Consider the following 105,123-nt stretch of genomic DNA (forward strand, 5'->3'; position numbering starts at 1 on the left):
GCCTGGGGCACCAAGGAACGCACGGACAAGGAAGCGCCATTCCAGGCCCTGCCGGACGCTTGATAGAGGATTGCAACAATGTTCAATGACTTGAGTCGCCTGGGTAAATACCTCGGTCAGGCCGCCCGCCTGATGGTCGGCATGCCCGACTACGACAACTACGTCGAGCACATGCAAACCAAGCACCCGGACAAACCGATGATGGACTACGAGGCGTTCTTTCGCGAACGCCAGGAGGCCCGTTACGGCGGCAAGGGTGGGCCCAAGTGCTGTTGAACTGATGGCCGGTGGATGATGTAACCCTTGTGGGAGCGAGCTTGCTCGCGATGGCGGAGCGTCAGTTGACGATGATGTCGACTGATCCAGCGCCATCGCGAGCAAGCTCGCTCCCACAGTCGTTTTTGGGGGGCAGGATTGTCATCCACCCCGGATCCCTTGCAAAAACGAGCCCGTGTGGGAGCAAGGCTTGCCCGCGATGCCGACACCTCGATTGATCTGGCTACCGGGGTGATGCTATCGCGGGCAAGCCAGGCTCCCACAAAAACTCGCTCCTACGCTGTATTGTGTGCCTTCCTTCAATTTCGCAGCAGGAGAATTACGTTGTCCTCTCCCATCCCGGTCACCATCCTCAGCGGCTTCCTCGGCGCCGGCAAGACCACGCTGTTGCGCCATCTGCTCAAGGCCGAGCACGGCCTGAAAATCGCCGTGATCGAGAACGAATTCAGCGATGCCGGTATCGACACCCAACTGTTGGGCGGCGAGCCGGTGCAAGTCATGACCCTGGCCAACGGCTGCGTGTGCTGCACCATTCACACCGACCTGACCAAAGCCCTGTACCTGTTGCTCGAGCGGCTGGACAGCGGCGAGATCGCCTTCGACCGCCTGGTGATCGAGTGCACCGGCCTGGCCGACCCGGCCCCGGTGGCACAGACTTTCTTCATCGACGAGGACCTGCGCGAGCGCTATATCCTCGACGGGATCCTGACCCTGGTGGACGCGGCTCACGCCGACGTCCACCTGACCCAGGCCATCGCCCAGGCCCAGGTCGGGTTTGCCGACCGCCTGCTCCTGAGCAAGACCGACCTGGTGGACGCCGCCCAGGTCCAGGCCCTTGGCGAGCGCCTGACGCGCATCAACCGACGGGCACCGATCAGGGTGGTTGAACACGGCCGGATCGACCTGGCCGAGTTGCTCGACATTCGCGGTTTCAATCTCAATGCGGACCTCGGCGCAGGGCTCAGCCTGCGACCGGTGGGCAAGGCAACCCCGGGCGATCGCATCAGCAGCCTGGTGCTGCGCACCGACAAGGCCCTGGATATCGACAAGCTCAGCGAGTTCATGAACCAGTTGCTGGAAGATCACGGCAAGCAATTGCTGCGCTACAAAGGCGTGCTGAACATCGCCGGCGAACCCCGTCGACTGGTATTCCAGGGAGTACTCAAGCTGTACGGTTTCGATTGGGACACCGAGTGGGCCGCAGATGAACCCCGGGAAAGCGTGATCGTCTTCATCGCCGACGAGCTACCCGAAGAGAAAATCCGTGCCGGTTTTGAAGCGATTCTGTTTTGATGTCCCCTGTCTGCGGCCGGCGAAGCCGCTATGAAAACCAGGCACCTGGATGTGCCTGGTAGATTGGGTCGTTCCTGTGAGGACTGCTTCGCAGTCCAGCGGGGATAAATCCCCTCGCCACACAGGGTTGGCTGGTTTTATATGTTTTGGCTGGCCTCACTTTCCTTCACGCAGGCTCAAGATAAAAGTGATCTTTGATTTTTCTTCGGTCTCGGCAAGATAGAGATAAGGTGAGCCGCGCACTCTTAATCCACCGACATATTTATGAGTGGCGGTCATGAGCGAGACGGGTGTGTGCAGGGTGTTAATGTTTTTCCGTGTGATGATGTTTTGTTGATGATCGATAAGAATAAAGCGCGTCGGATTGACGGTGTTTGGATTTTCTGCGCCGAGCACTTCAAGCCAACGCTTGCTGATCAGTTTGTTATAGTGTTCTCCGGGGTTTTTCAGGGTCAGAATATAGCCATTGGGCGTAGGCCGAAAATGCAGGATCAATTGAGCGCGGTCCATGCCCTGGGTTTCGGCGCGGATGCCGAGCAAGTGTGAGTGATCATGGGTTTGCGGTTTGCCGGTAAAAAATCCACCGCTGAATGAACTGACGGTTGCCATCGCGGGTTTGCCATGCAGTGTTTCAAGTAGATTTACGTGGGCGTCAAACATGCTGAGTGTTGCATGAAAGGAATGTTCACTGTCCATGTGATACATGAGTCCTGTATTGAGTTTTGAAGTGTGGGTGCGGCGAGTTGGATTTTATTGGTTTATTGCTTGTTGGTGGTGTTATCTGTATTGCAGAAAGTTAAGTGCAAGGCAGATGCTGAGTGTTGTAAAGGTGGTTTGCTTAGGTGACGTGGTCTTTTAAAGGCCAATAAAAAAGCCCGCATCGAAAGAGGCGGGCCTTTTATTGCGGTCTGACGGGCTGATTAAGCGCCGTATACCGGCAGCTTCTTGCAGATAGCCTTGACCTTCTCACGCACGGCGTCGATGACCGCTTCGTTGTTCAGGTCCGCCAGGATGTCGCAGATCCAGCCGGCCAGTTCCTTGCACTCGGCTTCCTTGAAGCCGCGAGTGGTCACGGCCGGGGTGCCGAAGCGCAGGCCCGAAGTGACGAACGGGGAGCGTGGGTCGTTGGGTACCGAGTTCTTGTTCACGGTGATGAACGCCTTGCCCAGCGCCGCGTCAGCGTCTTTGCCGGAGATGTCCTGCTTGATCAGCGAGAGCAGGAACAGGTGGTTTTCAGTACCGCCGGACACCACGTCGAAGCCGCGCTCGATGAACACGCCGGCCATGGCCTTGGCGTTCTTCACGACTTGTTGCTGGTAAGCCTTGAACTCAGGCTGCAGCGCTTCCTTGAAGCAGATCGCCTTGGCTGCGATCACGTGCTCCAGCGGGCCACCCTGGGCGCCCGGGAAGACGGCGGAGTTCAGCTTCTTCTCGATGTCGGCATTGGCGCGCGCCAGGATCAGGCCGCCACGTGGACCGCGCAGGGTCTTGTGGGTGGTGGTGGTGACCACGTCGGCGAACGGCACCGGGTTCGGGTAGACGCCCGCGGCGACCAGGCCGGCTACGTGGGCCATGTCGACGAACAGGTAGGCACCGACTTTGTCGGCGATTGCGCGAAAACGCGGGAAGTCGAGGATCTGCGAGTAGGCGGAGAAACCGGCCACGATCATTTTCGGCTTGTGCTCGAGGGCCAGGCGCTCGACTTCGTCGTAGTCGATCAGGCCGTTGCCGTCGATACCGTACTGGATGGCGTTGTACAGCTTGCCGGAGGAGGAAACGCTGGCGCCGTGGGTCAGGTGACCGCCGTGGGCCAGGCTCATGCCCAGGATGGTGTCACCGGCCGACAGCAGCGCCAGGTACACGGCGGCGTTGGCTTGGGAACCGGCGTGCGGCTGGACGTTGGCGTAATCGGCGCCGAACAGTTCCTTGGCGCGGTCGATGGCCAGTTGCTCGACCACGTCGACGTACTCGCAACCACCGTAGTAGCGCTTGCCCGGGTAACCTTCGGCGTACTTGTTGGTCAGTACCGAGCCTTGAGCTTCCATCACCGCGGGGCTGGTGTAGTTTTCCGAAGCGATCAGCTCAATGTGCTCTTCCTGGCGCTGAGCTTCTTGCTCCATGGCGGCAAAGAGATCGGCGTCGTACTTGGCAATAGTCAAATCACGGCTGAACATGGCGGTCCTCAAGGATCGGGGCAGAAAAGGGGGGCATTCTACCTCAACCGGTTTTGGAAGGCATATGAAAGGGCGTCATGTCGCGGACGAATGGGATTCAAGCGCCATTCTGCGTGGCCTTGGCGGGCCCTATCGCGAGCAAGCTCGCTCCCACAGGATGATGGGCACGCACGTCCAAATGTGGGAGCGAGCTTGCTCGCGATGAGGCCACTACAGGCAGCGAAGAACCTCAGTCGAGCATGAACAACGCATCATTGCTGAACTGTGCTTCGAACCGATTGGCCGGCATCGGCCGGCCGAACAGGTAGCCCTGGACCTCGTCGCAGCCGTGCTCGCGCAGGAAATCCAGCTGCTCGTGGGTCTCGACGCCCTCGGCGATCACCGCCAGGTTGAGGCTGTGGGCCATGGCGATGATTGCCCGGGCGATCTGCGCATCCTGCTCGCCGGACGGCAGGCCGTCGACGAAGGTGCGGTCGATCTTCAGCACGTCGATGGGGAATTGCTTGAGGTAGTTGAGCGATGAATAACCAGTGCCGAAGTCATCGACGGCGATGCTCAGGCCCAGGTTTTTCAGCCCGGCGAGGATCTGCATCGCCTCGCTGACTTCGCGCATCAGGATACTTTCCGTCAGTTCCAGCTCCAGGCAGGCCGGTGGCAGACCGGTGCTGCGCAGGATATTGGCGATGCGCGTGCCCAACTGGCCATCGGAGAACTGCCGGGCCGAAATGTTGACCGAGACCTTCGGCACCCGGACCTTGGCCTGGTGCCAGGTCCTGAGTTGCCGGCAGGCTTCGGTGATGACCCAGTCGCCGACGTCCACCACCAGCCCGAGCTCTTCGAGCACCGGGATGAAATCCCCCGGTGGCACCAACCCACGTCGCGGATGGCGCCAGCGCAGCAGGGCCTCGGCGCCGGTCAACCGTTTGCCATCGCCGCTGAACTGCGGTTGGTAATACAGCACGAACTCGTTCTGCTCCAAGGCGTGGCGCAGGTCGCTTTCCAGTTCCAGGCGCTCCAGGGCGCTGGCGTTCATGTCGGCCTGGTAGAACTGGAAGTTGTTCTTGCCACGCTCCTTGGCGTGGTACATGGCCGTGTCGGCGTTCTTCATCAACTGGCTCAGTTCGTTGCCGTCCTGGGGGCTCAGGGCGATACCGATACTGGCGGTGACGAAAAACTCGCGGCCTTCGAGCACGAAGGGCCGGACCAGGCTGGCGAGGATCTGCTCGGCCACAGTGATGGCCCGGTTCAGCGCCATTTCACGGCTGACGCGCGGTTGCAGCAGCAGGGTGAACTCGTCGCCGCCCATGCGCGCCACGGTGTCGTCGTCGGCGACGCAGCCGAGCAGGCGCGTGGCCATCTCCTTGAGCATCCGGTCGCCGGCGGCGTGGCCCAGGGAGTCGTTGATCGGCTTGAAGCGGTCGAGGTCGAGGAACATCAGCACGACCCAGGTCTTCTGCCGCTCGGCCGATTGCAGCGCGGTGTGCAGGCGATCCTGGAACAGCGTGCGGTTGGGCAGGTGGGTCAGGGCGTCGTAATAGGCCAGGCGATGGATGCGCTGCTCGCTGGCCTTGCGTTCGCTGATGTCGCTGAAGAAGCACACATAACTGGCCAGGTCGCCTTCGTCGTCCAGCACGGCGGTGATGCCGACCCAGGCCGGGTAGTGTTCGCCATTGCGACGCTTGAGCCAGACTTCGCCTTCCCACGTGCTGTGTTGCTGCAACTGCTTGAGCACGTAGCGCAAGTGGGCTTCCTGTTGCTCGTCCACGGTCAGCATGTTGGGCAACTGGTCCAGCACTTGCGACACGGCATAACCGCTGACGCGACTGAAGGCTTCGTTGGCCTGGACAATGTAGCCGGCCGGGTCGGTGATCAGGATCGCCGAGGTCGAGTGCTCGAAGACCGTGGCGGCCATGCGCAGGTCTTTTTCGGCGCGACGCTGCTGGCTGATGTCGCGGCCAACGCCCAGCACGCCTTCGAACGCGCCGTGTTCATCCCACACCAGCACCAGCCGCAGCTCGATGGGGATCTTGCGCCCATCGGCGCGCAGGCAGTCGAACAGGAACAGTTGGGTCTGCATCTGGTTGCGCAGCTCGGCCAGTTGCTCAGGCTTGTCGAGGGCCTTGCTGACGCGGTCCATCAGGCTGTAGATGCCGGTCAGTTGTTGTGGATTGGCGATGATCGATTGCCAGCCGTTCTGGAAAATCCAGTCGGCGGTGTAGCCCAGTACCGCTTGCACCGACGGGCTGACATAGTTGAGCGAAAGCTTGTTGTCGGTGGAGAAGATCACGTCGCTGATGCTTTCGGCGAGCATCCGGTAGCGTTGCTCGCTGTCGCGCAGCGATTCGCTGGCCTCGATCTGCTCGGTGACGTCCTTGGCCACGCCGATGATCCGGGTCACCTGGTCATGCCGGTCTCGGGCCAGTGCCTGTTCGCGAATGTCGAAACAGCGCCATTTGCCATTGCGATGGCGAAAGCGCAATTGGCATTGCAGCAGCTGAGTGTAGCCGCCACGGCGTTGTTCCTGGCGCAGGTTGTGGTAGTGATCGGCGTCGTCGCTGTGCAGCAGGATCTCCCAGAAGTACTCGCCCATCTGGTGCAGTTCGGTGCGGTCGTAGCCCAGGGTCTGGCCCAGGTGATGGTTGCTGAAGATCATCCGCTGGCTGATGACATCCTGCACGTAGAGATGATCCGGAACGGTGCGCACCACGTCGGACCAGAAACCTTCGCGTTCGAGCAGCGAGAGCTCGATCAGCTTGCGGCTGGTGATGTCGCTGATGCTCAGGATGACGGCGTTATAGTCGGGCTGTTTTTCCGGCAGGCGCAGCACCAGCCACAGGTGCTGGTCGCGGCCATGGGCGTCCTGGAGCTTGATTTCCAGCTCCAGTTGCTTGTGTTGGTCGAGCAGCGCTTCGAGCAGTTTCGAGCCGATGGGGTTGTTGTCTGGCGTGCCCTTGCCGACCAGCAACTGCCAAGCTTGGGCACAGGAGTCGACATTGAGCAGTTTCAACGCCATCTGGTTGACTTCGGTGACATGAACTTCCTGGCGCAATTGCTCGAGTTGGTGAGCGGTTTGCAGCCAGGCGCGCAATTGATCGCCATTGTGCAGGCCCGCCCGCTCAAAAAACGCCTTGAGCCCCGACAGGTCCAGCACACACAGGGCCACGCCGGTGCCTTCGAAAATATCCTGGTAACGCCGTCGACCTTCGTGCAACTGTCGCTGGCGCCGACGCATGTTCAAGAGGGCGATGACGGGCAGCAACGAAAACGCCAGGCCCAGCAGGCACTTTCCGATGAAGGCCGGCAGCAGTTGCTCGATCACCTGGCGCCGGTCGAACAGCCCCCGCAGTTGCCAGTCGCTGCTGCTCAGGGGCACGGTCAGTACCGTGTTCTCCAGGTCATCCGGCGACAGGTGGGTAGGGCTGATCGAGGGCAGGCTCTCGTCGCGGCTGATGATCTGCTGGTTGAGGCGGTTTTCCACCAGCCACAGCGGGCGCAGCCCCACATCGGCTTGCTTGGTCAGGGTGGAGAAAAAATTCGGGGTCAGGCGCAGGGCCCAATAGCCACGGCTGCTGCCGCTGGCCTGGTGCAACAACAGATGCACCACGGAGCCGTCTTCGGCATTGCTGAAATAATGGGCCTGGGCCCGGCTGCGCCGCACCAGCTCGCCCAGGTAGTCGGCGTCATGGCTGTCGGCGTCGCTGTCACTGAGCACCCGGCCGGAAGGGCTCAGCAGTGCCAGGCTGCGCAATTCGGGTAACGATTGCTGGAGTTTACGAACCAGGGCCTGCTGTTCGTCGGCACTTTGTGGCTGTTCGACGATCGGTAGCAGGTTGAGGGCGATTTGCGCGTTCAGGGCCATGTTCAGGCTGACTTGCGCGGCAAGATCGGCGGTGTAGTCGATGGTGTATTGGCGCTGTTGTTGTTGGGTTTCACGCAGTTGGTCAAGCAGTTGCCAGAACAGCAAGCCGAGCAATAGCAGCACCAGCGTGGCCAGCGCGCCCTTCAGCGTCCCGCGCAGGGGCGAGCCGGGCACGACAGCGGGTGCGCGAGGGGACAGGGGCGGAGTGACGTTGGACAAGCTGTAATCCTGCAGTTTGCTGGACTGGCGCGACGTGCACTATAAGCCGGACGCCCGAAGGGCGGCTAGCATGCCTTGACTTGTGGCAAAGTGCCAGCCCCTGGCGGCTGGACCTTGACCGACGGTTGAGGTAGCTTTGCCGGTCAAACAAGAGCGTTCCAGCTCCAGATTCCCAGGCTCTATCCGCCCGCAGGCATTGATGACCGTCAAGTGCCGGCGCCGCGCATGGCCTGGCTCGTTCTTTTCAACTGTCACTGACGCTAGGTTCACCATGGCTCAATACGTCTTCACCATGCATCGGCTGAGCAAAGTTGTTCCGCCGAAGCGGGAAATCCTGAAAAACATTTCATTGTCGTTCTTCCCCGGGGCCAAGATCGGCGTACTGGGTCTCAACGGCTCGGGTAAGTCCACGCTGCTGAAAATCATGGCCGGCGTCGATAACGAATTCGACGGTGAAGCCCGTCCGATGCCAGACCTGAACATCGGCTACCTGCCCCAGGAACCGCAGCTGGACCCGAGCAAGACCGTGCGTGAAGTGGTCGAGGAAGCGGTCAGCGTGATCAAGGATGCCCAGGCGCGCCTCGACGAAGTCTATGCCGCCTACGCCGACCCGGATGCCGACTTCGACAAGCTGGCCGCCGAACAGGCCAAGCTCGAAGCGATCCTGCAGGCCAGCGACGGCCACAACCTGGATCGCCAGCTGGAAGTGGCCGCCGATGCACTGCGCCTGCCGGCCTGGGACGCGAAGGTCGAACACCTCTCCGGTGGTGAAAAACGCCGCGTGGCCTTGTGCCGCCTGCTGCTGTCGGCTCCGGACATGCTGCTGCTCGACGAACCGACCAACCACCTGGACGCCGATTCCGTCGCCTGGCTCGAACACTTCCTGCATGACTTCCCGGGCACCGTGGTTGCGATCACGCACGACCGTTACTTCCTGGACAACGTCGCCGGCTGGATCCTGGAACTCGACCGCGGCGCAGGCATTCCGTACGAGGGCAACTATTCGGGCTGGCTGGAAGCCAAGTCCGATCGTCTGGCCCAGGAATCCAAGCAGCAGTCGGCCCATGAAAAAGCCATGAAGGAAGAACTGGAGTGGGTGCGCAAAGGCGCCAAGGCCCGCCAGTCCAAATCCAAGGCCCGTCTGCAACGCTTCGAGGAAATGCAATCCCAGGAATTCCAGAAGCGCAGCGAAACCAACGAGATCTACATCCCGGCTGGTCCGCGCCTGGGTGACAAGGTCATCGAGTTCAAGAACGTCACCAAGGGTTATGGCGACCGCGTGCTGATCGACAACCTGTCGTTCTCCATGCCCAAAGGTGCCATCGTCGGGGTGATCGGTGGTAACGGCGCGGGTAAATCCACGCTGTTCCGCATGCTGATGGGCAAGGAAACCCCGGATTCGGGCAGCATCGAAATCGGTGAAACCGTGCAGTTGGCCTGTGTCGACCAGAGCCGCGAGGACCTGGACGGCAGCAAGACCGTGTTCCAGCAGATCTCCGACGGTTCCGACCAGATCCGCATCGGCAACTATGAAATCCCGTCGCGCACTTACGTCGGCCGCTTCAACTTCAAGGGCGGCGACCAGCAGAAGTTCGTCAAGGACCTGTCCGGCGGTGAGCGCGGTCGCTTGCACCTGGCGTTGACCTTGAAGGAGGGCGGCAACGTCCTGCTGCTCGACGAACCGTCCAACGACCTCGACGTCGAAACCCTGCGTTCCCTGGAAGAAGCCTTGCTGGACTTCCCGGGCGCCGCCATTGTGATCTCCCACGATCGTTGGTTCCTCGACCGCGTGGCGACCCACATCCTGGCGTACGAAGACGACTCCCAAGCGGTATTCTTCGAAGGCAACTACACCGAGTACGAAGCCGATCGCAAGAAACGCCTCGGCGAAGCGGCCGCCCAGCCGCATCGTGTACGGCACAAGAAACTGGCCTGATAGGGATCGGAAATGTGGGAGCGAGCTTGCTCGCGATGGCGGCGGGTCAGCGACATTGAAGTTGATTGATCCACCGCTATCGCGAGCGAGCTCGCTCCCACAGTTCCAGCCTACGTCTGCAGCGCGAAATCGAGCGAGAGTATGTTGGGGATCGTTGGATCGATCTCATACAGCAAGGCATAACCTGCGCCCGTAATGCCCGTTAGCAGGCTGACATCGGGAACCCGGTCATGGTCGAGGAAGGGGCCTTCGAAAAACTGCCGGGCGACCTCGCCAAGGGCCTGCTTGACCCTGCTGATACCCTCGGGGTCATCGGCGTGCCGATACCAGTCATACAGGCACATCAGATTGCCGAAATCGCCATGGCACAGGTTATAGCCATCGCCCAAGCCGTGCTGCCAGAGGTTGCTCTCGCAACGCTGGATATCGTCGAGCACCGTCTGTCGGGTGGTTGCGTCCAAGGCCTCGCCCATCGACTTCATGAGTTGTCGCCTGGCGATGAGGATACCGCCGTCTCCGTGACACCACTTGGTGGCATGGTCGACGGGGCCCAGGTCTCTCAGGTCCAGCCAGAAACCCTCTCGGCTCAAGCGATTTTCACCCTCCAGCACCTGGATGGCCAAGGGCACCAACGCCCCATCGCCGGTCACGTCATAGGCTTTGCACAAGGCCTGGATGACGCCGGAGAGACCATGGGACAGGCCCGTTAAAATGACGGAGCGATCATCGCGTCGAAGAAGCTGGCCTTCTTCGATCAGTATCTGGTCCTTTATGTAAGCAACCATGCGCCAAATGGCCGGCAGCACATCCACTTGCGCCGATAACCCATGAATATTGGCCAGCAGCGTCACCGCACCACAACAGCCGCCCAGGAAGTCGAAATCGTAGTCTTCAGGGGGGGCATCAATCAGTTGGGTCAGCAGGCTGGCAATTTTCTCATCGTGTTTCGGATCACCGGTGATTTGGCGGCGATTGATGAGCAGATAGAGATAGGAGCCCAGGCCATGATAGGCACTGATGGTTAGGTCGGCTTTGAAAAAGCCAAAGTGTTGTTCCAGTGAGGCCAGTATCTGATCCAGGAGCGACAATAAGCGTGGTTTGCCGCTTACCTTGAACAGGCTCAGATAAAACAACCCAATCCCGGCGATACCGGAGTACAACCCATGATCCATGGGTGAAGGGTATTTTCCACGTGTCGTTGGGTGCGTATGGAACGCCAACCAACTGACGTCCGTTGCCGTTCCCTTGATCGCAAGCGCTTCGAGGCGGGAACTGATGCCGAGTATCGCGTCGAGTCGATCCGCTTGGGGCGTTGTTTTTAGAGGGGCACGTGATAACGGCTGTCCATTTGACTCCGGATACAAACACATTTCGAGCAGCGTGAGTTGTAATGCCCTGTCGGCTGCGGACAGATTGGCTATTTTCTGTAGGCAGCTTTTTATCGGAGGTTGTACTTTCGTCATGTCTATTGTTTCACCTTGTGCGCTCATCAACGCGTTGGAATTGAGCGGCATGGTGAAACACGGAATGCTGGATCTTTGCAGGTCGGCTATTTCATGACGCGGAATGCCCTTTGCTCGATAAGGCTCTTTCAAGTCTTTCCACAGGGTTGCAAGCAGAAGCTCCCGGTCCAGCATGTTTTTCATGAAGCGAGGATGGCGGCTCAGCCCGATAAAGTCCGCATATCGTTGAGAGTTTTTGAGCAAAACACGGGTTGATAATTCGCCTGCGGCTTGCTCAAGCATCTGCATGATCGTGTGCCGATGCGTCATCAATTCGCCATAAGCATATTCAAAGCCGTGGACAAGTTCGGCTTTATACGTTTCATGCCCCTTGCGTTCCCCCTGCAAAAGCGGCAAATGCTTTTGCGCCAGAAGGTGTTCGAACTCGACTTTACGTAAATGGTAAAAGCCATTTTCGAAAACCAGGGAGTGGCGGGTGGAAATGAACAGCGCTTGCCGAGTCAGCCCGCTCTGGTCGTTATTGGATTTTTGTGAAAAGGGTACGAAGCCGCTGGAACACACCGACTGCTGGATCACTTTGAAGGTGTTGGACAGTGCGCTATCGAGCGGCAGTTCGAGTAGCAGGTCGCTGGTGGACGCAGTGAACAAGCACTCAAGATCGATCATGACAGGGCTGCTGCCACACGCAATGATGTTCTCGTAATGGAAGTCGATGCCGTTGAGTGCATGAATGACGGCGATCTGTGCCCCCATCTTTTTATAGAACAGCGCCACGTCCGCTGCGCTGTCACAAGGCGTGTTGTCGACCTTTTCTATCCAGCTATGTCGCTCACGGCTGAGGATTCCTGGCGCGTGGATGGCAAAACAATCCGCGCCAGTCCACTCACGTAATTGTCCCAGCAGGCGATTGAAAAAAACTGCTTCGCGGCTTGCCCGTGGTTTGTAGACCAAGGAGGTTGTGCGGAATTTGACCTGGCAGACCGTTTCACCGCGACCGTGAGGGTCACCCAGGCCGAACTCGATAGCGTCGATTTTTCGGGATGGGATTGAGAATGCCATCTCCAGCGCGTCAACATCGCCGGCGAAGTCGAATATGACCGCATAAAGATAGTCGAGGGTGTCTTCCAGCAAATCAAAAAGCAGGGTTGCCAACACAGGATAGGAATCGAAAAACGCAAACAGTGGCAACGTGCGCAGCTGTTCGCTGAACCCGTCCAGGTCAATCTCGTCGCCGTCCGCAATCCGCGTATTCAGATAGTGGACCAGGCTTTGTTCCGATGTGCGTCCGACACGGGCCAAGACATAGTGCTCAAGGCTTGCCAACAGGGCGGCTTCATCAATGTGCAGTGACGCTTTGGCGTAGCGCCCATCCGCCTTGAACGTATCGATGAAATAAAGAAAAAAGCGGTAGCCAAACCAATAAAAATTGTCTTTGCCGCTCGCCGCCTTTTCCCTGCCGACGTGAAAGCTGTCGAGGCGAGCAAGCTTTTCCTTCAAGGCCCTCAAGACGGTTTCGCCGTCGTCAGGCTGGCGCTGTGGGTTACCGGGTGCCTTGGCATACGACGCCAGTTGTTCCCGGTTCAACCCGAAATGATCCAGCAAGGCCTGATCATCAGCATGCAGGCGGGTCAGGTTGTTTAAAAAAAGGGCGATGTCGCCGTCGGAAGTGAATCTGTACTGACCTCGCTGATTCAACTTCAAAGCGTTAACAAGCATGCCGTCGATCCTGAAATGGATAGAGCAGGCGTTGCCTGCTCTATGGTTATGGGTGTTGCCTGTTTGGACGATCAGTGGAAGGGCTTAGCAGCCGAGTGTCGAGCATTCGAGATTGGTGCACGTGCCAAAGGTGTTGCATTCCATTGTCGTTGCCAGTATCGAGCCCATGTTTTTGGTGGGCGCTTGATAAGCGTCGAAGTCGCTATAGAAGTCACCGGACATGTTCAGGATCTGTTCGCTCATGGTGTTGTCCTCATCAGTTATCAAACATCAAGTACAGGCAGTTGGGTGCGAGCAAGCGCATCCGAACGGTAGGATGTTGATAAAGTTGTTTTATAGTTGGGGTTAGGGAGTATCAAGGACCTGTTGTGCAGGTCTACTTTGATGGAAAAGGATTTAGCATAAAAGAGCGGTGCAGTTTAGGGTGCCGCATTCGACAATGGTCCGTGCTGCTGACTCGGAGGCCAGATCGGTGACCTGTTGGTAGAACTTGAAGTCGCTGTCGAAGTCACCTGACATTGCCAGTATCTGTTCGCTCATTAGTGCATCTCCTTTCTGTTTTTACAGCGCGCCGATTACGGTGCGGGAAAAACAGTAGCATGGTCCTGATTTAACGCAAACTTGTTGTTATGACCTCATGTTGCAGTTACATATGGCTACAGACAAGTAACAGGTTATTGTCGGGCTTGATGTTAGAGGCTTTAATCATGTTTTAAAAAAGCCGGCAACATCATGGAGTATCTATCGCAACGACCTCGATGGCGAGATCCCCCAGTGGTCGCCTCCATATCACTTCATCCCCCACCTTCGCCCCCAACAACGCGCGCCCCAGCGGCGAGCCCCAGTTGATCAAGCCACTGGCCGCATCGGCCTGGTCTTCACCCACTAACTGCACTCGCTGTTCGTGATCCTGTTCATCGACAAAGGTCACCCAATGCCCGATCCGCACTTGATCGGACGACGTCGGTGCAACGACCTGGGCGCTTTGCAGGCGCTGCTTGAAATAGCGCAGATCCCGTTCAAGGTCGGCGATCCGTTGTTTGTCCGCCAGATCCCCTCGGCTCGCCTGCTGGCCGTGCAACGCCTGCAATTCGGCGACCCGGGCCTGGAGTTGGGCAAGCCCGGTGGGCGTAACGTAATTGGGTTGCGCACTGACCTGACGTTCGACCGGCTGGTCGGCCTGGGCAGCGGCGTTGTCTTCGTTGACGAAAGCGCGGCTCATGGTGTTCTCCTCTATTGGAGTTTGGTCCATGGTCGCAGGCTTTTGGTTTCGACGAATGTCTATACGCGACTCACGGCGAGCGATAAGCCCGGCCGGCGTCCCGATCCTTTTCCTGTTGCCAGGCACGTTCGTGGTCATCCCAATGACGATCGCGGTAGGCATTGCGCTCCTCGCTTTCGCGCATCGCCTGGCACTGCCGGAAACCATCGCTCCAGCCTTCGGCGTAGCGTGGGTCCTTGAGGTACCGTGGCACGTCTTTCCTGAACTGACCGGTGATCACCCCCGCCGCTTGCCGACCACTGCTGCAACCGTCGTCGTAGCCGTCGGCGAACGCCGGTGGATAACCTCGGGCGATCAGGTCTTCATGAGTGGTTTCACAGCCACCGAGCAACATCACCATACCCAGTACCACTGCCGCGCGCCTCATTTGAGCCTTCCTGCCGTATCCACTTATACGAGAAGTCTAGAAGCGTATTCGTCAGGCCGATGTGAAAGCCCTGTGATTAATCCGTTTGTCTCTGTGCGCGTGCAGAACGGTGCCGGTCAATAGTGATACCACTTCACCTCGAGCATCACCTCGTTCTCCGGCGACGCCACGTGGCTGAACTCTCGCTGGGCACTCAAGCGCAGGCCGAGGTTGCGGGACAATTCCCACTGCTGGTTGAGGCTCAGGCTACGACGCACTTCGCCGTTGACGAAATAGTCGCCCTTGGCTTCCAGGCTCAAGTTGCCCAGCGGGTTGTTCCACAGCACGCCGCTGTTGAAACCGGCGGCCGGGGCGATGAACTGGGCGAAATCGTTGTTGTGCTCGACCCGCACCGTGCCCAGGGCGAAGCCCAGCACATCTTCGCCCAGCGCCCAGGTGCCGCCGGCGCCGCCGTTGACATGGCTGACCAAGGTTTCATCGTCGTGTTTGCCCGGCACCCGCTCCAGGCCGCCGGTAACCTGCCAGGACAGCGGTTGCAGCAGCTCGTTGCGTGGGGTCAGGGAGCGAATGGTCGCCAGATCCAGTTGCTGCACTTGCCAGTCATTGCCTTCGTACTGGCGCAGTTTCAATTGCAGGATTTCGATCTGTGCCCCCAGCGGGAAACTTTCGGCGTTGTCGTTGAGGTCGTGATAGGCCATGCGCAAGCCGTATTCACCGAACGCCCGGTCGCCCCGTGTGCCGAGGCCGGCCTGCCAGGTGCGCGATTGGTGACCGTCCTCGGGCAGGCCCGGTTGCGGGATGTCGAGTTCCGGCGCGGGGTTCTGGTTGATCGCCCGCAACAGCTCGAAGCTGCGCTGGGCCCGCTGCGGATCGCGTTCCTGGCCGTTGGCGCGATAGCGTTCCAGGCGATACGCCGCGTCGATGACCAGTGCCTGGCGTTCGCGGGGCAGCGCCTTGAATGCCGGTGCCTGCAGTTGCTGCTGATCGGCGCTGACGTTCAGTACCCATTGTTGTTCGTCAGCGCTGAGCGGTTCGGCGCGGCTGAGCAGTTCCCGTTCCCGGGACGGCCGGTACTGGATGCTTTCCACCAGGCCGGCTTCTTTAACCGCCTTGACGGTGTCGGTGGGAATCGCCGTCAGCGGGAATTGTTCGGTCAGGCGCAGGCTGGGGCGGGCCACTTGGAGCAATTCGAGCAGGCGATAGGAGCAGTTTTCGTCGAAAAAGAAATAGTCGAACTGAATCTGCTTGAGTTCCCAGACGTGCTCGACCATGCGCTCGGTTTCCGCCTGGCTCAGGTTGAGGCGGTATTCCCACAGGTCGCGGTTCTCCAGGCTACGGTACTCAGAGAGTTTTTCCTGGTACGGCACCAGGGCGAACAGGCCGGGATAGCCCCCCATCAGCCCCTTCCAGGCATAGAGGATGCTGTTGTCCGAGCCTTCGATGTAGGCGCCAAAGTTGATCGCGTAGCTGAGCAGGGCGGTCTTGTCGCTTTGCACATCGGCCTGGTCGATGCGCAACAGGGTGTGGCCGAACATCGAGGAGGGGCTGTTGAGGTACGCGGCGGGGAAAATCATCACTGCGCTGTGGGGCGACACGTCCTTGAACCATTGGGTGAAGTCGCTGCAATTGACCGCCGGCAGGTCCGTCAGGTTGAGCTGCGCCTTCAGCCAGCGGGTGCGCGCCGGGTACACGCACTGGGCATGTTGCTGGCCGGCGCTGGCCGGGCCATACAAGGCTTGCAGCGTGGCGGTCAGTTCACGGTCAGGATGTTCATTGCCATCGGGGGCGAGGAAGAATTTTTTGTCGCTGATATAGCTGCGCCAGCCGCCCAGCTTGGCGGTTTCGTAATGGCCCAGGGAGATCCAGAAGCGGTCATTGGCCAGTTGCTGCAAACGTTGAGGGTCGATATGGGGCGCGGCGGAAAGCGGGGCGCACACACAGAGCGCCAGCCAGGCAAGGCGTTTGAGCATAGTCGGCTACTTGGAAAGTCGAAAAAATAAAGACCGAAGGGGCCCCAAAAAGAAAACCCGCTCCCCGAGAGGAGCGAGTGGTGTCGAGCTTAAGCTTGAGTGGCGTACTTGGCCAGGCGAGGGTCGCTTTTCAATACGGCCAGGGTGTTGGTATGCACGTCTTCTGCGGTCACGTCAGCCTTGCTGAAGATCTGCTGGAAGTGCTCGTGGGTAACGGCGGAGAAGTGTGCGCGATCTTCCGGCGCTACGCCCAGTACCACGGCATAGGTGGTCAGCGCTTCGCCCTGACCCTTGGCCATGTCTTCGGACAGCTCGTTCATCATGCCATTCATGGCCAGCCAGGACTTGCCACCGTAGGTCAGTGCCGCGTTGGTCGAGCAGCCGTTGGTGCCGGAGGTCATGCCGAAGGTGGCGTTACCGGAAGTGCCGTTGGTGGTGGATGCCAGGAAGTGTGCCGGAGTGCCACGCTGACCTTCGAACAGCATGTTGCCCCAGCCGCAATCCGGGCCGCCCGGCGCCTGAGCCATGGCGTTGAGGGATACAGCGGTGAAGAGAGTACCGAGAAGAATCCGTTTCATAGCTATGTTCTCTTTATGTGCATACCAATGGACAGGGTCTGGCCCCTACAGCTGCCAGTGGGCCGGTTATTGTTCCAGCCGCGCACTTTGGAGTTTAGGCACGATCCCAGGGTTCCGTGACATTTTGCAAAAACTATCCTGCAAGTCCTTAATTTATCGAGCCCGGCCAGGGGGATGTCCCTGGACTATGCTTTGGCCTGAGACGCTCCTTGCCAGTCAGGTGCAGGCAGCGCCAGAATGCCGCTATCTGCCCCGCCTGATGTAAGGAAGCCCGATGCCTGATCCTGTTGCTGCCAGCTTGCGTCTAGCGCCCGAAGCGCTGACCCGTCCGTTTTCCGCTGAACAGTTCAGCTTCTCTACCACCAATGATCTGGAGCCCTTCCGCGGTGTGCTTGGCCAGGAACGTGCGGTCGAAGCCTTGCAGTTCGGCGTGGCCATGCCGCGCCCCGGTTACAACGTATTTGTCATGGGCGAGCCCGGCACCGGCCGGTTTTCCTTCGTCAAACGCTATCTCAAGGCCGAAGGCAAGCGCCTGCAGACCCCGGCGGACTGGGTCTACGTCAACAATTTCGATGAGCCCCGCGAGCCCCGTGCCCTGGAACTGCCGTCCGGCACGGCCGGTGCGTTCATCGGTGACATCAACGGCTTGATCGACAACCTGCTGGCGACCTTCCCGGCGGTGTTCGAGCACCCGTCCTACCAGCAGAAAAAAAGCGCCATCGACCGTGCTTTCAACCAGCGCTACGACCGGGCCCTGGATGTGATCGAGCGCCTGGCGCTGGAGAAGGATGTCGCGCTGTACCGTGACAGCAGCAACATCGCCTTCACGCCGATGAGCGAAGGCAAGGCCCTGGACGAGGCGGAATTCGCCCAGTTGCCGGAGGCCGAGCGCGAGCGTTTCCACGAGGACATCTCCGGCCTGGAAGAGCGCTTGAACGAAGAACTCGCCAGCCTGCCGCAATGGAAGCGCGAGTCCAGCAACCAGTTGCGCCAGCTCAACGAAGAAACCATCACCCTGGCCCTGCAACCGCTGCTGGCGCCGCTGTCGGAAAAGTACGCGGAGAACGCCGCGGTCTGTGGCTACCTGCAAGCCATGCAGGTCTATCTGCTCAAGACCGTGGTCGAGCAACTGGTGGACGACAGCAAGACCGACGCCATCGCCCGCAAGCTGCTGGAGGAGCAGTACGCGCCAAGCCTGGTGGTCGGGCATCCGTCCAGCGGTGGCGCGCCGGTGGTGTTCGAGCCGCACCCGACCTACGACAACCTGTTCGGCCGGATCGAGTACAGCACCGACCAGGGCGCGCTCTACACCACGTACCGACAGCTGCGTCCGGGTGCCTTGCACCGGGCCAATGGCGGTTTCCTGATCCTTGAAGCGGAAAAAATGCTTGGCGAGCCGTTCGTGTGGGATGCGCTCAAGCGTGCCCTGCAATCGCGCAAGCTGAAGATGGAGTCGCCCCTGGGTGAGCTGGGACGCCTGGCCACGGTGACCCTGACGCCGCAGCACATCCCGTTGCAGGTCAAGGTCGTGATCATCGGCGCCCGCCAGCTCTATTACGCCTTGCAGGACCTGGATCCGGACTTCCAGGAAATGTTTCGCGTGCTGGTGGATTTCGACGAAGACATCCCGATGGGCGACGAGAGCCTGGAGCAGTTCGCCCAGTTGCTCAAGACCCGCACTTCGGAAGAAGGCATGGCGCCGCTGACCGCCGACGCGGTGGCGCGCCTGGCGACCTACAGCGCCCGGCTGGCCGAGCACCAGGGGCGCTTGTCGGCGCGCATCGGCGACCTGTTCCAACTGGTCAGCGAGGCGGACTTCATCCGCCAGCTGGCCGGTGACGAGATGACCGATGCCGGCCATATCGAACGTGCCCTCAAGGCCAAGGCCACCCGCACCGGACGCGTCTCGGCGCGGATCCTCGACGACATGTTGGCGGGGATCATCCTGATCGACACCGCGGGTGCGGCCGTGGGCAAATGCAACGGGCTGACGGTGCTGGAGGTCGGCGATTCGGCGTTCGGCGTGCCGGCGCGGATTTCCGCCACGGTGTACCCGGGCGGCAGCGGCATCGTCGACATCGAGCGGGAGGTCAACCTTGGCCAACCGATCCACTCCAAGGGCGTGATGATCCTCACCGGTTACCTGGGCAGCCGTTATGCCCAGGAATTCCCGCTGGCGATCTCGGCCAGCATCGCCCTGGAGCAATCCTACGGTTACGTGGACGGCGACAGCGCGTCCCTGGGCGAGGCGTGTACGCTGATCTCGGCCCTGTCGAAGACGCCGCTGAAGCAGTGCTTTGCCATCACCGGTTCGATCAACCAGTTCGGTGAAGTGCAGGCGGTGGGTGGCGTCAACGAGAAGATCGAAGGCTTCTTCCGACTTTGCGAAGCCCGGGGGCTGACCGGTGAGCAGGGGGCGATCATTCCCCAGGCCAACGTCGCGACGCTGATGCTCGACGAGAAAGTGCTGGCCGCCGTGCGCGCCGGGCAGTTCCACGTCTATGCGGTGCGTCAGGCCGATGAAGCCCTGAGCCTGTTGGTGGGCGAGCCTGCCGGTGAGCCAGATGAAAACGGCGAGTTCCCGGAGGGCAGCGTCAACGCCCGGGTGGTGGAGCGGCTGCGGGTGATCGCGGAAATGATCAGCGAAGACGACATCAAGGAAGCGGAAAAGGAACTGGCGCAGCAGGCCTTGGCGGAGGCCAAGCCGGCCTGATTGCGGCGTTTCCATGTGGGACCCTGTGGGAGCGAGCTTGCTCGCGATAGCGGAGTTTCAGTCACTCATCAGTCGACTGTCACACTGCTATCGCGAGCAAGCTCGCTCCCACAATTTTTGAGTTGCTTCAAAAAAACGTCGCCACTTTGGCGTCAATATTCACACTATGACCGCTCGGCGCATTCTGGTCTCCAAAACCCATGGGACCGGAACTTTTCTTCTATCCTCAGCTCAAGGATAACGAGAGTCATCATTGGATCGAAACAGCCTCTTCCCGAGACTGAATACCGGATCTACCGAGGGGCGCCGCCATGTCGCGCAACCTTTGCCTCACTCGTCAATGCCTGGGCCTTGTCACCCGTATCGAATGCGCCATCCGCCCCCTGGCGGGAGATACCGGTATGTGGACCTTGCTCTTCGCCGCCGGAATGGCTGGCGAACAACCCTCCGCCATCAAGGCCCAGGGGCCATTCCCCGGCCCGACTGCCGCCGAATCCATCCTCGACACCATTGTGCAGAGCCTGACCTTGCACGGCTATGAGCTGGCCGACGACCCGCAGATCTGGTCCTTGCACATGCAGGCCCAACTGCGTGAAATCAATGGAGGCCGTTGTCGCAATGTCGGCGGCTTCGAGTTTCGTCCGCTGCATTGAAGGCCATCGCCGCACGGGCACTCGCAGAAAAATTTTGACACAAGAGCAGGGACCAGGGATGGCCCCGGCATTTGTGGGGCAGGTCGTGGCTGATATACTCGCCGCGATTTTTCAGCCCTGGTGTGAGACTCAATGGAACGCTTTATCGAAAATGCAATGTATGCCTCCCGTTGGCTGCTGGCGCCGATCTATTTCGGGCTGTCCCTGGGCTTGCTGGCCTTGGCGCTGAAATTCTTCCAGGAAGTGTTTCACGTCATCCCCAATGTGTTCGCCATGGCCGAGTCCGAGCTGATCCTGGTGCTGCTGTCGCTGATCGACATGGCGCTGGTGGGCGGCCTGCTGGTGATGGTGATGATTTCCGGCTACGAGAACTTCGTTTCGCAACTGGACATCGATTCCGACAAGGAAAAGCTCAACTGGCTGGGCACCATGGACTCTTCATCGCTGAAGATGAAAGTCGCCGCCTCGATCGTGGCGATTTCCTCCATCCACTTGCTGCGCATTTTCATGGACGCCAAGAACGTCGATCCCGAGCACTTGATGTGGTACGTGATCATCCATATGACCTTCGTGGTCTCGGCCTTTGCCATGGGTTACCTGGACAAGCTGACCAAGCACTGAGGCCCGTTCCTCGCGCTGGCGCAACGCCCGTCTGGCGAACTGCAGGCGGGCGTTGTCGTTTCTGGCGGGTTGCTTTGACGTGAGGGCTCGTCACCCGCCGTGGCATCTGTGCTAGTCTGCTCGCCCTTTTGGTTCCGGGCGCTCCGGGAGGCGCTGTGTCACACACGGCCACTCTCGAGCCGTCCGCACAGCGGAGCAGCATCATGTCCGAAGTTAACCTGTCCACCGACGAAACCCGCGTCAGCTACGGCATTGGCCGTCAGTTGGGCGACCAACTGCGCGACAACCCGCCGCCGGGTGTCAGCCTGGACGCGATCCTGGCCGGCCTGACCGACGCGTTCGCCGGCAAGCCAAGCCGCGTGGGCCAGGACGAGATGTCCGCCAGCTTCAAGGTCATTCGTGAAATCATGCAGGCCGAAGCAGCCGCCAAGGCTGAAGCCGCTGCGGGTGAAGGGCGTGCGTTCCTGGCGGAAAACGCCAAGCGCGAAGGCATCACCACCCTGGCTTCCGGCCTGCAGTTCGAAGTGCTGACCCAGGGTGAAGGCGCCAAGCCGACCCGTGAGGACCAGGTACGTACCCACTACCACGGTACCCTGATCGACGGCACTGTGTTCGACAGCTCCTACGATCGTGGCCAGCCAGCCGAATTCCCGGTAGGCGGCGTGATCCCAGGCTGGACCGAAGCACTGCAGCTGATGAATGCCGGCAGCAAATGGCGCCTGTACGTGCCGAGCGAACTGGCTTACGGCGCTCAAGGCGTTGGCAGCATTCCGCCACACAGCGTGCTGGTGTTCGACGTCGAGCTGTTGGACGTGCTGTAAGACCCTGTCCGGTTTTACCGCCGGACAAAAAACTGTGGGAGCGAGCTTGCTCGCGAAAGCGGACAGTCAGTCGACATTCTCGTTACTGACACACCGCCATCGCGAGCAAGCTCGCTCCCACAGGGTTTGCCTGCTTCATCCGTGGAATCTGCCGCTGAAATCACCCGTAGGGCGCAACGCCCGGGCATAGCAGAACAGGAACAGATTGCGCACCAGCTCCTTGAGCACCAGCGGCTCACTGGAATTGAGGCTGTTGAGGTCCAGGTCTCCTTGGTCCTGCAGCTCGTTCAAGGCTTCTTCTTCAAGCACCGCACAGACTTCCCCGGTTTCCCGATGCAGAATCCTGAGGTAGGGATGTGGGCGGTCCAGCCAGGCATCGATCAAATAAGTCATGGTTCTCATCTCCTTGATGGATTCGATGAGAATAATTCTTATTCGCTAAATAGCAAGTCTCTATTGGCGTTGCGATTGTTTTTCTGACGATGGGTTGTGCTAGCTCAAGGCGGCTGGCACTTGGCTAACGCCCGGGAAATGGGACTCAAGCGGGGAGGGTGAAGCTCCATCCCACACGCGGGGCATGGGATGGAATGCAGCCGAATCAGACTTTTCTGACGAACTCGGATTTGAGTTTCATCGGGCCGATACCGTCGATCTTGCAATCGATATCGTGGTCGCCATCGCACAGGCGGATGTTCTTGACCTTGGTGCCGACCTTGACCACCAGCGAGGTGCCCTTGACCTTGAGGTCCTTGATCACGGTGATGGTGTCGCCGTCCTGCAAGACATTGCCGACCGAATCTTTCTTCACGGTGTCGTCGGACGCCGCTTCAGCTTCGCCGCTGGCGGACCATTCGTGGGCACACTCCGGGCAGACCAGCTGGGTGCCGTCTTCGTAGGTGTATTCGGAATTGCATTTCGGGCAGGGAGGCAACGTGCTCACTAAGGTTCCTTGGTGTCAGGAGGGCAAAAGGGCGCACATTATATAGGGTTTTAGGCCGCAGAGGGCAGGGCGGTGAAAAACCCTTGCGGGAGCGAGCTTGCTCGCGATAGCGCTGGATCAGCAAACATTGGCGCTGATTGACACACCGCTATCGCGAGCAAGCTCGCTCCCACAGGTTTCCCACAGGTTTTAATGCAATCAGTGAGTACGGGCCACCGCAAACTCACTCAATTCCACCAGCGCATCGCGGTATTCGCTGGGCGGCAGGGCGTCGAGGCATTTGATCGCGCGGGCGACGTAGTCCCGGGCCAGTTTCGCGGTGTACTCCAGCGAGCCGGAAGCTTCGACCGCGATACGGATGCTTTCCAGGTCTTCGATCCCGCCTTTCTGGATCGCCTGGCGTACCAGCGCCGCCTGCTCTGGCGTGCCTTCGCGCATGGTGTAGATCAGCGGCAGGGTCGGCTTGCCTTCGGCCAGGTCGTCACCGACGTTCTTGCCCAGGGTCTCGGCATCGCCCTTGTAGTCGAGCAGGTCGTCCACCAACTGGAAGGCCACGCCCAGGTGATCGCCGAACGTGCGCAATGCTTCGCTCTGCTCGGTACTGGCGCCGGCCAGGGCAGCGGCGCTGTGGGTCGAGGCCTCGAAGAGCATCGCGGTCTTGCCGCGAATGACTTCCATGTAGGTCTCTTCCGTGGTGCTGGCATCGCGTACCTTGGACAACTGCAGCACTTCGCCTTCGGCGATGATGCGCGTGGCCTGGGACAGGATCTTCATCACCGGCATCGAGCCCAGCTCGACCATCATTTCGAACGAGCGCGAATACAGGAAGTCGCCCACCAGCACGCTCGGGGCATTGCCCCACATGGCGTTGGCGGTCGAACGGCCACGGCGCATGCCGGACATGTCGACCACGTCGTCGTGCAGCAGGGTCGCGGTGTGCAGGAATTCGATGGTAGCGGCCAGCAGGCGCATGTCGTCGCCTTCGCGACCCAGGGCCTTGCCGCACAGCAGTACCAATAAAGGACGCAGGCGTTTACCGCCCGCCGAAGTGATGTAGTCGCCGATTTTCGATACCAGAGGCACGCGGGAAGTCAGCTGCTTCTTGATGATGCCGTCGACGGCGTTAAAATCGTCCGCCACCGCGCGGTAGAAAGCTTGGGGTTGCATCAGCGACAGGTGCTCCAGAAGGGTTGCGCGGCATGCTAGGACCCCCACCCAGGCCTGTCAAGGCACGATGGACGGCTACTTGCAAGGCTCGAACAGCTTGCGTACAATCGCGCACCCTGAACTTCCTGGGCAGCACCTGCCTTACGCAATTGCATCCGGGCCTTCCAGCCCATGCAGCCATGCCAGCCAATACCTCTTCTTATAAAGCGCTGGGTGAGCAGGATTATCGGAGAAATACCATGTCGTACGCAGTAATTGTTACTGGTGGCAAGCAATACAAGGTCGCCCCAGGTGAATACCTGAAGATCGAAAAACTGGAAATCGCTACCGGCGAATCCGTGACTTTTGATCGCGTTCTGTTGGTCGCCAATGGCGATGACGTGAATATCGGCGCTCCAGTCGTTGCTGGCGCTACCGTTGTGGCTGAAGTGATCTCCCAAGGTCGTCACGATAAAGTCCGCATCATCAAGTTCCGTCGTCGTAAGCACCACATGAAGCGCATGGGCCACCGCCAGTGGTACACCGAGATCAAAATCACCGGTATTCAGGCTTAATTTCAGCCTAATTCCTCACTAGGAGAATTGAACTCATGGCACACAAAAAAGCTGGTGGTAGTACCCGTAACGGTCGCGACTCAGAAGCCAAACGCCTTGGCGTGAAGATGTATGGCGGCCAGGCTATCAAAGCAGGCAACATCATCGTGCGTCAGCGCGGCACCCAATTCCACGCTGGCTACGGCGTGGGCATGGGTAAAGATCACACCCTCTTCGCTAAAGTCGAAGGCGTGATCAAGTTCGAAGTAAAAGGCGCCTTCGGTCGTCGTTACGTAAGCGTTATCGCAGCTTAATTGCGAGACCGCTGGAAAAGCCCTGTCTTGCGACGGGGCTTTTTCGTTTGTGGGGTGAGTCTCTTGCAAAACTGTTTGTATGGGCTGTCGGCGCTGCGGTTGGGGCGTGTCATCAGGTCGCTGCGCTCATTTTTGCAAGAGTCTTATGTCTTGTTTTTTTGGCTCGTCCGTATGGCGAGAGGCGTGTGTCATGAAGTTTGTTGATGAAGTATCGATTCGAGTGAAGGCCGGCGACGGCGGCAATGGTTGCATGAGTTTCCGTCGGGAAAAATTCATTGAAAACGGCGGCCCGAACGGCGGTGACGGGGGGGACGGCGGCTCGATCTACATGCTCGCCGACGAAAACCTCAACACCCTGGTGGACTACCGTTACACCCGGCACTTCGATGCCGAGCGTGGCTCCAACGGCGGCAGCACCGACTGCACCGGCAAGAAGGGCGAAGACCTGATCCTGCGTGTGCCAGTCGGCACCACAGTGATCGATTCGGCCACCCAGGAAGTGATCGGCGACCTGACCAAGGCCGGCCAGCGTCTGTTGGTCGCCCATGGCGGCTGGCACGGCCTGGGCAACACCCGCTTCAAGTCCAGCACCAACCGCGCGCCGCGCCAGACCACGCCAGGCAAGCCCGGCGAGCAGCGTGACCTGAAGCTGGAAATGAAAGTGTTGGCCGATGTGGGCCTGCTGGGCCTGCCAAACGCCGGTAAAAGTACCTTCATTCGTTCGGTGTCGGCGGCCAAGCCGAAAGTGGCCGATTACCCGTTCACCACCCTGGTGCCGAACCTGGGCGTGGTCAGCGTCGACCGCTGGAAGAGTTTCGTGATCGCCGACATTCCAGGGCTGATCGAAGGGGCTTCCGAGGGCGCGGGCCTGGGGATTCGTTTCCTCAAGCACTTGTCCCGTACCCGCCTGTTGCTGCACCTCGTCGACATGGCGCCGCTGGATGAAACCGACGCCGCCGAGGCTGCCGAAGTCATCGTCAACGAGCTGACCAAGTTCAGCCCGGCCCTGGCCGAGCGTGATCGTTGGCTGGTGCTGAACAAGTGCGACCAGATCCTCGAAGAAGAACATGAGGAGCGGGTCAAGGAAATCGTCGACCGCCTGGAGTGGGAGGGTCCGGTCTATGTGATCTCGGCCATCGCCAAAGAAGGCACTGAGCGCCTGTGCCACGACATCATGCGTTACCTGGAAGATCGTGCCGACCGCCTGGCCAACGATCCGGCCTACAAGGAAGAACTGGCCGAGCTCGACCAGCGCATCGAAGACGAGGCCCGTGCCCAGCTGCAGGCACTGGACGACCAGCGCGCCCTGCGTCGCAGTGGCGTCAAGTCGGTCCATGACATCGGTGACGACGATTGGGACGAAGAAGATGTGGATGATGAAGACGGTCCGGAAATCATCTACGTTCGCGACTGATCTTGTGCTGGCGTGAAGCCAGGACCTATGGGAGCCCTGTGGGAGCGAGCTTGCTCGCGATAGCGGTCTGTCAGTTGACATGGTCGTTAGCTGACACGCCGCTATCGCGAGCAAGCTCGCTCCCACAGGTTCAAGTGTTTCAGCGCAGTGTTATCATCGCCGGCAAGCCGGTTCCCAAGGCGCCGCTCATTCGAGCGGCGTTTTGGTATCTGTAAAACGCAAATACGAATAATCCCATGGGCGGCGCTGGGTCGCGCCGTTCGCTGGCAAAGGTTGAAGATGATGCGGAGCAAGGTGACGGGTGCGCGGCGCTGGGTCGTGAAGATCGGTAGCGCACTGCTGACGGCGGATGGCAAGGGGCTGGATCGCCAGGCAATGGCGGTGTGGGTCGAACAGATGGTGGCCTTGCATGAGGCTGGCGTCGAGTTGGTGTTGGTCTCTTCGGGGGCTGTGGCAGCCGGTATGAGCCGTTTGGGCTGGACGTCGCGACCCAGCGCGATGCATGAGCTGCAGGCGGCCGCCGCCATCGGCCAGATGGGCCTGGTGCAGGCTTGGGAGTCGAGCTTTGCCGAGCACGGTCGCCATACGGCGCAGATCCTGCTGACCCACGACGACCTGTCCGACCGCAAGCGCTACCTCAATGCCCGCAGTACCTTGCGGGCGCTGGTGGAGCTGAAGGTCATCCCGGTGATCAACGAGAACGACACGGTGGTCACCGACGAGATCCGTTTCGGCGATAACGACACCCTGGCCGCGCTGGTGGCGAACCTGGTGGAGGCGGACCTGTTGGTGATCCTCACGGATCGCGACGGTATGTTCGACGCCGATCCGCGCAATAACCCCGATGCCAAGCTGATCTACGAAGCCCGTGCCGACGACCCGGCGCTGGACGCGGTGGCGGGTGGCACAGGCGGTGCGCTGGGGCGTGGCGGCATGCAGACCAAGCTGCGTGCGGCACGTCTGGCGGCGCGCTCCGGGGCTCACACCATCATTGTCGGCGGCCGGCTGGAGCGGGTGCTGGATCGTCTGAAGGCGGGCGAGCGCATCGGCACCTTGCTGTCCCCTGAGCGCGGCATGCTGGCGGCGCGCAAGCAGTGGCTGGCCGGGCACCTGCAAACCCGTGGCACGCTGGTGCTGGATGCGGGTGCCGTGACGGCGTTGTCCCAGGGCAACAAAAGCCTGCTGCCGGTGGGTGTGAAGCTGGTCCAGGGCAGTTTCCGTCGCGGCGAAATGGTCGTGTGCGTGGCGCCGGACGGTCGCGAGATCGCCCGTGGCCTGGCCAACTACAGCGCCCTGGAAGCGCAGAAAATCATCGGTCAATCGTCTGATGCGATTGTCGGTCTGTTGGGTTACATGGCGGAGCCTGAACTGGTCCACCGTGACAACCTGATCCTCGTCTAAGGAAAAATCATGGGTTTGGCAAAAGGATTGATCGGCTTGCTGCTGGCGGTGCCGCTGCTGGCGTCGGCCGAGGAAATTGGCCAGGTGTCGACGGTATTCAAGTTTGTCGGGCCGAACGACCGGATCGTGGTCGAGGCATTCGATGATCCCAAGGTCGATGGCGTGACCTGTTACCTGTCGCGGGCCAAGACCGGCGGTGTAAAAGGCGGCCTGGGCCTGGCCGAGGATCGCGCCGAGGCGTCCATCGCCTGTCGCCAGGTCGGGCCCATCAGCTTCAAGGGTGAGCTCAAGGATGGCGAGGAGGTGTTCCGCGAGCGCACTTCGCTGGTGTTCAAGACCATGCAAGTGGTGCGTTTTCTCGACAAGAAGCGCAATACGCTGGTGTACCTGGTCTACAGCGACCGCGTGATCGAGGGCAGCCCGCAGAATGCAGTGACGGCTATCCCGATCTTGCCGTGGGCTCGCGCTCAATAAGCGGCATATAGCCCTGTGGGAGCGAGCTTGCTCGCGATGGCGGTGCGTCAGTAACAACGATTTGTTTGATGCTCCGCCATCGCGAGCAAGCTCGCTCCCACAATGTTCTGAATGAAGAATCCCGGGCAATAAAAAACCGACCCTGAGGTCGGTTTTTTAACGAGCGCGTCGCTTAGGCAGCAGCGGCAACGTTCAGGGCCTTTACGTGGCCATTCAGGCGGCTCTTATGACGAGCAGCCTTGTTCTTGTGGATGATGCCTTTATCGGCCATACGGTCGATAACTGGCACAGCCAGAACGTAAGCAGCTTGAGCTTTTTCAGCGTCTTTTGCGTCGATGGCCTTGACTACGTTCTTGATGTAGGTACGGACCATGGAACGCAGGCTGGCGTTGTGGCTGCGACGCTTCTCAGCCTGTTTTGCACGTTTTTTGGCGGAAGGTGTGTTGGCCACCGTCGAGCTCCTCGAAAGACTTTTTGGGAAATAGCAAACAAAATAGGCCGCGAATCATGCCGATGAGTTGAAGTCTTGTCAAGGGCGGGTGACGCGTTCCGCTGAATGGCAGGTGCTGCGCACCGAAGGATTTCTTTCCGGCGTGCGACCTGTAAACTCGCGGGCTTTGGCTCTGCACTGTTTAGCGGCGCGGAGTATCGCACAAGTGGGCGCGTTGTTCGCCTGCTGTTTATCGACAGGCAAAAACTCTTTTCATGAATCTGCTCAAATCGTTGGCCGCCGTCAGCTCTATCACGATGCTTTCCCGCATCCTGGGGTTCGTTCGCGATACGCTGATCGCACGGATATTCGGCGCCGGGATGGCGACGGACGCCTTCTTCATCGCCTTCAAGCTGCCCAACCTGCTGCGGCGGATCTTCGCCGAAGGCGCCTTTTCCCAGGCCTTCGTGCCGATCCTGGCGGAATATAAAAGCCAGAAAGGCGATGAGGCAACCCGTACATTCATTGCCTACGTCACCGGTCTGCTGACCTTGGTGCTGGCGCTGGTCACGGCCGCCGGCATGCTCGCCGCGCCCTGGGTGATCTGGGCCACGGCGCCGGGCTTCACCGACACCCCGGAAAAATTCCAGCTCACCGCGGACCTGCTGCGGGTGACCTTTCCTTATATATTGCTGATTTCCCTGTCGTCCCTGGCCGGGGCGATCCTCAACACCTGGAACCGCTTTTCCGTGCCGGCCTTTGTGCCGACCTTGCTCAACGTCAGCATGATCGTCTTCGCCGTGTTCCTGACACCGTACTTCGACCCACCGGTGATGGCCCTGGGCTGGGCGGTGCTGGTGGGGGGGCTGGCGCAACTGCTCTATCAACTGCCGCACCTGAAAAAGATCGGCATGCTGGTGCTGCCGCGCCTGAACCTGCGCGATAGTGGCGTGTGGCGAGTGATGAAGCAGATGCTGCCGGCGATCCTGGGGGTATCGGTGAGCCAGATTTCCCTGATCATCAACACCATCTTTGCCTCGTTCCTGGTGGCCGGCTCGGTGTCGTGGATGTACTACGCCGACCGCCTGATGGAGTTGCCGTCCGGCGTGCTGGGCGTGGCCCTGGGCACGATCCTGCTGCCCACCCTGGCCAAGACCTACGCCAGCCAGGACCGCCACGAATACTCGCGAATTCTCGATTGGGGCCTGCGCCTGTGCTTTGTGCTGGTGCTGCCGTGTTCCCTGGCGCTGGGGATCCTGGCCGAGCCGTTGACCGTCTCGTTGTTCCAGTACGGCCAGTTCAATGCGTTCGACGCCTCGATGACCCAGCGTGCGCTGATCGCTTACTCGGTGGGTTTGCTCGGGATTATCGTGATCAAGGTGCTGGCGCCAGGGTTCTACGCCCAGCAGAACATCCGCACGCCAGTGAAGATCGCCATTTTCACCCTGGTGATGACCCAGTTGTTCAACCTGTTGCTGATCGGTCCGTTGGCTCATGCCGGCCTGGCCCTGGCGATCAGTGCCGGCGCTTGCCTCAACGCCGGTCTGCTGTTTTATCAACTGCGCAAGCAAAAGATGTATCAGCCGCAGCCGGGCTGGGGCAAGTTCGGCCTCAAGTTGCTGGTGGCCGTGGCCGTGATGTCGGCGGTCCTGCTGGGGGCGATGCATTTCATGCCGGCCTGGGGCGAGGGGCAGATGCTCGAGCGTTTCCTGCGCCTGGGGGGGCTGGTGGTTGCCGGTGTGGTGGCGTATTTCGGTATGTTGCTACTGATGGGCTTCCGCCTGCGCGACTTCAATCGCAAGGCCTTGAGCTGAGGGCGAGCCCTCGATAATCCCGGGCCGGGCAGCGGTTTTGTCGGTTCGATCACTTTGGGGTGCGGTGTTGCCTGTCGTCGGCCGCCGGGTGTGGTTATAATCGGCCACTTTATGAGCAAGAAGCGCGTTATGCAGCTGGTTCGAGGCCTCCACAACCTGCGCCCCCAGCATCGGGGCTGTGTCGCCACTATTGGCAACTTTGACGGTGTTCACCGTGGCCACCAGGCTATCCTGGCGCGACTGCGCGAGCGTGCGCTGGAGTTGGGCGTGCCCAGCTGCGTGGTGATTTTCGAGCCGCAGCCACGGGAGTTTTTCGCCCCGGACACCGCCCCGGCCCGTCTGGCCCGGTTGCGGGACAAACTGCAACTGCTGGCCGCCGAAGGTGTCGACCGGGTCCTGTGCCTGGCCTTCAACCAGCGCCTGAGCAAGCTCAGTGCCGCCGAGTTCGTCGATACCATCCTGGTGGACGGTCTCGATGTGAAGCATCTGGAAGTCGGCGATGATTTCCGTTTCGGCTGTGATCGGTCCGGGGATTTCGATTACCTGCAACAGGCAGGTATCGTCCAGGGTTTCACCGTCGAAGCGGCGCAGACCGTCGAGATGGATGGCTTGCGCGTCAGCAGTACCCAGGTCCGTAATGCCCTGGCGGCGGCTGATTTCGCATTGGCCGAGCGCTTGCTCGGCCGGCCGTACCGGATTGCCGGGCGGATCCTGCACGGGCAGAAGTTGGCGCGCCAATTGGGCACGCCGACGGCCAACGTGCAGCTCAAGCGTCGTCGCGTGCCGCTGACCGGGGTGTTCCTGGTGAGTGTCGAGATCGACGGCAAGACCTGGCCCGGCGTCGCCAACATCGGCGTGCGCCCCACGGTCCAGGGCGATGGCAAGGCCCACCTTGAAGTACATGTTCTGGATTTTGCCGGCGATCTGTATGACCGGCGTTTGACGGTGGTTTTCCACCATAAGCTGCGTGAAGAGCAGCGTTTTGCCTCTCTGGAGGCGCTCAAGACGGCGATCCATGCAGATATCGCCGCCGCCCGTGCCCTTGTCGCAACCAGCGCCAATCGCTAATGAAGAGCCTTAAATGACCGACTATAAAGCCACGCTAAACCTTCCGGACACCGCCTTCCCAATGAAGGCCGGCCTGCCTCAGCGCGAACCACAGATTCTGCAGCGTTGGGACAGCATTGGCCTGTACGGAAAGTTGCGCGAAATTGGCAAGGATCGTCCGAAGTTCGTCCTGCACGACGGCCCTCCGTACGCCAACGGCACCATCCACATCGGTCACGCGCTGAACAAGATTCTCAAGGACATGATCATCCGCTCCAAGACCCTGTCGGGTTTTGATGCGCCGTATGTCCCGGGCTGGGACTGCCATGGCCTGCCGATCGAGCACAAGGTCGAAGTGACCCACGGCAAGAACCTGGGCGCGGACAAGACCCGCGAGCTGTGCCGTGCCTACGCCACCGAGCAGATCGAAGGGCAGAAGTCCGAATTCATTCGCCTCGGCGTGCTGGGCGACTTCGCCAACCCGTACAAGACCATGGACTTCAAGAACGAAGCCGGCGAAATCCGTGCCCTGGCGAAAATCGTCGAGGGTGGTTTCGTGTTCAAGGGCCTCAAGCCGGTGAACTGGTGCTTCGATTGCGGTTCGGCCCTGGCCGAGGCGGAAGTCGAGTACGAGAACAAGAAGTCCTCGACCATCGACGTCGCGTTCCCGATCGCCGATGAAGACAAGCTTGCCGCCGCGTTCGGCCTGGGCAAGCTGGCCAAGCCGGCGTCGATCGTGATCTGGACCACCACCCCGTGGACCATCCCGGCCAACCAGGCGCTGAACGTCCACCCGGAATTCACCTACGCCCTGGTGGACGTTGGCGACAAGCTGCTGGTGCTGGCCGAAGAACTGGTCGAAGCCTGCCTGGCCCGCTACAACCTCGAAGGTTCGGTGGTTGCCACCGCCCCGGGGTCGGCGCTGGAACTGATCAATTTCCGTCATCCGTTCTATGACCGCCTGTCGCCGGTGTACCTGGCCGACTACGTGGAGCTGGGTGCGGGCACTGGCGTGGTTCACTCCGCGCCGGCCTATGGCGTCGACGACTTCGTGACCTGCAAGAAGTACGGCATGGTCAACGACGACATCCTCAACCCGGTGCAGAGCAATGGCGTGTACGCGCCGTCGCTGGAGTTCTTCGGCGGCCAGTTCATCTGGAAAGCCAACCCGGTCATCGTCGACAAGCTGAGCGAAGTCGGCGCGCTGCTGCACACCACCGTCATCGAACACAGCTACATGCACTGCTGGCGCCACAAGACCCCGCTGATCTACCGCGCCACCGCGCAGTGGTTCATCGGCATGGACAAGCAGCCCACCAGCGGCGACACCCTGCGCCAGCGTTCGCTCAAGGCCATCGAAGAGACCCAGTTCGTACCAGCCTGGGGCCAGGCGCGCCTGCACTCGATGATCGCCAATCGTCCGGACTGGTGCATCTCCCGCCAGCGCAACTGGGGCGTACCGATCCCGTTCTTCCTGAACAAGGAAAGCGGCGAGTTGCACCCGCGCACCGTCGAACTGATGGAAGTCGTGGCCAAGCGCGTCGAAGCCGAAGGCATCGAAGCCTGGTTCAAGCTCGATGCCGCTGAGCTGTTGGGGGACGAAGCACCGCTGTACGACAAGATCAGCGACACCCTGGACGTCTGGTTCGACTCCGGCACCACCCACTGGCACGTGCTGCGTGGTTCGCACCCAATGGGCCATGAGAGCGGTCCGCGCGCCGACCTGTACCTGGAAGGTTCGGACCAACACCGTGGCTGGTTCCACTCGTCGTTGCTGACTGGTTGCGCCATCGACAACCACGCGCCATACCGCGAGCTGCTGACCCACGGTTTCACCGTCGACGAGTCCGGCCGCAAGATGTCCAAGTCCCTGGGCAACGTGATCGCGCCGCAGAAGGTCAACGACACCCTGGGCGCCGACATCATGCGCCTGTGGGTGGCCTCCACCGACTACTCCGGCGAGATGGCCGTTTCCGAGCAGATCCTGCAGCGCAGCGCGGACGCCTACCGGCGGATCCGCAACACCGCGCGCTTCCTGCTCTCGAACTTGACCGGCTTCAACCCGGCCACCGACCTGCTGCCGGCCGAAGAAATGCTTGCGCTGGACCGTTGGGCCGTGGACCGTACCCTGTTGCTGCAACGCGAATTGCAGGAGCACTACGGCGAATACCGCTTCTGGAATGTCTACTCCAAGATCCACAACTTCTGCGTGCAGGAGCTCGGTGGTTTCTACCTCGACATCATCAAGGACCGCCAGTACACCACCGGCGCCAACAGCAAGGCCCGTCGTTCGTGCCAGACCGCGCTGTTCCACATCAGCGAAGCGCTGGTGCGCTGGATCGCGCCGATCCTGGCGTTCACCGCCGACGAGCTGTGGCAATACCTGCCGGGCGAGCGTAACGAGTCGGTGATGCTCAATACCTGGTACGAAGGCCTGACCGAATTGCCCCAGGGCTTCGAACTGGACCGTGCCTATTGGGACCGGATCATGGCGGTCAAGACCGCGGTCAACAAGGAAATGGAGATCCAGCGCGCGGCCAAGGCCGTTGGTGGCAACCTGCAGGCCGAAGTGACCCTCTACGCTGAAGAAGCCCTTGGCGGCGACCTGGCCAAGCTGGGCAACGAGCTGCGCTTCGTGCTGATCACCTCCACTGCCAGTGTCGCGCCGTTGGTGCAGGCGCCGGCCGATGCGGTGACCACCGAAGTCAGCGGCTTGAAGCTCAAGATCGTCAAATCGAACCACACCAAGTGCGCCCGCTGCTGGCACTGCCGCGAAGACGTCGGCGTGAACCCGGAGCATCCGGAAATCTGCGGTCGTTGCGTCGACAACATCAGCGGTGCTGGCGAGGTTCGCCACTATGCCTAACGCAGCGGGCCGTTTCGGACGGCTGGGCTGGCTCTGGTTGAGCGTGCTGGTACTGGTCATCGACCAGACCAGCAAGTTCTACTTTGAAAGCTCATTGACCCTGTACCAGCAGATCGTGATCATCCCTGATTACTTCAGCTGGACCCTGGCCTACAACACCGGGGCGGCGTTCAGTTTCCTGGCAGACAGTTCCGGCTGGCAGCGCTGGCTGTTCGCCCTGATTGCCGTGGTGGTCAGCGCCGTGCTGGTGGTCTGGCTCAAGCGCCTGGGGCGCAATGAGACCTGGCTGGCCGTGGCGCTGGCCTTGGTGCTGGGTGGTGCGTTGGGCAATCTCTATGACCGCATCGCCCTGGGTCACGTCATCGACTTCATCCTGGTGCATTGGCAGAACCGCTGGTATTTCCCGGCGTTCAACTTTGCCGACAGTGCCATCAGCGTGGGCGCCGTGATGCTCGCCCTGGACATGTTCAAGAGCAAGAAAACCGGAGAAGCCGTCCATGACTGAGCAGCGTATCGCTCAAAACACCGAAGTGAAGCTTCACTTCGCCCTGCACCTGGAAAACGGCGACACCGTCGACAGCACCTTCGACAAGGCCCCGGCGGTGTTCAAGGTCGGTGATGGCAACCTGCTGCCAGGCTTCGAAGCGGCGATCCTCGGTTTCAAGGCCGGCGACAAGCGCACCGTGGTCGTGCCACCGGAAAACGCCTTTGGTCAGCCCAACCCGCAAAACGTGCAGACCATGCCACGCTCCCAGTTCCAGGACATGGAGCTGTCCGAGGGGCTGCTGGTGATCTTCAACGACGCGGCCAATACCGAGCTGCCGGGTGTGGTGAAGGCGTTCGATGACGCCCAGGTGACCGTGGACTTCAACCATCCGCTGGCGGGCAAGACCTTGAACTTCGAAGTGGAAATCCTCGACGTCAAGGCGGTTTGAGATTTAACAGGCAGTTCCTGCTGCCAACCGATTCACTGTGGGAGCGAGCTTGCTCGCGATGACGGAGTCACTTTCAATACAGGGGTGACAGACTCACCGCCATCGCGAGCAAGCTCGCTCCCACATGGGATTTCCTTGTTTTCGGGCCTTTCGCTCGATCAACAGGCAGGCATTCAATTTCTTGCGCGCAAGACACGAGGCACAGCATGCAAATCAAACTCGCCAACCCCCGTGGTTTCTGCGCCGGAGTGGACCGGGCGATCGAAATCGTCAACCGCGCCCTGGAAGTCTTCGGGCCGCCGATCTACGTGCGCCACGAAGTGGTCCACAACAAATTCGTCGTCGAGGACCTGCGCAGCCGCGGGGCCATTTTCGTCGAGGAACTGGACCAGGTGCCGGACGACGTCATCGTGATCTTCAGTGCCCACGGGGTTTCCCAGGCCGTGCGCAGCGAAGCCGCCGGCCGGGGCTTGAAGGTATTCGACGCGACGTGCCCATTGGTGACCAAGGTGCACATCGAAGTGGCGCGCTACAGCCGTGACGGTCGCGAGTGCATCCTGATCGGCCATGAAGGCCATCCGGAAGTCGAAGGCACCATGGGCCAATACGATGCCAGCAACGGCGGTGCGATCTACCTGGTCGAAGACGAGGATGATGTTGCGGCCTTGCAGGTACGCAACCCCGATAGCCTGGCTTTCGTGACCCAGACGACCCTGTCCATGGACGACACCAGCCGTGTGATCGACGCCCTGCGCGCGCGCTTTCCGGCCATCGGCGGCCCACGCAAGGATGACATCTGCTACGCCACCCAGAACCGTCAGGATGCGGTCAAGCAACTGGCCAACGAATGCGATGTGGTGCTGGTGGTCGGCAGCCCGAACAGTTCCAACTCCAACCGCCTGCGCGAGCTGGCCGAGCGCATGTCCACGCCCGCTTACCTGATCGACGGTGCCGAGGACATGCAACGCAGCTGGTTCGAGGGCATCGAGCGTATCGGCATCACCGCCGGTGCTTCCGCGCCGGAAGTCCTGGTGCGTGGTGTGATCCAGCAATTGCAGGCTTGGGGCGCCACCGGTGCCGATGAGCTGGCTGGTCGCGAGGAGAACATCACGTTCTCGATGCCGAAAGAGCTGCGCGTGCGCTCCCTGCTTTAAGTCCTTTTTCGCACAGCGCCTGTTTGGCTTCGACGCTTTCCAGGCGCACGCGGCCGGAAGGCGCCAGTATCACTTGATGATGGCTGACCGGCCCGCGTTTGGCGCAGACATGCAGCGTGCCTGCCTGGAATGCGCCGCTTGGGTGCAGGGCTTCCCCTTGGCTGCCGAACCTCACCCGGCGTTTCACCGGCTGGTTGCCGACCACCCGGGCGCTGGCTCTGCGCTCCATCAGCACGGTCTTCTCCTTATCGTCCAGGGTGATGCGCCAGCCCCGGCCCCAGTCGTTGTCTATCCCCCTGAGCACGACCGTCCGGTTGCGCGTGATGGCCTCGCTGCGCGCGCTGCGTAACCCGCTGATCAGCAACTGCGCGGTGTCCTTGCGATCGATGGATGCGATCAGTTCTTTGTAGCCCGCGCTGGCCCACGGCAGAACAATTGCGGCAATTGCCAGTCCCATGAGCAGCTCGATCAGGCTGAAGCCCTGTTGGTGCATGACATCTCCTCCCTGGAGAATGTGAAGCGGATTCAAGATTAATGGCCCATTGTGGCGAGGGGATAAATCCCCTCACCACAGGGCAGTGTCGAGCACACGGCGGTGGTTTGTTCTAGCGTGTAGAGGCAGGTATAGCCGACGGCAACGGAGGGCACCGATGGATCTTCGTACAAAAGGTTTCACGCTGGTCGAGGTGCTGGTGGCCCTTGGCGTGCTGCTGATCCTGATTACCATGGCGGTGCCGTCATTCACCGGCTCGCTGCAGAGCACCAAGGCCGACACTGAGGTCGACGACTTGCGCCGGGCGCTGAACTTTGCCCGGCTGGAGGCGATCGACCGAGGTATCACCACGCGCATCCGCCCCACGGTCGAGGGCAGCGTCTGGAGCGGCGAACTGACGGTGTATGACAGTACTGGCACGCCGGCCAATGTATTGCGGGTTGTTCCAGCGATGAGCAGTGGCGCGACTCTGACGCTAACCTCAGCAGTGAGCAACATCGATTTCAACAACCTCGGCGGGTTATCGGCACCGGCCACGCCGGTGAGTTTCAATTATGTACGAGGGGCGCAGAGCAGGACGCTGAGTGTCTGCCTTAATGGAAGAATCGTATTGGGTGGAAGTTGCGGATGAAGGATTGCAGTAAAAGGGCACAGGAGGGCATGACGCTGATCGAGGTGCTGGTGGCGGTGCTGATTCTCGGTGTCGGCTTGCTGGGGGCGGCGATGATCCAGCTCAACGCGCTCAAGTACACCGACAGTTCGCGCATGACCAGCCAGGCCAGCTTCATTGCCTACGACCTGCTGGACCGCATTCGCGCCAACTCCGGCGCCGACTACACCGTCACACCGCCCAGCTCGCCGAACCTCAACGTGGCCCGGGACCAGGACCTCTACGATTTCAAGACCAACATCATCGCCTTCGGCGGTGCCACGGCCACCGGCACCATCGCCCTGAACCAGCGGGTCTACACCATCACCATTTCCTGGGACGACACCCGGGCCGCCAACACCACCAACGCGGCCGAGGCGCGGCGCAGCTTCGTACTGACCAGCCGCGTCGCCGTCGATCCGCCGGGGACGCCGCCATGAACAGGCGTTGCCGGGGATTCGGCCTGATTGAATTGATGATTGCCCTGGTGCTCAGCCTGATCGTCATCCTGGGTGTCGTGCAGATTTTCATCGCCGCCAAGAACACCTACATCAGCCAAAGTGCGGCAGCAGTGATGCAGGAGGACGCCCGGTTCGTCCTGAGCAAAATGGTCCAGGAAATTCGTATGGTGGGCATGTTCGGTTGCCTGGGGAGCATCACCGATGCGTCCTCGGCCGGGGATTTCAATGCCAGCCAGATCACGCCGATCCGCTGGGACAACGCCAACCTGAAGCTGACCCTGGTCACGGCGGATGTCGGTGGCGGTGGTGGGGCGCCGACCTGGACCGTCGTTTCCGATTGTCGGACCTCGGCCACTGCCTACACCGGGATCAGGGCGCCGGCGGCAGGACAGATGGCGTTCCCGATCCGACGTTTGGTCTACAGCTTCAGCAATAACCAGTTACTGATGGGCGTCCAGACAGCCGGCGGTCCAGCCAACCCGACCATGGCAGTGCTGGTGGATAACGTCCGCACGTTCAACGTGACATTCGGCGTCGCCGGCAGCTCGACGGACATCGCGGCCTCCAGCTACAGCAGCAATCCGGCCGACCCTGCACTGATCCGCAGCGTGCGCCTGACCCTGACGCTTTTTGATCCAAGGAACGCAGTGCGCGAGCAGACATTCAATGTGGTTGCCGCCTTGCGCAACCGGTTGCTATGAAGGAGTTGACTTCGATGGGGCAGGTGCACCGCCAGCGGGGTATGGCATTGCTGGTCAGCCTGGTCTTCCTGTTGCTGCTGACGTTGATCGGTCTGTCATCGATGCAGAACGCCACCCTCCAGGAAAAGATGACCAGCAGCGTCATGCAGCGCAACCAGTCGTTCCAGGTGGCCGAGGCGGCGCTGAGGGTGGGGGAAAGCGCGGTGCAGGTCGAAACCTATTCATTGCCGGTGTGTACCACCACGACCCAGTGCGCGCCGCCGGCCGAGTCGGCGACGCTGACCGGGGCAGGGCGCAATTCGTCGTCGGGGGTGCTCTGGGTTGCCGCCGCCGGTGGGTTTTATGGCGTGCAGAACATCGGCACGACGCTTACGGCGGTCAATGTGCCGGTCAATACGTCGGCGACGCTGTACCGGATCACGGCGGTGGCGGTGGTGGGGAATAACCAGCGCAGCGTGGTGGAGAGCATTTATGCGAAGTACTGAGGTGCGCGGCAGTTGGAGGCAAGTGCTGTGGGGGGCGTTGCTCAGCCTTTACCTGGCGGCGCCGGTCTATGCGTTCACGCCTTCGGATTCGCCGTTGCTGAGTGCGGCCGCCGTCACGCCGAACGTGATGCTGCTGATCGATGATTCGGGGAGCATGAACAACATTATCTGGGCGGCGGGGTTTGATCCCAATGTCTCGCGGCCGGCGGTTCTCAATTGCAACTCCAGCAACAGCTGCTTCGGTGGAACATCTCTCGATCCGGACGATGGCAACGTCTTGCTGGCAAGTCTGTTGCGTGGTGGCTGCTCCAGTGGCTGGTATGGCTTTTACCGGGGCGCCCTGTCACGTGTCTGCCTGCGATTGCCAGACCCGGTGGGTGACGGCAATACGCGCTATACCACCAAATACCTGGCGTACCTGTTGACCCTCGCCAATGGCTCGAACCGGGACTTCACCACCGGCTCCATCCCCACCGACTACCGCATCAACGTGGCGCGGGACGTTTCCAACGACCTGGTCGCCGGTAACCGCGCCCTACGTATCGGCCTTGCTACCTTCAACCCGCCGAACAGCAGTAACTCCGGCCCCGGGGGGTACATCGCCCGCGCCATCAGCGATCTGTCACCGGTCAGTGGCAGCGTGACCCAGACCCAAGCCAACAGCAACTACAGCGCGCTGATCAATGCCATCAACGGCCTGGGTGCGGTCGCCAATACCCCGTTGGCCGAGAGCTACTACGAGGTCACCCGTTATTTCAGGGGGATGGCGCCTTACTACAATGGAACGCCCGCCACCTACACCAGCCCGATCCAGTACCGTTGCCAGAAAAACTTCGGCGTGGTGATCACCGACGGCTTGCCCACCTATGACCGGACGTTTCCCACCAACGACCCGCTGGGCTTGGCCCGGTTGCCGAATTGGGATGGCATCAATAACGATGGCGACGATCTCAATGGTGATGGCGAGGGCGATACGCTGTACCTGGACGACATCGCCAAGTTCGCCTTCGACATCGACATGCGCTCCACCGGCACAGACGCCACCGGCAAGAGCTGGAACGCCACGGATTTTCCCCGGCAATACCTCAATACCTATACCGTGGGGTTTACCGCCGCCAACCCGATGTTGTCAGACGCCGCCCGCTATGGTGCAGGCAAGTATTACCAGGCGACCGACAGCGAAGGCCTGAACTCGGCGTTGGCCTCTGCCCTGAGCGACATCACTTCCAAGGCTGGCTCCGGGGGCGGCGGCACCACCAACGCCGCCACATTGTCGAGCACCTCCAGCTACTACCAGACCACGTATGACCCCAAGGACTGGCGCGGCACCATCCGGGCGTTCGGCTTTACCTCGGCGGGCACGGTCAACACGGCAGCGGTGCAATGGACCACCGATACCGCCATCGTGCCCGGCGCCACGGCACCGATCTATCAGTCCTGGAACACCGCGACCAACGTGCCGATAACCCTGGCCTACGGCAACTTTTCGCCAGCCCAGCAAACCAGCCTCAGCCAGAACCTGCCCACGGGGATCACCGGTAATGACCTGGTGGAGTGGAGCAAGGGCGTCAACAAGACCGGCCTGAAGGTGCGCAGCGCGTTGCTGGGGGACATCATCAATTCGCCGCTGGTGTTGGCATCGCCCAATGACCAGACCGCTGCGGACCTGCTCAACGACACCAGCTATAGCACCTACCTGGCGACCAAGGCGACGAACATGAGCACCAGCCTGGTGGTGAACGGCAACGATGGTTTTTTCAGTGTCATCAACAGTGCAAACGGCACGCGGCGTTACGCCTACATGCCTTCGAACGTGCTGCCCTCGTTGCAGGACATCGCCGACACCAGCTACATCAATGGCGTGAACCACAAGTTCCTGGTGGATGGGCAGGTCGGTGTATTCGACGTGCAATCGGGGAGCGCCTGGAAGACCGTGGCCCTGGGCGGCACGGGGGCCGGAGGCAAGACGTTTTTCGCGGTGCAACTGTTCGATGCGGCGGCGGGCAATGCGTTTCGGGCGCTATGGGAAATCAGCGCGCCAACCGTTGCCAGCACCGCCAACGCCTTCAATGACCTGGGTTATGCCTACGCACGCCCCGAAGTCGCGCGCCTGGCGGACGGTCGCTGGGCGGCGTTCATCGCCAATGGCTATGGCAGCAACAGCGGCGTGGCGGCGTTGTACGTCGTGGATATCCGTGACGGTTCGCTGATCCGAAAAATCGTCATCAACAACAGTGAGACCGATAACGGCCTGTCGTCGGTCAAGTTGCGGGTCAACTCCCAGAATGTGGTGCAAGCCGCCTACGGTGGCGACCTGAAGGGGCGGATGTGGAAATTCGACCTCAGCGGCACCTCGCCCACCGCGTGGGGCCTGGCGTTCGCCGGCCAGCCGTTGTTCACCGCCCCCGGCGGCGCGACCCAACCGATCACCGTGCAGCCTCTGTTGGCAGACAATCCCCAGGGCGGCACCCAGGTTTTTTTCGGTACCGGTAAGTTCAACGAAGCGGCAGACAAGCTCAACAAGGATCTGCAAGCGTTCTATTCGATCTGGGACGCCACTGGTGGCGGGGGGCAAATCACCGTGTCGAGCCTGCAGGCCCAGTCGATCACGGGGGTGTTTTCAGGCAGCGCCGGGCAGTTCGTGACCACCAGCCAGACCGACGTGACGTACCCTGCGAAGAAGGGCTGGTACCTGCCTTTGGTGTACAACAATGCGCTGACCGGGGAGCGGGTGATCAACCCGGCCAACCTGGTGCTCGGGCGCGTGATCTTTACCACGGCCGCCGTAGACACCACCGACCCTTGTGTCAGCTTCGGCACCGGCAAACTGATCGAATTGGATGCATTCAACGGTAAGATGCTCAACTATGCGGTACTCGATACCAACAACGATGGTTCGCTCACCAGCCTCGATACGATTTCCGCCGGCGTGGTGTTTACCGGCGGTATTCCGACCCTGAGCGCCGTCGTCAGCGCCAACGGGGCCACCAATATGATCGTGAACGACTCCAGTGGCGGTATCACTGACCTGCTGGGCAAAACCGTCGGCGGCAGCCGCCGCATCATGTGGCGGCAAATACAATGAGGGCAAGGCATGCGCAGATCCAACCGGGGTTTCACCTTGATCGAAATCATGATCGTGATCGCGATCATCGGTATCGTGATCACCATCGGCTATCCGAGCCTGACCGAATACATGAAGAAGGGCCGACGCACTGAAATTGCCGGGCTCTTATCCGAGCAGGCACAGATTCTCGAGCGCTACTACTCGAAGAACAATGTCTACACCAATGCAACCGGGCTGAGCAGCGGCAACGATTTCTACACCATTACCCAGACGCTGGCGGACCAGAGTTTCACCCTGACCGCCGTACGCAAGAGCGGCTCGTCCATGGCCACGGACAAGTGCGGTGATTTCACCCTCAACAACACTGGCGCACGGGGCATGCTCAACGCCACTGCGGGGCTGACCACCAAGGATTGTTGGGGCCGCTGAGTTTCTTTCATTCGGGCGCGCTTTTGCGCCCTTTGTTTTAGTGAGTCGAATCAGAACATGACCAGGCAACAGCAAGTGGTGATCGTCGGTGGCGGAGTCATCGGCCTGCTGACGGCGTTCAATCTGGCGTCCGAAGGGCAACGTGTGGTGCTGCTGGACCGCTCCAATGTCGGCCAGGAATCGTCCTGGGCCGGCGGCGGCATCGTTTCGCCGTTGTACCCGTGGCGCTACAGCCCGGCAGTCACGGCGCTGGCCCATTGGTCGCAGGATTTTTATCCACAGCTGGGTGAGCGCTTGTTCGCGGCCACCGGGATCGATCCACAAGTGCACGTGACCGGGCTGTATTGGCTGGACCTGGACGACCAGGACGAAGCGCTGGCCTGGGCCGAGCGGGAAGGGCGCCCGCTGCGGGCCGTGGATATCTCGACGGTCCACAACGCCGTGCCGGTACTGGGCGCGGGTTTTTCCCGGGCGATCTACATGGCCGGCGTGGCCAACGTGCGCAACCCTCGGCTGGTGAAATCCCTCAAGGCGGTGTTGCAGGCGTTGCCCAATGTCACGCTTCATGAGCATTGCGAGGTCAGCGGGTTCATCCGTGATGGCGGACGTGTCGTGGGGGTGGACAGTTCGGCGGGATCGATGCGTGGCGATCAGGTGGTGCTGGCGGCGGGGGCCTGGAGCGGTGAGCTGCTCAAGACGCTAGGGCTGAAGTTGCCGGTCGAGCCGGTCAAGGGCCAGATGATTCTGTACAAGTGCGCGTCGGACTTCTTGTCGAGTATGGTGCTGGCCAAGGGGCGTTATGCGATCCCGCGTCGTGATGGACACATTCTGGTGGGCAGTACGCTGGAGCGCGAAGGTTTCGACAAGACCCCGACCGAGGTTGCGTTGGAGAGCCTGAAGGCATCGGCGCAGCAACTGATTCCGGCGCTGGCGGGTGCCGAGGTGGTGGGACATTGGGCTGGGCTGCGGCCTGGCTCGCCTGAAGGTGTTCCCTACATCGGCGAGGTTCCGGGGGTTGCTGGGTTGTGGCTGAACTGTGGGCATTATCGTAATGGACTGGTGTTGGCGCCGGCGTCGTGTCAGTTGTTCACGGATCTGATGTTGGGGCGTGAGCCGGTGATCGATCCTGTGCCGTATGCGCCGGCTGGGCGCTTGTAAGGTTCGGCTTTGATACTGCACCTGTGCCCAGATCCAATTGTGGGAGCGAGCTTGCTCGCGAAGAGGTCAGTACATACAACATTCTAGTTGAGTGCGGTCGCATCCTCACAGCCGCAGCCTGTTCGCGATAACAGTAATTCCGTGACATAGCGGTTGGATTCCCTACCGTCATCGCGAGCAGGCTCGCTCCCACATTTTCGACCTTCAACAATCACAAAATTTCTATACGCCACACATCCCTTGTGGGAGCGAGCTTGCTCGCGATGAGGCCAGCAAACGTAACATCCTCATCGACTGTGGCATCGCCTTCGCGAGCAAGCTCGCTCCCACAGGAGAAACGCGGTCCCACCCAAACCAGGTCGGCATAGACGTCGAATGCCTCCTCACCAACCTCAGCGAAACCCTGGCCTCAGCCAGCGCAACGATCAGCGACCTGGCCTTCGAACTTGAAGGCTCGCGACGGCATGTTGCCTTGGGGGTACAGCAGTTGATTGAGCTGAGCGAATGACTGGCCAATCGTGTGCTGGACGAGCGGATACCGGTGCCGGAGGGCTAGAGACCTGTGGCGAGGGAGCAAGCTCCCTCGCCACAGGTTAAGCACGGGCTTCAGGTCCGCGCTTTAATCCAGCCCCAACTTCTTCAACCGATACCGCATCGACCGAAACGACAACTTCAGCCGTTGCGCCGCGGCCGTGCGGTTCCAGCGGGTTTCCTCCAGGGCTTGGAGAATGAGTTTACGTTCGACGTCTTCCAGGTAGTCTTCCAGATTGTCGACCTGCATCAAGTCGGGGTTGCCGGCGTCGGTGGTGCTATTGCCCTCGGCCAGGCGCAGGTCCTCGGCTTCGATCTGCTGGTGTTCGCAAAGGGTGTGGGCGCGCTCGAGCATGTTCTCCAGTTCCCGCACATTACCTGGGAAACGATAGTGACGAAGGGCCTCCAGGGCCTGGGGATGGAGCTTCACTGCCGGACTGCCGGTGCTGGTCGCGAGACGTTGGAGCATGTGATTGGCCAGCGGTTCGATGTCTTCGCGGCGTTCGCGCAAGGGCGGGACGCGCAATTCGATGACATTCAGCCGGTAATACAGGTCCTGACGAAAGCGCCCGGCGGCCACTTCGCCGTCCAGGTCTTTATGGGTGGCGCAGAGGATTCGCACATCCATCACTTCTTCCTGCTGGCCGCCCACGGCGCGCACGGCCTTTTCCTGGATGGCGCGCAACAGCTTGACCTGCATCGCCAGGGGCAGGTCGGCCACTTCATCGAGGAACAAGGTCCCGCCATGGGCAGCCTGGAACAGTCCGGGCTTGTCTTCGATGGCGCCGCTGAAGCTGCCTTTGCGGTGGCCAAAGAACTCGCTTTCCATCAGTTCCGTGGGAATCGCCCCGCAATTGACTGGCACAAAGCTCTGGTTGGCGCGGGGGCCTTGTTCGTGGATCAGTCGGGCGACCAGTTCCTTGCCGCAGCCTGATTCCCCACTGATGTACACCGGTGCCTGGCTGCGGGCGAGCTTTTCGATCTGTTTGCGCACGTTGCGCATTGGCGGCGAGTCACCCAGCAGGCAGCGCTCGATGGTGCTGGTCGGTGTGGCGATGGGTGGCAGGCGCAGGGCGCTGGTGACCAGCTCCCGCAGCCGACCCAGGTCGACCGGCTTGGTCAGGAAATCGAAGGCGCCGGCCTTGAGGGCGTCGATGGCGGTTTCCAGGCTGCCATAGGCGGTGATCATCGCCACGGGCAGCTGTGGATAACGTTGCTGGATGTGCTGCACCAGCTCCAGGCCGGTGCCATCGGGCAGGCGCATGTCGGTCAGGCACAGGTCGAAGGCATCCCCCGTCAGCAAAGCTTGGGCCTCGGCAAGGTTCTTGGCGCTGCGGGTGTCGAGTTTCATCCGGCCCAGGGTGATGTCCAGGAGTTCGCGGATGTCCGGTTCGTCATCGACGATCAGGATTCGTTGCCGTGAGCGATTATTCAAAGCTGTTTCCGTCCGTGAGCAAAGGTGATGCGAAAGCAACCGCCGCCTTGGCGTGGTTTGAAGTCTAGGCGGGCTTGATTGCTTTCGCACAGCTCACGGGACAGATAGAGCCCGAGGCCGGTGCCCTGGCTACTGGTGGTAAAGAAGGGCTCGAACAAGTGCGCCTGCTGCTCCGGCGTTACACCGGGGCCGTTGTCGATGATGTCCAGTGTCGACAGCTGGCTGTGGGGGTCGATGAACAGTTTCAACCAGGCCTCGGCCTGTTCATGGACCATTGCGCTGTGACGCCAGGCGTTGCGCAGCAGGTTGTCGAGTACCTGGGTGAGCTGGTCGGGGTCCATCAGTGTGGTGTAGTCCCCCGGCTCGATGCTCAGATGCAGTCGCTGGCGTTCGGCCATGCTTTCGCGGGCCTGCCGGACGAATTGGTCGAGCCAGGTGCGCAGGTCGAGGCGCTGGGGTGTGGTTTGTTGGCGGCGAGACAGTTGCAGAACGTTTTCAATGACGCGATTCATTCGTTGGGAGTGATCTTGAATAATCTGCGTCAGACGTTGATCCGCGTCGTTCAGTTCCTCGGATTCGCGCAGCAATTGCGCCGCGTGACTGATGGCGCCCAATGGGTTGCGGATTTCATGGGCGATACCGGCAGTGAGGCGCCCGAGGGAAGCGAGTTTCAACTGCTGGGCCTGTTGGGCGACCTGGGCCAGGTCTTCAAGGAACACCAGGACCTGCTGCTGATCGTGATACCCCAGGGCGATGAAGCTCGGTTGCAGGGTCAGGCCCGTGCCGGTAACGGTCAGGCTGGACGGGCGCAGGCTGGGGTTGTTCCGCCACAATTGCAGGCGTTCGACCAGGGCCGTGGCGTAATCGTCGAGTTGCTGGCCGACCAGATCGTGCATGCCCAGCAGGTTCAGCGCGCTTTCGTTGGCCAGTTGCACCCGACGCTCACGGTCAAGCACCAGGATGCCGGTGCGCATGCGTTGCAGGATCAGGGCGTTGAGCGCTTCCAGGCCGATCACTTCGCTGGCCCGTTGCTCGGCCAAGGTTTCGCTGGCTTCCAAGCGTCGGGTCAGGCCCTGCACCAGCAGCGCGGCGGCAAAGCACAGTGCCCCGAGGGTACCGGCCTGCAAGTAACTGCTGGGACGGTTCGAGTCGCTCAAGCCAAGAAAGAAGCTCGAACCGACGATGCCGAGGGTGGCGACGGCCGCGATCAACAGGCCGATCCGGCCTCGCAGCAGCGTGTTGCCGATGGCCACCGAGACAATGAGCAGGTTGCCGATGGCACTGGGCACGCCGCCGGCTGCGAAAAACAGCCACGAAAGCAACAGCACGTCGGCGAGGGCCAGGCCGAACAGCCGGGCAGGGCGACGCGTGTTCTCAAGGAACACCACCAGCAGAATGTTCAGCACCAGGTACAACCAGCTGCCGCTGCGCAGCAGGTCGTCGTTGGCGAACTCCAGCAGGCGGTTGTCCATGTTGCTGGAGATCAGCAGCACCAGGGTGATGCCGATGCTCAGGCGGTACAGGTGATAGAGACGCAGCAGGCGCTGCGTCTGTTTGACGCGTGGGCTTGAGGCCTCAGCGCTCACGATTGCCCGGGCCTTGCTCGAGGTGAGCCTGGCTGCAATACCATTGTTGTTCGAGGGCCAGCGCCCGGTCACGGGGCAGGTGCACGCCGCATTGGGCGCAGCGCACCATGGGCTGTGCGTCCTGCTCCCGGGGAGCGTTCGGCGCGGAGGAGGCGCCCTTGAACTTGCGCCAGAACCATACAGCGGCGGCAATCAGGGCTATCCAGAACAGTAAACGAAGCATGATGGGCGGCTTTTCGGCTAATGATCCGGCAGTTTAGCCAAGGACACGAACGGCGCACAGGGCAATAAAACCCGGGCATGAAAAAGGGAGACCGCCGGGTCTCCCTTTTTGCGCTTGCCCTGGTCTCAGTCGAACAGGCCGAAGGTCAGGTGGCTGAACCAGGAACGGTCGCTGGACTCGTTCTCGGGCTCTTCTTCTTCGATCACGTCGCCGTTTTCATCCTTGGGCTTGAGTTCGTTCGGAATGGCTTCCTTGGCATCCTGGAACTGACGCTGTACGTCCTGGTTGGCGCGGGTTTCGCCCGGCGGCAGCGGTGGACGGGATTCGATCAGGCCCAGGGTCGCCTTGCTCAGCCACGAACGGTTGTCCGCTTCGTCGACCCGTGGGGTGAACTGGCCATCGACCAGCGACGGGTGGTCCGGGTAGTTCAGCTTGAGGGTTTCCAGGCTGGTGGCCGCCAGGTCGTCCAGGTGCAGGCGCTGGTAGGCTTCGGTCATCACCGCCAGGCCGTCACCCACCGAAGGGGTTTCCTGGAAGTTTTCCACCACGTAGCGGCCACGGTTGGCGGCGGCGACGTAGGCCTGACGGGTCAGGTAGTAGTCGGCCACGTGGATTTCGTAGGAAGCCAGCAGGTTGCGCAGGTAGATCATGCGCTGCTTGGCGTCCGGCGAGTAGCGGCTGTTGGGGAAGCGGCTGGTCAGCTGGGCGAACTCGTTGTAGGAGTCGCGCGCGGCGCCCGGGTCACGCTTGGTCATGTCCAGCGGCAGGAAGCGCGCCAGCAGGCCGACGTCCTGGTCGAAGGAGGTCAGGCCCTTGAGGTAATAGGCGTAATCGACGTTCGGGTGCTGCGGGTGCAGACGAATGAAACGCTCGGCGGCGGACTTGGCGGCTTCCGGCTCGGCGTTCTTGTAGTTGGCGTAGATCAGCTCCAATTGGGCCTGATCGGCGTAGCGTCCGAACGGATACCGCGACTCCAGCGCCTTCAGCTTGGCGGTGGCGCTGGTATAGCTGTTGTTATCCAGGTCGTTCTGCGCCTGTTGGTACAGTTCGACTTCGCTCAGGTTTTCGTCTACGACTTCCTTCGACGAGCAAGCAGCAGTCAATGCGAGGATGGCGATCAGCAGCAGGTGTTTCACTTGCATGGCGGCTTGCGTCCCTATGACGGCCGCTGTCTTGGGCGGGGCCGTCCTGTTATGATGAGCGCCCCGTTGAAAGCCTCGGGGCAAAAGACGCCGTATTTAACCACAAGCGCGCAGCCGAAACCAAAGGCTGTGCCGACGCCCAGTCCGAGCATGTCCGATAAAATAGAACTTCGCGCAGAGGTGCCGTCCGAATTGGGCGGCCAACGCCTCGATCAAGTCGCCGCACAACTCTTTGCCGAGCACTCTCGCTCGCGCCTTTCCGCCTGGATCAAGGACGGCCGCCTGACTGTGGATGGGGCGGTGATTCGTCCGCGCGACATCGTCCATGGCGGCGCCATCCTCGAACTGACTGCCGAGCAGGAGGCCCAGGGAGAATGGGTCGCCCAGGACATTGCCCTGGACATCGTCTACGAAGACGATGACATCCTGGTGATCAACAAGCCTGCGGGCCTGGTGGTGCACCCGGCGGCCGGTCATGCCGACGGCACGCTGCTCAACGCCTTGCTGCACCACGTACCGGACATCGTCAATGTGCCCCGTGCCGGTATCGTGCATCGCCTGGACAAGGACACCACCGGCCTGATGGTGGTGGCCAAGACCATCCAGGCACAGACACAGCTGGTCACACAGCTGCAAAGCCGCAGTGTCAGCCGCATCTATGAATGCATCGTGATCGGGGTCGTCACCGCCGGTGGCAAGATCAACGCCCCGATCGGTCGTCACGGCCAGCAGCGCCAGCGCATGGCGGTGATGGAAGGTGGCAAGCAGGCGGTCAGCCACTATCGTGTGCTGGAGCGTTTCCGTTCCCACACCCACGTGCGGGTCAAGCTGGAAACCGGTCGTACCCACCAGATCCGTGTGCACATGGCCCACATCAATTTCCCGTTGGTGGGCGACCCGGCCTATGGCGGTCGTTTCCGCATTCCGCCAGCCGCCAGCCAGACCATGGTCGAATCGCTGAAGAACTTCCCGCGCCAGGCGTTGCACGCGCGTTTCCTGGAGCTCGATCATCCGACGACCGGCAAACGCATGAGCTGGGAATCACCGTTGCCGGATGATTTCGTCTGGCTGCTGACGTTGCTCAAGCAGGACCGCGAGGCGTTCGTCGGATGAGTGCCTGGCTGACGCCCGACTGGCCCGCGCCGGCCCGGGTCAAGGCCTGCGTCACCACCCGCGAGGGCGGCGTCAGCCTGGCGCCGTTCGACAGCCTCAACCTGGGCGACCATGTGGGCGACGACCCCACGGCCGTCGCCGAAAACCGCCGTCGTCTCATCGACCGATTCGTCATCACCCCGGCCTGGCTGCAGCAGGTCCACGGCATTGCCGTGGTCGAGGCTGACCCGACCCGGGTGGCGACCGCCGATGCCAGTTGGACCGCCACGCCGGGTATCGCTTGCACGGCGATGACCGCCGATTGCCTGCCGGTGCTGTTCTGCAACCGTGCCGGCACCCGTGTCGCGGCGGCCCATGCCGGTTGGCGTGGGCTGGCGAACGGTGTGCTGGAAGCCACCCTCGACAGCCTTGCCGTGCCCGCGAATGAAGTCCTGGCCTGGCTCGGCCCGGCCATCGGGCCGCAAGCGTTCGAAGTCGGGCCGGAAGTGCGTGAAGCCTTCATCGCGCAACGGCCTGAAGCGGTAGAAGCCTTTGCCGCGAGCCCCAATGCCGGCAAGTTCCTCGCCGACATCTATCAGTTGGCCCGCTTGCGGCTGGCGGCGCGTGGTGTCACCGCGGTGTACGGCGGTGGCCTCTGCACCGTGAACGACCCACGTTTCTTCTCCTACCGGCGCAACCCGCGCACCGGCCGCTTTGCCTCGCTGATCTGGATCGAACGCTAGACTTCCCTGATCTGCATCAAGGCTGCGCTGCTTGAAACTTCCAGAATCGACCACATCTATAAGGGTATCTGGCAGGTTTCTTCATTCAGGATGTGTTTAGGTCCGGCCTGCTCAAAAGGAAGGTGACCCATGCGTATTGATCGTTTAACCAGCAAATTACAATTGGCCCTGTCCGATGCCCAGTCCCTGGCCGTCGGCCTGGACCATCCCGGTATCGAACCGGCGCATTTGATGCAGGCCATGCTCGAACAGCAGGGCGGCTCCATCAAGCCCCTGTTGATGCAGGTCGGCTTTGACGTCAACAGCCTGCGCAAAGAACTGGCCAAGGAGCTCGACCAGTTACCCAAGATCCAGAATCCGACCGGTGACGTGAACATGTCCCAGGATCTGGCGCGGCTGCTCAACCAGGCCGACCGCCTGGCCCAGCAGAAGGGCGACCAGTTCATTTCCAGCGAATTGGTGCTGCTCGCCGCCATGGACGAGAACAGCAAGCTCGGCAAGCTGCTGCTCGGCCAAGGGGTGAGCAAGAAAGCCTTGGAAAATGCCATCAACAACCTGCGTGGCGGCGAGGCGGTCAACGACGCCAACCACGAGGAGTCGCGCCAGGCGCTGGACAAATACACCGTCGACCTGACCAAGCGCGCCGAGGAAGGCAAGCTCGACCCGGTGATCGGTCGTGACGATGAAATCCGCCGCACGATCCAGGTGCTGCAACGCCGCACCAAGAACAACCCGGTGCTGATCGGTGAGCCAGGCGTGGGTAAAACCGCCATTGCCGAGGGCCTGGCCCAGCGCATCATCAACGGCGAAGTGCCGGACGGCCTCAAGGGCAAGCGCCTGTTGTCCCTGGACATGGGGGCCTTGATCGCCGGTGCCAAGTACCGTGGCGAGTTCGAAGAACGGCTCAAGGCGTTGCTCAATGAACTGTCCAAGCAGGAAGGGCAGATCATCCTGTTCATCGACGAACTGCACACCATGGTCGGTGCGGGCAAGGGCGAGGGTTCGATGGACGCCGGCAACATGCTCAAGCCTGCGTTGGCCCGGGGCGAGTTGCACTGCGTCGGCGCGACCACGCTCAACGAGTACCGCCAATACATAGAGAAGGATGCGGCGCTGGAGCGGCGCTTCCAGAAAGTGCTGGTGGAGGAACCGAGCGAAGAAGACACCATCGCCATCCTGCGCGGCCTTAAAGAACGCTATGAAGTTCACCACAAGGTGGCGATCACCGACGGCGCGATCATCGCTGCGGCCAAGCTCAGCCACCGCTACATCACCGATCGTCAATTGCCGGACAAGGCCATCGACCTGATCGACGAGGCGGCCAGCCGCATCCGTATGGAAATCGACTCCAAGCCCGAAGTGCTGGATCGCCTGGAGCGGCGCCTGATCCAGCTCAAGGTCGAGTCCCAGGCCTTGAAGAAAGAAAGCGACGAAGCGGCGAAGAAACGTCTGGAAAGGTTGCAGGAAGAAATCGTTCGTCACGAACGCGAGTATTCCGACCTCGAGGAGATCTGGAACTCGGAGAAAGCCGAGGTCCAGGGCTCGGCGCAGATCCAGCAAAAGATCGAACAGTCCCGCCAGGAACTGGAAGCGGCTCGCCGCAAAGGCGACCTCAACCGCATGGCCGAGCTGCAGTACGGGGTGATCCCGGACCTGGAGCGCAGCCTGCAGATGGTCGACCAGCACGGCAAGAGCGAAAACCAGTTGCTGCGCAGCAAGGTCACCGAGGAAGAAATCGCCGAAGTGGTGTCCAAGTGGACCGGCATTCCGGTCTCGAAAATGCTCGAGGGCGAGCGCGACAAGCTGCTGAAGATGGAAAGCCTGCTGCACCAGCGCGTGATAGGCCAGGAAGAAGCGGTAGTGGCGGTCTCCAACGCTGTGCGCCGGTCCCGCGCCGGGTTGTCGGACCCTAATCGTCCAAGTGGCTCGTTCATGTTCCTCGGCCCGACCGGCGTTGGTAAAACCGAGCTGTGCAAGGCGCTGGCCGAGTTCCTCTTCGACACCGAAGAGGCCATGGTGCGCATCGACATGTCCGAGTTCATGGAGAAGCATTCCGTGGCACGGCTGATCGGTGCTCCACCGGGTTATGTCGGCTATGAAGAGGGCGGTTACCTGACCGAGGCTGTGCGTCGCAAGCCGTACTCGGTGATCCTGCTCGATGAGGTCGAGAAAGCGCACCCGGATGTGTTCAATATCCTGCTGCAAGTGCTGGAGGATGGTCGCCTGACCGACAGCCACGGACGTACGGTGGACTTCCGCAACACGGTGATCGTGATGACCTCCAACCTGGGTTCGACACAGATCCAGGAGTTGGTGGGCGACCGTGAGGCGCAGCGCGCGGCGGTGATGGACGCGATCTCTACCCACTTCCGCCCGGAATTCATCAACCGGGTCGACGAGGTGGTGATCTTCGAGCCGTTGGCCCGGGATCAGATTGCCGGCATTACCGAGATCCAATTGGGTCGTCTGCGCAGCCGTCTCACCGAGCGCGAGCTCAAGCTTCAATTGAGCGACGAGGCCTTGGACAAGCTGATCGCGGTGGGTTACGACCCGGTCTATGGCGCGCGGCCGCTCAAACGAGCGATCCAGCGCTGGATCGAAAACCCGCTGGCGCAGTTGATTCTGTCCGGTCGCTTCATGCCGGGCGAAACCGTGACCGGTACGGTGGAGAACGACGAAATCGTCTTCAACTGAAGGCTGGCTCTGCCGACGATGGAAATGGCCTTGCCTTGCAAGGCCATTTTTTTCATCAGGCCGTTGAACTCAAAGGAAAAGGCTTGTAAAGTGCGCCCCGCAGTACGTCACCCCAAGGACGACTTCTCACTGGGAAGTAATCCAAAATAAGTTGCAAATCATTGTCTTGAAAGCAATTTAAGGGGTTGACAGAGGTTTTGAAGATTGTAGAATAGCGCGCCTCAGACACACGAACGCAGCGATGCGCAAGGGTAGAAGAGGTTGAAGCTAGCTTCAATGTTGTAGCTTGAAATATCAGTTCCGTGATAGCTCAGTCGGTAGAGCAAATGACTGTTAATCATTGGGTCCCAGGTTCGAGTCCTGGTCACGGAGCCATTTCAATCGGGGTATAGCGCAGTCCGGTAGCGCGCCTGCTTTGGGAGCAGGATGTCAGGAGTTCGAATCCCCTTACCCCGACCATATTGAAAATCCTCGTATCGAAAGATACGGGGATTTTTTTTGCCTGCAATAAAGTGGACTGACTTAAGTCGTCGTACGACCTGCCGATAACCTAGCGACAGGGGCGTGGCCCCACCTCAGGCCAACAATAAAAAAAGGCACCCCTTATGGTTCTTCGTCAGTTGAATATCGCCCCGCGTGCCGCGTTGGGTTTTGCCTTGATTGCCGTGCTGGTGGCGTTGCTCGGGGTATTCGCGCTGGGGCAGATGTCCAGCATCCGTGACAGTGAAGTCGCCGTGGAAACCCAATGGCTGCCCAGCATCCGTGGAGGGGACGAGATTCGCGAGTGGATGCTGCGTATCCGCACGATTTCCCTGCGCATGGCCCTGGACCAGGACCCGAAGAATATCCCGGTGTACCGCGGACAAATGGACACCCGCGACAAAGAACTGGGGGAAAAAATCGCTGCCTATGAAAAACTCGTCGTCACGCCTGAAGGCAAGGCCCTTTACGACCAGTTCAAGCAGACCTTTGCCGCTTACCGCACGGGCATCGCCCAATCCTTCACCCTGGCCGAGCAGGGCCGGCGGGACGAGCTGATCAAGCTGCTGCTGGTGGACATGAAGACCGTGGTGGATGGTTCCGGTAAACAGCTCAATGACTTGGCGGAGTTGTTCTCCAAGCAGGTGTCCATCGAAAGCCAGAAGTCCCAGGAGCACTACGTCAATTCCCGGATGATCGTCAGCCTGTTCGTGGTGCTCGCGGCCCTGGCCACGGTCGTGCTGGCCATGCTGCTCACCCGCAGCATCGTCAAGCCCTTGGGCGAGGCGCTGAATGCCGCTGAGAACGTGGCCCGAGGCGACCTGACCCGACCGATCGAGACCCATGGCAACGACGAAGTGAGCCGTTTGCTCAAGGCGCTGGCGACCATGCAGCAGAACCTGCGGGAAACCCTGCAGGGCATCAGCGGCTCGGCTGCACAGCTGGCCACCGCCGCTGATGAGCTGAACACTGTCACGCTCGACAGCACCCACAGCCTGCAACAACAGAATAACGAAATTGAACAAGCGGCCACCGCGGTCACTGAAATGACCACGGCCGTGGAAGAGGTCGCGCGCAATGCGGTTTCCACCTCCGATGCCACGCGTCAGTCCAGTGAATCGGCGTCCCTGGGGCAGCAGCGGGTCAGCGACACGGTCGATGCCATCGGCGCTCTTGCCAGCGATGTGCAGGTGACGGGTGGGCTGGTGCAATCGTTGGCCAACCAATCGCAGGATATCGGCAAGGTGCTGGATGTGATCCGCGCCATCGCCGAGCAGACCAACCTGCTGGCCCTCAACGCCGCCATTGAAGCGGCCCGGGCGGGTGAGAGCGGGCGTGGGTTTGCGGTGGTGGCGGACGAAGTCCGGGCGCTGGCTTATCGCACGCAGCAATCGACCCAGGAAATCGAGCAAATGGTCCAGGGCATGCGCAGCGGTGCCACCCAGGCACTCGATTCCATGCAGGCCAGTTCGACTCGCGCCGCCAGCACCCTGGCCATGGCGGAGCGGGCAGGGGACGCGCTGCAGACCATCACGGCCTCGGTCAATGAAATCCACGAACGCAACCTGGTCATCGCCAGCGCCGCCGAAGAACAGGCGCAAGTGGCCCGCGAGGTGGATCGCAACCTGGTGAACATTCGTGATTTGTCGGTGCGCTCGGCTTCCGGCGCGGGCCAGACCAGTGCCTCCAGCCATGAGTTGTCGCAACTGGCCAATTCGCTGCGCACGATGGTGCAGCGGTTTCAGGTTTGATTGATGGATCGCTCGGACAGAGATTCTGCCCGAGGTTAAGTATTGATTGCGCCGCCGTCATCGCGAGCAAGCTCGCTCCCACAGGATGACCGCGATCAACTGTGGGAGCGAGCTTGCTCGCGATTGCGGTAGATCATTCAGTGTCAATGTTGTTGATACACCGCAGTCGTCAGCGGTTCATCCTCAGTGCAACTTGAGCCTGGGCTCGGTCCCGCGCCCGATCTTGCTGCCCAGCATCAGCATGGCCGTGCGGAACATCCCGTACAGCGCCATCTGGTGCATGCGGTACAGCGAGACGTAGAACATCCGCGCCAGCCAGCCTTCGAGCATTACGCTGCCGGTCAGGTTGCCCATCAGGTTGCCCACCGCCGAGAACCGCGACAGCGAAATCAGCGAGCCGTAGTCGGTATATTTGTAGTCGGGCAGGGCCTTGCCTTCGATCCGCAGCTTCAGGGATTTGGCCAGCAGCGAGGCCTGCTGGTGCGCGGCCTGGGCGCGGGGCGGAACATTGCGATCGCTGCCGGGTTGCGGGCAGGCGGCGCAATCGCCGAAGGCGAAGATGTTCTCGTCGCGGGTGGTCTGTAGCGTCGGCAGCACGTGCAGCTGGTTGATCCGGTTGGTCTCCAGTCCGTCGATGTCCTTGAGGAAGTCCGGGGCGCGAATCCCGGCGGCCCAGACTTTCAGGCTCGCGTCGATCACTTGGCCGTCCGCGGTAATCAGGCTTTCGGCGGTCACCTGGCTTACGGAAGCATTGGTCATGACGTTGACCCCGAGTTTCTCCAGGGTCTTGTGCACCGGTCCGCCGATACGCTCCGGCAGCGCTGGCAAGACCCGTGGACCGGCCTCGATCAGGGTGATGTGCATGTTCTCCGGTTTGATCCGGTCCAGGCCATAGGCGTGCAGTTCGTGAGCGGCATTATGCAGCTCGGCCGCCAGTTCGACACCGGTCGCACCGGCGCCGACGATGGCGACGCTGATGCGCTCGACAACATCGGTCTGTCCGGCGTGGGCACGCAGATAGTGGTGGAGCAATTGCTGATGGAAGCGCTCGGCCTGCTTGCGCGTGTCGAGGAACAGGCAGTGCTGCGCCGCGCCTTCGGTACCGAAGTCATTGGTGGTGCTGCCGACGGCAATCACCAGGCTGTCGTAACCCAATTCCCGAGCCGGCAACAGCTCGACGCCCGCCTCGTCATAGGTGGCGGCCAGCTGGATTCTCTTGCGCTCCCGGTCCAGGCCGCTCATGCGCCCAAGCTGGAACTCGAAATGGTTCCATTTTGCCTGGGCGACGTAGTTGAGTTCGTCTTCGGAGGAGTTCAGGGAACCGGCAGCCACTTCATGCAGCAGGGGTTTCCAGATGTGGGTCAGGTTCGCGTCGACCAGCATCACGCTGGCCGTGCCACGCTTGCCCAGAGTCTTACCCAGACGGGTAGCCAACTCCAGGCCGCCGGCGCCGCCGCCAACGATGACAATACGATGAGTCATGGGGATATCTCGCAAGGCTAAAGGAATTCGGTGCCGTTACCCGAGCGAGCGCCAGGCGGCTCATAGCGTCAGGTAACTGATCAGTCGGCTCAACAGGCCCAGGCCGATGGTCACGGCCAGTACCACCACCAGGAGCATCCACGGCCGGAAAGGCCGGCGCTCGACTCGGTGCTGGGACAGTTGCAGGTACTCTTCGACATGCTTCTGGTCATCTGGGTTCAGGCGGCTGGTCATAAAGGCCTCGTCAGGTAGACGTTGCGAAAGGTGAAGACGTTACAGCGTCCGGCTAGCCGGCATTGAAAGCTGCGTAGCCGCTCGCCGGCACAGGTTCGACGCTCAGGCTGTCGTCCAGGCGAATGATTCCACTTTTTAACACCCGGGCGGTGATTCCGCCATGGCCGCGTACGGCCTGGAACGTCCCTTCGCCGAGGTTTCGCTCCAATCGGGCACAGGGCTGGCACCAGCCGGTGGTTTCAAAGATGGCTTGGCCGATGCGAAAGCGCCGGCCCTTGAGGCTGAACAGATTGATGCCACTGACCACAATATTGCGTCGCAGCTCATGTGGCAGCACCGGCCGGTCCTCGGGGCGGCCCATCAGCGAGCCGATCACGGCCAGGTGCTCCCATTGGATCAACGTCACTTGTCGCGCATTGCGTACTCCGGGGCGGGCATGATCGCCGGTCAGTCCGGCTTCCAGGCGGGCTTCCACGGCGTCCAGTTCGATCATCGGCGCGTGACCCTGGGGGCGCACGCCAATCCAGCGTACGCGGCCCTGCTGCGGCACGGCGGCAATCAGTTCCTGCAATGGGCTCACAGGCTGATACCGACGTCGAACACGATGCTGCGCCCCAGGTTGCCTCGCAAAAAGTCTGGCGCGTCGGGATGGGCGAACAGCACCCGGGCAAACGTCGGCCCCACCAGCGACAGCGAGCGCCAGCCCTGGCGCAGGTATTCGGTCGGCGGTGGAAAGTGACTGTTGAGGTCCAGCACTTCGCGCTTGAGGCTGGCGAAGGCGATGATGTCCAGGTCGCCCAGGTCCATGCCGCGCTCGGTGTAGTTGTGGGCTTTCTTGCGCAGGGTAGGGGCCAGGCGCATCAGGAATTCATTGGCCGGGATTCGCCGGGGCTTGGCCTCGCGACGTACCAGTTGGCTCAGGGAAAAGGCGCTGCGGCGACGTTGCAATTCATCGCGCCATTCGTCATTGAGGCGGCGGCCCTCGTCGAGCACGAAAAATACCTCGAAATTGGCATCGCGAAACAATACGTCCGGTGGCTCGCCGGCCGGGGCGAATTCGTCGGCGCGATAAGGCACGTTCAGCCCTTGCAACAGACGCTGGCAGACCCAACGCTCACGCTCCCATTTGCGGGCATTGGAGAGAAAGGCGTTGGCTTGCTCGGCCGCGATGGTCAGCAGGCGTAAATAATCGGAATCATCCATGAGCCCAAGCTTAGCGTTCAATTGCGACAAGCTGAAAGCGTTGCGTGGATTAATGGGTGTTATGGGGGAGGTGTAGACTGCTGGCTTGAAGTAACCCTGTTCGAGGCAGGGGCAAGCGAAAGGAGTAGTCCATGATCGGTGCTGAACTGCTATCACCGCAAACCCTGGCGGTCGGTTGGCTGGTTTATGTGCCGGTGCTGGCCTGGGCCGTGGCGCGGGCACCATGGGTCGAGCTGTTCACCGACAGCCGTCGCCAGCATCTGTTGTTCGGCACGGTGCTGGCGTTGTTCATGCTGTGGCTGGTGCGACGGGATTTCGATACGGGGGTCTCGTATCATTTCATCGGCATGACCGCCGTGACGCTGCTGCTGGACTGGCCATTGGCGATTCTGGGTGGCCTGTGCGCGCAGATGGCGCTGGTGCTGCTGGGGCGTCAGGACATGGCGGCGGTCGGGGTCAACGGGGCGCTGCTGATCCTGCTGCCGGTGCTGATCACCGAATGTTGCGCAGTCCTGGTGGAGCGCGCCCAGCCGCGTAACCTGTTTGTGTATATCTTTTGTTCGGGGTTCCTGGCCGCCGCGCTTTCGGCACTTGCCTGCCTGCTGCTGGGGCTCGGTTTGCTCTGGTACGACGGCCTGTTTGCCATGCCTTACTGGCTGGAGGATTTCATCGGCTACCTCTGGTTGATCATTTTCCCAGAGGCCTTCATCAACGGCATGGTGATCAGTGCGTTGGTGGTGTTCAGCCCCGAATGGCTGGAAACCTTCAACCGCACGCGCTACCTGTCGGCACCGTGGAATGACGATGACAAGCCTTGATTCACGTCAAGGCTGACCCACCGCATGCCCTGCATGCTCTGGAAAACTTCCAGGAGTACAACCATGAGTGTTTATGAGTGGGCCAGGCAAGAGATCAGGCGTAGCCACGATGCCGCAATGGAGATCGGTTTCGACCCGGGCTTGAGCCTGCGTGCCTTGCTCAGTGCGATCGTGCAGCAGAGCAAGACAGTGCGCAGCGCTGAAGACCTGGCCGACGAGTTGAGTTTCCTGGCGGAAAACCTCGACGACGAACAGGACTACGGTTTCATGCGGCCTTAATGGCGAATGCTGCACACCCAAGGAAACGATGACTCTGTGGCGAGGGGATAAATCCCCTCGCCACAATGACTCAGACCTTTCCTGAGTGAGCGACACTGCCTTAATGCCGAGACTCGAAATCTTCGCTGAACAGCTCATCCTCGGCGTCGGGGCTGACCGGGATCTTGTGTTCTTCCGACGCCCAGGCGCCGAGGTCGATCAGTTTGCAGCGATCGGAACAGAACGGCCGGAATGTGCTCTGCGGGCTCCATTCCACAGGGGCGCCACAGGTTGGGCAATCAACGGTTGGGGTTTGGCTCATGAGTGGCCTCCACGCAAAGTAAGGTAAAAGTGATGCAGGCGCTCGACCTCGCTGTGCAGCCAGGCGAGGTCGCGATCATTGACCACCACGTCATCGGCATGGCTCAGGCGATCCTGGCGGCTGGACTGGGCCTTGAGGATCGCCTGGACCTGCTGTTCGCTGGTCTGGTCGCGTTGCAACGTACGTTCGATCTGCAGTTGTTCCGGCGCGTCGATCACCAGGATCCGCTGGGTCATGGCGTACTGCCCTGACTCGATCAGCAGCGGCGACACCAGGATCGCGTAGGACGATTGTGCCTGAGCCAGGTGATGGGCGATTTCCTCGGCGATCAGCGGATGCAGCAGCGCTTCGAGCCAGCGGCGTTCATCGGCATGCTCGAAAATCAGCTTGCGCAGCGCCGCCCGGTCCAGGGCACCGTCGGCCTGCAATACGCCAGGGCCGAAGTGCTCGGCGATTTTCGCCAGCGCCGGGCGTCCGGGTTCGACCACCCAGCGTGCCGCATGATCGGCGTCGATGACGTGCACACCCAGATCGATGAAATGCTGGGCCGCCGCGCTCTTGCCGCTGCCGATGCCACCGGTCAGGCCGAGAATCCAGGGTTTTTCCAGAGGGGTATTCATTAGAAACCGACAGAGTGCCAATAGAAGTCGGTTATTTGACCACCCCAGAGCAAGGCAATCCAGCCGGCAATGGCCAGATAAGGTCCGAAGGGGATTTGCGTCGACCGGGGAGCGTCACGCAAGCGCAGCACAATGACCCCGATAACGGCGCCCACCAGCGACGACAACAGCAGCGTCAGCGGCAGCACCTGCCAGCCGCCCCAGGCGCCCAGCATCGCCAGCAGCTTGAAATCCCCGTAGCCCATGCCTTCCTTGCCGGTGATCAGCTTGAACACCCAGAACACCGACCACAGCGTCAGGTAGCCGGCCACCGCGCCCCACATCGCCTGGTCCAGGGAAACGAACAGCCCGAAGCTGTTGACGATCAAGCCCAGCCACAACAACGGCAACACCAGGGTATCGGGCAGCAGTTGATGCTCGGCATCGATCAGGCTCATGGCCAGCAGGCCCCAGGTCAACACCATCACCATCGCGGCGTGCCAGCCAAAGCCGAAATGCCAGGCGACGAACGCCGACAACGCGCCGCAGGCCATTTCGGTCAGGGGGTAACGCTTGCCGATGGGCGCGGCGCAGCTCGAACAGCGGCCACGCAGCATCAGGTAGCTCAACAGCGGAATGTTCTCCCAGGCGCGGATGCGATGGCCGCAGTGCGGGCATTGGGAATGGGGCAGCATGAGGTTGTAGACCGGGCCCGGGGTCTCGGCCGGCAGGCCCAGCAGGTCGTGGGCTTGCAGGCGCCATTCGCGGTTGAGCATCTTCGGCAGGCGCCACACCAGCACATTGAGGAAACTGCCGACGATCAGGCCGAGCAAAGCCGCAACAAGCACGAAAGCCACGGGATACAGCACGAAAAATTCGCTCAGGGGCATGTCAGATCGCAGAGCCGAGTTGAAAGATGGGCAGGTACATGGCAACCACCAGGCCACCCACGACGACCCCCAGGATCACCATGATGAAGGGTTCCATCAGGCTGGTGAGGTTGTCCACCAGATTGTCCACTTCGGCCTCATAAAAACTCGCCACCTTGTCGAGCATGTCGTCCAGCGCGCCGGATTCCTCGCCGATGGCGGTCATCTGGATGGCCAGGTTCGGAAAGATCCCTGACGCGCGCATGGAAAAATTCAACTGCATGCCGGTGGAGACGTCCTGGCGGATGCGCTGCACGGCGCGTTTGAACACCACGTTGCCGGTGGCGCCCGATACCGAGTCGAGGGCTTCGACCAGCGGCACGCCGGCGGCGAATGTCGTCGAGAGCGTGCGGGCGTAGCGGGCCACGGCGGACTTGTACATCAAGGCGCCTATCAGCGGTAGCTTGAGTAGCCATTTATCGCGCCAGTCACGAAAGCGCTCGGAACGCCGGAGCGCGTATTTCACGCCAAAAAACGTCCCCACAAATCCGCCAAGCACCACCCACCACCATTCCTGCAAGAATTCCGACAGGCCGATGACCATCACCGTGAAAGCCGGCAGCTGCGCTCCGAACCCGGAGAAGACCGATTCGAATTGCGGTACCACCTTGACCAGCAGGATGCCGGTGACCACCGCCGCGACGAGTATCACCGCCGTCGGGTAGGTCATGGCTTTCTTGATCTTGGTCTTGAGCGCTTCGCTCTTTTCCTTGTAGGTCGCGACCCGGTCCAGCAGTGTGTCCAGGGCACCGGCCTGTTCACCGGCATCCACCAGGTTGCAGTACAAATCGTCGAAATACTGCGGGCATTTGCGCAGCGAGGCGGCGAAGCTGTTGCCAGCGGCGACTTCCTGCTTCACCTGGTCCACCAGCTTGCGCATGTTGGCGTTGTCGAAGCCTTCGCCGATGATGTCGAACGCCTGCAACAGTGGCACGCCAGCCTTGAGCATCGTTGCCATCTGGCGGGTGAAGAGGGCGATATCCAGCGGCTTGATGCGCTTGCCCTTGCTGAATATCGAGGTGGATTTCTTGCGCACCTTCTCCGGGTTGATGCCTTGTTTGCGCAGTTGTGCTTTGACCAGGGCCGGGCTCTGTCCCGTCAGCTCGCCGGTCATTTTCGCGCCTTTGCGGTCTTTGCCTTCCCACGTATAGACGTCGGTTTTTACTGCCTTGACCGCCATGCTCAATCCTTGGTGACCCGGTTGATTTCCTCGAGGCTGGTGACGCCTTGCATCACTTTGAGCAGCCCCGATGTGCGCAGGTCATTGAAGCCGTCCTTGCGCATTTGCAGATCGATTTCCAGCGAGTTGCCCTCGGCCATGATCAACCGTTGCAGCTCGGGCGTGTTCTTGACCACTTCGTAAACCCCCACGCGCCCTTTGTAACCGTGGTTGCACTGTTGGCAACCGACCGGCTCATAGATCGTGAATGTGCCGATGCGTTCCCGGGGGAAACCTTCCTTGAGCAGGGTTTCCTCGGGAATCTCGATGGCTTTCTTGCAGTGGGGGCAGAGCTTGCGCGCCAATCGCTGGGCGATGATCAGGTGCACGGCGGTGGCGATGTTGAAGCCCGGGATGCCCATGTTCTGCAAGCGGATCAGGGTTTCGGCGGCGCTGTTGGTATGCAGTGTGGAGAGCACCAGGTGCCCGGTCTGGGCGGCCTTGATGGCGATTTCGGCGGTCTCCAGGTCGCGGATCTCGCCGACCATGATCACGTCCGGGTCCTGGCGCAGGAACGAGCGCAGGGCCTGGGCGAAGTCCAACCCCTGGCGCGGGTTCACGTTGACCTGGTTGATGCCTTCCATGTTGATCTCCACCGGGTCTTCGGCGGTGGAAATATTGATGTCCACGGTATTGAGGATATTCAGCCCGGTGTACAGCGACACGGTCTTGCCCGAGCCGGTCGGGCCGGTGACCAGGATCAGCCCTTGCGGTTGCTTGAGGGCGGCCATGTACAGGTCTTTCTGATCCGGCTCGTAGCCCAGGGCATCGATGCCCATCTGCGCGCTGGAGGGGTCGAGGATCCGGATCACCACTTTTTCGCCCCAGAGCGTCGGCAGGGTGTTGACCCGGAAGTCGATGGACTTGGTTTTCGACAGGCGCATTTTCAACCGGCCGTCCTGGGGTTTGCGCCGTTCGGAAATATCGAGACTGGCCATGACCTTCAGGCGGGCGGCGATACGGGTCGCCAGTTGGATCGGCGGCCGGGCCACTTCCCGCAGCATGCCGTCGGTGCGCACCCGCACCCGGTAGATTTTTTCGTAAGGCTCGAAGTGCAGGTCGGAAGAGCCGCCCTTGATCGCGTCCAGCAGCATCTTGTTGACGAAACGCACCACGGGCGCGTCGTCGGTGTCCTGGCCGCCGATGGCGTCCTGCTTGGAATCGTCGATCGATTCGATGTCCAGGCCGTCCAGGTCGACATCGCCCATGCCTTCCAGGCCCGTGCTACTGGACTCGAAAAACTTTTCGATGGCGTCGCTGAGCTTGTCGTCCTCCACCAGGATGGCTTCGGTGGTCAGGCCGGTACTGAATTGAATGTCATTGATGGCCTGGTGATTGGTGGGGTCGGAGATGCCCACGAACAACTTGTTGCCGCGCCGCCACAGCGGCAGGGCGTGATGTTGGCGCACCAGTTTTTCGCTGACCAGGCCCGTGGGCTGGGTTTCCTTGTCCAGGCTGTTCAGGTCCAGCAGGGCGACGCCGAAATGCTCCGAGGCGATCTCCGCGACCTGACGACTCTGGACCAGTTTGTGCTGCACCAGGTAGCTGACCAGCGGGGTGCGACTGCGTTGGGCCTGTTGATATGCCTGTTGCGCACTTTGCTCGGTGAGCAGTTCAGCCAGCACCAATTGCTTGGTCAGACCGCTGAGGGCGATGTCATTCATGGGGATTCCGGCGGCAGACAGTTCATGACTTATAGCCTAGTCAAGCATCGACGCCAAACCAGCGGGGCAGGGTGACAAAAAATGTCAGATAGTGCGGTTGTTGAGGTAGGACGTCGCTGTTGTGCGGGTTCAACCCCTTTATTGATGGTGCTTTAGGGTTGGCATGTGCCCTGCAATGGTTGTTTCAGGTCATGAGATTTCGACTCATGCTATGGAGATGTCTATGAGCAAGCAAAAAGGTTTTACCCTGATCGAGCTGCTGATCGTCGTGGCGATCATCGGCATTCTGGCGACGTTCGCGTTGCCGCAGTACTCCAGGTATCAGGCGCGGGCGAAGGCTACCGCCGGGCTGGGGGAAATCTCGGCGCTGAAGGTCGCGTACGAGGATCAGATGAATCAGGGAGTTACTCCAACGTTGGCCCTCATGAACGCCCCGACCACAACCAGTAACTGCACAATTTCGGTAACAGGTACGGCTGCGGCAGGGGGCACCATCGTTTGTACCCTTCTGAACGCCCCTGCCTCCGTAGCGGGTAAGACGATCACCCTCAGCCGTGATGTCAACGGCGCCTGGACATGCGCATCCAACGCACCCAAGGAATACCTGCCGACCGCTTGCCCTGGCGTTTGATACTTGCGCGGCGAGTAGGGCCGCTCCCTCGCTGTGCAAACCCTTCTTGACTCATCAGCTTAGCGGCAAGGCAGAATCGGCAAGTTGCATGTTGAAAACGGGAGGCTCATGCAATTTGCATGATTGTGAATTTTGCCGCTTCGCTTAACTAATTGATTTATAAGGAATTAGTTGATTTCTAAAAACTGGCACGGCCTTCGCACTACTCCTGATAACCCTGCCGGGATGCACCTCCGGCAGTTTCTGAGAAAAACAGGAGTTACTCGTATGAAGAAGTTCGCTATCACTGCCGCCGCTGCTACCGCACTGACCCTGACCATGGCTAGCGCATTCGCCGAGACCACTCAAGCAACTCAGGCGCCAATGATGCTGGCTGCTGGCGAAGTGACCAAGGCTAAGGAAGAAACTTCCGATACCTGGATCACTACCAAAGTCAAAGCTGACCTGGTCACCGAAAAAGGCATCCCTGGCACTGATATCAAAGTCGAAACCAACAAAGGCGTTGTGTCCCTGTCTTCCACTGTTGCCGTGACCGAGGCTCAGAAAACCACCGCCGTGGCAATCGCCAAGAAAATCAAAGGCGTCAAGGCCGTATCGGCTGACGGCCTGAAAGCCGAGTAAGGCCAAGACTTCTCGCCTGGACTGGGAGAGGGCGCGGCAAGCGGGCTGAGTCATACGCTTGCCGTTGCTTTTGGAGTTCATGCGAAAGGCCACAGGGACGTGGCCATTACAGGCCCCCGGCATTCGTGCCGGGGGCCTGTTCTATTCTGGGGTGGAAAAAATGTGCGGTCCGGCCGGGGATACCGAGTTGCCCTTATCGCGAGCAAGCTCGCTCCCACAGGGATCGAGTTCCTTCAGAAAAAGTGATCAAGCTGTTCCACAGGGACCAAGTTCTTTCAGAAGAAAGTGATCAAGCCTGTTCCACAGGGATCGAGTTCTGCCAGAAGGAATGCGGTCAAATGTGGGAGCGAGCTTGCTCGCGATGGCGGCGGCACATTCACTGCCCCCGCTTGCTGGTGATCTGCACCAGCCGATTCCCCTCGAAACGCAGGTACTGATACATGCCGCTGTTGGGCCCGTAGGTCCATTCCTCCACCGGGTATTCTTCCCGGCGATTGACACTGCGTTTATAGCCCAGGTCATCCCGCGCCACAGGCTGCCCGCACTTTTGCAGCACTTCGCTGGAGCGGTCACCGACGCTGATCAACTGGCTGCCGCACCGCAGCGTATCGGCCGCCGACGCTTGGCCGGCGGCGAGCAATAGACCCAGGCTGAGCCCGTACACACACTTCATGTCATTCAGCATCCAGGTGCAGAGGAGTGATTACGCGGCCGTCGCTTTCGGCCTGGCCGAGGCTGGCGTCGATGAAATACACGCGGTCGTCGGCCAATTGGCCTTTGTCCACCAGGAAGTCCTTGATGCTGCTGGCCCGCTCCTGTCCCAGTTGACGCAATAGCACGTCGCTGCCGCTCCAGAACTTGATCACGCTTTCGCGCAGTTTCTCGATGCGCGCCTTTTTATCCAGTTGCGCCCATTCGGCAGGCGGCTGAGTCTTGAGGCGCGTGCGGTAGATGCCTTCGAGCAGGGGGGGCTTTTCATCCTCGGGCACCTGTATCAGCGAGGCCTGGGCCGGTACTTTGTCGCCCCGACGTTGCAGCATCTTGTAGTAGTTGTACTGGTATTCGCGTTCCAGACGCTGGGCGGCGAGCAATGGACCGTCGCTGCTTTCGGCGGCGGTGCCTTCGATCTCCAGGCGCAGCTCCGGTCGTTTGCCCAGGGCTTCGGACAGTTTGAGCAGCACGCTTTCGTTATCCTTGCTCAGGTCGCTGGAACCCGGCGCAAATGCCACGCTGCCCAAGTCTTCCGAACCGCCCCCGGCCACCAGCCCGCCGATGAGCTTGAAGGGTGCCTGGGCCGCGCGGACCACCAGGTTGCGCAGGGTCTGCCAGACAATCGGCATGACACTGAACTGTGGATCGTTGAGGTTGCCGCTGACCGGCAGTTCGATGGAAATCTTGCCCTCGGAGTCCTTGAGCAAGGCGATGGCCAGCTTCAACGGCAGGCTCACGGCGTCCGGGCTGTCGACTTTTTCCCCCAACTGCAGTTGTTCGACCACCACCTTGTTCTCCGCCTGGAGCTGGCCCTTGGTGATTCGGTAATGCAGGTCGAGATTGAGCCGGCCCTTGCGGATGCGATAGCCGGCGAACTTGCCGGAATAGGGCGTCAGGGTCGTCAGCTCGACCCGTTTGAAACTGGTGGCGATGTCGAGGCTGGCCATCGGATCGAAGGGGTTTACCGCCCCCTTGATGGTGACCGGCGCGTAACGGTCGACCTTGCCCTTGACGTCCACGCTGGCCGGTTGGGCCTGGCGGCTGTCGATGGTGCCGATCTGGCCATTGAGTTGCTGGATGGCCGTGGCGAAATTGGGCGTCAGGCTGAAGTCGGCGAAGTTGGCCGAACCGTCGTTGATGGCGATGCCGCCGATGTGGATGCCCAGCGGTTTTTCCTGGGACTTCGGTTTTGGCGCGGTGCTCTTCGCGCCGCTGTCGGCCGGTTGCGGGATCAGCAGGTCATCGACATTGGTGGTGCGGTCGTCGTTGATCATGAAGCGCGCGTAAGGCTGGAACAGGTTGACCTTGTCGATGGACAGGCTGTCACCGTGCTGATAATCGAGGCCTTCGACCACCAGACGCTGCCACTTGAGGAAGTCGCGGGTCTTGAGGGTGTCGAGGGTGTGCAACTGCTCGACCTGGGCGCGGCCGGTGACGGCGAATGCCAGCGGCTCGGTGCTCTTGAGGTCGACCGCCAGGTCACTGCCGAGCATCCCGGAGCGCAGTTCCAGGCGAATGAACGGGTTGATGTAGGACTGGGCGACGCGCAGGTCGATGTCCTGGGTCTTGACCTTGAGCCTGGCGCTGATCGGGTTCAGGTTGACCTCGCCATCGGCCAGGATCTTGCCCTGTTTGCCCAGCCCGGTATCCAGCTTGAGGGTAAAGGGCGAGCCGTTGAGGGTGTCGTAGTTCTGCAGGTCGAGGTTCAGCGGGCCGACCTCCAGGGCCACGGCGGGCTGCGCCTGGCGGTCGGCCAAGTGCACCTGGTAGTCGCGCAGTTGCACGTCCTTGAGCAGCACTTGCCACGGTTTGCTGGGCGGTGCCGGTTCAGGTTTTGGCGAGTCGGCCGCCGCCGGAGCGGATGCCGGTTCTGCCTTGACTTGCGGTTTTGCGGGCTGGCTGGCGAAGAGCTTCTGCCAGTCCAGTTGCCCGTCCGCCTCGCGAGCGGCCCAGGTTTCCAGCTTCTGGCTGCGGATCTTGCCGACCACCACTTGCTGCTTGGCCAGGTCCACCGTGGTTTCGCTCACGTCCAGGCGTTCGAGTTTCACCAGTGGGCGGCCATCGGGGGCCTTGATCGCCAAGGGCGCGACGCTGACCGCGACGTTGTTGAGCAGCAGTTCGGTGCCCTTGGCCAGGTTGAGCTTGTAGTCGGTGCTCAGGTTCAGGACACCGTTTTCCAGCACCAGCGGTACGGCGTCGCGCACATAGGGCCACCAGGCTTTCATCTGGCCGCCAGTGACTTTGAGTGTGCCTTGGGAGGCAATCGGTGTGAGGCTGAAATTACCGGTCCAGTCGATCTGTCCGCCTTCGGGGCCGGCGGCCACCAGGGTCATGTCGGCATTGTCGTCGGGCAGGGTGCTGAGATTCTTCAGCTCGAAATCGAGGGTGTCGTAGAGAAACTCGATGGGCTCACTGGGCCGCAAGTCCTGGAAATGCACGTAGCCGCCGGCCAACTTGATTCGATCGACCCGCAGGGGAAACGGCTTGGCCTCGGGATCGGCGGGCGTCGGTTCGCTGGCCGGCAGCTTGAACAGGCCCAGCAGGTTCAACTGACCGTCCTTGGCGAACACGACTTCGGTCTTGGGCTTGTCCATCTCGATGTCGATCAGGTGCAGAGCGCCGGACCACAAGCTGTCGAGTTGCAAATTGGCGTACAGCCGTTCGAAGCCGACCTGTTCCTTGCCTGGCTCGCCGATATTCAGGCCCCAGAGGGTGACTTCAAGGCTGAAGGGATTGAGTTCCACACGCTGGATCTGCGCCGGCACTGTCGCATGGGCGGCCAGTTGCTGGTTGGCGATACGCAAGGCGATGCCTGGCAAAATCAGAAAACCCAACAGACTGTAGAGGGCCAGTGCGGTCAACAGGGCGCCGAAAGCGCGAATCAATCCTTTGGGCATGTGCGGCTTCATCTAGTGTGAATTCGGAGTGCCTTGGAGTATGGCATGCGTTTACGGTTCCGAAGCCACTGTGATTTATGAGAATTGTCTGGTTTTCTCGGTGAAAATTCCGACGCGGGCCTAGAACTGGAGGATCAACGTCTTGAGCGGTGGCTGCCGGTCCAGGGAAGGGAAATCGCTGCCGGGCGTCAGCACGCTCCACTCGCGCACCGGGCGACCGGCTTTTTCCGCACAGCGCAGTACCTGTTCGCGCCAGTCGTCCATGGACACTTTTGCCAGGTTGTTGCAGCAGATCAGCACGCCATTGTCGGCGGTGGTGAGCAATGCCGGCTTCAGCAGGCTTTGGTAGTCGCGCAACAGGTCGACGGTGCCGAATGCACTTTTGGCCCAGGCCGGTGGATCGAGCAGCACCAGGTCGTACTGGCGTTGTTCCAGGCGCACGTAGCTCGGCAGTTTTTGCCCGCGACGCTGGCTGATGGGCAGGCCCGCCAGTTGGCGAATCGCCGGGAAGTAATCCGACTGCACGAACGCCATCGGTGGCAAATCGGGGTTGAGCAGGCCGTTTTCGCGACCCACCGCCAGGTTGCCTTCGGCGAAGTCCAGGTTGCACACCTCCCGCGCGCCACCGGCCGCTGCGCTCAGGCCGACGCCGCAGGTGTAGGCGAACAGGTTCAACACGCTTTTGCCGCGGCTGTGTGCCTTGACCCAGCCCCGGGCGTTGCGCAGGTCGAGAAACAGCAGTGGATCCTGCCCGGCATGGCGGCCACGAACGCGATAATTCAAGCCCCATTCATGCCCGACCAGGTCTTGCAGGGCGGCTTCGTCTGCCTGATAGACCGTGTCCTGGCGGTCGACGCGCGAATTGCCCCGGGCGCGGTCGTTGTAGACCAGCAGGGTTTCCAGGCCCAGTCGTTCGTTGACGAGGCCGTGCAGTTGCAGCAGGTCGTCCCGTTCCAGCGACTGATGGAAGCTCTGCACCAGCAGTTGCGGGCCGTAGCGGTCGACGGTCAGGCCGGGTGCGCCTTCCTGGCTGCCGTGGAACAGGCGATAGCAGTCGGTGCCTTGCGCGTGCAGTTGGCCGAGCAGCTCCTGACGCTGGTCGAGGGCGGCGCGCAGCGCCTGATTCAAGGAAGACATGCCGGGCGCGCCTTAGAGAAATGAGGCGCGGGAGTTTAGCAGTTATGGCTGGCGTGGTCCCTGTGAGAGCGAGCAAGCTCGCTCCCACTGGAAACATCAGCGGTTCAGGCGCTTGTCGATCAGCCCCTCCACCACGCTCGGATCGGCCAGGGTCGAGGTGTCGCCGAGGCTGTCGAGTTCGTTGCAGGCGATCTTGCGCAGGATGCGTCGCATGATCTTGCCCGAACGGGTCTTGGGCAGCGCGGGTGCCCACTGGATCAGTTCCGGCTTGGCGAAGCTGCCGATTTCCTTGCTGACGTGGGCCAGCAATTCCTTCTTCAGCTCGTCATTGGCCTCCACACCGTTCATCGGCGTGACGAAGGCATAGATGCCCTGGCCCTTGAGGTCGTGGGGATAGCCGACGACGGCCGCTTCGGCGATGCTGTCGTGCAGCACCAGGGCGCTTTCCACCTCGGCGGTGCCAATGCGATGCCCGGAGACGTTGATCACGTCGTCGATGCGCCCGGTGATCCAGTAATCGCCGTCTTCGTCGCGGCGCGCCCCATCGCCGGTGAAGTAATAGCCGGGGTAGGGCTTGAAGTACGTGTCCACCATGCGCTGGTGGTCGCCATAGACACTGCGAATCTGCCCAGGCCAACTGGATTTGATCGCCAGTACTCCGCTGCAGGCGCCGCTGATTTCCTTGCCCACCTCATCCAGCAAGACCGGTTGCACACCGAACATCGGCCGGGTGGCGCAGCCCGGTTTGAGCCGTGGGGCACTGACCAACGGGCTGAGCATGATGCCGCCGGTTTCGGTCTGCCACCAGGTATCGACAATCGGGCAGCGCTGTTCGCCTACCGTGTTGAAATACCATTCCCACGCCTCCGGGTTGATCGGCTCACCGACGCTGCCGAGCAATCGCAGGCTTTTGCGGGACGTTTCCTGCAACGGCCCGGCCCCTTCGCGCATCAACGCGCGCAGGGCGGTCGGTGCGGTGTAGAAGATATTGACCCGATGCTTGTCGATGACCTGCCAGAAGCGCGAACTGCTGGGGTGGCTCGGCACGCCCTCGAAGATCAGCGTGGTGGCGCCGTTGGCCAGCGGGCCGTAGACGATGTAGCTATGGCCGGTGACCCAACCGACGTCGGCGGTGCACCAGAACACTTCGTTGTCGCGGTAGTCCAGCACGTACTTGAACGTCATCGCCGCTTGCAGCAGGTAACCGCCCGTGGTGTGCAGCACGCCCTTGGGTTTGCCTGTACTGCCGGAGGTGTAGAGGATGAACAGCGGGTCTTCGGCGTCCATCGGTTCGGGTGGACAGTCGTCGCTCATGTCGTGCATGGCCTGGTGATACCAGAGGTCGCGACCTTCGACCCAGCCCACCTCGCCCTGGGTGCGCTCGACCACCAGTACGGTGCTGACGTTCGGGCAGCTTTCCAGGGCCTTGTCGACGTTGCGCTTGAGCGGTATGAAGCGCCCGCCACGCACGCCTTCGTCAGCCGTGATCACCGTGCGGCAATCGGCATCGAGAATCCGGTCGCGCAGGGAGTCCGGCGAGAAGCCGCCGAACACCACCGAATGCACCGCGCCGATGCGGGTGCAGGCGAGCATGGCGTAGGCGGCCTCGGGAATCATCGGCATGTAGATGCAGACCCGATCGCCTTTCTTCACGCCGCGGCTTTTCAGCACGTTGGCCAGGCGGCACACATGGTTGTGCAGTTTCTTGTAGGTGATTTGCGCCGATTCGGCGGGGTTGTCGCCTTCCCAGATGATCGCGATCTGGTCGCCACGGGTGTCCAGGTGACGGTCGATGCAATTGGCGCTGACGTTCAGCTTGCCGCCGGCGAACCAGGTCGCGTCGCCGTTCTTGAGGTCATAGCGCTGGACGGTTTGCCAAGGCGTCATCCAGTCGAGAAAGCGTGTGGCCTGCTCGGCCCAGAAAGCACTGGGGTGTTCGATGGATTCTTTGTAGAGCCGCTTGTACTCGTCCTGACTCAGTTGCGCAGCCCGGCGGACGGCATCGGCTTGGGGGTACTGGCTGATATCGAACATGACGGTTCCTTATTCTTGTTTTGCGACAAGTCATAAAGATGCGCCGAGTAGCGGGAGGGTTCAAGTCATGCACAAACAACTGTGGGAGCGAGCTTGCTCGCGATGGCGGTGTGTCAGTCAACATGAGTGTCAACTGATCCACCGCTATCGCGAGCAAGCTCGCTCCCACAAAGGTCAGTACCTGGAGTGCGACCTACGATCAGCCGCGGTGACGCCCGCGGAAGTAGTTGATCAAGCCCTGGGTCGAGGCATCTTCGGCCGGGTTTTCTTCGCTGCCCACCAAGCGGTTGTAGACGCCCTTGCCCAGTTCCTTGCCCAACTCCACGCCCCATTGGTCGAAGGCGTTGATGCCCCAGACCACGCTCTGCACGAACACTTTGTGTTCATACAACGCTACCAGTGCGCCGAGGCGCCGTGGGCTGATGCGTTCGACCACGAGGGTGTTGCTCGGACGGTTGCCCGGAATCACCTTGTGGGACGCCAATTTCTGCACCTCTTCTTCGCTGGCGCCCTTGTCCCGCAGCTCGGCTTCGGCCTCGGCGCGGGTCTTGCCCAGCATCAGCGCCTGGCTCTGGGACAGGCAGTTGGCGTACAGCCACTGGTGATGGTCGGAAACCGGGTTGAAGCTGACGATCGGCACGATGAAGTCGGCCGGGATCAACTGGGTGCCCTGGTGCAGCAACTGGTGGTAGGCGTGCTGACCGTTGCAGCCGACGCCGCCCCAGATCACCGGGCCCGTGTCGGTCGACACCGGGGTACCGTCCTGGCGCACGCTCTTGCCGTTGGATTCCATGTCCAATTGCTGCAAATGCTTGGTGATGTTACGCAGGTAGTGGTCGTACGGCAGGATCGCATGGCTCTGCGCACCCCAGAAATTGCCGTACCACACCCCCAGCAGCGCCAGCAGCACCGGCATGTTCTGCTCGAACGGGGCGCTCTGGAAATGCTGGTCCATGGAATAGGCGCCGGAGAGCAATTCCTTGAAGTTCGACATGCCGATGGCCAGGGCGATCGGCAGGCCGATGGCCGACCACAGCGAGTAACGCCCGCCGACCCAGTCCCACATCGGGAAGATGTTCTCTTCACGGATGCCGAAGGCCACGGCGGCGGCGTTGTTGCTCGACACGGCGATGAAGTGGCGATACAGCTCCGCCTCGGAACCACCCTGGGCCAGGTACCAGGCGCGGGCGGCCTGGGCATTCTTCAGGGTTTCGAGGGTGTTGAAGGATTTCGACGAGACGATGAACAGCGTGGTCTCGGCGCGCAGCTTCATGGTCAGTTCATGGAACTCGCTGCCGTCGATGTTCGCCAGGTAGTGGCAGCGAACGCCTTTTTGCGCGTAGGACAACAGCGCTTCGGACACCAGTTCCGGGCCGAGGAAAGAACCACCGATGCCGATGTTCACCACGTCGGTGATGGGCTTTTCGGTGTAGCCGCGCCACAGGCCGTCGTGAATGCGGCCGACCAGGTCAGTGATCTGGTTCAACACCTTGTGCACGTCCGGCATCACGTTGACGCCGTTGACCAGCAACTTGTCGCCCACGGGCCGACGCAGGGCGGTGTGCAGGGCCGGGCGGTTTTCCGAGGCGTTGACGATTTCGCCCTCGAACAGCGACTTGATCGCGCCCTTGAGGTCGACTTCGTTGGCCAGACCCACCAGCAGATCGCGGGTCTGGGTGTTGATCAGGTTTTTCGAGTAGTCGAGAAACAGGCCGCAGCTCGACAGGGTGAATTGAGTGAAACGCTGCGGATCGGCATTGAACGCTTCGCGCATGCTGAAATCCTGCATGGCTTTGCGGTGGTCATTCAGCGCTTGCCAGGCTGGCAGAGCGGTCACGTCATGAGGGGTTCGGTAATACGCCATCGCTGCGGGTTTCCTTTTTACTTGAACGACCTTTTGTACACTAAAAATTCCGGCGCGGCTCGAGGTGGGCATCCGGACACTGCATCGACATGATCGCCAGACGCAGGGCGACTACAGTAAACCTCGCGTTGCAATCTGTCTTGACTTTGTCTGACCGGTACCCGGTACTTTTTTATACAACGGGGGCGGGAACGGTCCGACAGACGGAACGCAGATGACTCACTGTGGGAGCGAGCTTGCTCGCGATGGCGTCAGGTCAGCCGATATCGATGTCGACTGATGCATCGCTATCGCGAGCAAGCTCGCTCCCACAGGGTTTTTGTGATGTTTCAGGCGGGGGTGTCGAGGTCCAGGTGCAGGTTGTCGATCAGGCGCGTGGTGCCGAGGAAGGCGGCCACCAGAATCACCAGGTCGCGGTCCTCGCTCAACGCCGGGCGCAAGGTCTTGGCGTGACGGATTTCCAGGTAATCGGGACGCAGGCCGGCAGCTTCCAGTTGCTTGAGCTGTTCGCCGATCAACGTCGGGAAATCCCGCCGGCCCTGCTTGATTGCCTCGGCGATCTGGCTCAGGACGCGATAGACCACGGGCGCGACGGCACGTTGATCCGGGCTGAGAAAGCCATTGCGTGACGACAGCGCCAAGCCATCCTCGGCACGCACGGTCGGCTCGCCGATGATCTGGATCGGCATGTTCAAGTCATGAACCAAGGCGCGGATCACCGCCAGTTGCTGGAAGTCTTTCTGGCCAAACACCGCGATGTCAGGCTGGACCATGTTGAACAGCTTGCTGACCACCGTCGCCACGCCCTCGAAATGCCCTGGACGACTGGCGCCGCACAAGCCTTCGGACAATTGCGGGACGCTGACCCGGGTCTGTCCGGCCATGCCGTCGGGGTACATTTCTTCGACGCTGGGGGCGAACAGCAGATGGCAGCCGGCCTGGAGCAGTTTTTCCTGGTCGGCCGCCAGGGTGCGGGGGTATTTGTCCAGGTCTTCGCCAGCGCCGAATTGCAGTGGATTGACGAAAATGCTCGCCACCACGAAGTCGGCCCGTTGTGCGGCCTTGGTGACCAGCGCCACATGGCCGCTGTGCAGGTTGCCCATGGTCGGCACGAAGGCGATGCGTTTGCCTTCGCCGCGGGCACGGGCCACGGCGGCGCGCAGTTCGCGTACGGTTTTGACGGTGTTCATGCGGAAAATCCGTGTTCGGCGCCCGGGAACGTCGCGGCCTTGACTTCAGTGACGTAGGTACTCAAGGCGCCCTGGATGGAGGCTTGCCCGGCCATGAAGTTCTTCACGAACTTGGGCACGCGACCGGTGATCGACAGCCCGAGCATGTCGTGCAGCACCAGCACCTGGCCATCGGTGGCGTTGCCGGCGCCGATCCCGATCACCGGGATCTTCACCGCCTGGGTGATTTCTTCAGCCAGCTCGCTGGGTACGCATTCGAGCAGCAGCATCGCCGCGCCCGCCTGCTCCAGCGCAATCGCATCGGCGCGCATCTGCCGCGCCTGGTTCTCATTGCGGCCCTGGACCTTGTAGCCGCCGAGGATATTCACCGCTTGGGGGGTCAGGCCCAGGTGCGCGCACACCGGAATGCCCCGCTCGGCCAGCAGCCGAATCGAATCGGCCAGCCACAACGCGCCTTCTACCTTGATCATGTGGGCACCGGCCTGCATCAGCATGGCGCTGTTGGTCATGGTTTGTTCGAGGGTGGCGTAGGCCATGAACGGCAGGTCGGCGAGGATCAGCGCATCGGTGTTACCGCGCTTGACGGCGGCCACATGGTAGGCCATCTCGGCGGTGGTCACCGGCAGCGTGCTGTCGTGACCTTGCAGCACCATGCCGAGGGAATCGCCCACCAGCAGCACTTCGACACCGGCCTCGTTGCAGGCATGGGCGAAGGTTGCGTCATAGCAGGTCAGCATGGCGATTTTTTCACCTTTTTGCTTGAGACCTTGCAGCGTGGTCAGGGTAATAGCTGGCATGAAAAAGTCCTCATTAGGCGCTCGTGAATGACTGCGAGTAACGCGCATGATTCGTTATCTATACAGGCGCACCTTCTATGCGTGGTGCTTGTAAGGCCTGGATTGCGCCCTTTAGTGCCGCGTTGGCGGCAGCGGGACGCCTATAGTCGTGAGGAGCAATCGGGAAGTCAATTGGATGTGTTACCGCCGGGTGTTACCGAGGTGACTGATGCGTTTCAGCTTGGGGGGCGCCCCGGATGTGACTGTCCGGTACCGGAGCCTGTGGGAGCGAGCTTGCTCGCGATGGCGGTGTGTCAGTCACCCTGGATGCTGGATGTGCCGACGCTATCGCGAGCAAGCTCGCTCCCACAGGGGATGTCTTCGTCAGTGGGCGGGCAGGCGTTCCAAACCGACGAATGGGCACGCGGCAAGCAGGTCCTTGAGCAAGCGTCCATCGGCCAGGCGCAGGTCGGCGGGGGCCAGTTCGGCCAGTGGGTACAGGACGAAGGCCCGGGCTTGCATATGGTAGTGAGGGACCTTGAGGCGGGGCTCGTCGATCAGGCGATCGCCGAACAGCAGGATGTCCAGGTCCAGGGTGCGCGGCCCCCAGCGTTCGAGGCGTTCGCGACCTTGTCCGGTTTCGATGGCTTGCAGCGCATCGAGCAGGTCCAGCGGTGCCAGGTGGCTGTCCAGCGCCGCCACCGCATTGGTGTAGCGCGGCTGGCCGGGAAGCAGGGAGTCGCTTTGATAAAACGCCGAGACTCCCGCCAGTTGGGTATCGGGCAATTGCGCCAGCGCCTGGACGGCACTGCGCAGTTGTTCGGCGGGTTCGGCCAGGTTGCTGCCCATGCCGATGTAGATGCGCTCCATCGATTACTCGCCCGATGCGCTCGGTACACCGGCACGCTTGCGTTTGGCACCGCTGCTGCGGCGACGCTTGCGCGGGCCGCTGGCGCCGTCATCCTTGCCGCTGAGCTCACGAATCATATCGCGGCGCTCGCTGTCGTTGGCGTCCTGGTAATCGGTCCACCATTCGCCCAGGCCATCGGTCTGCTCGCCCGCGCTTTCGCGCAGCAGGAGGAAGTCGTAGCCGGCGCGGAAACGCGGATTTTCCAGCAGCAGGTCGGCACGTTTGCCGCTGCGCCGTGGCAGGCGCTCCTGCATGTCCCAGATCTCGCGGATCGGCATCGTGAAGCGTTTTGGAATGGCGATGCGCTGGCACTGTTCGGCGATCAGCTCGTGGGCGGCTTCCTGCATCGCCGGGATCGGCGGCATGCCACGGTCTTGCAGGCGCAGCACCCGGGCCGGCAGGGCAGGCCAGAGCAAGGCGGCGAACAGGAACGCCGGCGTCACCGGTTTGTTCTGCTTGATACGCAGGTCGGTGTTGATCAGTGCTTCGCTGATCAAGGTGTGGGTGTAGGTCGGGTTGTGCTCCAGGGCCTCGGCGCTGGCGGGGAACAGCGGATCGAACAGTTGCAGGTCCACCAGCATCTCGAAGGTGTCTGCCGCGTTGCCTGACAGGAACAGCTTGAGCACTTCCTCGAACAGGCGCGCCGAGGGGATTTCCCGCAGCATGGGCGCCAGTTCGCGAATCGGCATGGCGCTGTGCTTTTCGATGCCGAAATCCAGCTTGGCGGCGAAACGCACGGCTCGCAGCATCCGCACCGGGTCTTCCTGGTAGCGCTGCTTAGGATCGCCGATCAGGCGGATCAGACGATTGCGAATGTCGTGTACGCCGTTGGCGTAATCGAGGATGCGTTCGCTGACCGGATCGTAATACAGGGCATTGATGGTGAAGTCGCGGCGTTGCGCGTCTTCTTCCAACGTGCCGTAGACGTTATCGCGCAGGATGCGTCCGCTCTCGTTGCGGGAAGACTGGTTGCTGTCTTCCTCTTCATCGTTTTGCGGATGATTGGCGCGGAAGGTCGCCACTTCGATGATCTCGCGGCCGAAGTGGATATGAACCAGCTTGAAGCGCCGGCCAATGATCCGCGCATTGCGAAACTCTGCCCGTATCTGTTCCGGCGTGGCGCTGGTGGCGACGTCGAAATCCTTGGGGGTGATGTTGAGCAGCATGTCGCGCACGCAGCCACCAACCAGGTAAGCCTGGTAGCCGGCGTTCTGCAAACGTTCGACGATGTTCACCGCATAACGGCTGAACTGGGCCTTTTGCAGCGAATGCTGGCCGCTGTTGAGCACTTCAGGCGTGCTGCGAATGTGTTGCGTACGACGCAAGGGAGAACGGAATGACTGGAACAGCTTCTTCAGCATGGGATGCACTGTTTGAAGGAATATTCGGCCAAAAACGAAGAATGACCGCATGATGGGCGGGGATTCTAGCATTTAGTCGAGGGATGGTGTAGGACGCAGGCGTTTGAGCTGCAAGCTTCAGGCGACAGGCTTGTAGGCTGCGGGGGAGGCGGAACGACAGAAACCACAAGGGGAGCCGGAGCTCCCCCAGAATTAGTTGCGTGCTCTGTTTTTATTATTGGTTTCGGGCTTCTTGTTTTTGTTGAGTGCCCGCGCCACGAGGTTTTCCCTTCGTGACCCTCCCAATCGGGAGCCAAGAGCAAACGGATTGCTTTGGTCGCTGTGTTGCAGTGATCAATCGATCCAACCAGTTCAGGCACCTGTCTTGAGACAGTTTTTATTGTTCTCGGCCTGGTTGTGGGGCAAGCCCCAAATACAACGCCTCTCCAAAAGAATCAGTTAGCTGCGCCTCTCGCCGTCTTGTTTTTATTGTGCGTGAGTCGATTCGTCTTGTTTTTATTGTCTTTTGCATTGCTTGTTATTGTTCTTGTACCAAAGGTATAGCAGGGTGCGTGCCAACTTTTGCGAAACCCAGAGAAACCGGGGGTTCTATGGGTGTGGCCATTTTTCCGAGGCGAAAAAAAGCCGGGGTTTCGTTACCGTAAACCCCGGCTTCTGTTACGTGAAAAAGACTGGGGTAACAGTTTTTTCACATTCCCTGTGGGAGCGGAGCTTGCTCGCGATGGGGGATATCAGCTTGCCTATAGCGCGACTGACACACCGCTATCGCGAGCAAGCTCGCTCCCACACAGTCAGCTTTCGCTGGTCGCCCCGGTCTTGCGCCGTGGGATGCCCAGGCGCTGGCGCCGTTCCCACAGGCACTTGCGGCTGACGCCCAGCTTGCGTGCCAGCTCGGTCTCGGTCATGTGGTCCTGGTGTTCGAGGACGAAATGCTGGAAGTAATCCTCCAGGGACAGGTCTTCGGTGGGTTCGTGGCTGGTGTTGTTGGCAGCGCCGCCTTGTTGTGGGGCCAGGCCAATGAATTCTTCGTCGTCCAGGTCGCTCAGTTCGATGTCGATACCCAGCAGGTCGGCGGAGATTTCCGGGCTCTCGCACAGGATTACCGCCCGCTCGACCGCGTTTTCCAGCTCCCGAACGTTACCCGGCCAGGCGTAATGACGAATGGCCTGTTCGGCGTCCGGGGCGAACTTGAGATCGGTGCGGTTGACCCGCGCGCTCTGGCGGGCCAGAAACGCCTGGGCGATTTCATTGACGTCCGCGCCACGCTCGCGCAGGGCAGGGAGCTTCAAGGCGATCACGTGCAAGCGGTAATACAAGTCCTCGCGAAACTGGCCGATTTTCGCCAGGCTCTTGAGATCACGGTGGGTGGCCGCGATCAGGCGGACATCGACCTTCTGCGACTGCACCGAGCCGACCCGGCGGATTTCCCCCTCCTGGAGCACCCGCAGCAACCGCGCCTGGGCCTCCAGTGGCAGCTCGCCGATTTCATCGAGGAACAACGTGCCGCCGTCTGCCGCTTCCACCAGCCCGGCACGCCCGGCACTGGCGCCAGTGAACGCCCCTTTCTCGTGACCGAACAGTTCGGACTCGATCAGGCTCTCCGGAATGGCCGCGCAGTTCACCGAGATCATCGGTGCCTTGGCTCGGCGCGACAGGTTGTGCAGGGCACGGGCCACCAGCTCCTTGCCGGTGCCGGACTCGCCCTGGACCAGGACATTGGAGTCGGTCGGCGCGACTTTGCGGATCTTGCTGTACAGGTCCTGCATGGGCGGGCAGGAACCGATGATGCCGATCTCGCCATTACTGTTGCTGGCCCCGACTTTCACCGAGGCGGTGGTCTTGCCGACGGGTTCCGCCGGGTTGCTGGTCGCCGCCTGTCGGTCACGCAGGATGCGGGCCACGGCCTGGAGCATTTCGTCGTGGTCGAACGGTTTGGCGATGTAGTCCACCGCGCCCATTTTCATGGAGTCGACCGCCGAGCGCAGGCTGGCATAGCTGGTCATGATCAGCACCGGCGTGCCCTGGCCGAGCTTGATCAGCTCGGTACCCGGGGCGCCAGGCAGGCGCAGGTCGCTGACAATCAGGTCAAACGTGGGAATGCTGAAACGCTCTTGTGCTTCCTGCACTGAACCGGCTTCGCTGACCTGGTACTGGTTGCGTTCCAGCAGGCGGCGCAAGGCGGAGCGGATAATTGTTTCGTCTTCGACGATCAAAATGTGCGGCATTGATTCGATTCTCTCGACGGTCTCAGTTCACAGCGGACGTCGCTTCGACATGACGCGGCAAGGTCACCCGGATACGGGTGCCGCGCTGGCTCTGAACATCGGCCGGGCTGTCGATGGTGATTTGTCCATAATGCTCTTCAACGATGGAATAGACCAGTGCGAGGCCCAGACCGGTGCCTTCGCCAGGATCCTTGGTGGTGAAGAAGGGTTCGAACAATCGGTCCATGATGTTCTGTGGGATACCGCTGCCTTCGTCTTCGACGATCAGGTCGACCGTGTGTTCGAACGCTTCGCTCTTGACCCGCACCGCGCTGCCGGCCGGTGAGGCGTCCCGCGCGTTGGAGAGCAGGTTGATCAACACCTGGGCGAGCCGCTGGGGGTCGCCATCGACCCAATGATCCGGGTCGCACAGGTTGAAGAATTGCACCTCGAAATTGCGCCGGTTGAGGGCCAGCAGACCAATGGCGTCCTGGGCCACTTCGGCCAGGCAGACGGGCTCGTCATTGTGCTGGTGACCGCCGGCATGGGCGAAGCTCATCAGCGACTGGACGATGCGCGACACGCGCTTGGTCTGTTCGAGGATCTGGCCGCTGATTTCCGTCAGCTCGCCGTCGTCCTCGCGCTCTTCGCGCAGGTTCTGCGCCAGGCAGGCGATGCCGGTGATCGGGTTGCCGATTTCGTGGGCCACCCCGGCGGCCAGCCGGCCAATGCTTGCCAGGCGTTCGGAGTGGACCAACTTGTCTTCGAGCATCTGGGTGTCGGTCAGGTCTTCCACCAGCAGCACCAGGCCGCTGTTGCCCGGTGCCAACGGCTCGTCGATCGCCGCCTTGTGCAGGTTCAGCCAGCGGGTCTGGCCGTCGAGGGCCAGGTGCTGTTTGTGCAGGTGCTCGTCAGGCAGGTCGATGAAGCCTTGCAGCAAGCCTTTCCATGGCTCGCCCAGGGTGCTCAGGCGTGAACCGACCACGCGCTGGGCGGCGATCCCGGTCAGTTCTTCCATGGCCTTGTTCCACATCAGGATTTCCTGGTCCTTGGCCAGGGAACACACGCCCATCGGCAGTTCCTGCAGGGTCTGGCGGTGGTAACGGCGCAAGGCGTCCAGTTCGGCGGCCAGGCCGGTGAGGCGCGAATGGTAATCCTCGAGGCGGCTTTCGATGAAGTGGATGTCTTCGGTGACATAGTTCTCGCCACCGGCCTTGTAGGGCAGGAACGTCTCGACCATGTCCTGGGCCACGCTGGGGCCCATCAGGCCGGACAGGTTGGCCTCGATCCGGTCCCGCAGGCGACGCAAGGCATACGGGCGGCGTTCATCGAAGGGCAGGTAAAGGTCGCGCAGGGCCTGTTCGACTTCCTTTTGCGCGGCTTTGGCACCCAGGGGCTTGGCCAGTTGCGTGGCGAACTCCTGGGGCGAGGCGGCGTGCAGCTCGCGGCGCTGCGGACGACGAACATTGTCGACCGCACAGGCTTCGGCGGCGCTGGCCTCTTCGCTGCTGGCGTTGGTGAACAGCGAGATCAGGGTGAACATCAGCACGTTCGCTGCCAGGGAAGCGATGGCCGCCATATGCCAACTGGTGTCGTCGAGCACGTAGATCATGTTCAGCAGTGGAATATAGAAACCCTGCAAGTTGCCCATCAGCGGCAGCAGCATCGCCACCAGCCACACCAGGATCCCCGCCAGCAGGCCGGCGATGAAGCCGCGGCGGTTGGCGGTCGGCCAATACAGCACCGACAGCACGCCGGGCAGGAACTGCAAGGTGGCGACGAAGGCGACGATGCCCAGGTTGGCCAGGTCCTGCCCGTCGCCCAGCATCAGGTAGAAACCGTAGCCGGCCATGATGATCGCGACGATCAGCGCCCGTCGGGTCCATTTCAGCCAGCGGTAGATGTTGCCTTCGGCCGGTGGCTGGTAGAGCGGCAGCACCAGGTGGTTGAGGGCCATCCCCGACAAGGCCAGCGTGGTGACGATAATCAGGCCGCTGGCCGCCGACAGGCCGCCGACGTAAGCCAGCAAGGCCAGGGCCTTGCTGTTGGCGGCGATGCCGATGCCCAGGGTGAAATATTCCGGGTTGGTGCTGGCGCCCAGCTTCAGGCCGGCCCAGAGGATCAACGGCACCGCCAGGCTCATCAGCAGCAGGAACAGCGGCAGGCCCCAACTGGCGCTCACCAGCGAGCGCGGGTTGAGGTTTTCGGTAAAGGTCATGTGGTACATGTGCGGCATCACGATGGCCGAGGCGAAGAACACCAGCAACAGCGTGCGCCACGGACCTTCCTGCAAGGGCGTGTGCAAGGCGGCGAGGGCGGTCTGGTTCTGCAGCAGCCACACTTCCAGCTGTTGCGGGCCGTCGAACACGCCGTACAGGGCATAGAGACCGACGCCGCCGATGGCAATCAACTTGATCACCGACTCGAAAGCGATCGCGAACACCAGGCCTTCGTGTTTCTCCCGCGTGGCGATGTGCCGGGAACCGAAGAAAATCGTGAACAGGATGATCAGCACGCAGAAACTCAACGCCACCCGGTGCTGCACCGGCTCGCGCGTCAGGATGCTGATGGAATCGGCCACGGCCTGTATTTGCAGGGCCAGCAACGGTAACACCCCGACCAGCATGAAGATCGTGGTCAGGGCGCCGGCCCAGGTGCTGCGAAAGCGAAAGGCGAACAGGTCGGCCAGGGAGGACAGTTGGTAGGTGCGGGTGATTTTCAGGATCGGGTAGAGCAATACCGGCGCCAGCAGGAACGCGCCCGATACGCCGAGGTAACTGGAGAGGAAACCATAGCCGTACTGATAGGCCAGCCCGACCGTGCCATAGAACGCCCACGCGCTGGCATAGACACCCAGCGACAGGGTGTAGGTCAGCGGGTGGCGGATGATCGCCCGGGGAATCATGCCCCGTTCGCTGATCCAGGCCACGCCGAACAGCACCGCCAGGTAGGCGGCGCTGATCAGGATCATCTGGGTCAGGCTAAAGCTCATCGGCATCTTTTTGGCTCTGCAGGATGAAGGTCACGACAATCAGGATCAGCCAGAGCAGATACGGCCGATACCAGGCACCCGTGGCATCGATCCACCAATCCATGATGGCCGGGGAGAACAAGTAAATCCCCACTACCAGGAGCAGGACCAAGCGATAGATATACATCCCGGCCTCTCTAATTTATGCGCGTGCCCGAAAACGTGCGGCGATGGTAACGGATGGGCGCCAAGCTGCAAGGGCCGTCAACGTATTTGCGCTTCGGGCAGGCTCAGTGTGCGCGGGATCTTGCCCGCGTCCCAGTGGCGAATGCCCCAGGCCAGCAGTTCCCGTGGGTTGGCGTCGTCCAGTTCGGGCCCCGGTTGCTGGCCCAGCGCGCGCAACGCCCGTAGCAGCAGCGGCGTGGCCTGGTCGGCCGCCAGTGGCGGTGAACGGTAGGATTTGCCGAGCTTGTGCCCGTCGGGCTGGGTGATCAACGGCACGTGCAGGTAACGCGGTTGTGGCAACCCGAGCAGTTCTTGCAGGTAGAGCTGGCGCGGCGTGGAGTCCAGCAGGTCGGCGCCGCGCACGATATCGGTCACCCCTTGCCAGGCGTCGTCCAGGACCACGGCCAATTGATAGGCATAGAGTCCGTCGCGGCGGCGGATCACGAAATCACCGACTTCACGGCCCAGGTGCTGGCGGAATTCGCCCTGGACCCGGTCGGTGAAGTGGTACTCGAGCTCGGGGACGCGCAGGCGGATGGCGGCGTCCTCGGTGCCGTGCCCGGCATTGCGGCACAGGCCCGGATAAATGCCCCGGTACGCCTCCAGTTGCTTGCGCGAACAGGTGCAGGCATAGGCCAGGCCCTGGCTGAACAGCCGGTTGATGACTGGGTCGTAGGCGTCATGGCGCTCGCTCTGGCGAACCATTTCGCCGTCCCATTCAAACCCGTAGCTTTCCAGCGCCTTGAGAATCGCCGCTTGCGCGCCCGGTTCTTCCCGGGGCGGGTCGAGGTCTTCCATGCGCAGCAACCAGCGGCCGTCCACGGCCCGGGCATCCAGGTACGATGCCAGTGCGGCGACCAGCGAACCGAAATGCAGGTGGCCGCTGGGGGTGGGGGCGAAGCGTCCGATGTAGGCAGTCATAGGGCGAATGTTACTGGGTCCGGGCGGTGGGCGTGCAATCTCGACAACAAAGCATATCCCCTTGTGGGAGCGAGCTTGCTCGCGATAGCGGCCTGTCAGCCACATCACTGTTGGCTGACCCACTGCTATCGCGAGCGAGCTCGCTCCCACAGGGGGGGCACCAAAACGTGGGGGTAAATATCGGAAACAAAAAACGGAGCGTATGAACGCTCCGTTTCGATAACAGCTCCGGCGATTACTTGCCGACCTGTTTTTCCTTGATTTCCGCCAGGGTCTTGCAGTCGATGCACAGGTCGGCGGTCGGTCGGGCTTCCAGGCGACGAATGCCGATCTCGATGCCGCAGGACTCGCACCAACCGTACTCTTCGTCTTCGATCAGTTGCAGGGTCTTGTCGATTTTCTTGATGAGCTTGCGCTCACGGTCACGGGCGCGCAGTTCGAGGCTGAACTCTTCTTCCTGACTGGCACGGTCGGCCGGGTCGGGGAAGTTGGCCGCTTCGTCTTTCATGTGATCCACGGTGCGGTCGACTTCCTGCATCAAGTCCTGTTTCCACTTGTTCAGGATCTTGGTGAAGTGCGCGCGCATGGGGGCGCCCATATACTCTTCGCCAGCTTGCGGGACGTAAGGCTCAAACCCGCTGAGCGACTGATTTTGATTTTGCTTTGCTTGGGTGGGCATGAATGGACCGCCTCTACTCTTGTAATCCACTACGCAGGATTGCTCCATCACCGACACCTGCCGGCCCTGCGGCTGCAAGCGGGCGAACTTACCAGATCAAATCGGGCCGCGCTACTCCCGGTTGTCGAGCCTGCGGCGGCCGGGGCCTGTAAAACGTGGCCGGGTTCGCTTCGGTGGGGATCTAAACCTGCTCAATGCTTGATTCTAGTCAAGCCTGGGCCAATCGCGGGAGTCATTTCCTGCAATTCGAGGGCTCAGACCGCTTTGGCCTCGCGCGTGTTCCCGCAGTTGTTCCCGAGTTGGGTAGAATCGGTTCTTTTTCCCCTGAAGGAAGGCCAATGGCTCAGCCCTACAGTGCGCGCAGCCGCGCCATCGAACCTTTCCATGTGATGGCGCTGTTGGCTCGCGCCAACGAACTGCAAGCCGCCGGGCATGACGTTATCCACCTGGAGATCGGCGAGCCGGACTTTACCACCGCCGAACCGATCATCCAGGCCGGCCAGGCCGCGCTGGCGGCGGGCAAGACCCGTTACACCGCGGCCCGTGGCATTCCCGAGCTGCGCGAAGCCATCTCCGGTTTCTATGGTCAGCGCTACGGGGTGGACATCGATCCTCGACGGATCATGATCACGCCGGGCGGCTCCGGCGCGTTGCTGCTGACCAGCGCCTTGCTGGTGGACCCGGGCAAGCATTGGCTGTTGGCCGACCCCGGCTATCCGTGCAACCGTCATTTCCTGCGCCTGGTGGAAGGCGCGGCGCAATTGGTGCCCGTGGGGCCGGACGTGCGCTATCAATTGACGCCGGACCTGGTGGACCGTCATTGGGACCAGGACAGCGTCGGTGCGTTGGTGGCCTCGCCAGCCAACCCGACCGGGACGATTCTCACCCGGGACGAGTTGGCAGGGTTGTCCAAGGCCATCAAGGGCCACAACGGCCATCTGGTGGTGGACGAGATCTATCACGGCCTGACCTATGGCACCGACGCCGCCAGTGTGCTGGAAGTCGACGACGACGCCTTTGTCCTTAATAGTTTTTCCAAGTACTTCGGCATGACCGGCTGGCGGCTGGGCTGGTTGGTGGCCCCTTCGGCGGCCATCGGCGAGCTGGAAAAACTTGCGCAGAACCTCTACATCAGTGCGCCGAGCATGGCCCAGTATGCCGCCCTGGCCTGTTTCGAGCCCGCCACCATCGAAATCTTCGAGCTGCGGCGGGCCGAGTTCGCGCTGCGCCGCGACTTTCTGCTACCGGCCTTGCGGGAATTGGGCTTCGGTATCGCGGTGGAGCCCCAAGGGGCGTTTTACCTCTATGCCGATATCAGCACCTTCGGCGGCGATGCCTTTGCGTTCTGCCAGCATTTCCTGGAAACCGAACACGTGGCCTTCACCCCGGGTCTGGATTTCGGCCGTCACCAGGCCAGCCACCATGTGCGGTTCGCCTACACACAGAGCTTGCCGCGGCTACAGGAAGCGGTGGCGCGAATCGAACGTGGACTGCGGAGCTGGCAAGGCTGATGCGTTTCTCCCCTGCGTTGGAAGAAGGTCGTCTGATTCGACGTTACAAGCGTTTTCTCGCTGATATCGAGACCGTTCACGGCGAACTCCTCACTATTCACTGCCCCAACACCGGCTCGATGCTCAACTGCATGGCTGAAGGCGCGCGCGTCTGGTTCAGTCGCTCCAGCGACCCCAAGCGCAAGTTGCCCGGAACCTGGGAAATCGGCGAAACCCCTCAAGGGCGGCTGGCCTGCATCAATACCGCACGCGCCAACGCCTTGGTCGAAGAAGCCTTGCGCGCCGGAGTCATCAGTGAACTGAACGGGTTCACCGGGCTCAAGCGTGAAGTGGCTTATGGCATGGAGAACAGCCGCATCGATTTTCGCCTGGACTACGCTCAAGGCTCGGCCTGGGTCGAAGTCAAAAGTGTCACGTTGGGTTTCGATGGCACCCAAGTGGCGGCGTTTCCCGATGCGGTCACGCTGCGCGGAGCCAAGCACCTGAGGGAGCTGGCCTGCCTGGCCCGGGAAGGTGTGCGAGCGGTGCAGCTGTATTGCGTGAACCTGAGCGGCATCGAGGCCGTGCGCCCGGCACACGAGATCGACCCGGTATACACCGCAGCCCTGCATGATGCGGTGGCGGCGGGGGTGGAAGTGTTGGCCTACGGAGTTACGCTGACGCCCGAGCAGATGTGGGTGGACCGTGCGTTGCCAGTGTTGCTCACGACGCTAGAGTTCGACCCAGATGCCTTGCTCGTCCTCCCGGCTGTCTAGCGCGGCCAGGAACTGGCCGGCGCAGGGGCCGGCCACGCATTCACCGCTCTCGATCAGGAACAGCGCGCCGTGAGTGGCGCACTGGATCAGGCTGGCGCTGGGGTCGAGGAACTGGTCGGGTTGCCACTCCAGTGGCACGCCCCGGTGCGGGCAGCGGTTGAGATAGGCATACACCTGGCCGGCGCGTCGCACGGCCAGCACCTTGCGCCCATTGAGGTCGAAACCGCGACTGCCGTTTTCGGGCAGTTCGGCGGCGGTACAAAGAAACTTCATGTGTGTCTCTATATATCTGTCGGAGTGAGCCTCTGTGGGAGCGAGCTTGCTCGCGATAGCGGTCGATCAGCCAACATTAAGGTGACTGGTACACCGCTATCGCGAGCAAGCTCGCTCCCACAGGTTTGGTGTGGCAAAAGATCCACCCTTGACGCTCAAATGAAAACAATTATCAAATGGCGCTTCCTTCGCAGGTGGTCGAGGATACTTGGCCCGGCCCGGTCCTGCGAAAAACTTCTTTGAGGAAGCTGCCCGATGCGTCTGAACATCCGCGTTGTTGCGCTCTGTGTCGCACTGTTGGTCAACCAGGGGGCCAGCGCGGCTGAATCGCCGCAGCGTTGGGTCAGCGCCGGCGGCGCCTTGTCGGAGTGGGTCAGCGCGTTGGGGGGCGAGTCGAAACTGGTGGGCGTGGACACCACCAGCCAGCATCCTGAATCCTTGCGGGCCCTGCCCAGCATTGGCTATCAGCGACAACTGTCCGCAGAGGGCGTATTGAGCCTGCGTCCGCAGATCCTGGTGGGCACCGAGGAAATGGGGCCGCCACCTGTGCTGGCGCAAATCCGCGGCGCTGGCGTAAAGGTCGAATTGTTCTCGACCACGCCAGACCTGCCGACCCTGCAGGGCAACTTGCAGCACCTGGGGCAATTGCTGGGGGCGCAGGCCGAGGCGACACGGTTGTTCGACCGTTATCAGGAACAGCTCGCCCAGCAGCAGGCCCGGGTGACCGAGGCCCAGCGCAAGCAAAAGGCTCCCGGCGTATTGCTATTGGTAGGCAGTTCCGGTGGCAAGCCACTGGTCGCTGGCAAGGGCACGGCTGCCGATTGGCTGTTACAGCAGGCCGGCGGTCACAACCTGGCGACCCACAGCGGCTATAAATCCTTTTCAGTGGAAACCCTGGCCAGCCTGAATCCTGAAGTGCTGGTCTTCGCCGACCGAGCCTTGAGTGGTGAAGAAGCCCGTGCGGCGCTGTTCAGGGAAAATCCGATTCTTTCCTCGACCCGAGCCGCCAGGGACGGGCGCGTCATGGAGCTCGACCCGACGCTGCTGGTGGGCGGATTGGGCCCGCGGCTGCCGCAGAGTCTGGTGAAACTGACGGCAGGCTTTTATCCGGCTGAGCCGGCCGCGGCGCCATGACTTCGTCGGTCAAGCCTCGCACCTTGTTTATTGGCCTGGGCCTGCTGTGTTTGCTGACGACCTGGCTGTCCCTGGCCCTGGGGCCGGTGAGCCTGCCGCTGCTGGACACCTTGCGCGCCGCTTTGCGGCTGTTGGGCCTGCCGGTCGCCGCCGATGGCCTGGAACAGGCCGAACTGATCCTCGGCCAGATCCGTTTGCCACGCACTCTGCTGGGCTTGGCGGTGGGCGGGGTGTTGGCGTTGTCCGGTGTGGCGATGCAGGGGCTGTTCCGTAACCCGCTGGCAGACCCGGGGTTGGTGGGCGTGTCCAGCGGTGCGGCGTTGGGCGCAGCCGTCGCCATTGTCGGTGGCTCGGCGCTGGGTGGATTGCCCGAAGCCTTCGGCCCTTACGTGTTGTCGTTGTGTGCGTTCCTTGGCGGGCTCGGCGTTACGGCGCTGGTCTATCGCCTCGGCCGCCGCAATGGCCAGACCCATGTCGCGACCATGCTCCTGGCCGGCATCGCCCTGACCGCGCTGTCCGGTTCCGCCGTCGGCCTGTTCACCTACCTGGCGGACGACGCGACCCTGCGCACCCTGACGTTCTGGAACCTGGGCAGTCTCAACGGCGCCAGTTACGCGAGGTTGTGGCCGCTGTTGCTGGTCAGCGCCGGCGTGGCGCTCTGGCTGCCACGCCGAGCCCGGGAACTCAATGCGCTGTTGCTGGGCGAGTCCGAGGCAGCCCATTTGGGCGTCAACGTCGAAGCCCTCAAGCGTGAGCTGGTATTTTGTACGGCCCTGGGGGTTGGCGCGGCGGTGGCGGCGGCGGGCATGATCGGTTTCGTCGGGCTGGTGGTGCCGCATCTGGTGCGCCTGGTGGCCGGCCCCGACCACCGTGTGTTGCTGCCCGCTTCAGTGCTGGCGGGGGCAAGCCTGCTGTTGCTCGCTGACTTGGTGGCACGCTTGGCGCTGGCCCCCGCGGAATTGCCGATCGGCATCGTCACGGCCTTCATCGGTGCGCCGTTCTTCCTCTATCTATTGGTACGAGGGCGCGGCTGATGTTGCGAGCACAAAACCTGCACATTCAACGTGGCCGCAAAACCGTGCTGGCGGACATCGATCTGCTGCTCAACCCCGGCGAGGTGCTCGGTGTGCTCGGGCCCAACGGTGCGGGCAAAAGTACCTTGCTGGCGGGCCTGTGTGGCCAATTGCGACCGAGCCAGGGGCAGGTCTGGCTCGAAGACCGTCCACTGGCCCAATGGCAGGGGGCCGAGCGCGCCCGTCGCCTGGCGGTCTTGCCGCAGTCCTCGACCCTGGATTTTGCCTTTCGCGTCGAGGAAGTCGTCGGCATGGGGCGCCTGCCGCATCAGAGTGGTCGGCTGCGCGACGAGCAAATCGTCGCCGCTGCGCTGCAAGCGGCAGACGCCGCGCATCTGCACGGTCGCAGTTACCTGGCGTTGTCCGGTGGCGAACGCCAGCGGGTGCATCTGGCACGGGTGTTGGCGCAGTTGTGGCCGGGTAAAGCGGGGCAGACCCTGTTGCTGGACGAGCCGACCTCGATGCTCGATCCGCTGCATCAGCACACCATCCTCCAGGCGGTACGTGAATTCGCCGGTCGCGGCGCCGCTGTGCTGGTTATCCTGCATGACCTGAACCTGGCGGCGCGCTACTGTGATCGCCTGTTGCTGCTCGCGTCCGGTCGACCGGTGGCCCTGGACACGCCCCGGCACGTGCTGCGTCCGGAACCGCTCAAGGCGGTGTTTGGCCTGGATGTGCTGGTGCAAGACCATCCGGAGCGCGGGCATCCATTGATCATCGCCCGTTGAGGGCGCCCTGGAGGATACGGACGTGCGCCTGCTCCTGATTCTGGCATTGAGTGTATTGACGGCGTGCCAGAGCATCGCCCCGCCCCCGCTCGGCGGACGGATTCGTGATTTGCACAACGGCCAGGCCGTGACGCCACAGGCACTGGTCGAACGCCTGGCAAAGGCGCCTCGGGTGGTGGTAGGGGAGCGGCACGACAATCCTGACCACCAGGCGCTGCAGCTATGGCTGCTCCAGGCCTTGGCCGGACAGCGGGCCCAGGGCAGCCTGTTGCTGGAAATGCTCACCCCCTCCCAACAGCCACGCGTTGATTCGGTCCGCCAACTGCCCGCCTTGCCCAAGGACCTGCCCGACGCGCTGGCCTGGTCCCCCGGCTGGGATTGGAGCCTGTACGGACCCATCGTCGAGTTTGCCCTGGCGCAACGCTATCCATTGCTGGCCGCCAATCTGGACCCCGCCGAGATCCAGCGTTTCTACCGACAAACGCCCAGCTTGATGGGCGCGCGCGCCAATGCCGCCACGGTGAAAGACGCGTTGTTGGGGCAGATCCGTGAATCCCACTGTGGTTTGCTGCCAGAGTCGCAAATGCCACCGATGCTGGCCGTGCAGCAACAGCGTGACCGGCGCATGGCCGAACGCCTGCTGCAAGCGCCGACACCGGCATTGTTGTTCGCGGGCGCCTGGCATGGGCGAAAAGATGTCGGCGCGCCGCTGCACGCGTTGGACCTTGGTGCCAGCGAGGCACCGATCGTCCTGATGTTGGCCGAGGAGGGCAGTGACGTGACGTCGGCCATGGCGGACTACGTGTGGTACACCCAGGCCATGCCGCCCCAGGATTATTGTGCGCAGATGCGTGAACACATCGGTAAGTGATATCGCAGGCAAAAAAAGACCCGGCAAGAGCCGGGTCAAATAACCGTGATTAGCCTGATGAGGAGATATCTGAGAGTCCGAACCAAGGGCTGTTCAAATATCGGCCAGTCTCGCGACTGGATGTGGTAATCATAGCGATTCTCATTACCATGTCAAACATTGTTTTTGCGATTCGTCGAAATAACCTCGCGGCCAGGGTTCGCACTGGAAACGAAAGGGGCATCAGGCTTTGTGACGCGTCGAAATGGCGTCCAGCTGTTTATTCAGGGCTTCCTTGCGTTCAGCGGGGATGTCGTTCCAATGCACATCCATCAACGCACCCTCGATGGCGTACAGCAACACCTTGGACGCCCGGAAGCCGCGCGTGCGCACCGCGCGATAGGCGTCCACCGCCCCAAGCCGGCGTAGATCGGAAGCGCTGTGGATACCCACGGCGTGCAGCCACTGGGCCGACGTCTTGCCCAGATTCTTCAGGTGTTGCAGTTCATCATTCATCGAGCCTCCTTGCGACGGCCGACTGGTGCGGTGGGCAAGCTTCTGAGCAGTGTAGCGGTCAGTAGGAAAAGCGTGATTCTTTGGTGGGATTCGATGCAAAAGCTTCTAATGCATTACGCACGATGAGGAGGGAAAAGACTGCATTCTCCAGCGCAAGCGGGGGCGCTGGAGGTCTGTTCGGTCGTGGCGGGTCCGCGCGTCGGCCGGCCCGGTTCAGGCACCGTCAGCGGGTGCGGTAGCGCAGCCGGGTGCCGAAGTTCATCGACATCAGGATTTCATCCGCAGACAGTTCGGGCGGAAAGTAGGCGCCGGATATCTGCGCATGGGCCAGGCTCGCGCCTTCCAACGACGACTTGCGAAAATCGATGCCGCGCAAATCGGCGGAGCGGAAGTAGGCGTCGCTGAAGTCAACGTCGTCCGCGTTCAGTTCCCGCAGGTCAAGGCCTCGAAAATCGCCGCCGCGCATGTCGACCGGACCTTGTGGGCGTTCGCTGTTGAACCCGGCGATATCATCTTTGCGCAGCAAGGCATAAAGCGGGGTACCGAGAAGTTTGGGAAGGCTCATTTCATATCACCTGATGGTTTTATGACGCCAGTATAGTGCCACTATTTGACAGCCGTGAAGCCGGACATCGCTTCACGGCCGAAATAATGATCTACAGGCCTGGCAGGCGCTGGCGGATCTGCGCGACCACGACGTCGAGCGTACCGCTTTCGTTGGTTTGGACCCGTTTGCTGCAGAGAATTTCCGCCGGGGTCAGGGCTTCACGGCTGGACTGTTGTGCGGCGATGACTGCCAGGTTCGCATCGGAGGGGTCTTGTTGGTCGGCCTGGCGCTGTGCCAGCCGGCTTTCGATGACCGCTTGCGGCGCGTCGCAGTCGAGGATCAGGAACGGAGCGCCCGTGGCCTCGGCGACTTTTGCCGCGGCGTCGCGCTGATCGTGTTTGAGGTAGGTGGCGTCGATCACTACTGGGAATCCGGCGCGCAGGATCGCCGCGGCGACTTCATGCAGGCGGGCGTAGGTGGCGCTGCTGGCGTCGTTGCTATAGATGCCGGCTTGTGGATCGTTGGGAACCTGTTGCTGGCCGAACAGGCGTTTGCGCTCCACGTCCGAGCGCAGGCGAATGGCGCCCAGTGCCTCTACCAGGCGCATCGCGACATGGCTTTTGCCAACGGCCGAAACACCGTGGGTGATGGCCAGGAAAGGCGATGGAATGGTGCTGTAGCTTTCGGCCAGGTTGGCGTAGTTGCGGTATTGGCGCAGGGTGGTGGCGCGCTGCACCGGATCGGCTTCGGCCGGCATGCTGAACAGCGCGACTTTTGCCCGGACGAGGGCGCGGTAGGCTTTATAGAAGTTCAGCAGTTCCAGGCCCTGGTAGTCGCCGGTCAGTTCCAGGTACTGGCTGACGAAACGCCGCGCCAGGGACTTGAGACCACGGTCCTCCAGGTCCATCGCCAGGAAGCCGGTGTCGGCGTAGACGTCGGTGAAACGGAACGGTTCGTTGAACTCAATGCAGTCGAAAATCACCACCTTGCCGTCGATCACAGTGGCGTTGCCCAGGTGGATATCGCCGTGGCATTCGCGGATGAAGCCTTCGGCCTTGCGCTGGGTGAGCAGCGGCTTGAGGCGTTCGAAACTGCTTTCGGCCCAGGCTTGCAACGCTTCGAGTTGCAGCAGGTCGGCCTTGTCGTTGAGGAACGGGCGGATCTGTTCGAAGTTCTGCAGCACCGGCGCCATCACGCTTTGCGGGGTACCGGCGGCGTTTTCGGCGGGCACCTCGGGCGTGGAGAGGTGGAACTGGGCGATCTGGGCGGCCATTTCGTCGATGTGCGCGGTGGTCAGTTCGCCGTTGGCTTGCAACGTGCTGAGCAATTGGCTTTGCGGGAACTGACGCATCTTCAGGGCGTATTCGATGGCCGGACCGTCGCCACCCAGTTGTGGTGCTTCGACGCTACCGGTAATCGGCAGGACGTCCAGGTACAGGTCTTGGGTCAGGCGCTGGTTCAGGCGTAACTCTTCGCCGCAGAAATGCTGGCGCGCCTCGAGGCTGGTGAAGTCGAGGAAACCGAAGTTGACCGGTTTTTTGAATTTGTAGGCGTATGGCCCGGTGAGCAATACCCAGGAAATGTGGGTTTCGATGACCTGGAACGCTTCGACGGGATGCGGGTAGAGGGCCGGGTTTTGCAAGGCGGCGATCAGGGATTGGCTCACGGGCGGTCCTTCAGAGTCTGGGAAAATTCAAGGCCGTCATTATGGCGGCAAGCCGCGCTAACGCAAACCGCGTGGCGGGCTCATGTTGAACCGCGGCAAAGTGCGTATAATCCGCCGCCATGACTCGTACCCGAACCCCCCGAACCCCCAAGAAACCACCCGCCAGCCGCCTGCGGCCCTGGCTGGGCTGGGCCCTTAAACTCAGCCTGGTGGGCCTCGTCGTGCTCGCCGGTTTTGCGGTCTATCTCGATGCCGTGGTCCAGGAGAAATTCTCCGGCAAGCGCTGGACCATCCCGGCCAAGGTCTATGCCCGGCCGTTGGAGCTGTTCGTCGGACAAAAGCTGAGCAAGGACGACTTCCTGACCGAACTCGATGCCTTGGGTTATCGCCGTGAAAGCGTGGCCAATGGCCCGGGTGCGGCCTCGGTCAATGGCAATACCATCGACCTCAACACCCGTGGTTTCCAGTTCTATGAAGGCATGGAACAGGCGCAACCGGTGCGGGTGCGTTTTTCCGGTGACTATGTGGCTGCGCTGACCGGCGCCAACAACGCGAGCCTGTCGGTGGTGCGCCTTGAACCGCTGCTCATTGGCGGCCTGTACCCCAAGAACCTCGAAGACCGGATCCTGATCAAGATCGACCAGGTGCCGCCGTTCCTGCTCGACACGCTGATCGCCGTCGAAGACCGCGACTTCTATCATCACTTCGGCGTCTCGCCCAAGTCGATCGCCCGGGCCATCTGGATCAACACCTCTTCGGGTCATATGCGCCAGGGCGGCAGTACCCTGACCCAACAGCTAGTCAAGAACTTCTACCTGACCAACGAGCGCAGCCTGACCCGCAAGCTCACCGAAGCCATGATGGCGCTGTTGCTGGAGCTGCACTACGACAAACAGGAGATTCTGGAGGCGTACCTCAACGAGGTCTTCGTCGGCCAGGACGGTCAACGGGCGGTGCACGGTTTCGGCCTTGCCAGCCAGTTCTTCTTCAGCCAGCCGCTGTCCGAGCTCAAGCTGCATCAGGTGGCGTTGCTGGTGGGCATGGTCAAGGGGCCGTCTTCCTACAACCCGCGTCGTAATCCGGAACGTGCCCTCGAGCGGCGCAACCTGGTGCTCGACCTGCTGCAACAACAAGGTGTGGCGACGGCCGAGCAAGTCGAAGCCGCGAAAAAGATGCCGTTGGGCGTGACCAAGCGTGGCAGCCTGGCGGACAGTTCGTTCCCCGGCTTCATGGACCTGGTCAAGCGTCAGCTACGGGAAGACTACCGCGACGAAGACTTGACCGAAGAAGGCTTGCGCATCTTCACCAGTTTCGACCCGATCCTGCAGATGAAGGCCGAAGCCTCGGTCGAGGACACCTTCAAACGGCTGGGCGGACGCAAGGGTGCCGACGAAGTCGAAGCGGCCATGGTGGTGACCAACCCGGAAACCGGCGAAGTCCAAGCCATGATCGGCAGCCGCCAGGCCAGTTTCGCCGGCTTCAACCGGGCCCTGGATGCGGTGCGTCCGATTGGTTCGCTGATCAAGCCGGCGGTGTACCTCACCGCCTTGGAGAAACCGAGCCAGTACACGCTGACCAGTTGGCTGTCGGACGAGGCGTTCTCGGTCAAGGGCGCGGATGGCCAGGTCTGGAAACCGCAGAACTATGATCGTCGTTCCCACGGCACGGTGTTCCTCTATCAGGGGTTGGCGCATTCCTACAACCTGTCGACGGCTCGCCTCGGGCTGGAAGTCGGCGTGCCGAACGTACTCAAGACCCTCGCGCGCCTGGGCGTAAGCCGCGAACTGCCGGCTTTCCCGTCGATGTTGCTGGGGGCGGGCGGGCTGACGCCGATAGAAGTGGCGGCGATGTACCAGACGCTGGCCAACGGCGGTTTCAATACGCCGATGCGCGGGATCCGCAGCGTGCTGACCGCCGATGGCGAGCCGCTCAAGCGTTATCCGTTCCAGATCCAGCAGCGCTTCGATCCGGCCTCCATTTATCTGATCCAGAGCGCGATGCAGCGGGTCATGCGTGAAGGCACCGGCAGTTCGGTTTATAACGTGTTGCCCCGGACCCTGACCCTGGCGGGCAAGACCGGGACCAGTAACGACTCGCGCGACAGTTGGTTCGCCGGTTTCAGCCAGGACTTGTTGGCGGTGGTCTGGCTCGGACGCGATGACAACGGCAAGACCCCGTTCACCGGCGCCACTGGCGCGTTGCAGGTCTGGACCAGTTTCATGCGCAAGGCCGACCCGTTGCCGCTGGACATGCCGCAACCGGACAACATCGTCCAGGCCTGGGTCGATTCGCGTACTGGCCAAGGCTCCGACGCCAATTGCCCGGGCGCCGTACAGATGCCGTATATTCGCGGCAGCGAACCGCCACCCGGTGCAGCCTGTGGCGGCACGAATCCCGCCGAATCGGTGATGGATTGGGTCAAGGACTGGATGAATTAAGCAAAGAGGGTTTCAAGTGAACAAGTGGTTGATTCCAGCGGTAACGGCCGTGGCTTTGCTCAGTGGTTGCTCTACCGTACAGCGCGGTTCGATTCCGGTCGTCGACTCCGGCACGGCTGTGTCCAACAGCGAGCGGGTCTCGGCCAACGGCGGTTTCCGTCAAACGACGGTGAAGCGGCCTGTGCAAGGCCAGGTCCAGGCCATCCCGCAGGGTGACACCGGTGTCGTCGTGATGGTGCCCGGCGGTGGTGCGACAACCTCGGTGCCGATCAGCAGCACGCCGATCACGCCGGGCCCGATCACGCCAGGGCCTATCGAAACTTCGCCGATCGATCAGGGCAGCTACAGCATGCCTTCGACGCCGAGCAGCGTCCCGTCGGCAAGTTCCGGTGGTTTGTCCGCCGATGAACAACTGGACGGCCCGGTGCTGGCCCTGCTGACCACGGCGCAACAGCAACAGGCCGGCGGTGACCTCAACGGTGCGTCCTCCAGCCTGGAGCGCGCCCAGCGTGTAGCGCCGCGTGAACCCCAGGTGCTCTATCGCCTGGCCCAGGTGCGCATGGCCCAGGGCGATGCGCCGCAAGCCGAACAACTGGCCCGCCGTGGCCTGACATTCTCCAGTGGTCGCCCGGCGCTTCAGGCCAGCCTGTGGGAATTGATCGCCCAGGCCCGTGAGAAACAAGGCGATTCCGCTGGCGCGGCGCTGGCCCGTCAAAAGGCCAAGGTTTCGCTCTGATGGATAGGCGTTTTCCCCAAATCGCCGATCAGTTGCTGCTGATCGAGCGGGAGCTGCGGGTCCAGGGTTGGTGGAGCGAGGTATCGCCTTCGGCCGAGGCGCTGGCCAGTGTGGAGCCGTTCGCGGTCGACACACTGGATTTCGAGCAGTGGCTGCAATGGATTTTCCTGCCCAGGATGAAAGCCATCCTGGAAAACGATCTGCCGCTGCCCAACGCCTCGGGCATCCTGGCCATGGCCGAGATGGTCTATGCCCAGCGTCCCGGGCAGGGCGTGGCGTTGCAGCGGCTGTTGGCGCAATTCGATCAGATGATCAGCAACGTCGGCTGACCGACGTCACTGACAGTGCTCATCGATCTGCTTGCGGGTTTCCTCGATGCGCTGGCGCCGCTCTTCGTCATTGAGGCGGCGCATTTCCCCTTCCACGTCTTCACGTACCCGCGGGTTGTTCTGCAGCTGCGCCAGGTTGGTCCTGGCCTGCTCGCAAAACGCCTTGAGCTGGGCTTCCTGCTCGGCAATCTGTTTCTTGACCTCTTTATCGATCGCCTTCTGGTCGCCAATGACGCCGCCGGAAGGCGGCGCGGGCGGTTTGGCGACGGATGGTGAGGACTTGATCACGGTCGTGGCCTCGGCGTCCTGGGGCGGCTGGGATCCGAAGTGGGTGACACCTTGGGCATCCACCCATTTGTAGACCTGGGCGGCCATGCACATCGGGCTCAGGCCAACCAGCAGGCTGGCCGTCAAGAAGATCATTCGCATGCTGTTTCCTTGTCTTGGGTTGCGCAATTGAAGCTAACACAGTTGCCGTTTAAGGGTTTTTTCTTGCGTTCTCATGCGCTTACTTCGAATAAAGCACATAGACGACTTGACTTGAAGGAGGCGAAACAGAAGAATCCAAAGTCCGCTGTAGAGGGACTGCCAGAAGCAGACCCACTCGGCAGATCATGAGGCGCACATCCGCGCCGACCTGTTACACCCGCAACGCGTTACCTCGCGCTGGGTGGGAAAGGCCCGCAACACTTGGGACGATCCCAATACTTGCTCAGTCAGTGCTGACGTAGTCGGCGACCACCGTCGCTCATGCTCTGCCGAGAAGTAAACCTATTAAGACCCGTCCCCTTTTTGTGGGTCGGTATTCTGGCGTTTTAGAGGTGAACAACGTGGAGCTTTTATCTGGCGGTGAGATGCTCGTCCGCTTTTTGCGTGACGAAGGCGTCAAATATATCTACGGGTACCCCGGTGGTGCTCTTCTTCATGTCTACGATGCCCTGTTCAAAGAACCGGAAGTGACCCACATCCTGGTTCGTCACGAGCAGGCGGCCACCCATATGGCTGATGGTTATGCCCGTGCTACCGGCAAGGCCGGCGTGGTCCTGGTGACGTCCGGTCCTGGCGCCACGAACGCCATCACCGGTATCGCCACCGCGTACATGGACTCCATCCCGATGGTGATCATCTCCGGCCAGGTGCCCAGCACCATGGTGGGTACCGATGCGTTCCAGGAAACCGACATGATCGGTATCTCCCGGCCGATCGTGAAGCACAGCTTCATGATCAAGCACGCGTCGGAAATCCCGGAAGTCATGAAGAAGGCTTTCTACCTGGCTGAATCCGGTCGTCCGGGCCCGGTCGTGGTCGATGTCCCGAAAGACATGACCAACCCGGCCGAGAAGTTCGAATACATCTTCCCGAAAAAAGCCAAGCTGCGTTCCTACAGTCCGGCGGTCCGTGGTCACTCCGGGCAGATCCGCAAGGCAGCCGAAATGCTGCTGGCGGCCAAGCGGCCTGTGCTGTACTCCGGTGGTGGCGTGATCCTCGGCGGTGGCTCCGCGCCGCTGACCGAACTGGCCAAAATGCTCAACCTGCCGGTCACCAATACGCTGATGGGCCTGGGCGCCTTCCCAGGCACCGACCGTCAGTTCATCGGCATGCTCGGCATGCACGGCAGCTACACCGCCAACCTGGCGATGCACCACGCCGATGTGATCCTGGCGGTCGGCGCGCGTTTCGACGACCGTGTGATCAACGGCCCGGCGAAGTTCTGCCCGAACGCCAAGATCATCCATATCGACATCGACCCGGCGTCCATCTCCAAGACTATCAAGGCAGACGTGCCGATTGTTGGTCCTGTCGAGAGCGTGCTGACCGAAATGGTCGCCATCCTCAAGGAAATCGGCGAGGTTCCGAACAAGGAGTCCGTGGCTAGCTGGTGGAAGCAGGTCGATGAATGGCGCGGCGATCGCGGCTTGTTCCCTTATGACAAGGGCGACGGCAGTGTGATCAAGCCGCAGACCGTGATCGAAACCCTGTGCGAAGTGACCAAGGGCGATGCCTTTGTGACCTCCGACGTGGGTCAGCACCAGATGTTCGCGGCGCAGTACTACAAGTTCGACAAACCCAACCGCTGGATCAACTCCGGTGGCCTGGGCACCATGGGCTTCGGTTTCCCGGCGGCCATGGGTATCAAGTTGAGCTTCCCGGATGCCGACGTCGCCTGCGTCACCGGCGAGGGCAGCATCCAGATGAACATCCAGGAACTGTCCACCTGCCTGCAATACGGTTTGCCGGTGAAGATCGTGATCCTGAACAACGGTGTGTTGGGAATGGTTCGCCAGTGGCAGGACATGAGCTACGGCAGCCGTCACTCGCACTCCTACATGGAATCGCTGCCTGATTTCGTCAAGCTGGCGGAGGCCTACGGTCACGTTGGCGTGCGCATCACCGAATCGAAGGATTTGAAGTCGAAGATGGAGGAAGCGTTCGCCATGAAGGATCGCCTGGTGGTGATCGATATTGCGGTCGACACCAGCGAGCACGTCTACCCGATGCAGATCAAAGACGGCTCCATGCGCGATATGTGGCTGAGCAAGACGGAGCGTACCTAATCATGCGACACATTATTTCCTTGCTTCTGGAAAACGAACCGGGTGCGCTGTCTCGTGTTGTAGGCCTGTTCTCGCAGCGCAACTACAACATTGAAAGCCTGACCGTGGCGCCAACCGAAGACCCGACCCTGTCGCGTCTGACGCTGACCACCGTGGGGCACGATGAAATCATCGAGCAGATCACCAAGAACCTGAACAAGCTGATCGAGGTGGTCAAGCTGGTGGACCTGTCGGAAAGCGCTCACATCGAGCGCGAACTGATGCTGGTCAAGGTCAAGGCCACCGGCGCCCAGCGCGCCGAGATCAAGCGTACTACCGATATTTATCGTGGGCAGATCGTCGATGTCAGCGCCAGCGTCTATACCGTTCAGTTGACCGGTACCAGCGACAAGCTCGACAGCTTCATTCAATCGATCGGCACTGCCTCGATTCTGGAAACCGTACGCAGTGGCGTCACCGGGATTGCCCGTGGCGACAAAGTACTGAGCATCTAACCAAATTAGCGAATGGCCTGAACGGCCGGATATAGGGGAAATTCATGAAAGTTTTCTACGATAAAGACTGCGACCTGTCGATCATCCAGGGCAAGAAAGTCGCCATCATCGGCTACGGTTCCCAAGGTCACGCCCAGGCGTGCAACCTGAAGGATTCCGGCGTTGACGTGACTGTCGGCCTGCGTAAAGGCTCGGCCACCGTCGCCAAGGCCGAGGCCCATGGCCTGAAAGTGGCTGACGTGGCTTCCGCCGTTGCCGCTGCCGACCTGGTCATGATCCTGACTCCGGACGAGTTCCAGGGCGCCCTGTATCGCGATGAAATCGAACCGAACATCAAGAAAGGCGCGACCCTGGCCTTCTCCCACGGTTTCTCGATCCATTACAACCAGGTCGTGCCGCGTGCCGACCTCGATGTGATCATGATCGCGCCGAAGGCCCCGGGCCACACCGTGCGTTCGGAGTTCGTGAAAGGCGGCGGTATCCCTGACCTGATCGCGATCTACCAGGACGCTTCGGGCAACGCCAAGAACGTGGCCCTGTCCTACGCTGCCGGTGTGGGTGGCGGTCGTACCGGCATCATCGAAACCACCTTCAAGGACGAGACCGAAACCGACCTGTTCGGCGAGCAAGCCGTTCTGTGTGGCGGTACCGTCGAACTGGTCAAGGCCGGTTTCGAAACCCTGGTCGAAGCGGGCTACGCGCCAGAAATGGCTTACTTCGAGTGCCTGCACGAACTGAAGCTGATCGTTGACCTCATGTACGAAGGCGGTATCGCCAACATGAACTACTCGATCTCCAACAACGCCGAGTACGGCGAGTACGTGACCGGTCCGGAAGTGATCAACGCCGAATCCCGCCAGGCCATGCGCAACGCCCTGAAACGTATCCAGGACGGCGAATACGCCAAGATGTTCATCAGCGAAGGCGCCACCGGCTATCCTTCGATGACCGCCAAGCGTCGTAACAACGCTGCGCACGGCATCGAAATCATCGGTGAGCAACTGCGTTCGATGATGCCATGGATCAGCGCCAACAAGATCGTCGACAAAGCCAAGAACTAAGTCGCGAACTTGAGTCGAAAAACGCGGCCTTGGCCGCGTTTTTTCGTTTGGGCGATGGGTTCTGGTATAAAGCTGCATCGTTTGCGGCCGAACCGTCGTCCCAGACATCTGTCGAATTTTTTCACACCGTTGCAAGGTATTGCCCATGAGCGAACGTCCCGACGAGCCAAACCAGGCTCCTGACGCCGAAAGCCTGTTGCCCATCGATGAGCACGTCGAAGAAGGCCATGACGCTGAAGGCCGTAAGGTCCGGCATCGTGGCATCTATCTGCTGCCGAACCTGTTCACCACCGCGAACCTGTTCGCCGGTTTCTATTCCATCATCAACTCCATGAGTGCCCAGGCTGCCTTGAGCGCCGGTGATAGCGCAGGGGCGAGCCGTTACTTCGCCTTCGCCGCCATTGCCATCTTCGTCGCCATGGTGCTCGATGGCCTGGACGGGCGTGTTGCCCGCATGACCAATACCCAGAGCGCGTTCGGCGCCGAGTACGATTCACTGTCCGACATGGTCGCGTTTGGCGTGGCTCCCGCCTTGCTGGCGTTCGGCTGGGCGCTGGGGGACATGGGCAAGGTCGGCTGGATGGTTGCCTTCATCTATGTGGCGGGTGCGGCGTTGCGCCTGGCTCGTTTCAACACCCAGGTCGGCAAGGCTGACAAACGTTACTTCATCGGCCTGGCCAGTCCGGCCGCGGCGGGTGTGGTGGCCGGTGTGGTCTGGGCATTCAGCGACTACGGCATCCAGGGTTCGAAAATGTCGTTCCTGGTAGCGCTGCTGGTTGCCGCGGCCGGGATGCTGATGGTCAGCAACATCAAGTACAACAGCTTCAAGGAGCTGGATCTGAAGGGCCGTGTGCCATTCGTGGCGATTCTGGCGGTGGTGCTGGTATTCGCGGTGGTGTTCAGTGATCCGCCGCGTATCCTGCTGCTGGTGTTCCTCGCCTATGCCGCTTCCGGCCCGGTGCAATATTTGTTGCGTCTTCGCCGACGCTAAACGTTGTCTTAATGTAATTTCCCCCATACTCCGCAGTCTATTGGTGCATCTGCCCTCCAATACTGCGGAGTTGTCATGCTGATCAAGATCCCCAAGTCGTCCGACTGCCGTGAATCGGACGTCACGCCCGAATCCCTCTATCTATCCCGTCGTCAGATGCTCGGTGCAACCATGGCGGGTCTCGCCGTGAGCAGCTTGCCGCGATGGGCCAGCGCTGCTGAAGCGGCGCGTTATGCCGAGGTCGAGCCGGGCAAGGCGCCGTCCTGGTTCGCCGAGAAATTGCCCTCCGTCCAGTGGGAGGCGGTCACGGTCAAGAACGAGTCCATCACACCGTTCAAGGACGCGACCCATTACAACAACTTCTATGAGTTCGGGACCGACAAAGGGGACCCGGCAGCCAATGCCGGCTCCTTGAAGACCGAACCCTGGAGCGTGGTCGTGGACGGGGAGGTGGGTAAGCCGGGGCGCTATGGGTTGGAAGACTTCATGAAGCCTTATCAACTGGAAGAGCGGATTTATCGACTGCGCTGTGTCGAAGCCTGGTCGATGGTCATTCCGTGGATCGGTTTTCCCATCTCGGCATTGCTCAAGCAGGTCGAGCCGACCTCCAAGGCCAAGTACATCCGCTTCGAAACCTTGCGCGACCCCAAGGTCATGCCGGGGCAGCGTTCCGGTTTCGCCTTGATCGACTGGCCGTATGTGGAAGGCTTGCGATTGGACGAGGCGATGAACCCGCTGGCCATCCTCGCGGTCGGGATGTACGGGCGGGAGTTGCCGAATCAGAACGGCGCGCCACTGCGCTTGGTGGTCCCGTGGAAGTACGGTTTCAAAAGCGTGAAGTCCATCGTGCGCATCAGCCTGGTGAGCGAACAGCCGAAAACCACCTGGCAAAGCATCGCATCTGATGAATACGGCTTTTATGCCAACGTCAATCCAACGGTCGATCACCCTCGCTGGACCCAAGCGCATGAGCGTCGTTTGCCCAGTGGGCTGTTCAGTCCCAATGTGCGCGATACGCTGATGTTCAACGGCTATCAGGATGAAGTCGCTTCTTTATACGCAGGGATGGACCTGAGGAAGGACTACTGATGCGTTTTCCATTCTGGCGAATGAGCGTCTTCATCGCCGCGGCAGTCTGGCCGTTGCTCTGGCTTTACGAAGCCTTGATGAATGCGTTGGGCCCAGACCCGGGCAAAGTGCTGGTGGATCGGCTCGGGTTGGGGACGCTGATTTTGCTGCTGATCACCTTGAGCATGACGCCGTTGCAAAAATTGACGGGGTGGGCGGGGTGGATTGCGGTCAGGCGCCAGTTGGGGTTGTGGTGTTTTGCTTATGTGACGCTGCATTTAAGCGGGTATGCGGCGTTCATACTGGGGTTCGACTGGTCGCAGTTGGGCGTCGAGTTGAGCAAGCGGCCTTACATTATTGTCGGGGCGCTTGGGTTTCTCGGCTTGCTGGTGCTGGCGGTCACATCCAATCGCTACAGCCAGCGCCGACTTGGCGTGCGCTGGAAGAAATTGCATCGCCTGGTGTATCTGATTCTGGGGCTTGGGTTGCTGCATATGCTGTGGATCGTGCGGGCTGATTTGAAGGAGTGGTCGATATACGCCTTTATCGGGGCCGTATTGTTGATGCTCAGAGTCCCGCCGGTTATGCGCCGGATCCCGCGTTTGCTGGGTAGGAAAGTCCCTTCTGCAACAAAAGCGTAATTAAGGGTTGACGGCAGATTCTGGAAGTCTATAATTCGCCCCACTTCCGGCGCAGTCGAAACGGAAAACTCCTTGAAATTCAACGAGTTAAGTAGGTTTCGAAGGTGCGGGGCTTCAGTTCATCGAAGCCCGGAAGGCGCAGATAGAACAGTGTTGTTTGGCTCTATATGCGGTTCGATCCTCTCGGTCGAAAGCGGTGAAAAAGAGGTGTTGACAGCAGCGAGTAACGCTGTAGAATTCGCCTCCCGCTAACGAGAGATCGGAAGCGCAAGTGGTTGAAGTTGTTGATGTTTCGGAAGCGAAACTTTGAAAACTTCTGAAAATAACCGCTTGACAGATACACGGGG

Annotated in this window: 96 protein-coding genes, 2 tRNA genes and 1 pseudogene; 52 read left to right on the forward strand and 47 right to left on the reverse strand. The window is 61.2% G+C overall.

Features of this window, described 5'->3' with window-relative positions; all coding sequences use genetic code 11:
* Positions 1–78 precede the first annotated feature (78 nt).
* Complete coding sequence (locus BLU85_RS24375; protein WP_003182142.1) at positions 79–276, forward strand: YbdD/YjiX family protein; 198 nt, start codon at positions 79–81, stop codon at positions 274–276.
* A gap of 324 nt (positions 277–600) precedes the next feature.
* Positions 601–1,569, forward strand: a complete 969-nt coding sequence (gene yjiA, locus BLU85_RS24380) for a GTPase (RefSeq protein WP_092204221.1) — start codon at positions 601–603, stop codon at positions 1,567–1,569.
* 156 nt (positions 1,570–1,725) lie between these two features.
* Here yjiA and BLU85_RS24385 read toward each other — a convergent pair whose 3' ends face one another.
* The 3 genes from BLU85_RS24385 to BLU85_RS24395 form a co-directional block, all read right to left on the reverse strand.
* The gene (locus BLU85_RS24385; protein WP_092204222.1) at positions 1,726–2,265 is read right to left on the reverse strand and encodes a hypothetical protein; all 540 of its coding nucleotides are present in this window, start codon (positions 2,263–2,265) and stop codon (positions 1,726–1,728) included.
* Positions 2,266–2,489: 224 nt separating this feature from the next.
* Positions 2,490–3,743: a serine hydroxymethyltransferase gene (gene glyA, locus BLU85_RS24390; RefSeq protein ID WP_060740543.1), complete on the reverse strand. Its 1,254-nt coding sequence runs from the start codon at positions 3,741–3,743 to the stop codon at positions 2,490–2,492.
* A 229-nt stretch (positions 3,744–3,972) separates the two neighbouring features.
* Positions 3,973–7,821 carry a sensor domain-containing protein gene (locus BLU85_RS24395; protein WP_092204223.1) on the reverse strand — a complete coding sequence of 1,283 codons (3,849 nt, stop codon included), beginning with the start codon at positions 7,819–7,821 and terminating at the stop codon, positions 3,973–3,975.
* A gap of 271 nt (positions 7,822–8,092) precedes the next feature.
* Here BLU85_RS24395 and ettA point away from each other — a divergent pair, with 271 nt between their 5' ends.
* Positions 8,093–9,757: an energy-dependent translational throttle protein EttA gene (gene ettA, locus BLU85_RS24400; protein ID WP_018601028.1), complete on the forward strand. Its 1,665-nt coding sequence runs from the start codon at positions 8,093–8,095 to the stop codon at positions 9,755–9,757.
* Between the two features lie 110 nt (positions 9,758–9,867).
* On the opposite strand, the gene lanM is transcribed toward ettA, so the two are convergent.
* The 7 genes from lanM to BLU85_RS24425 form a co-directional block, all read right to left on the reverse strand.
* Positions 9,868–12,936: a type 2 lanthipeptide synthetase LanM gene (gene lanM, locus BLU85_RS24405; RefSeq protein ID WP_092204224.1), complete on the reverse strand. Its 3,069-nt coding sequence runs from the start codon at positions 12,934–12,936 to the stop codon at positions 9,868–9,870.
* Positions 12,937–13,020: 84 nt separating this feature from the next.
* Positions 13,021–13,179 carry a hypothetical protein gene (locus tag BLU85_RS31185; RefSeq protein WP_170842353.1) on the reverse strand — a complete coding sequence of 53 codons (159 nt, stop codon included), beginning with the start codon at positions 13,177–13,179 and terminating at the stop codon, positions 13,021–13,023.
* Positions 13,180–13,332: 153 nt separating this feature from the next.
* On the reverse strand, positions 13,333–13,476 hold the full coding sequence (locus BLU85_RS31190; RefSeq protein WP_170847635.1) for a hypothetical protein: 144 nt from the start codon (positions 13,474–13,476) through the stop codon (positions 13,333–13,335).
* A 190-nt stretch (positions 13,477–13,666) separates the two neighbouring features.
* On the reverse strand, positions 13,667–14,158 hold the full coding sequence (locus BLU85_RS24410) for a GreA/GreB family elongation factor (RefSeq protein WP_092204225.1): 492 nt from the start codon (positions 14,156–14,158) through the stop codon (positions 13,667–13,669).
* A gap of 70 nt (positions 14,159–14,228) precedes the next feature.
* Positions 14,229–14,585 (reverse strand): putative periplasmic lipoprotein, encoded by a 357-nt coding sequence (locus BLU85_RS24415; protein ID WP_092204226.1) that lies wholly within the window; start codon positions 14,583–14,585, stop codon positions 14,229–14,231.
* 116 nt (positions 14,586–14,701) lie between these two features.
* Positions 14,702–16,555 carry an Lnb N-terminal periplasmic domain-containing protein gene (locus BLU85_RS24420; protein WP_092204227.1) on the reverse strand — a complete coding sequence of 618 codons (1,854 nt, stop codon included), beginning with the start codon at positions 16,553–16,555 and terminating at the stop codon, positions 14,702–14,704.
* An 89-nt stretch (positions 16,556–16,644) separates the two neighbouring features.
* Entirely contained in the window at positions 16,645–17,133 is a 489-nt protein-coding gene (locus BLU85_RS24425) for a DUF3015 domain-containing protein (protein ID WP_057451579.1), read from the reverse strand.
* Between the two features lie 274 nt (positions 17,134–17,407).
* Here BLU85_RS24425 and BLU85_RS24430 point away from each other — a divergent pair, with 274 nt between their 5' ends.
* The 4 genes from BLU85_RS24430 (at position 17,408) to BLU85_RS24445 (ending at position 21,941) form a co-directional block, all read left to right on the forward strand.
* A complete protein-coding gene (locus BLU85_RS24430) occupies positions 17,408–19,846 on the forward strand; it encodes a Lon protease family protein (protein WP_060740549.1) in 2,439 nt (812 codons plus the stop codon).
* 311 nt (positions 19,847–20,157) lie between these two features.
* A complete protein-coding gene (locus BLU85_RS24435) occupies positions 20,158–20,499 on the forward strand; it encodes a PA4575 family protein (protein WP_013694243.1) in 342 nt (113 codons plus the stop codon).
* A 132-nt stretch (positions 20,500–20,631) separates the two neighbouring features.
* Positions 20,632–21,120 carry a TIGR00645 family protein gene (locus BLU85_RS24440; RefSeq protein WP_025215565.1) on the forward strand — a complete coding sequence of 163 codons (489 nt, stop codon included), beginning with the start codon at positions 20,632–20,634 and terminating at the stop codon, positions 21,118–21,120.
* Between the two features lie 203 nt (positions 21,121–21,323).
* The gene (locus BLU85_RS24445; protein WP_003205746.1) at positions 21,324–21,941 is read left to right on the forward strand and encodes a BamJ family beta-barrel-assembly machinery protein; all 618 of its coding nucleotides are present in this window, start codon (positions 21,324–21,326) and stop codon (positions 21,939–21,941) included.
* A 135-nt stretch (positions 21,942–22,076) separates the two neighbouring features.
* Here the strand turns inward: BLU85_RS24445 and BLU85_RS24450 are convergent, their stop codons facing one another.
* The 3 genes from BLU85_RS24450 to BLU85_RS24460 all read right to left on the reverse strand — a co-directional run bounded on the left by BLU85_RS24450 (position 22,077) and on the right by BLU85_RS24460 (position 24,048).
* On the reverse strand, positions 22,077–22,334 hold the full coding sequence (locus BLU85_RS24450) for a PA4570 family protein (RefSeq protein WP_003205743.1): 258 nt from the start codon (positions 22,332–22,334) through the stop codon (positions 22,077–22,079).
* A gap of 205 nt (positions 22,335–22,539) precedes the next feature.
* The gene (locus BLU85_RS24455; RefSeq protein WP_053123983.1) at positions 22,540–22,881 is read right to left on the reverse strand and encodes a zinc ribbon domain-containing protein YjdM; all 342 of its coding nucleotides are present in this window, start codon (positions 22,879–22,881) and stop codon (positions 22,540–22,542) included.
* Between the two features lie 198 nt (positions 22,882–23,079).
* Positions 23,080–24,048 carry a polyprenyl synthetase family protein gene (locus BLU85_RS24460; RefSeq protein ID WP_092204228.1) on the reverse strand — a complete coding sequence of 323 codons (969 nt, stop codon included), beginning with the start codon at positions 24,046–24,048 and terminating at the stop codon, positions 23,080–23,082.
* A gap of 239 nt (positions 24,049–24,287) precedes the next feature.
* Between BLU85_RS24460 and rplU the strand changes: the two genes are divergently transcribed.
* From rplU to BLU85_RS24485, 5 genes are all read left to right on the forward strand, one after another.
* Positions 24,288–24,602 (forward strand): 50S ribosomal protein L21, encoded by a 315-nt coding sequence (gene rplU / locus BLU85_RS24465; RefSeq protein WP_003176051.1) that lies wholly within the window; start codon positions 24,288–24,290, stop codon positions 24,600–24,602.
* Positions 24,603–24,637: 35 nt separating this feature from the next.
* Positions 24,638–24,895, forward strand: coding sequence for a 50S ribosomal protein L27 (gene rpmA / locus BLU85_RS24470; protein ID WP_003205738.1), 258 nt, complete (start codon positions 24,638–24,640; stop codon positions 24,893–24,895).
* A 190-nt stretch (positions 24,896–25,085) separates the two neighbouring features.
* Positions 25,086–26,309: an Obg family GTPase CgtA gene (gene cgtA, locus BLU85_RS24475; protein ID WP_092204229.1), complete on the forward strand. Its 1,224-nt coding sequence runs from the start codon at positions 25,086–25,088 to the stop codon at positions 26,307–26,309.
* A 282-nt stretch (positions 26,310–26,591) separates the two neighbouring features.
* Positions 26,592–27,710: a glutamate 5-kinase gene (proB, locus tag BLU85_RS24480; protein ID WP_072411890.1), complete on the forward strand. Its 1,119-nt coding sequence runs from the start codon at positions 26,592–26,594 to the stop codon at positions 27,708–27,710.
* Between the two features lie 9 nt (positions 27,711–27,719).
* Entirely contained in the window at positions 27,720–28,184 is a 465-nt protein-coding gene (locus BLU85_RS24485) for a CreA family protein (RefSeq protein WP_030140286.1), read from the forward strand.
* A 172-nt stretch (positions 28,185–28,356) separates the two neighbouring features.
* On the opposite strand, the gene rpsT is transcribed toward BLU85_RS24485, so the two are convergent.
* Positions 28,357–28,635, reverse strand: a complete 279-nt coding sequence (gene rpsT, locus BLU85_RS24490) for a 30S ribosomal protein S20 (protein ID WP_003185593.1) — start codon at positions 28,633–28,635, stop codon at positions 28,357–28,359.
* 254 nt (positions 28,636–28,889) lie between these two features.
* Between rpsT and murJ the strand changes: the two genes are divergently transcribed.
* The 6 genes from murJ (at position 28,890) to ispH (ending at position 36,430) form a co-directional block, all read left to right on the forward strand.
* Positions 28,890–30,428 (forward strand): murein biosynthesis integral membrane protein MurJ, encoded by a 1,539-nt coding sequence (gene murJ, locus BLU85_RS24495; RefSeq protein WP_092204230.1) that lies wholly within the window; start codon positions 28,890–28,892, stop codon positions 30,426–30,428.
* Between the two features lie 129 nt (positions 30,429–30,557).
* Positions 30,558–31,496 (forward strand): bifunctional riboflavin kinase/FAD synthetase, encoded by a 939-nt coding sequence (ribF, locus tag BLU85_RS24500; RefSeq protein WP_170847636.1) that lies wholly within the window; start codon positions 30,558–30,560, stop codon positions 31,494–31,496.
* Between the two features lie 13 nt (positions 31,497–31,509).
* Positions 31,510–34,341 (forward strand): isoleucine--tRNA ligase, encoded by a 2,832-nt coding sequence (ileS, locus tag BLU85_RS24505; RefSeq protein ID WP_092204232.1) that lies wholly within the window; start codon positions 31,510–31,512, stop codon positions 34,339–34,341.
* Entirely contained in the window at positions 34,334–34,846 is a 513-nt protein-coding gene (gene lspA, locus BLU85_RS24510) for a signal peptidase II (RefSeq protein ID WP_092204233.1), read from the forward strand. The genes ileS and lspA overlap by 8 nt, the downstream gene beginning before the upstream one ends.
* Positions 34,839–35,276: an FKBP-type peptidyl-prolyl cis-trans isomerase gene (gene fkpB / locus BLU85_RS24515; protein WP_060740558.1), complete on the forward strand. Its 438-nt coding sequence runs from the start codon at positions 34,839–34,841 to the stop codon at positions 35,274–35,276. Before lspA ends, fkpB begins: the two co-directional genes overlap by 8 nt.
* A 206-nt stretch (positions 35,277–35,482) precedes the next feature.
* The gene (gene ispH, locus BLU85_RS24520) at positions 35,483–36,430 is read left to right on the forward strand and encodes a 4-hydroxy-3-methylbut-2-enyl diphosphate reductase (protein ID WP_060740559.1); all 948 of its coding nucleotides are present in this window, start codon (positions 35,483–35,485) and stop codon (positions 36,428–36,430) included.
* On the opposite strand, the gene BLU85_RS24525 is transcribed toward ispH, so the two are convergent.
* Positions 36,384–36,923 (reverse strand): GspH/FimT family pseudopilin, encoded by a 540-nt coding sequence (locus tag BLU85_RS24525; protein WP_092204234.1) that lies wholly within the window; start codon positions 36,921–36,923, stop codon positions 36,384–36,386. The genes ispH and BLU85_RS24525 overlap by 47 nt on opposite strands.
* A 157-nt stretch (positions 36,924–37,080) precedes the next feature.
* Here BLU85_RS24525 and BLU85_RS24530 point away from each other — a divergent pair, with 157 nt between their 5' ends.
* From BLU85_RS24530 to BLU85_RS31860, 8 genes are all read left to right on the forward strand, one after another.
* Positions 37,081–37,554, forward strand: coding sequence for a GspH/FimT family pseudopilin (locus BLU85_RS24530; protein ID WP_092204235.1), 474 nt, complete (start codon positions 37,081–37,083; stop codon positions 37,552–37,554).
* Positions 37,551–38,012: a type IV pilus modification protein PilV gene (gene pilV / locus BLU85_RS24535; protein ID WP_092204236.1), complete on the forward strand. Its 462-nt coding sequence runs from the start codon at positions 37,551–37,553 to the stop codon at positions 38,010–38,012. Before BLU85_RS24530 ends, pilV begins: the two co-directional genes overlap by 4 nt.
* Entirely contained in the window at positions 38,009–38,734 is a 726-nt protein-coding gene (locus BLU85_RS24540; RefSeq protein WP_092204237.1) for a PilW family protein, read from the forward strand. The genes pilV and BLU85_RS24540 overlap by 4 nt, the downstream gene beginning before the upstream one ends.
* Positions 38,735–38,748: 14 nt before the next feature.
* The gene (locus BLU85_RS24545; protein ID WP_092204238.1) at positions 38,749–39,219 is read left to right on the forward strand and encodes a pilus assembly PilX family protein; all 471 of its coding nucleotides are present in this window, start codon (positions 38,749–38,751) and stop codon (positions 39,217–39,219) included.
* Positions 39,206–42,304, forward strand: coding sequence for a pilus assembly protein (locus BLU85_RS24550; protein ID WP_092204239.1), 3,099 nt, complete (start codon positions 39,206–39,208; stop codon positions 42,302–42,304). The genes BLU85_RS24545 and BLU85_RS24550 overlap by 14 nt, the downstream gene beginning before the upstream one ends.
* Positions 42,305–42,313: 9 nt before the next feature.
* A complete protein-coding gene (locus BLU85_RS24555; RefSeq protein ID WP_092204240.1) occupies positions 42,314–42,715 on the forward strand; it encodes a type IV pilin protein in 402 nt (133 codons plus the stop codon).
* A 57-nt stretch (positions 42,716–42,772) separates the two neighbouring features.
* On the forward strand, positions 42,773–43,873 hold the full coding sequence (gene thiO / locus BLU85_RS24560; RefSeq protein ID WP_092204241.1) for a glycine oxidase ThiO: 1,101 nt from the start codon (positions 42,773–42,775) through the stop codon (positions 43,871–43,873).
* Positions 43,874–44,108: 235 nt separating this feature from the next.
* Positions 44,109–44,381, forward strand: coding sequence for a DUF6124 family protein (locus BLU85_RS31860; RefSeq protein WP_371914256.1), 273 nt, complete (start codon positions 44,109–44,111; stop codon positions 44,379–44,381).
* A gap of 111 nt (positions 44,382–44,492) precedes the next feature.
* Here the strand turns inward: BLU85_RS31860 and BLU85_RS24570 are convergent, their stop codons facing one another.
* The 4 genes from BLU85_RS24570 to BLU85_RS24585 form a co-directional block, all read right to left on the reverse strand.
* Positions 44,493–45,839, reverse strand: a complete 1,347-nt coding sequence (locus BLU85_RS24570) for a sigma-54-dependent transcriptional regulator (protein WP_092204242.1) — start codon at positions 45,837–45,839, stop codon at positions 44,493–44,495.
* Complete coding sequence (locus BLU85_RS24575) at positions 45,836–47,425, reverse strand: sensor histidine kinase (protein ID WP_092204243.1); 1,590 nt, start codon at positions 47,423–47,425, stop codon at positions 45,836–45,838. Before BLU85_RS24575 ends, BLU85_RS24570 begins: the two co-directional genes overlap by 4 nt.
* On the reverse strand, positions 47,415–47,648 hold the full coding sequence (locus BLU85_RS24580) for a PP0621 family protein (RefSeq protein WP_092204244.1): 234 nt from the start codon (positions 47,646–47,648) through the stop codon (positions 47,415–47,417). The genes BLU85_RS24575 and BLU85_RS24580 overlap by 11 nt, the downstream gene beginning before the upstream one ends.
* A gap of 125 nt (positions 47,649–47,773) precedes the next feature.
* Positions 47,774–48,790, reverse strand: a complete 1,017-nt coding sequence (locus BLU85_RS24585; protein ID WP_092204245.1) for an outer membrane protein assembly factor BamD — start codon at positions 48,788–48,790, stop codon at positions 47,774–47,776.
* A gap of 150 nt (positions 48,791–48,940) precedes the next feature.
* Between BLU85_RS24585 and rluD the strand changes: the two genes are divergently transcribed.
* From rluD to BLU85_RS31870, 7 genes and pseudogenes are all read left to right on the forward strand, one after another.
* Positions 48,941–49,903, forward strand: coding sequence for a 23S rRNA pseudouridine(1911/1915/1917) synthase RluD (gene rluD / locus BLU85_RS24590; RefSeq protein ID WP_060740571.1), 963 nt, complete (start codon positions 48,941–48,943; stop codon positions 49,901–49,903).
* Positions 49,900–50,625: a peptidoglycan editing factor PgeF gene (gene pgeF, locus BLU85_RS24595; RefSeq protein ID WP_092204246.1), complete on the forward strand. Its 726-nt coding sequence runs from the start codon at positions 49,900–49,902 to the stop codon at positions 50,623–50,625. The genes rluD and pgeF overlap by 4 nt, the downstream gene beginning before the upstream one ends.
* Before the next feature lie 129 nt (positions 50,626–50,754).
* Positions 50,755–53,319, forward strand: coding sequence for an ATP-dependent chaperone ClpB (gene clpB / locus BLU85_RS24600; protein ID WP_053125348.1), 2,565 nt, complete (start codon positions 50,755–50,757; stop codon positions 53,317–53,319).
* A gap of 299 nt (positions 53,320–53,618) precedes the next feature.
* Positions 53,619–53,694 (forward strand) — tRNA-Asn (locus tag BLU85_RS24605).
* Positions 53,695–53,701: 7 nt separating this feature from the next.
* A tRNA-Pro gene (locus BLU85_RS24610) sits at positions 53,702–53,778 on the forward strand.
* 146 nt (positions 53,779–53,924) lie between these two features.
* Positions 53,925–54,695: pseudogene (locus BLU85_RS31865) on the forward strand (MCP four helix bundle domain-containing protein); the annotation flags it as partial.
* Positions 54,687–55,550, forward strand: coding sequence for a methyl-accepting chemotaxis protein (locus BLU85_RS31870; RefSeq protein ID WP_371128550.1), 864 nt, complete (start codon positions 54,687–54,689; stop codon positions 55,548–55,550). The pseudogene BLU85_RS31865 and the gene BLU85_RS31870, both read left to right, overlap by 9 nt.
* Positions 55,551–55,733: 183 nt before the next feature.
* Here the strand turns inward: BLU85_RS31870 and BLU85_RS24620 are convergent, their stop codons facing one another.
* From BLU85_RS24620 to BLU85_RS24635, 4 genes are read right to left on the reverse strand one after another with little or no spacing between them, the layout of a single operon-like run.
* On the reverse strand, positions 55,734–57,032 hold the full coding sequence (locus BLU85_RS24620; RefSeq protein ID WP_092204248.1) for an NAD(P)/FAD-dependent oxidoreductase: 1,299 nt from the start codon (positions 57,030–57,032) through the stop codon (positions 55,734–55,736).
* A gap of 60 nt (positions 57,033–57,092) precedes the next feature.
* Positions 57,093–57,266: a DUF3094 domain-containing protein gene (locus BLU85_RS24625; protein WP_003185543.1), complete on the reverse strand. Its 174-nt coding sequence runs from the start codon at positions 57,264–57,266 to the stop codon at positions 57,093–57,095.
* Positions 57,267–57,318: 52 nt separating this feature from the next.
* The gene (locus BLU85_RS24630) at positions 57,319–57,846 is read right to left on the reverse strand and encodes an MOSC domain-containing protein (protein ID WP_092204249.1); all 528 of its coding nucleotides are present in this window, start codon (positions 57,844–57,846) and stop codon (positions 57,319–57,321) included.
* A complete protein-coding gene (locus BLU85_RS24635) occupies positions 57,843–58,469 on the reverse strand; it encodes a DUF1780 domain-containing protein (protein WP_025215531.1) in 627 nt (208 codons plus the stop codon). The genes BLU85_RS24630 and BLU85_RS24635 overlap by 4 nt, the downstream gene beginning before the upstream one ends.
* A 131-nt stretch (positions 58,470–58,600) precedes the next feature.
* On the opposite strand from BLU85_RS24635, the gene BLU85_RS24640 reads away from it, so the two are divergent.
* Complete coding sequence (locus BLU85_RS24640; protein WP_092204250.1) at positions 58,601–59,287, forward strand: energy-coupling factor ABC transporter permease; 687 nt, start codon at positions 58,601–58,603, stop codon at positions 59,285–59,287.
* Between the two features lie 63 nt (positions 59,288–59,350).
* A complete protein-coding gene (locus BLU85_RS24645) occupies positions 59,351–59,566 on the forward strand; it encodes a hypothetical protein (protein WP_053125334.1) in 216 nt (71 codons plus the stop codon).
* Between the two features lie 100 nt (positions 59,567–59,666).
* On the opposite strand, the gene yacG is transcribed toward BLU85_RS24645, so the two are convergent.
* Genes yacG through pilB form a run of 5 tightly spaced genes read right to left on the reverse strand, consistent with a single transcriptional unit; the run spans position 59,667 to position 64,278 of the window.
* Positions 59,667–59,867 carry a DNA gyrase inhibitor YacG gene (yacG, locus tag BLU85_RS24650; RefSeq protein ID WP_092204251.1) on the reverse strand — a complete coding sequence of 67 codons (201 nt, stop codon included), beginning with the start codon at positions 59,865–59,867 and terminating at the stop codon, positions 59,667–59,669.
* The gene (coaE, locus tag BLU85_RS24655; RefSeq protein WP_072411773.1) at positions 59,864–60,487 is read right to left on the reverse strand and encodes a dephospho-CoA kinase; all 624 of its coding nucleotides are present in this window, start codon (positions 60,485–60,487) and stop codon (positions 59,864–59,866) included. The genes yacG and coaE overlap by 4 nt, the downstream gene beginning before the upstream one ends.
* Complete coding sequence (locus BLU85_RS24660; RefSeq protein WP_092204252.1) at positions 60,487–61,356, reverse strand: prepilin peptidase; 870 nt, start codon at positions 61,354–61,356, stop codon at positions 60,487–60,489. The genes coaE and BLU85_RS24660 overlap by 1 nt, the downstream gene beginning before the upstream one ends.
* Position 61,357: 1 nt before the next feature.
* Positions 61,358–62,575, reverse strand: coding sequence for a type II secretion system F family protein (locus tag BLU85_RS24665; RefSeq protein ID WP_092204253.1), 1,218 nt, complete (start codon positions 62,573–62,575; stop codon positions 61,358–61,360).
* 2 nt (positions 62,576–62,577) lie between these two features.
* Positions 62,578–64,278 carry a type IV-A pilus assembly ATPase PilB gene (gene pilB / locus BLU85_RS24670; RefSeq protein WP_092204254.1) on the reverse strand — a complete coding sequence of 567 codons (1,701 nt, stop codon included), beginning with the start codon at positions 64,276–64,278 and terminating at the stop codon, positions 62,578–62,580.
* A gap of 223 nt (positions 64,279–64,501) precedes the next feature.
* Here pilB and BLU85_RS24675 point away from each other — a divergent pair, with 223 nt between their 5' ends.
* Positions 64,502–64,909 (forward strand): pilin, encoded by a 408-nt coding sequence (locus BLU85_RS24675; RefSeq protein ID WP_092204255.1) that lies wholly within the window; start codon positions 64,502–64,504, stop codon positions 64,907–64,909.
* A gap of 267 nt (positions 64,910–65,176) precedes the next feature.
* Positions 65,177–65,530, forward strand: coding sequence for a BON domain-containing protein (locus BLU85_RS24680; RefSeq protein ID WP_092204256.1), 354 nt, complete (start codon positions 65,177–65,179; stop codon positions 65,528–65,530).
* Positions 65,531–65,906: 376 nt separating this feature from the next.
* On the opposite strand, the gene BLU85_RS24685 is transcribed toward BLU85_RS24680, so the two are convergent.
* From BLU85_RS24685 to dksA, 14 genes are all read right to left on the reverse strand, one after another.
* Positions 65,907–66,203: a DUF2845 domain-containing protein gene (locus BLU85_RS24685; protein WP_092204257.1), complete on the reverse strand. Its 297-nt coding sequence runs from the start codon at positions 66,201–66,203 to the stop codon at positions 65,907–65,909.
* A gap of 1 nt (position 66,204) precedes the next feature.
* Positions 66,205–69,138 carry a DUF748 domain-containing protein gene (locus tag BLU85_RS24690; RefSeq protein WP_170847637.1) on the reverse strand — a complete coding sequence of 978 codons (2,934 nt, stop codon included), beginning with the start codon at positions 69,136–69,138 and terminating at the stop codon, positions 66,205–66,207.
* Positions 69,139–69,258: 120 nt separating this feature from the next.
* Positions 69,259–70,275 (reverse strand): class I SAM-dependent rRNA methyltransferase, encoded by a 1,017-nt coding sequence (locus tag BLU85_RS24695; RefSeq protein ID WP_092204259.1) that lies wholly within the window; start codon positions 70,273–70,275, stop codon positions 69,259–69,261.
* Between the two features lie 96 nt (positions 70,276–70,371).
* Positions 70,372–72,309, reverse strand: a complete 1,938-nt coding sequence (gene acs / locus BLU85_RS24700; protein WP_092204260.1) for an acetate--CoA ligase — start codon at positions 72,307–72,309, stop codon at positions 70,372–70,374.
* Positions 72,310–72,508: 199 nt separating this feature from the next.
* On the reverse strand, positions 72,509–74,173 hold the full coding sequence (gene pgi, locus BLU85_RS24705; RefSeq protein WP_092204261.1) for a glucose-6-phosphate isomerase: 1,665 nt from the start codon (positions 74,171–74,173) through the stop codon (positions 72,509–72,511).
* 329 nt (positions 74,174–74,502) lie between these two features.
* Positions 74,503–75,363: a pantoate--beta-alanine ligase gene (panC, locus tag BLU85_RS24710; RefSeq protein ID WP_092204262.1), complete on the reverse strand. Its 861-nt coding sequence runs from the start codon at positions 75,361–75,363 to the stop codon at positions 74,503–74,505.
* Positions 75,360–76,160 carry a 3-methyl-2-oxobutanoate hydroxymethyltransferase gene (gene panB / locus BLU85_RS24715; RefSeq protein ID WP_092204263.1) on the reverse strand — a complete coding sequence of 267 codons (801 nt, stop codon included), beginning with the start codon at positions 76,158–76,160 and terminating at the stop codon, positions 75,360–75,362. Before panB ends, panC begins: the two co-directional genes overlap by 4 nt.
* 363 nt (positions 76,161–76,523) lie before the next feature.
* On the reverse strand, positions 76,524–77,009 hold the full coding sequence (gene folK, locus BLU85_RS24720; RefSeq protein ID WP_092204264.1) for a 2-amino-4-hydroxy-6-hydroxymethyldihydropteridine diphosphokinase: 486 nt from the start codon (positions 77,007–77,009) through the stop codon (positions 76,524–76,526).
* Positions 77,010–77,012: 3 nt separating this feature from the next.
* Entirely contained in the window at positions 77,013–78,410 is a 1,398-nt protein-coding gene (locus BLU85_RS24725) for a polynucleotide adenylyltransferase PcnB (protein ID WP_170847638.1), read from the reverse strand.
* Between the two features lie 791 nt (positions 78,411–79,201).
* On the reverse strand, positions 79,202–80,635 hold the full coding sequence (locus tag BLU85_RS24730; protein WP_092204266.1) for a sigma-54-dependent transcriptional regulator: 1,434 nt from the start codon (positions 80,633–80,635) through the stop codon (positions 79,202–79,204).
* 22 nt (positions 80,636–80,657) lie between these two features.
* Complete coding sequence (locus BLU85_RS24735; RefSeq protein ID WP_162491245.1) at positions 80,658–83,612, reverse strand: sensor histidine kinase; 2,955 nt, start codon at positions 83,610–83,612, stop codon at positions 80,658–80,660.
* Complete coding sequence (locus BLU85_RS24740) at positions 83,596–83,772, reverse strand: hypothetical protein (protein ID WP_003176118.1); 177 nt, start codon at positions 83,770–83,772, stop codon at positions 83,596–83,598. Before BLU85_RS24740 ends, BLU85_RS24735 begins: the two co-directional genes overlap by 17 nt.
* Positions 83,773–83,849: 77 nt before the next feature.
* Positions 83,850–84,731: a tRNA glutamyl-Q(34) synthetase GluQRS gene (gluQRS, locus tag BLU85_RS24745; protein ID WP_092204267.1), complete on the reverse strand. Its 882-nt coding sequence runs from the start codon at positions 84,729–84,731 to the stop codon at positions 83,850–83,852.
* Between the two features lie 235 nt (positions 84,732–84,966).
* Positions 84,967–85,410: an RNA polymerase-binding protein DksA gene (dksA, locus tag BLU85_RS24750; RefSeq protein ID WP_003205639.1), complete on the reverse strand. Its 444-nt coding sequence runs from the start codon at positions 85,408–85,410 to the stop codon at positions 84,967–84,969.
* Between the two features lie 338 nt (positions 85,411–85,748).
* Here dksA and BLU85_RS24755 point away from each other — a divergent pair, with 338 nt between their 5' ends.
* Both BLU85_RS24755 and sfsA read left to right on the forward strand, forming a co-directional pair.
* The gene (locus BLU85_RS24755; protein ID WP_092204268.1) at positions 85,749–86,921 is read left to right on the forward strand and encodes a pyridoxal phosphate-dependent aminotransferase; all 1,173 of its coding nucleotides are present in this window, start codon (positions 85,749–85,751) and stop codon (positions 86,919–86,921) included.
* A complete protein-coding gene (sfsA, locus tag BLU85_RS24760) occupies positions 86,921–87,676 on the forward strand; it encodes a DNA/RNA nuclease SfsA (RefSeq protein ID WP_092204269.1) in 756 nt (251 codons plus the stop codon). Before BLU85_RS24755 ends, sfsA begins: the two co-directional genes overlap by 1 nt.
* Here sfsA and BLU85_RS24765 read toward each other — a convergent pair.
* Positions 87,632–87,949, reverse strand: a complete 318-nt coding sequence (locus BLU85_RS24765) for a Rieske (2Fe-2S) protein (protein ID WP_092204270.1) — start codon at positions 87,947–87,949, stop codon at positions 87,632–87,634. The two genes, sfsA and BLU85_RS24765, sit on opposite strands and share 45 nt — an antisense overlap.
* 255 nt (positions 87,950–88,204) lie before the next feature.
* Here BLU85_RS24765 and BLU85_RS24770 point away from each other — a divergent pair, with 255 nt between their 5' ends.
* From BLU85_RS24770 to BLU85_RS24785, 4 genes are read left to right on the forward strand one after another with little or no spacing between them, the layout of a single operon-like run.
* Entirely contained in the window at positions 88,205–89,083 is an 879-nt protein-coding gene (locus BLU85_RS24770) for a heme/hemin ABC transporter substrate-binding protein (protein WP_092204271.1), read from the forward strand.
* A gap of 50 nt (positions 89,084–89,133) precedes the next feature.
* Positions 89,134–90,117 (forward strand): FecCD family ABC transporter permease, encoded by a 984-nt coding sequence (locus BLU85_RS24775; protein WP_170847640.1) that lies wholly within the window; start codon positions 89,134–89,136, stop codon positions 90,115–90,117.
* On the forward strand, positions 90,117–90,884 hold the full coding sequence (locus tag BLU85_RS24780; RefSeq protein ID WP_092204273.1) for a heme ABC transporter ATP-binding protein: 768 nt from the start codon (positions 90,117–90,119) through the stop codon (positions 90,882–90,884). Before BLU85_RS24775 ends, BLU85_RS24780 begins: the two co-directional genes overlap by 1 nt.
* Positions 90,885–90,906: 22 nt before the next feature.
* Positions 90,907–91,755, forward strand: a complete 849-nt coding sequence (locus tag BLU85_RS24785; RefSeq protein WP_092204274.1) for a ChaN family lipoprotein — start codon at positions 90,907–90,909, stop codon at positions 91,753–91,755.
* Between the two features lie 222 nt (positions 91,756–91,977).
* Here BLU85_RS24785 and BLU85_RS24790 read toward each other — a convergent pair whose 3' ends face one another.
* The 3 genes from BLU85_RS24790 to BLU85_RS24800 form a co-directional block, all read right to left on the reverse strand.
* Positions 91,978–92,250 carry a TfoX/Sxy family protein gene (locus BLU85_RS24790; protein WP_003205623.1) on the reverse strand — a complete coding sequence of 91 codons (273 nt, stop codon included), beginning with the start codon at positions 92,248–92,250 and terminating at the stop codon, positions 91,978–91,980.
* A gap of 223 nt (positions 92,251–92,473) precedes the next feature.
* Positions 92,474–92,815 carry a pentapeptide repeat-containing protein gene (locus BLU85_RS24795; RefSeq protein WP_060740600.1) on the reverse strand — a complete coding sequence of 114 codons (342 nt, stop codon included), beginning with the start codon at positions 92,813–92,815 and terminating at the stop codon, positions 92,474–92,476.
* A 91-nt stretch (positions 92,816–92,906) separates the two neighbouring features.
* Positions 92,907–94,463, reverse strand: a complete 1,557-nt coding sequence (locus BLU85_RS24800) for a bifunctional aminoglycoside phosphotransferase/ATP-binding protein (protein WP_092204275.1) — start codon at positions 94,461–94,463, stop codon at positions 92,907–92,909.
* 119 nt (positions 94,464–94,582) lie between these two features.
* Here BLU85_RS24800 and mrcB point away from each other — a divergent pair, with 119 nt between their 5' ends.
* Genes mrcB through BLU85_RS24815 form a run of 3 tightly spaced genes read left to right on the forward strand, consistent with a single transcriptional unit; the run spans position 94,583 to position 97,966 of the window.
* Positions 94,583–96,901, forward strand: coding sequence for a penicillin-binding protein 1B (mrcB, locus tag BLU85_RS24805; protein WP_092204276.1), 2,319 nt, complete (start codon positions 94,583–94,585; stop codon positions 96,899–96,901).
* Positions 96,902–96,917: 16 nt separating this feature from the next.
* A complete protein-coding gene (locus BLU85_RS24810) occupies positions 96,918–97,637 on the forward strand; it encodes a tetratricopeptide repeat protein (RefSeq protein WP_092204277.1) in 720 nt (239 codons plus the stop codon).
* A complete protein-coding gene (locus BLU85_RS24815; RefSeq protein WP_092204278.1) occupies positions 97,637–97,966 on the forward strand; it encodes a YqcC family protein in 330 nt (109 codons plus the stop codon). The genes BLU85_RS24810 and BLU85_RS24815 overlap by 1 nt, the downstream gene beginning before the upstream one ends.
* Before the next feature lie 6 nt (positions 97,967–97,972).
* Here BLU85_RS24815 and BLU85_RS24820 read toward each other — a convergent pair whose 3' ends face one another.
* Positions 97,973–98,395, reverse strand: coding sequence for a DUF4124 domain-containing protein (locus tag BLU85_RS24820; protein WP_170847639.1), 423 nt, complete (start codon positions 98,393–98,395; stop codon positions 97,973–97,975).
* Positions 98,396–98,796: 401 nt separating this feature from the next.
* On the opposite strand from BLU85_RS24820, the gene BLU85_RS24825 reads away from it, so the two are divergent.
* The 6 genes from BLU85_RS24825 to msrQ all read left to right on the forward strand — a co-directional run bounded on the left by BLU85_RS24825 (position 98,797) and on the right by msrQ (position 104,776).
* On the forward strand, positions 98,797–100,521 hold the full coding sequence (locus BLU85_RS24825) for an acetolactate synthase 3 large subunit (protein WP_060743130.1): 1,725 nt from the start codon (positions 98,797–98,799) through the stop codon (positions 100,519–100,521).
* 2 nt (positions 100,522–100,523) lie between these two features.
* The gene (ilvN, locus tag BLU85_RS24830; protein WP_003205610.1) at positions 100,524–101,015 is read left to right on the forward strand and encodes an acetolactate synthase small subunit; all 492 of its coding nucleotides are present in this window, start codon (positions 100,524–100,526) and stop codon (positions 101,013–101,015) included.
* 44 nt (positions 101,016–101,059) lie between these two features.
* Entirely contained in the window at positions 101,060–102,076 is a 1,017-nt protein-coding gene (gene ilvC, locus BLU85_RS24835) for a ketol-acid reductoisomerase (RefSeq protein ID WP_024779611.1), read from the forward strand.
* 145 nt (positions 102,077–102,221) lie between these two features.
* A complete protein-coding gene (pssA, locus tag BLU85_RS24840) occupies positions 102,222–103,067 on the forward strand; it encodes a CDP-diacylglycerol--serine O-phosphatidyltransferase (protein ID WP_092204280.1) in 846 nt (281 codons plus the stop codon).
* A gap of 75 nt (positions 103,068–103,142) precedes the next feature.
* The gene (msrP, locus tag BLU85_RS24845; RefSeq protein ID WP_092204281.1) at positions 103,143–104,156 is read left to right on the forward strand and encodes a protein-methionine-sulfoxide reductase catalytic subunit MsrP; all 1,014 of its coding nucleotides are present in this window, start codon (positions 103,143–103,145) and stop codon (positions 104,154–104,156) included.
* Positions 104,156–104,776, forward strand: a complete 621-nt coding sequence (gene msrQ, locus BLU85_RS24850) for a protein-methionine-sulfoxide reductase heme-binding subunit MsrQ (protein WP_092204282.1) — start codon at positions 104,156–104,158, stop codon at positions 104,774–104,776. Before msrP ends, msrQ begins: the two co-directional genes overlap by 1 nt.
* Positions 104,777–105,123: the final 347 nt, after the last annotated feature.

The sequence above is a fragment of the Pseudomonas sp. NFACC14 genome (assembly GCF_900106885.1).
Lineage (GTDB): Bacteria > Pseudomonadota > Gammaproteobacteria > Pseudomonadales > Pseudomonadaceae > Aquipseudomonas > Aquipseudomonas fluorescens_AA.

Bases quoted from the DNA above. Each gene is read 5' to 3' on its own strand.
- BLU85_RS24375 (WP_003182142.1), top strand. From the start codon at position 79: ATGTTCAATGACTTGAGTCGCCTGGGTAAATACCTCGGTCAGGCCGCC.
- BLU85_RS24385 (WP_092204222.1), bottom strand. From the start codon at position 2,265: ATGGACAGTGAACATTCCTTTCATGCAACACTCAGCATGTTTGACGCC.
- glyA (WP_060740543.1), bottom strand. From the start codon at position 3,743: ATGTTCAGCCGTGATTTGACTATTGCCAAGTACGACGCCGATCTCTTT.
- ettA (WP_018601028.1), top strand. From the start codon at position 8,093: ATGGCTCAATACGTCTTCACCATGCATCGGCTGAGCAAAGTTGTTCCG.
- lanM (WP_092204224.1), bottom strand. From the start codon at position 12,936: ATGCTTGTTAACGCTTTGAAGTTGAATCAGCGAGGTCAGTACAGATTC.
- BLU85_RS31185 (WP_170842353.1), bottom strand. From the start codon at position 13,179: ATGAGCGAACAGATCCTGAACATGTCCGGTGACTTCTATAGCGACTTC.
- BLU85_RS31190 (WP_170847635.1), bottom strand. From the start codon at position 13,476: ATGAGCGAACAGATACTGGCAATGTCAGGTGACTTCGACAGCGACTTC.
- BLU85_RS24410 (WP_092204225.1), bottom strand. From the start codon at position 14,158: ATGAGCCGCGCTTTCGTCAACGAAGACAACGCCGCTGCCCAGGCCGAC.
- BLU85_RS24415 (WP_092204226.1), bottom strand. From the start codon at position 14,585: ATGAGGCGCGCGGCAGTGGTACTGGGTATGGTGATGTTGCTCGGTGGC.
- BLU85_RS24420 (WP_092204227.1), bottom strand. From the start codon at position 16,555: ATGCTCAAACGCCTTGCCTGGCTGGCGCTCTGTGTGTGCGCCCCGCTT.
- BLU85_RS24425 (WP_057451579.1), bottom strand. From the start codon at position 17,133: ATGAAACGGATTCTTCTCGGTACTCTCTTCACCGCTGTATCCCTCAAC.
- BLU85_RS24430 (WP_060740549.1), top strand. From the start codon at position 17,408: ATGCCTGATCCTGTTGCTGCCAGCTTGCGTCTAGCGCCCGAAGCGCTG.
- BLU85_RS24435 (WP_013694243.1), top strand. From the start codon at position 20,158: ATGTCGCGCAACCTTTGCCTCACTCGTCAATGCCTGGGCCTTGTCACC.
- BLU85_RS24440 (WP_025215565.1), top strand. From the start codon at position 20,632: ATGGAACGCTTTATCGAAAATGCAATGTATGCCTCCCGTTGGCTGCTG.
- BLU85_RS24445 (WP_003205746.1), top strand. From the start codon at position 21,324: ATGTCCGAAGTTAACCTGTCCACCGACGAAACCCGCGTCAGCTACGGC.
- BLU85_RS24450 (WP_003205743.1), bottom strand. From the start codon at position 22,334: ATGACTTATTTGATCGATGCCTGGCTGGACCGCCCACATCCCTACCTC.
- BLU85_RS24460 (WP_092204228.1), bottom strand. From the start codon at position 24,048: ATGCAACCCCAAGCTTTCTACCGCGCGGTGGCGGACGATTTTAACGCC.
- rplU (WP_003176051.1), top strand. From the start codon at position 24,288: ATGTCGTACGCAGTAATTGTTACTGGTGGCAAGCAATACAAGGTCGCC.
- rpmA (WP_003205738.1), top strand. From the start codon at position 24,638: ATGGCACACAAAAAAGCTGGTGGTAGTACCCGTAACGGTCGCGACTCA.
- cgtA (WP_092204229.1), top strand. From the start codon at position 25,086: ATGAAGTTTGTTGATGAAGTATCGATTCGAGTGAAGGCCGGCGACGGC.
- proB (WP_072411890.1), top strand. From the start codon at position 26,592: ATGCGGAGCAAGGTGACGGGTGCGCGGCGCTGGGTCGTGAAGATCGGT.
- BLU85_RS24485 (WP_030140286.1), top strand. From the start codon at position 27,720: ATGGGTTTGGCAAAAGGATTGATCGGCTTGCTGCTGGCGGTGCCGCTG.
- murJ (WP_092204230.1), top strand. From the start codon at position 28,890: ATGAATCTGCTCAAATCGTTGGCCGCCGTCAGCTCTATCACGATGCTT.
- ribF (WP_170847636.1), top strand. From the start codon at position 30,558: ATGCAGCTGGTTCGAGGCCTCCACAACCTGCGCCCCCAGCATCGGGGC.
- ileS (WP_092204232.1), top strand. From the start codon at position 31,510: ATGACCGACTATAAAGCCACGCTAAACCTTCCGGACACCGCCTTCCCA.
- lspA (WP_092204233.1), top strand. From the start codon at position 34,334: ATGCCTAACGCAGCGGGCCGTTTCGGACGGCTGGGCTGGCTCTGGTTG.
- fkpB (WP_060740558.1), top strand. From the start codon at position 34,839: ATGACTGAGCAGCGTATCGCTCAAAACACCGAAGTGAAGCTTCACTTC.
- ispH (WP_060740559.1), top strand. From the start codon at position 35,483: ATGCAAATCAAACTCGCCAACCCCCGTGGTTTCTGCGCCGGAGTGGAC.
- BLU85_RS24525 (WP_092204234.1), bottom strand. From the start codon at position 36,923: ATGCACCAACAGGGCTTCAGCCTGATCGAGCTGCTCATGGGACTGGCA.
- BLU85_RS24530 (WP_092204235.1), top strand. From the start codon at position 37,081: ATGGATCTTCGTACAAAAGGTTTCACGCTGGTCGAGGTGCTGGTGGCC.
- pilV (WP_092204236.1), top strand. From the start codon at position 37,551: ATGAAGGATTGCAGTAAAAGGGCACAGGAGGGCATGACGCTGATCGAG.
- BLU85_RS24540 (WP_092204237.1), top strand. From the start codon at position 38,009: ATGAACAGGCGTTGCCGGGGATTCGGCCTGATTGAATTGATGATTGCC.
- BLU85_RS24545 (WP_092204238.1), top strand. From the start codon at position 38,749: ATGGGGCAGGTGCACCGCCAGCGGGGTATGGCATTGCTGGTCAGCCTG.
- BLU85_RS24550 (WP_092204239.1), top strand. From the start codon at position 39,206: ATGCGAAGTACTGAGGTGCGCGGCAGTTGGAGGCAAGTGCTGTGGGGG.
- BLU85_RS24555 (WP_092204240.1), top strand. From the start codon at position 42,314: ATGCGCAGATCCAACCGGGGTTTCACCTTGATCGAAATCATGATCGTG.
- thiO (WP_092204241.1), top strand. From the start codon at position 42,773: ATGACCAGGCAACAGCAAGTGGTGATCGTCGGTGGCGGAGTCATCGGC.
- BLU85_RS24580 (WP_092204244.1), bottom strand. From the start codon at position 47,648: ATGCTTCGTTTACTGTTCTGGATAGCCCTGATTGCCGCCGCTGTATGG.
- BLU85_RS24585 (WP_092204245.1), bottom strand. From the start codon at position 48,790: ATGCAAGTGAAACACCTGCTGCTGATCGCCATCCTCGCATTGACTGCT.
- rluD (WP_060740571.1), top strand. From the start codon at position 48,941: ATGTCCGATAAAATAGAACTTCGCGCAGAGGTGCCGTCCGAATTGGGC.
- pgeF (WP_092204246.1), top strand. From the start codon at position 49,900: ATGAGTGCCTGGCTGACGCCCGACTGGCCCGCGCCGGCCCGGGTCAAG.
- clpB (WP_053125348.1), top strand. From the start codon at position 50,755: ATGCGTATTGATCGTTTAACCAGCAAATTACAATTGGCCCTGTCCGAT.
- BLU85_RS31870 (WP_371128550.1), top strand. From the start codon at position 54,687: ATGCAGCAGAACCTGCGGGAAACCCTGCAGGGCATCAGCGGCTCGGCT.
- BLU85_RS24620 (WP_092204248.1), bottom strand. From the start codon at position 57,032: ATGACTCATCGTATTGTCATCGTTGGCGGCGGCGCCGGCGGCCTGGAG.
- BLU85_RS24625 (WP_003185543.1), bottom strand. From the start codon at position 57,266: ATGACCAGCCGCCTGAACCCAGATGACCAGAAGCATGTCGAAGAGTAC.
- BLU85_RS24635 (WP_025215531.1), bottom strand. From the start codon at position 58,469: ATGGATGATTCCGATTATTTACGCCTGCTGACCATCGCGGCCGAGCAA.
- BLU85_RS24640 (WP_092204250.1), top strand. From the start codon at position 58,601: ATGATCGGTGCTGAACTGCTATCACCGCAAACCCTGGCGGTCGGTTGG.
- BLU85_RS24645 (WP_053125334.1), top strand. From the start codon at position 59,351: ATGAGTGTTTATGAGTGGGCCAGGCAAGAGATCAGGCGTAGCCACGAT.
- yacG (WP_092204251.1), bottom strand. From the start codon at position 59,867: ATGAGCCAAACCCCAACCGTTGATTGCCCAACCTGTGGCGCCCCTGTG.
- coaE (WP_072411773.1), bottom strand. From the start codon at position 60,487: ATGAATACCCCTCTGGAAAAACCCTGGATTCTCGGCCTGACCGGTGGC.
- BLU85_RS24660 (WP_092204252.1), bottom strand. From the start codon at position 61,356: ATGCCCCTGAGCGAATTTTTCGTGCTGTATCCCGTGGCTTTCGTGCTT.
- BLU85_RS24665 (WP_092204253.1), bottom strand. From the start codon at position 62,575: ATGGCGGTCAAGGCAGTAAAAACCGACGTCTATACGTGGGAAGGCAAA.
- pilB (WP_092204254.1), bottom strand. From the start codon at position 64,278: ATGAATGACATCGCCCTCAGCGGTCTGACCAAGCAATTGGTGCTGGCT.
- BLU85_RS24675 (WP_092204255.1), top strand. From the start codon at position 64,502: ATGAGCAAGCAAAAAGGTTTTACCCTGATCGAGCTGCTGATCGTCGTG.
- BLU85_RS24680 (WP_092204256.1), top strand. From the start codon at position 65,177: ATGAAGAAGTTCGCTATCACTGCCGCCGCTGCTACCGCACTGACCCTG.
- BLU85_RS24685 (WP_092204257.1), bottom strand. From the start codon at position 66,203: ATGAAGTGTGTGTACGGGCTCAGCCTGGGTCTATTGCTCGCCGCCGGC.
- BLU85_RS24690 (WP_170847637.1), bottom strand. From the start codon at position 69,138: ATGCCCAAAGGATTGATTCGCGCTTTCGGCGCCCTGTTGACCGCACTG.
- BLU85_RS24695 (WP_092204259.1), bottom strand. From the start codon at position 70,275: ATGTCTTCCTTGAATCAGGCGCTGCGCGCCGCCCTCGACCAGCGTCAG.
- acs (WP_092204260.1), bottom strand. From the start codon at position 72,309: ATGTTCGATATCAGCCAGTACCCCCAAGCCGATGCCGTCCGCCGGGCT.
- pgi (WP_092204261.1), bottom strand. From the start codon at position 74,173: ATGGCGTATTACCGAACCCCTCATGACGTGACCGCTCTGCCAGCCTGG.
- panC (WP_092204262.1), bottom strand. From the start codon at position 75,363: ATGAACACCGTCAAAACCGTACGCGAACTGCGCGCCGCCGTGGCCCGT.
- panB (WP_092204263.1), bottom strand. From the start codon at position 76,160: ATGCCAGCTATTACCCTGACCACGCTGCAAGGTCTCAAGCAAAAAGGT.
- folK (WP_092204264.1), bottom strand. From the start codon at position 77,009: ATGGAGCGCATCTACATCGGCATGGGCAGCAACCTGGCCGAACCCGCC.
- BLU85_RS24725 (WP_170847638.1), bottom strand. From the start codon at position 78,410: ATGCTGAAGAAGCTGTTCCAGTCATTCCGTTCTCCCTTGCGTCGTACG.
- BLU85_RS24730 (WP_092204266.1), bottom strand. From the start codon at position 80,635: ATGCCGCACATTTTGATCGTCGAAGACGAAACAATTATCCGCTCCGCC.
- BLU85_RS24735 (WP_162491245.1), bottom strand. From the start codon at position 83,612: ATGCCGATGAGCTTTAGCCTGACCCAGATGATCCTGATCAGCGCCGCC.
- BLU85_RS24740 (WP_003176118.1), bottom strand. From the start codon at position 83,772: ATGTATATCTATCGCTTGGTCCTGCTCCTGGTAGTGGGGATTTACTTG.
- gluQRS (WP_092204267.1), bottom strand. From the start codon at position 84,731: ATGACTGCCTACATCGGACGCTTCGCCCCCACCCCCAGCGGCCACCTG.
- dksA (WP_003205639.1), bottom strand. From the start codon at position 85,410: ATGCCCACCCAAGCAAAGCAAAATCAAAATCAGTCGCTCAGCGGGTTT.
- BLU85_RS24755 (WP_092204268.1), top strand. From the start codon at position 85,749: ATGGCTCAGCCCTACAGTGCGCGCAGCCGCGCCATCGAACCTTTCCAT.
- sfsA (WP_092204269.1), top strand. From the start codon at position 86,921: ATGCGTTTCTCCCCTGCGTTGGAAGAAGGTCGTCTGATTCGACGTTAC.
- BLU85_RS24765 (WP_092204270.1), bottom strand. From the start codon at position 87,949: ATGAAGTTTCTTTGTACCGCCGCCGAACTGCCCGAAAACGGCAGTCGC.
- BLU85_RS24770 (WP_092204271.1), top strand. From the start codon at position 88,205: ATGCGTCTGAACATCCGCGTTGTTGCGCTCTGTGTCGCACTGTTGGTC.
- BLU85_RS24780 (WP_092204273.1), top strand. From the start codon at position 90,117: ATGTTGCGAGCACAAAACCTGCACATTCAACGTGGCCGCAAAACCGTG.
- BLU85_RS24790 (WP_003205623.1), bottom strand. From the start codon at position 92,250: ATGAATGATGAACTGCAACACCTGAAGAATCTGGGCAAGACGTCGGCC.
- BLU85_RS24795 (WP_060740600.1), bottom strand. From the start codon at position 92,815: ATGAGCCTTCCCAAACTTCTCGGTACCCCGCTTTATGCCTTGCTGCGC.
- mrcB (WP_092204276.1), top strand. From the start codon at position 94,583: ATGACTCGTACCCGAACCCCCCGAACCCCCAAGAAACCACCCGCCAGC.
- BLU85_RS24815 (WP_092204278.1), top strand. From the start codon at position 97,637: ATGGATAGGCGTTTTCCCCAAATCGCCGATCAGTTGCTGCTGATCGAG.
- BLU85_RS24820 (WP_170847639.1), bottom strand. From the start codon at position 98,395: ATGCGAATGATCTTCTTGACGGCCAGCCTGCTGGTTGGCCTGAGCCCG.
- ilvN (WP_003205610.1), top strand. From the start codon at position 100,524: ATGCGACACATTATTTCCTTGCTTCTGGAAAACGAACCGGGTGCGCTG.
- ilvC (WP_024779611.1), top strand. From the start codon at position 101,060: ATGAAAGTTTTCTACGATAAAGACTGCGACCTGTCGATCATCCAGGGC.
- pssA (WP_092204280.1), top strand. From the start codon at position 102,222: ATGAGCGAACGTCCCGACGAGCCAAACCAGGCTCCTGACGCCGAAAGC.
- msrP (WP_092204281.1), top strand. From the start codon at position 103,143: ATGCTGATCAAGATCCCCAAGTCGTCCGACTGCCGTGAATCGGACGTC.
- msrQ (WP_092204282.1), top strand. From the start codon at position 104,156: ATGCGTTTTCCATTCTGGCGAATGAGCGTCTTCATCGCCGCGGCAGTC.